The organism is Flavobacterium rarum (SeqCode) (assembly GCF_965234445.1).
GTDB classification, from domain to species: domain Bacteria; phylum Bacteroidota; class Bacteroidia; order Flavobacteriales; family Flavobacteriaceae; genus Flavobacterium; species Flavobacterium rarum.
The window spans coordinates 1-115,343 of sequence record NZ_OZ248503.1 but is presented as its reverse complement, the minus strand read 5'-3'; the positions used below and the strand labels follow the sequence as shown (position 1 = coordinate 115,343).

Sequence of the window (115,343 nt, the reverse complement as noted above, 5' to 3'; positions counted from 1 at the left end):
ATTCGGACATCAAAGCTATCAATAAGTTTGATTGTAGTGAATTTTCTGCAAATCCTCTTATGGAATTTATTCCTCCAAATCGGAAAAGTTCGTTGATTAAATAGGTTTTACTTTTTAGATAATAATTCTGAAATTTTACATATATAATATTATTCTCATTAATATAAAAATTATTCATTATGTTAAAATTTACATAATTTTGTTTTATTGATGAGTCCGTAACATTAGTTCTTTTACCTGTTCCAAAGGTTAGTGTTAAATAGTTTTTTATCGGAAAAAGGGTGTTTTTTGTTTCGCTATTTACTATTTCAAAAGAAGAGGTGAAAAATGTGTTTTTATAATCCTTTAAATTTGTTTCATTGCCGTTTTGAATATCACTAGATTCGGTTGATTCAAATCCGAAGTAAAATCGTTTGTTGTAATTTAGAAAATATCCAAGTTGCAAAGCTGTCTTTGTATTTTGAAAAATACTATCTTGTTTTAAAATATTGATTTGTCCCTTGATGCCAATCGGGCTTTTTAATAGATAGGGTATGTCTAGCTTGGCATTAAAGGTTTTTTGATTTTCTCCGTCATTTTTCCAATAGATAGACAATTCTTCTCCGTTTTTAAGTGCGTTGGTTAATGTTAGATCTAGATATCCATTCAGTTTTATTTTTTCTCTTTCGGTATTATTAAATCCTATATAACCATCAAAACTATTTGCTTTCTTTTTTTCTATATAAATAAATACTTTGGTTGTGTCTTTTGTAAATAATATTTCAGGATATTTAGTTTGATTAATGAATCTATATTTTTCAAAATCATTTTTTATATTCTCTACCGTTTCTTGATTAAACACCGAATTTTTGTATTTTTTGTTGACTTGCTTTTCCGCGCCTTTTGGAAATATATTTATCTGAGATGGATTTTTGTAATTTAGTATTATGGCGTTTAAAGTTCGTTTATATCCGGTGTTTATAAGTAAATCTGCATATAGTTTTTGATTTTTTTCTATAATATTACCCAATTTTACTTTTGCAAATGCATAACCATTTTTCTCTAATTTTTGTGTAATATGTTTTAAAAAAGGTTCAATTTGAGAATATGTTAATTCGATAGAGTCCTGTTTTAAATCCTCTAATTGTGCTAGGATTTTATTTTTAGTTGCACCTATATATATATGGATATTTTTTATTTTTTTTTCTAATTTAATTTGGACTTTGAAGACACTGTCGTTTTCTTTCTTTTTATAAGTTATAATGTTATGTAGATAACCTATGTTGGTGAGTTTTATGCGTATTGTTTTTATTTCTTCCTCACTTTGGTGTAAATTAATGTGTTTTGAAGAGTATCCAATTGAATCTATAATTTTTGTTTCGCGAATTGAATTGCCAAAAATTTTTAATTCAAAATTTTGACTTTCTATGCTTAAGCTGTAGAGTATGATAAAAAGAAAGAGAATTTTTTTTTTCAATTTTTTTATTTTTTTTTATTAAACTATTGCAAATATCAATTGTTTGGGTGAAAAATCATAATGAATGGAATGAGTATATTTGTTTTTAAGCTTATAATTGAATTTTTACCGTTAAGTTTTAAGTTGAGAAGTTATTTATTTAATAAACAATATTTTACTTCACTGAAAAATTAATCAATTATGGTTTGTAGAGTAAAATATATTTTATACATTTGCAACCCCGTAAAAAGCGGGAATTTAATATAATAAGAAATTTTTAGTATTAATTATGCCAACAATTCAACAATTAGTAAGAACAGGAAGAACTCAGATAACTAAGAAGAGTAAATCGGTTGCTTTAGATTCTTGTCCTCAAAGAAGAGGGGTTTGTACGCGTGTTTACACTACAACACCAAAAAAACCAAACTCTGCAATGCGTAAAGTAGCGCGTGTACGTTTGACAAATGGTAATGAAGTAAATGCCTATATCCCTGGTGAAGGACACAATTTACAAGAGCACTCGATAGTATTAGTTAGGGGTGGAAGGGTAAAAGATTTGCCAGGAGTAAGATATCACATCGTTCGTGGTGCGCTTGATACATCAGGAGTAGCAGGAAGAACGCAAAGAAGATCTAAGTACGGAGCAAAACGCCCAAAAGAAGCAAAAAAGTAATTTAAAACGTTAAGCGTTAGAGGTTAGAAGTTAAGGGTTAGAAGTTGGATACGTAAGTTGATGGCCTATAACGCATAGCATTTAGCGGATAATTTTTAACCTTTTATTAAAAAAAAGACATGAGAAAAAGAGCGGCAAAGAAAAGACCACTTTTACCAGATCCAAGGTTTAATGACCAATTGGTAACACGTTTTGTGAACAACTTAATGTGGGATGGTAAGAAATCAACAGCTTTTAAAGTTTTTTATGATGCAATTGACATTATAGAAACTAAAAAGCAAGATGCAGAAAAACCTTCATTAGAAATCTGGAAAGATGCTTTAACAAACGTTATGCCTCACGTAGAAGTACGTAGTCGTAGAGTAGGTGGAGCTACATTTCAAATTCCAATGCAGATTAGACCAGACAGAAAAATTTCTATGGCTATGAAATGGTTGATTCTTTATTCAAGAAGAAGAAACGAAAAATCAATGGCACAAAGATTGGCTTCAGAATGTTTAGCTGCGGCTAAAGAAGAAGGAGCTGCTGTTAAGAAAAGAATGGATACTCACAAAATGGCAGAAGCTAATAAAGCATTCTCTCACTTTAGATTTTAATTCTTAAAGAAATGGCTAGAGAACTTAAATATACGAGAAACATAGGAATTGCTGCTCACATTGATGCTGGTAAAACAACAACAACTGAGCGTATATTATTCTATACAGGAAAATCACACAAAATTGGTGAAGTACACGATGGTGCTGCAACAATGGACTGGATGGCACAAGAGCAAGAAAGAGGTATTACAATTACTTCTGCTGCGACAACTTGTGAATGGAATTTTCCAACTACTCAAGGTAAAATTTTACCTGAAACATTGCCTTATCACTTTAATATTATTGATACTCCAGGACACGTTGACTTTACAGTTGAAGTAAACCGTTCTTTGCGTGTACTTGATGGTTTGGTTTTCTTATTTAGTGCTGTTGATGGTGTTGAGCCGCAATCAGAAACTAACTGGAGATTGGCAGATCAATACAGAGTTCCGCGTATTGGTTTTGTTAATAAAATGGACAGACAAGGTTCTAACTTTTTGATGGTTTGTCAACAAGTAAGAGATATGTTGAAGTCAAATGCAGTAGCGATCACTTTGCCAATTGGTGAGGAGAATGATTTCAAAGGTGTTGTGGATTTAGTTAGAAACCAAGCTATTGTTTGGGATGATGCTGGTATGGGAGCTACTTACGAGGTTGTGCCAATTCCAGAGGACATGCTTGACGAGGTAAAAGAATACAGATCGATTCTTATTGAGGCAGTAGCTGACTATGATGAGAATTTGCTTGAAAAATTCATGGAAGATGAAAACTCTATTACAGAGGAAGAAATCAACATTGCATTAAGAGCAGCTGTAATGGACATGGCTATCATTCCTATGATTGCTGGTTCTTCTTTTAAAAACAAAGGGGTTCAATTCATGTTAGATGCGGTATGTAAATATTTACCGTCTCCAATGGATAAAGAAGGTATTGAAGGGATTCATCCTGATGATGCTGAATTATTAGAAGAGGATCAAACTAAAATATTGCGTAAGCCAGATGTTAAAGAGCCATTCGCTGCTTTAGCTTTTAAAATTGCTACTGACCCATTCGTAGGTCGTTTGGCTTTCTTCCGTGCTTACTCAGGACGTTTAGATGCAGGTTCTTATGTTTTGAACACTCGTTCAGGAAATAAAGAAAGAATTTCTCGAATCTATCAAATGCATGCTAACAAACAGAACCCAATCGATTACATTGAGGCAGGTGATATTGGAGCAGCAGTTGGATTTAAAGATATCAAAACTGGAGATACATTGTGTGATGAAAAACACCCAATCATTCTTGAGTCAATGAGATTTCCAGCGCCAGTAATTGGTATTGCTATTGAGCCTAAAACTAAAGCTGACGTAGATAAAATGGGTATGGCTTTGGCTAAATTGGCTGAAGAGGATCCTACGTTTACTGTTAGAACAGATGAAGCTTCAGGTCAAACTATTATCTCGGGTATGGGTGAGCTTCACTTGGATATCTTAGTAGATAGAATGAGACGTGAGTTTAAAGTTGAAGTGAACCAAGGTGAGCCTCAAGTTGAATACAAAGAAGCTTTTACTAAATCAGCTCAACACAGAGAAACATACAAGAAACAATCTGGAGGTCGTGGTAAATTCGGTGATATCGTATTTAAATTAGAGCCTGCTGATGAAGTTGACGGTAAAGCTGCTGTTGGTCTACAGTTTATAAATGCTGTAAAAGGTGGTAACGTTCCTAAAGAATATATTCCATCTGTAGAAAAAGGTTTCCGCGAAGCTATGAAAACTGGTCCTTTAGCAGGATACCAAGTGGATAGTTTGAAAGTAACTTTATTAGACGGATCTTTCCACCCTGTGGATTCTGATGCACTTTCTTTTGAACTTGCGGCAAGAATGGGGTATAGAGAGGTTGCTAAAGCTGCTGGTGCAGTTATATTAGAGCCAATCATGAAAATGGAAGTGATTACACCAGAAGAAAACATGGGGGATATCGTAGGTGATATTAACCGTCGTAGAGGTCAGGTGAATGACATGGGAGATAGAGCTGGTGCTAAAACTATTAAGGCTGATGTGCCATTATCAGAAATGTTTGGATATGTTACGACATTAAGAACGCTTTCATCTGGTAGAGCAACATCAACAATGGAATTTTCACACTACGCTGAAACACCTTCTAATATTTCAGAAGCAGTTATCAAAAAAGCAAAAGGAAACGCATAATCTTTAAGAAAATGAGTCAAAAAATCAGAATAAAATTAAAATCTTACGATCACATGTTGGTAGACAAGTCTGCTGAGAAGATTGTAAAAACGGTAAAAAGCACCGGTGCAGTTGTTACAGGACCAATTCCATTGCCAACACACAAAAAACTTTTTACAGTTCTACGTTCTCCACACGTTAACAAAAAAGCGAGAGAGCAATTTGAAGTTATGTCATACAAGAGATTAATTGACATTTATTCATCTTCATCGAAAACTATTGATGCTTTAATGAAACTTGAATTGCCAAGTGGAGTTGAAGTTGAAATCAAAGTTTAGTTACTTTAAGAGTAAAAAGGAACGCTGTTTTTAAGTAAAAAATATTTTTTTGGTTTGTATGCAAATAAGTTATACATTTGCACCCACTTAAAAAAATAGGATTTGCTTAAAAGCTGCGTTCTATATTTATATTTAATAATTAATAATTAATATTTATGTCTGGGTTAATTGGTAGAAAAATCGGCATGACTAGTATTTTTGATGAAAACGGGAAGAATATTCCTTGTACAGTAATTGAAGCTGGTCCATGCGTTGTTACCCAAGTCAGAACCAAAGGTGTTGACGGGTATGAAGCGTTGCAACTTGGTTTCGATGACAAAAACGAGAAACATTCCACGAAAGCGGCTTTAGGTCACTTTAAAAAAGCGGGAACTGTAGCTAAGAAAAAAGTCGTTGAATTCCAAGATTTCGCAACAGAACAAAAATTAGGAGATCTTATTGATGTTTCTATTTTTGCTGAAGGAGAATTTGTAGATGTACAAGGTGTGTCTAAAGGTAAAGGTTTTCAAGGGGTTGTAAAACGCCACGGTTTTGGTGGTGTTGGTCAAGCAACTCACGGTCAACACAACCGTTTAAGAGCGCCAGGTTCTGTAGGAGCTTCTTCTTATCCATCTAGAGTATTCAAAGGAATGCGTATGGCTGGACGTATGGGAGGAGATAATGTAAAAGTTCAAAACCTTAGAGTTTTAAAAGTAGTTGCTGAAAAGAATCTACTTGTTATAAAAGGATGTGTTCCTGGATGTAACAACTCTTATGTAATCATTCAGAAGTAATGGAAGTAAAAGTATTAGATTTCAACGGAAAAGATACTGGTAGAAAAGTTCAACTTTCTGATTCAGTATATGCAATTGAGCCAAACAATCACGCAGTATATCTTGATGTAAAGCAATATCTTGCTAATCAAAGACAAGGAACGCACAAAGCTAAAGAAAGAGCTGAAGTAGCGGGAAGTACACGTAAGATTAAAAAACAAAAAGGTACAGGTACTGCTCGTGCGGGTAGTGCAAAAAATCCATTGTTTAAAGGTGGTGGAACAGTTTTTGGGCCAAGACCAAGAAGTTATTCATTTAAATTGAATAAAAGCTTAAAACGTCTTGCTAGAAAATCTGCTTTTTCAATTAAAGCAAAAGAGTCAAACATAATTGTACTTGAAGACTTTAATTTTGAAACACCAAACACTAAAAATTTCATTAACGTTTTGAAAGCTTTAGAGTTAGAAAATAAAAAATCACTGTTTGTGTTGGGTGATACGAATAAAAACGTATATTTGTCCTCACGAAATTTAAAGGCGGCTAATGTCGTAAGTAGTTATGAATTAAGTACTTACGCTATTTTAAATGCTAATAATTTAGTGCTTTTGGAGAGTTCTTTGGAAGTAATTGAAGAAAATTTAAGTAAATAATAGGATATGAGCATCATAATTAAACCTATAGTAACGGAAAAAGTAACCAAAGAAAGTGAAGTTTTAAACCGTTTTGGATTCGTTGTTAACAAAAAAGCAAACAAAGTGCAAATTAAGAAAGCTATTGAAGCTGCTTATGGAGTAACTATTTTGAGTGTTAACACAATGAATGTTAGACCAGACAGAACTACTAAATACACTAAAAGTGGTTTAATCAGTGGAAAGACAAATGCTATTAAAAAAGCAATTGTACAAGTACAAGAAGGAGAAACAATTGATTTTTACAACAATATCTAAGATAAAATGTCAGTAAGAAAATTAAAACCTATTACCCCAGGTCAGCGATTTAGAGTTGTGAATGGTTATGACGCCATTACAACTGATAAGCCGGAACGCTCTTTGATAGCGCCGATAAAAAACTCTGGAGGTAGAAATAGTCAAGGAAAGATGACCATGCGTTATACGGGTGGTGGTCACAAGCAGAGATATCGTATTATTGATTTCAAACGTACAAAAGAAGGAATTCCAGCTACAGTGAAATCAATCGAATACGATCCAAATCGTACTGCGTTTATTGCTTTATTAGCTTATGCTGATGGTGAGAAAACTTATGTTATTGCTCAAAACGGATTGAAAGTAGGTCAGAAATTAGTTTCTGGTCCAGAATCTCAACCGGAAATTGGTAATACATTACCTTTAAGTAGAGTTCCACTTGGAACTGTTATTTCTTGTATCGAATTGAGACCGGGTCAAGGAGCTGTAATCGCTCGTTCTGCTGGAACATTTGCTCAATTAATGGCAAGAGATGGAAAATATGCAACAATTAAAATGCCTTCTGGAGAAACAAGATTAATCTTGTTAACGTGTTCGGCTACAATTGGAGCGGTTTCTAATTCGGATCACCAATTAGTTGTGTCAGGAAAAGCTGGTAGAACAAGATGGTTAGGAAGAAGACCTAGAACAAGACCTGTTGCAATGAACCCTGTCGATCACCCAATGGGTGGTGGTGAAGGACGTTCTTCTGGTGGACATCCACGTTCAAGAAATGGAATACCAGCTAAAGGTTATAGAACTCGTTCTAAGAAAAACCCGAGTAATAAGTATATCGTAGAACGTAGAAAGAAATAATAAGATATGGCACGTTCATTAAAAAAAGGACCTTTCGTTCATTATAAGTTAGACAAGAAAGTTCAAGAAAACATTGCAGGTGGGAATAAAGGAGTTGTTAAGACATGGTCTAGAGCTTCTATGATTACTCCAGACTTTGTTGGGCAAACAATCGCAGTTCATAACGGTCGTCAATTTGTACCAGTTTACGTAACAGAAAACATGGTAGGTCACAAATTAGGAGAATTTTCACCAACTAGATCTTTTAGAGGTCATGCTGGAGCAAAAAATAAAGGTAAAAAATAAGAAGCAATGGGAGTTCGTAAAAGAGAAACAGCAGATGCGAGAAAAGAGGCAAATAAGTCTTTAGCTTTCGCAAAATTGAATAACTGCCCTACTTCACCTAGAAAAATGCGCTTAGTAGCGGACTTGGTAAGAGGTCAGAAGGTAGAAAGAGCACTAAACATCTTAAGATTTAGTTCTAAAGAAGCTTCAAGAAAATTAGAAAAATTGGTTTTATCTGTAATTGCCAACTGGCAAGCAAAAAACCCTGAAGCTAATATGGAAGAAGCTGGTTTATTTGTTAAGGAAATCCGTGTAGATGGTGGAATGATGTTGAAAAGACTTCGTCCAGCTCCACAAGGAAGAGCACACAGAATAAGAAAACGTTCCAATCACGTAACAATCGTGTTGGGAGCTATCAATAACACACAAAGCAATTCTTAAGCAGCATGGGACAAAAGACAAATCCAATTGGAAATAGACTTGGTATCATCAGAGGATGGGACTCAAACTGGTATGGTGGAAATGATTACGGTGATAAACTTGCCGAAGATTATAAAATCAGAAAGTATATCCACGCTCGTTTATCAAAAGCTAGTGTATCGAAAGTAATCATTGAGAGAACTTTGAAACTTGTAACCGTTACTATCACTACTGCTAGACCTGGTATAATTATCGGAAAAGGTGGGCAAGAGGTAGACAAGTTGAAAGAGGAACTTAAAAAAGTTACTGACAAAGAGGTTCAAATCAACATCTTTGAAATTAAAAGACCTGAACTTGACGCGTATCTAGTTGCTACAAGCATCTGTCGTCAAATCGAAAGCAGGATTTCTTACAGACGTGCAATCAAAATGGCTATTGCTGCTTCTATGCGTATGAACGCAGAAGGTATCAAAGTTTTGATTTCTGGTCGTTTGAATGGTGCTGAGATGGCTCGTTCAGAGGGTTTCAAAGAAGGTAGAATTCCTCTATCAACTTTCAGAGCCGATATTGATTATGCGCTTGCTGAAGCACATACTACTTATGGTAGAATGGGGATCAAAGTGTGGATCATGAAAGGTGAAGTTTATGGAAAGAGAGATCTTTCTCCACTTGCAGGAATGGACAAAAAACAACCTGGTGGTGGTAAAGGTGGTGATGCTCCTAGAGGAGATAGAAAGCCTTTTAATAAAGGTGGAAAACCAGACGCTCGTAAACGAAAGTAATTTTTAAACTAAAGAAAAATGTTACAGCCTAAAAGAACAAAATACCGTAAGGTACAAAAAGGTAAAATGAAAGGAAATTCTCAAAGAGGACATGAACTTTCTAATGGAATGTTTGGTATTAAATCTGTACATGAAGATGGAATGTTCTTAACCTCTCGTCAAATCGAAGCTGCGCGTATTGCTGCAACTCGTTTTATGAAAAGAGAAGGACAATTATGGATCAAAATATTTCCAGACAAACCTATCACTAAGAAACCTCTTGAGGTACGTATGGGTAAAGGTAAAGGTGCAGTTGAGTATTGGGCTGCCGTTGTTAAACCCGGAAGAATTATGTTTGAAGTTGGAGGTGTACCTTTGTCAGTTGCAAAAGAGGCGTTACGTCTTGCAGCTCAAAAACTTCCAGTAAAAACTAAATTCGTCGTTGCTAGAGATTTCGAAGCATAATCTATATTATATTATGAAACAATCAGAAATAAAAAATCTTTCTGCAGCGGAGTTGCAAGAAAAATTTAGCCAAACAAAGAAGGCTTATGCTGACTTAAAAATGGTTCATGCTATTTCACCAATTGAGAACCCACTTCAAATTAGAGGTGTAAGAAGAACAGTTGCAAGATTAGCTACCGAACTTACTAAAAGAGAGTTGCAATCATTGTAATCTGCTGAAAGATGGAAGAAAAAAGAAATTTAAGAAAAGAAAGAGTTGGTGTTGTAACTTCTAACAAAATGGATAAATCTATTGTTGTTGCACAAGTTACTAAAGTAAAACACCCATTATACGGTAAGTTCGTGTTGAAAACAAAGAAATTTGTTGCACATGACGAAACAAACGACTGTAACATAGGAGATACTGTAAGAATTAGCGAAACGCGTCCTTTGAGTAAATCAAAATGTTGGAGATTAGTTGAAATCCTAGAAAGAGCTAAATAATTATGGTACAACAAGAATCAAGACTAAAAGTAGCAGATAATACGGGAGCAAAAGAAGTTTTAACTATCCGTGTTTTAGGAGGTACCAAAAGAAGGTATGCCTCTGTTGGAGACAAGATTGTAGTTTCTATAAAAGATACAGCACCTAACGGAAGCGTTAAAAAAGGAGCTGTTTCAACTGCAGTTGTTGTACGTACCAAAAAAGAAGTGAGAAGAGCCGATGGTTCATACATTAGATTTGATGACAACGCATGTGTGTTATTAAATGCTGCTGGTGAAATGAGAGGAACTCGTGTTTTTGGGCCGGTAGCAAGAGAACTTCGTGAAAAACAATTCATGAAAATTGTATCATTAGCACCAGAAGTGCTTTAATTCGTTTTTAAGATGATAAAGCTAAAAATAAAAACTGGAGACATCGTAAGAGTAATTGCTGGAGACCATAAAGGTGAAGAAGGTAAAGTTTTACGTGTTTACCGTGAGAAAAACAAAGCAATTGTTGAAGGTGTAAACATGGTTTCAAAACATACGAAACCAAGTGCAAAAAGCCCTCAAGGTGGTATTGTAAAAAAGGAAGCTTCTATACAAATATCTAATATATCACTAATTGATCCTAAAACTAAGGAAACAACTAGAGTTGGTATCAGAGTTGAAGGAGATAAGAAAGTAAGATTTTCAAAAAAATCTAATCAAGTACTATAGTAATGGCATATATACCTAGACTAAAAGAAGAATATAAGAGTAGAGTTATCTCTGCTCTTAAAGAAGAATTCGGTTACACAAACGTAATGCAAGTTCCAAAATTGGAAAAAATCGTTTTGAGTAAAGGAGTTGGTGCAGCAGTGTCTGATAAAAAATTAATTGACTATGCAGTTGATGAGTTAACAAAGATCACTGGACAAAAAGCAATATCTACAATTTCAAAGAAAGACGTTGCGTCTTTTAAATTGAGAAAAGGGATGCCTATTGGAGCAAAAGTTACTTTGCGTGGAGAAAGAATGTATGAGTTTTTAGATAGACTTATAACTTCGTCTTTACCACGTGTTAGAGATTTCAGTGGTATCAAAGCTACTGGTTTTGACGGAAGAGGAAACTACAATCTTGGTGTTTTGGAGCAAATCATTTTCCCGGAAATTGATATTGACAAAGTAAACAAAATATCAGGTATGGACATTTCTTTTGTAACTACTGCAAAAACTGATAAAGAAGCAAAGTCATTGTTGGCTGAATTAGGTTTACCTTTTAAAAAGAATTAAGATATGGCTAAAGAATCAATGAAAGCCCGTGAGGTTAAGAGAGAAAAAACGGTTTTAAAGTATGCTGAGAAAAGAAAAGCTTTGTTAGAAGCTGGAGATTTCGTAGGTTTGCAAAAATTACCGAAAAATGCTTCGCCAGTTCGTTTGCACAATCGTTGTAAATTGACAGGTAGACCAAGAGGGTATATGCGTCAATTCGGTATTTCGCGTGTTACATTCCGTGAGATGGCTAATAATGGATTGATACCAGGTGTTAAAAAAGCATCTTGGTAGAAAAATATTCAGACGCGAGTAATCGCGTCTGATTTTCACATTTATAAACTGGTTTCAGGTTCGATTAAATTTAATCGAAAACCGTTACCGCAAATCAATACTTATGTATACAGATCCTATTGCAGATTATTTGACGAGAGTTAGAAACGCTGTGGCTGCAAACCACAAAGTTGTCGAAATTCCAGCATCTAATCTAAAAAAAGAAATAACAAAGATCTTATTTGATCAAGGTTATATCTTAAGTTACAAATTTGAAGACAACGCTGTTCAGGGTTCAATCAAAATCGCTTTGAAGTATGATAAAGATACTAAAGAGTCTGTAATTAAAGATATCCAAAGAATTAGTAAACCAGGTTTACGTAAATATTCTGGTTCTACAAAAATACCAAGAATCCTTAATGGATTAGGTATTGCTATTGTTTCTACGTCTAAAGGTCTAATGACTGGTAAGAAAGCTAGACAATTGAATGTTGGTGGCGAAGTAATTTGTTACGTATACTAATTTTAAAGACGAAAGTAAGATGTCAAGAATAGGTAAAAATCCTGTAACAATACCAGCTGGTGTAACTGTTTCAGTTGCTGAGAATATTATTACGGTAAAAGGAAAAAATGGTCAACTAACTCAGGAGTTTTCGGACGTAACTGTTAAAGTTGAAGGAGATCAAGTACTAGTGGAAAGATCTTCTGATCACAAAGATCAGAGAGCAAAACACGGTTTGTATAGATCTTTAATCAATAATATGATTATTGGAGTATCTGAAGGTTTTACAAAATCTTTAGAATTGGTAGGAGTTGGTTATAGAGCTTCAAATCAAGGACAAAAATTGGATTTAGCATTAGGTTTTTCACACAATATTATTTTAGAAGTTGCTCCAGAAGTAACACTAGAAACAATATCTGAAAAAGGTAAAAATCCAATCGTAAAATTAACATCATTTGACAAACAACTTTTAGGTCAAATTGCGGCAAAAATTAGAGGTTTCCGTAAGCCTGAGCCGTACAAAGGAAAAGGTGTTAAATTTGTAGGTGAAGTATTAAGAAGAAAAGCAGGTAAATCAGCTTAAAAAATAACATTATGTCATTAACAAAACCTGAAAGAAGACAAAGAATTAGATTCAGAATTAGAAAAACGATTAGTGGTACTGCTACAAATCCAAGACTATCTGTTTTTAGAAGTAACAAAGAAATTTATGCTCAATTAATTGATGATGTAAACGGAGTTACTTTATTGGCTGCTTCTTCAAGAGAAAAAGAAATAGGAAAAGGTACGAATATTGAAGTTGCAACTGCAGTTGGGAAACTTGTAGCAGAAAAAGCTTTAAAAGCCGGTATAGATGTTGTAACATTCGATAGAGGAGGTTATTTATATCACGGTCGTATTAAATCATTAGCAGAAGGCGCGAGAGCGGCTGGACTTAAATTCTAATATAGTATGTCTAATAGTAAATACAAGAATGTAGAGCTAGTAAAACCAAGTGGTCTTGAATTAAAAGATCGTTTGGTAAGTGTAAATCGTGTTACTAAAGTTACAAAAGGGGGTAGAGCTTTTGGTTTTTCTGCTATTGTAGTTGTAGGTGATGAAAATGGAGTGGTTGGACACGGATTAGGTAAATCTAAAGATGTTTCTGAAGCAATTGCGAAGGCAGTAGAAGACGCTAAGAAAAATTTAGTAAAAATTCCTTTGAATGGTCAATCAGTTCCTCACGAACAAAAAGGTAAATTTGGTGGTGCACGTGTATTCTTAATTCCTGCCTCTCATGGTACAGGAGTTATTGCCGGTGGAGCTGTTCGTTCAGTTCTTGAATCAGTAGGAATTCATGATGTATTATCTAAATCACAAGGATCTTCAAATCCTCACAACGTAGTTAAAGCAACTTTTGATGCTTTATTACAAATGAGAAGTGCTTATACTGTTGCAAAACAAAGAGGCGTTTCTTTAGAAAAAGTTTTTAAAGGTTAATTCAAGGAAATTATGGCTAAATTATTAGTAAAACAAGTTAGAAGCAAAATCAACTGTCCTCTTACTCAAAAAAGAGGTTTGGAAGCTTTAGGTCTACGTAAAATGGGACAAGTTGTAGAGCATGATTCAAATCCTACAATCCTTGGGATGATAAATAAAGTTAAACACTTAGTTTCTGTTGAAGAAGCTAAATAACAAATACTGTTATGAATTTAAGTAACTTACAACCTGCTGAAGGTTCTACACACAATCAAAATAAAAGATTAGGTAGAGGAGAAGGTTCTGGTAAAGGTGGTACCTCTGCAAGAGGACACAAAGGAGCAAAATCTCGTTCTGGTTATTCTAAAAAGATTGGTTTTGAGGGTGGTCAAATGCCTCTACAAAGACGTGTGCCTAAGTTTGGTTTCACTAACATCAATCGTAAAGAATACGAAGGTGTTAATCTTGATACTCTTCAATTATTAGTTGATAATGGAGTAATTACAGATACTGTTGATATGACAGTTTATGTAGCTAATCGTCTTGCTACCAAAAATGAAATCGTTAAGATTTTAGGTAGAGGAGAATTGACAGCAAAATTAAAAGTAACTGCTCACAAATTTACTGCTACTGCAAAAGCTGCTATCGAAGCTGCTGGTGGAGAAGCTGTAATCATGTAATTTTTCAATTAAGATGAAGAAATTTATTGAATCAATAAGTAATGTTTGGAAAATAGAAGAACTAAAAAATAGAATTCTTATTACTTTAGGTCTACTTCTTGTTTATCGTTTTGGTGCTCATGTAACACTTCCTGGAATTGACGCAACTCAATTAACAGGATTAGCTGGGCAGACAAAAAATGGATTAGGATCTATTCTAGACATGTTTACCGGAGGTGCATTTTCTAAAGCTTCAGTTTTTGCTTTAGGGATTATGCCTTATATTTCTGCATCTATTGTTGTGCAACTTATGGGAATTGCGATTCCTTATTTGCAAAAACTTCAGAGTGATGGAGAGAGTGGTAGAAAAAAAATCAATCAAATTACCCGTTGGTTAACTATCGTTATTACTTTAGTTCAAGGGCCAACTTATATCTACAATCTTTATAGAACTTTACCTAGTTCGGCATTTTTATTAGGGTTTAACTCTTTTGAATTCTTGTTTTCTTCTGTGGTAATTTTAGTTACTGGTACAATTTTTGCTATGTGGTTAGGAGAAAAAATTACAGATAAAGGAATTGGAAACGGTATTTCTCTTTTGATTATGGTTGGAATATTAGCAAGGTTGCCACAAGCTTTTATGCAAGAGTTTACAACAAGAGTTACTAATAATAATGGAGGCCCAATGTTATTGGTAATCGAAATCATTATTTGGTTACTTGTTATCATTTCTTGTGTATTATTAGTAATGGCAATTAGAAAAATCCCAGTGCAGTATGCACGTCGTACAACTTCTGGTGATTTCGAGCAAGATATGATGGGTGGTAACAGACAATGGATTCCATTAAAGCTTAATGCATCTGGTGTAATGCCAATTATTTTTGCACAAGCAATTATGTTTATTCCTGCAGCTGTTGCTGGTTTATCTAAATCAGATGCGTCACAATCTATTGTTGGTGCTTTTAGTAATATGTTTGGATTTTGGTATAACTTTGTTTTTGCAACTTTGATAGTTGTATTTACTTTCTTTTATACCGCAATTACAGTACCTACTAACAAAATGTCTGATGATTTAAAGAGAAGCGGTGGTTTTATTCCTGGTGTAAGACCTGGAGCTGAAACTTCTGATTATCTTGATAAAGTGATGTCATTGATAACTTTTCCAGGATCTTTATTTCTTGCTTTGATAGCTGTGTTCCCAGCGATTGTTGTAAGTCTTATGGATGTTCAACAATCTTGGGCAATGTTTTTTGGAGGGACTTCATTGATAATTATGGTTGGAGTTGCAATTGATACAATTCAACAAATTAATTCATACTTGTTGAACAAACATTATGATGGTTTGATGAAAACTGGTAAAAATAGAAAAGCAGTAGCTTAACTTATGGCAAAACAATCAGCAATAGAACAAGACGGATCTATCATTGAAGCATTATCAAATGCGATGTTCCGTGTAGAGTTAGAAAATGGACATATTGTAATTGCTCATATTTCTGGAAAAATGCGAATGCATTATATCAAGTTATTACCTGGTGATAAAGTGAAACTAGAAATGAGTCCTTATGATTTGTCAAAAGCAAGAATTACTTATAGATATTAAAGGATATTCACTATGAAAGTTAGAGCATCAGTAAAAAAGAGAAGTCCCGAGTGCAAGATTGTGCGTAGAAAAGGGAGATTGTACGTAATAAACAAAAAGAATCCTAGATTTAAACAAAGACAAGGATAATTATGGCAAGAATAGCAGGGGTAGATATCCCAAAAAATAAGAGAGGTGTTATAGCACTTACCTACATCTTCGGATTAGGAAATAGTAGAGCAATTGAGATTTTGGAAAAAGCTCAAGTTAGCCAAGATAAAAAAGTTCAAGACTGGAATGATGACGAGATCGGAGCAATTCGTGAAGCGGTATCAGCGTTCAAAATTGAAGGAGAATTACGTTCTGAAGTTTCTTTAAACATCAAACGTTTAATGGATATTGGTTGTTATAGAGGTATCCGTCATAGAACTGGTCTTCCTTTAAGAGGACAAAGAACTAAAAACAACTCTAGAACAAGAAAAGGTAAAAGAAAAACTGTTGCTAACAAGAAAAAAGCAACTAAATAATAAGTAATATGGCTAAAGCAACTGCAAAAAAACGTAAAGTTATCGTTGAATCAACGGGAGAAGCTCATATTTCTGCTACCTTCAATAACATCATTATTTCTTTGACAAACAAAAAAGGTGAAGTTATTTCTTGGTCTTCAGCTGGTAAAATGGGTTTTAGAGGTTCTAAAAAGAATACTCCATATGCAGCTCAAATGGCAGCAGAAGATTGTAGTAAAGTAGCTCTTGAGGCTGGTCTTAAAAAAGTAAAAGTTTATGTTAAAGGACCAGGTAACGGACGTGAGTCTGCTATTCGTTCTTTGCATAATGGTGGAATTGAAGTTACAGAGATTATCGATGTTACTCCAATGCCTCACAACGGGTGTCGTCCTCCAAAAAGACGTAGAGTTTAATACTCAAAATTTATAATAGTATAACCTAGATTGAATATAGATTATCGAAGGATAAGACCTGAATTCATAATCTCAATCTTAAACAATTTAAAATGGCAAGATATACTGGTCCTAGTACAAGAATCGCTCGTAAATTTGGAGAAGCGATTTTCGGAGACGATAAAGCTTTCGAAAAAAGAAATTATCCACCTGGACAACACGGGATGGCTAAAAAAAGAGGAAAAAAATCTGAATATGCTGTCCAGTTAATGGAAAAGCAAAAAGCTAAATATTCTTATGGAATTTTAGAAAAACAATTCAGAAATTTATTCGAAAAAGCATCAGCTACTAAAGGTGTAACTGGTGAAGTATTGTTACAATTGTGTGAGGCAAGATTAGACAATGTTGTTTTTAGAATGGGAATTGCTCCATCTAGAAGAGGTGCTCGTCAAATCGTTTCTCACCGTCACATTACAGTAAACGGAGAAAATGTAAATATTCCTTCTTATCACTTGAAACCAGGTGATGTAGTTGGTGTTCGTGAAAAATCTAAATCTATAGAGGCTATCGAACGTTCTTTATCTAATTCAAGTCATGTTTATGAGTGGATTACTTGGAATAATGAAACTAAATCAGGTACATTTGTTACTGTCCCTGCTAGACTTCAAATTCCTGAAAACATCAAAGAACAATTAATCGTAGAGTTGTACAACAAATAATAATTGACTTAGTCGAAATTTATGGCAATATTTAATTTTCAGAAGCCCGATAAAGTTATCATGATCGATTCAACCGATTTTGAAGGTAAGTTTGAATTCAGACCTTTAGAACCAGGATACGGATTGACCGTTGGTAATGCACTTAGAAGAGTTTTGCTTTCAGCATTAGAAGGTTATGCAATTACATCTGTTCGTATAGAAGGTGTAGATCATGAGTTTTCTACTATTTCAGGAGTTGTTGAAGACGTTACCGAAATTATCCTTAATCTTAAACAAGTACGTTTCAAACGTCAAATTGAAGATATCGATAATGAATCAGTTACTATATCTGTTTCTGGTAAAGATCAATTAACAGCTGGTGATTTTCAAAAATTTATTTCAGGTTTCCAAGTTTTGAATCCAGAACTTGTAATTTGTAATTTAGATAGTAAAATCAAACTGAATTTCGATTTAACTATCGAAAAAGGTAGAGGATATGTTCCTGCTGAGGAAAACAAAAAACAGAATGCTGCAATAGGAACTATTTTTACTGATTCAATTTTTACTCCTGTAAAAAATGTAAAGTATTCAATTGAAAACTTCCGTGTAGAGCAAAAAACAGATTACGAAAAATTAGTTTTTGAAATTAAAACTGATGGTTCAATCAATCCAAAAGATGCTCTTACTGAGGCTGCAAAAGTTTTAATTCACCATTTCATGTTGTTTTCTGACGAAAGAATTACACTAGAGGCTGACGAAATTGCACAAACAGAATCCTATGATGAAGAGTCATTACACATGAGACAGTTGCTTAAAACTAAGCTTGTAGACATGGATCTTTCTGTAAGAGCATTAAATTGCTTGAAAGCGGCTGAAGTTGATACACTTGGAGATTTAGTATCGTTCAATAAAAATGACCTAATGAAATTCCGTAATTTCGGTAAAAAGTCTTTAACAGAGCTAGACGAACTAGTTGCTATTAAAAATTTGAACTTCGGGATGGATTTAGCTAAATACAAACTAGATAAAGAATAATCTAATCCCGATTAATCGGGGTTAAATTTCATAAAGCAATGAGACACGGAAAAAAATTCAATCACTTAAGCAGACAGACTGCACATAGAAGTTCTATGTTGGCTAATATGGCTTGTTCTCTTATAGAGCACAAACGTATTAATACTACTGTTGCTAAAGCAAAAGCGCTTAAACAATTCGTTGAACCGCTTATAACAAAATCAAAATCTGATACTACACACAATCGTCGTATCGTCTTTTCTTACTTACGTAGTAAATATGCAGTTACTGACTTGTTCAGAGATGTAGCGGCTAAGGTAGGTGACCGTCCAGGTGGATACACTCGTATCATTAAAGTTGGAAATCGTTTAGGAGATAATGCTGATATGGCAATGATCGAACTAGTAGATTTCAATGAACTTTACAATGGTGGAAAAAAAGAAGTTGTAAAAGCAAAAAGCCGTCGTGGTGGAAAAGCTAAAAAAGCTGATGAAGCTACTGAAGCTCCAGCCGCTGAAGCTGAACCTTCTGCAGATGCTGCTGAATAGTTATGAAAATAAGTATTCAATAATATTAAAGGATAAACTATTTTATAGTTTATCCTTTTTTTTTGTTTTTTATTCTTTACGTTAAAAATAAAAATTAAATAAAGAATCATTTTGTAAATACTTCTTTATTAGTTTTTAATTTAGGAACATTAAGGATTAATTTTGTTATAATATATAATTTGATTTATAATCAGTATAATTATTTCATAAAATCATTGCGTTCACTGTTTTAAAAAATTAAATTTGCAAAAAAAAATATATGTTTTATTGGGCGCTTAAAAAACGTTATGTAAAATAATCTAAAAAAATTGAAATTAAGTAATGAAATATACAACACGAAAAAGCGCTATTCTTCTATTAAGTGATGGAACCATATTCCATGGAAAATCTATTGGTATTACTGGGAAAACTTTTGGAGAAGTTTGTTTTAACACTGGTATGACTGGTTATCAGGAGATTTTTACAGACCCTTCATATTTTGGTCAGTTGATGGTAGCTACAAATGCTCATATTGGGAATTATGGAGTAAATGAAAAAGAAGTTGAATCCAGCAGTATTAAAATTTCGGGATTAGTATGTAAAAATTTTAGTTTTAATTATTCTCGGGAAGATGCTGAAGGAAGTCTAGAGAATTATTTTATCAAACAGAATTTGATTTGTATCTCGGATGTGGATACTCGAGCTTTGGTAAGTTATATTCGCGAAAATGGAGCTATGAATGCTGTAATTTGTACAGACGATACATCAGTAGAAGAATTAAAAACAATGTTGAAAGCAGTTCCTAATATGAAAGGATTGGAATTGGCTTCCAAAGTTTCTACGCTTGAACCTTATTTTTATGGAGATGAAAATGCTACTTATAAGATAGCTGCTTTGGATTTAGGGATAAAGGAAAACATACTTCGTAATCTTGCAAAAAGAGATTGCTATATTAAAGTATTTCCTTATGACTCAACCTATCAAGAATTAGCCTCTTTTAATCCACACGGTTTTTTCTTATCTAATGGTCCTGGTGATCCAGATCCTTTAGAAAGCGCAATAAAAGTTGCTAAAGAAATAATTTCAAATGATAAGCCGTTATTCGGTATTTGTTTAGGGCATCAAGTGATTGCTTTGGCTAATGGTGTATCAACTTATAAAATGTTTAATGGACATCGAGGGATTAATCATCCAGTTAAAAATATTATAACAGGTAAAGGAGAAATCACTTCTCAGAATCATGGATTTGCTGTTAACAAGGAAGAACTAGACAATCATCCCGATTTAGAAATTACACATTTGCATTTAAATGATGAAACTGTTGCTGGTATGCGAATGATAAATAAAAATTGTTTTTCAGTACAATATCACCCTGAAGCAAGTCCTGGGCCGCACGATTCTTCTTATCTTTTTGATCAGTTTATTGAAAACATAAAATCTGTTCAGGACTAAAACGTTATCGTTAATAAATAAAAGGATATTAACGTTTTTGAAATAAAGACTTATGATTTATTTTACTTAATTTTGAGTAAAATACAAATTAATAACATAAAAAATAAGAATAATGAGTATTATTATTAAAATTCACGCAAGGCAAATTTTTGATTCAAGAGGAAATCCTACAGTAGAAGTTGATGTAGTTACTGATAATGGAGTATTAGGTAGAGCTGCTGTTCCTTCTGGTGCTTCAACAGGTGAACATGAAGCTCATGAGTTACGTGATGGAGGTAAAGCTTTTGTTGGAAAAGGTGTTTTGAAAGCGGTTGAAAATGTGAATACTAAAATTGCTGAAGAATTATTAGGCACATCTGTTTTTGAACAAAATTTGATTGATCAAATGATGATTGATTTAGACGGTACTCCAACTAAATCAAATTTAGGTGCTAATGCAATCTTGGGAGTTTCTCTTGCTGTTGCAAAAGCTGCTGCAAATGAATTAGGATTACCTTTATATAGATATGTAGGTGGAGTGTCAGCAAATACATTGCCATTGCCAATGATGAATATCATCAATGGAGGATCTCATTCTGATGCGCCTATTGCTTTTCAAGAGTTTATGATTATGCCAGTTAAAGCAACTTCATTTGCTCAAGCTTTACAAATGGGTACTGAAATTTTTCACAATCTTAAAAAAGTTTTACACGATAGAGGTCTTTCTACTGCTGTTGGTGATGAAGGAGGATTTGCTCCAACTTTGGCTGGAGGTACAGAAGATGCATTAGATACAATTAAAAAAGCTGTTGAAATGGCGGGTTATACTTTCGGAGACGAAATTATGATTGCTTTAGATTGTGCTGCTGCAGAATTTTATGTAAACGGTAAATACGATTATTCTAAATTTGAAGGACCAACGGGTAAAATCAGAACATCTGCCGAACAAGTTGATTATTTAGCTGAACTAGCATCTAAATATCCAATTATTTCTATAGAAGATGGTATGGATGAAAATGATTGGGATGGTTGGAAATTGTTAACTGAAAAAATTGGAGATAAAGTTCAATTAGTTGGTGATGATTTATTTGTAACCAATGTTAATCGTTTGTCAACTGGAATTGAAAAAGGAATTGCAAATTCAATTTTGGTAAAAGTTAACCAAATTGGAACTTTAACTGAAACTATTGCTGCGGTAAATATGGCTAAAAATGCAGGTTATACATCTGTAATGTCTCACCGTTCTGGCGAAACAGAAGATTATACCATTGCAGATTTAGCAGTTGCATTAAACTGTGGTCAAATCAAAACAGGTTCAGCTTCACGTTCAGATCGTATGGCAAAATACAATCAATTATTACGTATTGAAGAAGAACTTGGGAATTCTGCATATTTTCCTGGGAAAAATGCGTTTAAAATAAAGTAATACCAATAGAATTATAATAATTAAGCCATTCAACATACTTGAATGGCTTTTTTATTGAATATTTAACAAATTGAATCGTCAATTAGTTTTTAAATTAGTGTGGAATTCATTAGATTTGATAAATTATAATTTAAAATTTTATTTCATAAAAGATTATGTCAAAAATAGCAATATTAGAAATAGACGGTAACAAGTTTGAGCTTCCTGTTATTGTTGGTAGTGAAAACGAAGCTGCGGTAGATATTAGTAAGTTACGCGATATTTCAGGAGTAATTACTCTTGATCCTGGTTATAAAAATTCAGGTTCATGTAAAAGTGAAATTACTTTTTTGGATGGAGAACTTGGTATTTTAAGATATAGAGGGTATTCTATAGAAGAATTAGCAGAGAAATCTCATTTTCTAGAAGTTTCATACTTAATTATTTTTGGAGATTTGCCATCTGCTGAACGACTAGAACAATTTGAAAATGATATTCGTAAGTACACTTTGGTAAGTGAAGAAATGAAAATTATTTTGGATGGATTTCCAAGAACCGCGCATCCAATGGGTGTGTTGTCTGCTTTGACAAGTGCTTTAACTGCTTTTAATCCAAAGTCTGTAGATGCTGATAATGCAAAAGAGATGTATGATGCTGTTTGTAAAACAATGGCGAAATTTATGGTAATTGCAACTTGGACTTATAGAAAGAGTATGGGTTATCCATTAAACTATTATGATAATACAATTGGTTATGTAGAGAACTTTTTGGATTTAATGTTTAAATTGCCTACAGGGCCTTATAAAGCAAATCCAATTGTAATTGATGCATTAGATAAATTATTTATTCTTCATGCAGATCATGAGCAAAACTGTTCAACATCTACTGTTAGAATGGTAGGTTCTTCGCATGCAGGGCTGTTTGCTTCAATATCTGCTGGAGTTTCTGCTTTATGGGGACCATTGCATGGAGGTGCAAATCAAGCTGTTCTTGAGATGTTGGAAGAAATTCATGCTACTGGTGGAGACGCTGATAAATATTTAGCGAAAGCGAAAGATAAAAATGACCCTTTTAGATTAATGGGTTTTGGACACAGAGTTTACAAAAATTTTGACCCAAGAGCAAAAATCATCAAGAAAGCAGCTGATGAAGTACTTGCTACTTTAGGAGTTGATGATCCTATTCTTGAAATTGCCAAAAAATTAGAAATGTCTGCTTTAGAAGATGAATATTTCAAATCGAGAAATTTATATCCAAATGTAGATTTCTATTCAGGAATTATATACAGAGCTTTAGGGATACCAACTGATATGTTTACTGTTCTTTTTGCAATTGGTAGATTACCAGGTTGGATTGCTCAATGGAAAGAAATGAGAGAGAATAAAGAGCCAATTGGCAGACCAAGACAAATTTATACAGGATATCCTTTGAGAGAATATCCAAAATCATAAAGATTAAAATTCAATAAAAAGCTTCACAAATGGTGAAGCTTTTTTTTTATCTTTGGAAAAAAGTTTAAGGAAATGCTAGAATTAAATATTAAAAACGAAACTTCCAAATTAAGAGTTGTAGTATTAGGTTCGGCTGTAAATAATGGACCAACACCATCCGCTAATGAAGCTTATGATCCTAAATCTTTGGAGCATATTTTAGCCAATACTTATCCGGTTGAAACAGATATGGTTCTAGAGATGGAAGCGTTTAATGCTGTGTTTCAAAAATATGGAGTAACTGTTTTGCGACCTGAAATGCTAGATAGTTACAACCAAATATTTACAAGAGATATAGGTTTTGTAATTGATGATACTTTTATAAAATCAAATATATTACCAGATAGAGAACGAGAATTGGATGCTATTCAATTCGTAATTGAACAAATTAATCCTTTAAAAGTTGTTCGTCCGCCTGAAGAAGTGCATATTGAAGGAGGAGATGTAATGCTTTGGGGTAATTATGTTTTTGTCGGGACTTATAAAGGGAGTGATTATGCGAGTTATATTACTGCAAGAACCAATTGGCAAGGAGTGGATTTTTTAAAAGAGTTGTTTCCAAGCAAGATTGTAAAGGAATTTGATTTGGTCAAGTCCAAGATTGAAGCTCGGGATAATGCTTTGCATTTGGATTGCTGTTTTCAACCCGTGGGAAAAGATAAAGGAATAATATATAAAAATGGTTTTAGAGAAGAAGCGGATTATATGTTTCTGATAGATTTATTCGGAAAAGAAAATTTGTTTCATATTACTAGAGATGAAATGTATCATATGAATTCTAATGTTTTTTCGATAGATACAAATGTTGTTGTTTCCGAAAAGAATTTTACTAGATTAAATAATTGGCTACGTGAAAATGGTTTTATTGTCGAAGAAATACCCTATTCTGAAATTGCAAAGCAAGAAGGATTATTACGTTGTTCTACTTTGCCCTTAATAAGGGAGTAATTAGTTATCAAGATTCTAAGAAACTAATTTTTTAAGATTTTAAGTTGACAAAATATAAAATTAAACAGTTTTACTAATATTGTTAATTAAGATTAATAGATTTCGAGAAAGATTTTTTAGAAAAAAATAGAATCTGAGTGTCTAAATAAGAATCCTGAGAAGATTATAAGATTAATAATTTGGGTTTATGGTTTAACTTTATAACATGAATCTTTTAAACTAAATAATATGAAACAAACAACAAACTCCATTTTGATGATACGACCAGTTGCATTTCGAATGAATGAGCAAACTGCAGTAAATAATTATTATCAAAAAGTATTAGATGGTCTTTTGCCAGCAACAGTTAACGCAAAAGCGCAACAGGAATTTGATGTTTTTGTTGAAAAACTTCGTGCTGTCGGTATCGATGTAACGGTTGTTGATGACAGGGAAAACTCGGATACTCCGGACAGTATTTTTCCGAACAATTGGATTTCTTTTCATGGGAACGGTGATGTAGTTTTATATCCAATGTTTGCCGAAAATAGAAGACAAGAGCGTCGCGAAGATATTTTGGATACATTAGAAGAAAAAGGATTCATAATAAATAATATCATGGACTATACTTCTGCAGAAGAAGATGGTTTTTTCTTGGAAGGTACTGGAAGTTTGGTTTTGGACAGAGAAAATGGAAAAGCATATTGTGCACTTTCTCCAAGAGCAGATGAAGAGTTATTTATTGAGTTTTGCGAAGATTTTGAATTTTCACCAGTAATTTTTGAAGCATATCAAACTGTTGATAGTGAACGTAAGTTGATTTATCATACTAATGTGATGATGTGTATTGGAGAAACCTTTGCGGTTATTTGTGCGGATTGCATTGATGACAAAAAAGAACGCAAAATGGTTCTTGACAGTCTAAAAGGAGATGAGAAAGAAGTGATTTTGATTTCAGAAGATCAAGTGAATAATTTTGCTGGGAATATGCTTGAGCTAAAAGGGATGGATGATAGAAGATATTTAGTTATGAGTGCTTCTGCACACCAAAGTTTGACTAAAAAACAAGTTGCCCAGCTTGAAGAACATGTTACTATTTTGAGCTCTAGTCTTGATACCATTGAAGCCTGTGGAGGTGGAAGTGCTAGATGCATGATGGCTGAGATTTTCTTGCCAAAAGAGTAAGTTTTAAATCCCAATAAAAAATTCCAATTTCCAATAACAAAATTGGAAATTGGAATTTTTTTATTGATTTTTTGAGTATTACATCAAATTTCCTTTGATGATATTGATAATTGCGCTAACAATGTATTGAATTCCAATTGCAATTACTATAAAACCAACTATTCTGGAAATGGCAACAATTCCAGAAGCACCAAGCAATTGTGCTAAAAAATTAGCGCTTCTAAGGATAATAAAAATAACAATAGCAATTGCCAAAATTGCACCTGTAGCTATAATAAGTTCATTTGTAGCATGGTGTTCTTGGTAAAAAGCAATGAGTAAGGATATTGATCCAGGTCCAGCAAGCATTGGCATAGCCAAAGGTGTCAATGCAATGTCATTGCGTTGTTGTGCATCTGTTTCGATTTTTTTATTGATTCCTCGTTTTTTGTTAAATTTCCCAGATAACAAAGAGAATCCAGAACTTACAATAATTAATCCACCCGCAATTCGAAGAGAGTCAATACTAATTCCAAAAAAACTTAAAACATATTTACCTACAAAGAATGAAATAAGAAGAATCAAAAAAACATTTATGGCAGTCCATAATGAAATTCTAGAACATTCTTTTTTGGAATCACCATGTGTTAAACCAACAAATATTGGAACAGTACCAATTGGGTTAAGAACGGAGAATAATGCAGCAAATAAATAGATGAATAAATCCATGCGCTTTTAATTTTTTATTGTAAAAATACACTTTTTTAGAGAATTAGATATGTTTCTGTGTTAGGATATTGTTTTTATTGCTAATTATATATTTCAATAGCCTTAATATATTCTTGATATTTATAGTAAATTAATACGGTATGCAAACCTATTAGTCCAACTAATTGTGGGCACTTGCTCCTTTTTGATTACTTTTGCATTATATATAGAAATAAAATGATAAAAAATAAAAAAACGCTTATTCTTGGAGCAACTACAAAACCTGAAAGAGCTGCGTATAAAGCAATTGAATTGTTGGTGAGTAAAGGGCATTCCGTTCTAGCTTTAGGACAAAATATGGGGGAAGTTGCTGGCGTTAAAATTAAAACAAAAGTTATACCCATTAAAAACATAGATACAGTAAGTCTTTATATCAACGCTACACGTCAAAGAGATTATTATAATTATATAGTTGAAGCAAAACCTAAACGTGTTATTTTTAATCCAGGCACTGAAAATCCAGAGTTTTATCAATTATTAGAATTAAACAATATCAAAGCCGAAGTTGCCTGTACATTAGTATTGTTGACATTAAATAAGTATTAATTTTTGGATCTTTTTCCAGCTGTCCACTATATCTTTTTTGGTCTAGTCCCGTTAGAAAAAAAAACGGGACTGGACCAAAAAAGGATGCCGTTTCCATCTGGGATAAACCATCAGTAATTATGTTTTTTTTAATAGATATAGTTGTATTTTTTCAAACATTTGGCACTTGTTTTAACTTGACCAATAGAATTTTATCTTAGAAAGAAATATTAAAGGTGACTTTTAAAATAGATTCAATTTTCTAAAATGCAATTTATCAAATTGCTTACTTTTGTATCCATGGAATTTTCTTCAAAATTAATAGAAAAAGCAGTTAATGAAATGTCTCAGTTGCCTGGAATTGGTAAGAGAACAGCATTGCGACTGGTTTTACACATGTTAAAACAACCCAAAGAGCAAGTCACTTTTTTGTCTCAGGCTTTGCTGTCTATGCGGGAAGAAATTAAATATTGCAACAGTTGCCATAATATTTCAGACAGTGAAACTTGTGAAATATGTGCCAATAAAAATAGGAATCATCAAGTTATCTGCATAGTAGAAGACATTCGAGATGTAATGGCTATTGAAAACACAGGACAATTTAGAGGAATATATCATGTTTTGGGAGGAAAAATTTCGCCAATAGATGGAGTTGGACCAAGTCAATTGAATATTAGTTCTTTGGTCGAAAAAGTAAAATTGGGTCAAGTAACTGAAATTATTTTTGCATTAAGCTCTACAATGGAAGGGGATACAACCAATTTTTATATCTATAAACAAATTGCGGAAAGTTCAATTATTGTTTCGACAATTGCAAGAGGTATTTCTGTTGGAGACGAATTAGAATATGCAGATGAAGTGACTCTAGGTCGAAGTATATTGCAGAGAGTACCTTTTGAAAAATCATTAAAAACCAATTAAGCCACAATGCTTTTAAAATAATAATTGAAAATCAGTTAAAATATATTTTTCTTCTAATAAGTAGTGATTTAGGTTCTTGGTAACCAAAATTTAAATGTTTTCGGAAGAAAAACTATATTTGTTATTAAATCATTAAAAATGAACAAAAGATTATTCTTTATATTCTTATTTATCAGTGTTTTATTTACTTCTTGTATTCCAGTAAAGGATTTGGTTTATCTTCAAAACAAAGGAGATTCCTCAAATCAAGGAGCAATTGCTATGGTAGAATCAAAACCGTATCGCTTGCAAACGCATGATGTTTTGAGTATAACTATTAAAGCATCCGATCCTAAATTGGTAACTATATTTAATCCAACAACTGATGGAACTGCTTCAAGTCAATCGGAATCGGGTTTGTATTTTGATGGTTTCACTGTAGATGACCATGGTAACATCAGAATGCCAGTATTGGGAGAGATGAATGTTATGGGATTTACTTTGGAAGAAGTGCGAATTAGCATTGAAAAACAATTGTTAGCAGATTATTTCAAAGAAAATGCCAGTATTTTTGTGGTGGTTAAATTAGCAGGTTTTCGATATACTATAAATGGAGAAGTTGGTAGCACGGGTACCAAAACTTTATTTCAAGAAAAGGTTAATATAATGGAAGCTATTGCAAATGCTGGTGATATTACTACTACAGGAGATCGAAAAGCAGTTACTATTATCAGACAAACCCCAAATGGAACAGAGATGAAAGACATTGATTTGACAAACAAAAATGTAATGAATTCTCCCTACTACTTTTTGCAACCCAATGATTATATTTATGTAAAACCACTCAAACAAAAGACTTGGGGTACAGGAAGTACTGGGATTCAATCTTTGACAACTATTATAACACTTTTGTCATTGTTTACTACTTCATATTTACTGATAAAAACGATAAAATAAGATCAAAATATGTTAGATATTAAAGATTTTTCGGTTTTTGAAAATCAACCAGGTTTTGATTTTAAGGGTTTTTTATTAAAAATCTTAAGTTATTGGAAATGGTTTTTGGCTTCAGTTATTATTTCGCTTTTTATAGCATATCAAGTAAATATTAGAAAACAAAAAATTTACGGAATAGAAACTCTTATTTCAATAAAAGAAGAAACAAATCCATTATTTACTTCCAACACAAGTTTGGTATTTAATTGGGGGGGGACTTCAGATCAAATTCAAACTATTTCGACAACACTTCAATCGCGTTCACATAATGAATTGGTTGTTTCCAAATTGCAATTTTACATCGATTATTTGGTTCAAGGAAAATATATTTTGGAGGATGCTTATGGGGCAGTACCTTTTTATTTGGATATAGACAAAAAACAAGGTCAAGTAACAGGAAAAGCGATTGGTATCAAATTCTTGAGCGAATATGAATATCAATTAAGAGTTCCTTTTGAAGGAACAATGGCATCATTGATTCATTATTCTGATAATAGTTATAGCACAACCGCAGTTGCAGAAGGGGAATTTGTAAAAAAATATAAAGTAGGAGAGTCAGTAATTTTGCCTTTTTTAAATTGGAAATTGCAAATAAAAGACAATCCAGGTTTTTATAAAGGAAACGAATATTTTGTTCAATTTAATGATTTTGACGGGACGGTTTCGAATTATAGAACTATTAACGTAAAGTCGGATGACAAAGGAAGTTCTATAATTACTCTTGGCATGCAAGGAACCAATAAAGCTAGAATGGTGGAGTACTTGAATGCAACTGTCAATATGTTAATCAAAAGACAATTGGATGGCAAGAATCAGTTTGCAAACAATACAATTCATTTTATTGATAGTACGCTCGTCGCCATGGAATCCAATTTGAAAGAAACGGGTAATGAGTTAAAAACATTTAGAAAAGACAAAAATATTTACGATATAGAAGAAGGAGGAGGAGCTAAATTTTCTGAGAGAATTGTAGATTTTGACCTTGAGAAAGATGCTGTAAACAGAAAACTTACTTATTATAACTCGTTAAAAGCATACTTAAAGAATAGTGTCGATTATTCAAAACTACCAGCACCTTCTGTTGCAGGAATTGAAGATCCGAATATAGTGGTAAATGTTTCAAAATTAATTGCATTATCTACTCAAAGATCTGAAATGGCTTATGCGGTAAAAAGTGAAAAAATATTTCGGGATTTTGATAATCAAATGGAATCCATCAAAAATGTTTTATTAGAAAATATTATAACAGCAAAAGCTTCTTTACAATATGATTTGGCAATGGTGGGAAGTAAAATTAACCAAGCCGAAAGTAAAATAAAGAGCCTTCCGGATGACCAACAAGAGCTTATTAAAATCAAAAGAAAATACGACTTAAATGATAATATTTACAATACTTTTCTTCAAAAAAGAAGTGAAGCCGATATTGTAAAAGCAGCTAATTTATCGGACATTCATTTTATAGATCCTGCAAAAGATATTGGAGGAGGTTTAATAGGACCAAAAACGGGTGTAAACTATATTTTGGCGCTATTTTTGGGAATCTTACTCCCACTAATAGTGATTATTGTGTTGTTTTTCATTTACAATACTATTCATAATCCTGAAGATATAAAGGCGCTTACAAGTATTCCATTAATCGGGATTGTTGGAATGCAATCCAAAAATATGAGTTTAGCTGTTTTTGAAAAGCCTAATTCTGCATTGTCAGAGTCTTTTAGAGCGATTCGTTCTTCTTTGCAATTTTTGTACAAAAAGAAAAATGTAGCTGGGGCCAAAACGTTGATGATTACTTCTTCGGTAAGTGGTGAAGGAAAAACATTTTGTTCCATAAACATTGCTACTGTATTTGCTTTAAGCGAAAAAAGAACCGTGATTGTTGGTTTGGATTTAAGAAAACCTAAATTGTATGAAGAGTTTAATTTGCTTAATAATGTCGGAGTTGTTAATTATATTATCAAACAAAAAAAGTTAGAGGAAATTGTAAATCATACTTCAGTTCCTTTTCTCGATGTAATTCTTTCTGGGCCAATACCTCCCAATCCATCCGAGTTAATTATGAGTGATGGTATGTCAGAATTAATGGAAGAGCTTAAACAAAAATACGATTACATCATTTTGGATACACCTCCTGTAGGTTTGGTGGCAGATTCACTTGAATTGGCACAATATTGTGATGTTACTTTGTATATTGTAAGACAAAATTTCACCAAAAAAGAAATGATTACGTTGTTGAATAATAGAGCCAATCGCGGTGAACTTCAGAATACAAGTATTATTTTGAATGGTTTTGAAAACAAAGCCAAATATGGAGGTGGATACGGTTATGGATATGGATATGGAAACGGAAACTATTCAAACGGATACACTGAGGTTGAAAAAAAGAAAAGCTTCTTCGATAAAATATTTCTAAAATAAGTAAATTAAAATTTACACCTTTAAAACAATTTGAAATGCATGTTAACGAAAATAAGTCAATATTAATTACGGGTGGTGCTGGATTTATTGGGTCTAATTTATGTGAGTATTTTTTATCCAAAAATTACAAGGTTGTTTGTTTGGATAATTTTGCGACTGGTCACCGTCATAATTTGAAAGATTTTTTAAATAATGGCAATTTCAAACTTATTGAAGGTGATATCCGAAATTTAGAAACATGCCAACAAGCTGTACAAGGGATAGATTATGTTTTGCATCAAGCAGCATTAGGTTCTGTTCCAAGGTCAATAAATGATCCAATTACAACCAATGATGTTAATGTTTCCGGATTTTTGAATATGCTTGTAGCAGCAAGAGATGCCAAAGTAAAACGTTTTGTCTATGCAGCGAGTTCATCTACGTATGGTGATTCTATTGGGTTGCCAAAAGTAGAAGACATTATAGGTAAACCGCTTTCTCCTTATGCTATTACAAAATATGTAAATGAATTGTATGCTGAGATTTTTAGTAGAACCTACGGATTGGAAACTATTGGTTTGCGTTATTTTAATGTATTTGGAAGAAAGCAAGATCCTAATGGAGCTTATGCAGCTGTAATTCCAAAGTTTGTGATGCAATTGATGCAACATGAAAGCCCAACAATAAACGGTGATGGGAATTACTCCCGTGATTTTACCTATATTGATAATGTAATTCAAATGAATGAGTTGGCGATGACTACAGAAAATCCTAAAGCGGTAAATACAGTTTATAATACGGCTTATGGAGATCGAAATACTTTGAACAATTTAGTAGACTATTTAAAAACCTTTTTAGCCGAATACGATCCAAAGATTGCTACTATTGAAATTGAATATGGACCTAATCGAGCGGGTGATATTCCACATTCGTTGGCTAGTATTGATAAAGCAAAGTCAATGTTGGGTTATAATCCAAAATTTTCTTTACAAGAAGGTTTGAAAGAAGCGGTGGGTTGGTATTGGGAGAACCTTAATGGGAAATAGATTTTAGAACAGAGAGTAAAGAATAGAGAATAGAGAATAGAGAATAGAGAATAGAGAATAGAGAATAGAGAATAGAGAATAGAGAATAGAGAATAGAGAGTAAAGAATATAGAGTAAAGAATATAGAAATTGTTAGCAATATGAAAATTACAAAAATTTGTTGCATCGGAGCGGGATATGTTGGAGGGCCAACAATGGCCGTTATTGCACAAAAATGTCCGCATATTCAAGTTACAGTTGTCGATTTGAATGCCGAAAGAATTGCGGCTTGGAATGATGAGAATACAGATAATATTCCAATTTACGAGCCTGGATTAGACCGTATTGTTGCCGAAGCTAGAGGAAGAAACCTATTTTTTTCTACCGAAGTGGATAAGGCAATAGAGGAAGCTCAAGTCATTTTTATATCTGTAAATACGCCTACAAAAACTTACGGAAAAGGAAAAGGAATGGCTGCTGATTTAAAATATATTGAATTGTGCGCCAGACAAATTGCTAGTGTTGCCAAAAGTAATAAAATAGTAGTGGAGAAATCTACTTTGCCAGTACGAACTGCCGAGGCTATTAAAAGTATTTTGGATACCACCGGGAATGGAGTGCAGTTTCAAATTTTGTCAAATCCAGAGTTTTTAGCAGAAGGAACTGCAGTTCAAGACTTATTGAATCCAGATCGTATATTAATCGGTGGAGATTCTTCGGAAGAAGGTCAAAAAGCCATTCAAGCTTTAGTAGATGTATATGCTAATTGGGTGAGTCCTGAGAAAATATTGACTACCAATGTTTGGTCATCGGAGTTGTCAAAACTGACGGCCAATGCCTTTTTGGCTCAAAGAATATCGTCAATAAATGCCATGTCTGAGCTTTGTGAAAAAACAGGAGCTGATGTAATTGAAGTAGCCAAAGCAATTGGAATGGATAGCCGTATTGGGTCTAAATTCCTGAAAGCTTCAGTTGGATTTGGAGGTTCTTGTTTTCAAAAAGATATTTTGAATCTGGTTTATATAGCAAAATCATACGGATTGAACGAAGTGGCCGATTATTGGGAACAAGTTATTATTATGAACGACCATCAAAAACGTCGTTTTTCTAATAATATAGTGCAAACATTGTACAATACTGTTGCCGACAAAAAGATCGCTTTTTTGGGCTGGGCTTTCAAGAAGGATACCAATGATACTAGAGAATCTGCTGCGATTTATGTTGCTAATGATTTGATTTACGAACAAGCCAATATTGCAGTATATGATCCAAAAGTATCTCATAAAAAAATACTTTCGGATTTGGATTATCTAGAATCTAGAACGGCTAATGAGAATGCTAAAAGGGTTCTAACTTTTGAAGATCCTTATTTGACTTGTGAGAATGCGCATGCCATCGCCATACTTACAGAATGGGATGAATTTGCAAACTATGATTGGCAAAAAATATATGATGGTATGCAAAAACCTGCTTTTGTATTTGATGGTAGAAATATATTAAATAAAGAAAGATTAGAAACAATGGGATTTATATATCAAGCCATAGGTTCTTGATCAGTTGAAATTGCAATTGAATAGCGCTTAAAACAAACATTTAGTATTAAATTAAGCACCACCAAAGACAGTGATTTCTAAATTGCATAGTAAATTTAGAAAGAAGATTTTTATTGACTATTAGTTGTTTACAGTTATAGTTTTTAGAAATCTTTTTTTTTGCTTTGTCGGAAGTGTTTTTTGATTTTATTCGATTCTTATTTTTTGTACATTTGTGTGCTTAATTCAGAGGAAAGTTGTGCTAAATTTTCGGAAGTTCATTTTCTAATAATCTGTTTTTTATAAACAAAATTTTTAAAGTTAACATTAGTTTAAGAAATTGAATAAAGACATAAAAATTGCAGTAATAGGTTTGGGTTACGTTGGTTTACCTTTGGCACGATTGTTTGCCACCCATTTTTCGGTTGTAGGATTTGATATCAATGTAACCAGAGTTGAAGCTCTTCAGTCTGGAACAGATAGTACCCTCGAGGTGGATGATGAAACTTTGCAAAAAGTGTTGGTTTCAAAACCAAGCAATCAAAAAGGATTGTATTGTTCTTCGCAAATTAATGACATTGCCGATTGTACTTATTTTATTGTTACCGTGCCTACGCCAGTAGACAAAAACAATCGTCCCGATTTGACTCCTTTGTTCAAATCCAGCGAGACTGTTGGTTCGGTTTTAAAAAAGGGAGATATTGTTATTTATGAATCTACCGTTTATCCGGGTGTAACCGAAGAGGAATGTGTACCTGTCCTGGAGAGAGTTTCGGGATTGCAATTCAATGTCGACTTCTTTGCAGGGTATTCTCCAGAACGAATTAATCCAGGTGATAAAGAACATACCGTTGAAAAAATATTGAAAATAACCTCAGGTTCCACTCCTGAAATTGGTCAAAAAGTAAATGAATTATACCAATCGGTTATTCTAGCAGGAACTCACCTTGCTCCTTCTATAAAAGTGGCTGAAGCTGCCAAAGTAATTGAGAATTCGCAACGCGACATCAATATTGCCTTTGTCAATGAGTTGGCCAAAATCTTTAATCTTCTGGATATTGATACTGCAGCGGTTCTTAAAGCTGCAGGTACAAAATGGAATTTTTTACCCTTCAAGCCCGGTTTAGTTGGTGGACATTGTATCGGAGTAGATCCGTATTATTTGGCACAAAAAGCACAAGAAAAAGGCTATCATCCTGAAATAATTTTGGCCGGTCGCCGTTTGAATGACAGTATGGGCGATTATGTGGCCTCGCAAGTGGTGAAACTGATGATCAAAAAAGGAGTGACTATCAACGGTGCAAGATTATTAATGCTTGGAATTACTTTCAAAGAAAATTGCCCAGATGTACGCAATACCAAAATCGTAGATGTAATCAAAGCATTGGAAGATTATGGAATCGAAGTGACTGTTTTTGATCCTTGGGCAAATCCTTCTGAAGTGCAACATGAATATGGATTGACGATGCTCAATGAGGTGCCAAAAGCCACTTATGATGCAGTAGTCCTTGGTGTAGCCCATGCTGAATTTTTGAATTTGGAAATTAATTCGTTAAGAGAAAAATGCAGCATATTGTACGATGTTAAGGGTGTTTTGACGGACGGGGTTGATGGGAAGTTATGACAATTTCAATGGCAATAGCAATGACAATGACAATAGCAATGTCAATGACAATTTGATAGGATAAAGAGAATAGAATAAAGAGAATAGAATAAAGAGAATAGAATAAAGAATAGAGAGGATAGAAAATAGAAATAACTGAAAACAGAAAGTCAACATATCGAATTAAAATCGAGCTTCAATGATGAGGTAATTGTTACTTTGGTGGCTTTTGCCAATGCTGAAGGAGGAAGCGTTTATGTAGGTGTGGATGATAATGGTGTAGCGATTTCTAATTTTAAAATAGGAAAAGAAAGCGCTCAACAATGGACAAACGAAATAAGAAATAAAACCATTCCGTCCATAATACCCGATGTTACAGTGGAGGAGATTAATGGTGTATCGGTATTGGTTTTTAGTATTCAAGAATTTCCGATTAAGCCTGTGGCCTTCAAAGGGCGTTATTACAAAAGAGTCAAAAATGCCAATTATCAAATGAATTTGCAAGAGATATCCGATTTGCATTTGAAGACTTTCAACAGCAGTTGGGATTATTATCCTTCTCCTCATTATGATTTAGGGACTATTGACTTGGATAAAGTAAATCGTTTTATTGAATCCTCCAATGGAATTCGGGAGAATCAAATTCAAGATGATCCGCTTACGGTGCTTCGGAAGTTTGAAATGCTGAAAGAAAATGGACAAATTGCCAATGCCTGTCATTTGCTGTTTTCCAAAAATGAAGTTTTTGACGCCACAATTTCAATAGGCCGGTTTTCTACAGAGACGAGTATCAAAGACAGTGTGGTTTTGCGATCGGATTTGTTTACAGAAGTAGAAGAGACATTAGTATTTGTCAGAAAACACATTAATAAAAATTATATTATAACGGGAGATCCCAAAAGGGAAGAACGTTGGGAATATCCTTTGGACGCTTTGCGTGAAATTGTCATAAATATGATTGTGCATCGCGATTATCAAAATGCAGGGGATTCCATTATTAAAATTTTTGACCATAAAATTGAATTTTACAATCCCGGAGGGTTAGGAAACGGAATGACTTTTGATGAATTGCGTGCTGGGACTTATACTTCTTATGCCAGAAACCGAAAAATTGCCGACCTGTTTAGGGAATCAGGTATTATAGAAAAATACGGATCGGGTATCAAGCGCATCACCCATGCATTTGTGAATTACGGTTTGACGGCTCCAACTTTCGAAGGGTTTCAAAATGGTTTTCGCGTAACGGTTTATGCCAATGGAACTGAAATAAACGATGGCGTTATAAATGTCGGTGTAAATGTCGGTGTAAATGTCGGTGTAAATGTCGGTGTAAATGAATTGTTTATTCTTATTGAAAAAAAGCCAGGGATAAATGTATTAGAAATGAAAGAGCATTTTAAAGTTACTCAACGAACCGTAGAACGTTGGGTAAAGCAATTAAAGGATGACCATAAAATTGAATTCAGAGGCGCTCCAAAAACGGGAGGGTATTGGGTGATTGGAAGTTAGAAGTCAGATTTTAGAGGGTAGAATGGAGAAAATAGAAAACATAAAGAAATAGTTAAGACAATATAAAAATATAAAAATGAAAAAGATACTTATTACAGGAGGAGCGGGGTTTATTGGATCGCATGTCGTAAGAAGATTTGTGCAAAATTATCCAAACTATCAAATATTTAATTTGGATGCCTTGACCTATGCAGGGAATTTGGAAAATATTAAGGATATCGAAAAAGAACCGAATTACACTTTTGTAAAAGGAGATATTACCGATGAAAGTTTCATTGATACTTTGTTTCAAAACCAACAATTTGACGGGGTAATTCATTTAGCTGCCGAATCTCACGTCGATCGTTCCATTGAAGATCCTTTGGCTTTTGTAAAAACCAATGTGATTGGAACAATGAATTTATTGAATGCAGCCAAAAAACAATGGCTAGGTAATTTTGAAGGCAAACGCTTTTACCATGTAAGCACCGATGAGGTTTATGGTTCGCTAGGTGCCGAAGGATTGTTTACAGAAACTACCGCATACGACCCAAATTCACCGTATTCAGCTTCCAAAGCAAGTTCAGATCACTTTGTTCGCGCTTATGGAGAAACCTATGGATTGCCGTACGTAATTACCAATTGTTCTAATAATTACGGTCCTTTTCATTTTCCAGAAAAATTGATTCCGTTGTTTATCAATAATATCATCAACAACAAACCATTGCCGGTTTATGGAGATGGAAATTATACTAGAGATTGGTTGTTTGTAAAGGACCATGCAGTGGCTATTGACCTCGTTTTTCACGATGGTAATAATCATGAAACCTACAATATTGGCGGATTCAACGAATGGAAAAACATTGATTTGGTTAAAGTATTGTGCCAAATAATGGATCAAAAACTAGGAAGAGCTACAGGTGAATCGGTTAAATTAATCACTTACGTAAAAGACAGGCCAGGGCACGATTTGCGATATGCTATTGATGCCTCCAAAATAAACACCCAGTTGGGTTGGAAACCGTCAGTAACTTTTGAGCAAGGACTAGAAATCACTATCGATTGGTATTTGAATAATCAAGACTGGTTGAATAATGTGACTTCGGGAGCGTATGCTTCTTATTATGAGAAACAGTACTCATAGAAGGATTTTAGATTTCTGAATTTTAGAATAAAGAGAATAGAATAAAGTGAATAGAATAAAGAGAATAGAATAAAGAGAATAGATTGGGTTTTGTTTGTGTATAAAATAAACACACTCCCAGCCCCTCTCGAGAGGGGAGTTAGGAGTGCTAATAAGAAATGGTTAGTTAAACAATTGTAAATTTAACACATCGGATTTTTTTAGAATTTGTTTTGAAAAGTAAATGCTTTGATGATTACGGGGTCTGATTCCCCTCTTGAAATCGAAGATTCAACGACTCCATTATAAAATATAAAAATGGAGTTATAGGGGTTAGGGGTGTGTTTTGTAAGGATGTGAATAGTTAAAAGAAAGATTGAATTACGTATATAAAGGAATAAATAATAAAAAAAATATGAACTGGTACGTAGTTTACACCAAACCCAAGTGGGAAAAGAAAGTTGCGGAACGCTTGACTGAAATAGGGATTACAGCCTATTGTCCTTTGATTACCAAAATCAGTCAATGGTCGGATCGCAAAAAGAAAATTGAGGTGCCATTATTTAATTCCTATATTTTTGTGCAAGTCAACGAAAAGGAACGCAATGTAATATTCGAAATTACAGGTGCCATACGCTATTTGTTTTGGTTAGGGAAACCCGCCATTGTAAAAGACCAAGAGATTCAAGCCATTCAAGATTGGTTGAATGTGCCTGATACTTTTGAAATCATGGTAGACAAATGGCAAAAAGGAGATAAAATCGTACTGGAATCAGGACCATTTATCACACAATCTGCGGTAGTGCAGGAGGTAAAACACAATCATTATGTACTCGTTTTGGAGTCCTTAGGATGTGTTCTTAAAGTAGAAAAGAAAATAAAATGAGTATTTTTTTATAAAAATTTACTAAAAAAACAACTAAAAATTAGACTAACAGTTTGATATTTAGCAAATAATAGGATATAAAATTGTATTATATAATCCAAAAAAAAGCAACAAATCAGTAGCTAAAAAAGAGCGTAAATTCTGTTTTTTTAGTTTAAATTTGCCAACTCTTGATATTAGGTGAACCAAAATGGGACTCACCGCGGCGAAGCCGTGTAAAGTGGTTTCTTTTTTATAAGATAATTAGTCAAAATACTGAATGTTGGTTTCAAGAGGTGAGTTGAAGGTTATGAGTTATGGGTTTTCCACTCGGCAGTATTTCCACTCAACTCAGTTTATATTACGCTACTTCAAAAAACTAATTGAAAAATCTTTTCTGGAAAAAATAGTAGAAAACAATAACCCACAGGTTTTCTTTGTTTTTTACCAGATATAAGAATAGATTTAATTTCTTATCGGTAAAAAAATAAATTAAATGATCAAAAAATTAAATATAATATGAGAAAAATAATTACAGTAATTGTCCTTTTTATAGCCCTTTTTCAATCCAGTACCGTAATGGCGCAGGATATCTTAAAAGGGAGTGATCTAAGTACCGTAAGAGTAGATTATTTATCGGATGGAGATATCGCAAAGATAAAATCGCAATTGCAAAGTAATAACGTATCCATAGACCAAGCAGAATCTTTGGCCTTGTCTAAAGGTATGAGTGTTGCCGAATTTGCAAAGTTAAAAAAGCGTTTGACACTTACAGAAGGATCTAAAGCTACGGCTGATCCGAAAACAAATAAAAAGCAATCAAAAGCTACCGATTTTGAAAACGAACCTGATGACAGTGAAGATACCGATCGAAAACAAGAAAAAATAGATAACAAGAAAGTTAAGGATGACTTAAATTCGCTTGTTTTTGGCTCTGAGTTGTTCGATAATCCCACTTTGAATTTCCAACCCAACTTAAAATTGGCTACTCCTGTCAATTATGTTTTGGGACCTGGTGACGAATTGCAAGTGAGCGTTAACGGAGTGCAAGAATTTAATGACAATGTACCCGTATCTGTAGAAGGAAAAGTCAACATACAATACGTAGGACAAATTGCTGTTTCCGGGATGACTATTGAAGCGGCCACCCAAAAAATAAAAGGAGCTATTTCTAGAATCTACAGTACCGTTCGTAACGGACAATCTCAAGTTAGTGTAAGTTTAAGTCGTATTCGTACCATCAAAGTAACTATCATAGGAAGCAGACAACCTGGGAATTACTCCATTTCCTCTTTGGCAACGGTTTACAATGCCTTGTTTTTAGGTGGAGGACCCGGTAAAAACGGAAGTTACAGAAATATTGAATTGATTCGAAACAATAAAGTTTATAAAAATATTGATATTTACCGTTTTTTGGTAAGTGGAAACCAATCGGATAATGTGGGTTTAAAGGACAATGATGTTATTCGTATTCCAGCCTACACCAACAGAGTAACAGTAGAAGGCGAAGTAAAACGCCCTGGTATTTTTGAAATGAAAAAAGGGGAGAATTTCTCCAATTTATTGAATTTTGCTTCGGGATTTAATGAGTTTGCCTATACCGCATCTGTGAATGTTTTGCAAAAAACAGGAAAAGAATTCAAGGTTGCCGATATTCAAGCGGCACAATACAGCAGTTACACGCCTTTGAATGGAGATGTGTACCGTGTTTCCAAAATTTTGAACCGTTTTGAGAACCGAATCATCATCAAAGGAGCAGTATTCAGACCGGATACGTATTCCTACTATGAAGGAATGCGCGTTTCCAATTTGATTCGTCAAGCCGAAGGATTAAAAGAAGATGCCTATTTAAAGAGAGCCCGAATCGTTCGTTTGAAATCGGATTTGACTTATGAAAATGTAAATATTGATTTATCCAAAGCAATGTCTGGTGATTTTAATGCCGATATTGCTTTAAAGAAAGAAGATGTAGTAACGGTGTACTCTATTTTGGATTTCAAAGAAGAATACAAAGTAACGATTGATGGTGAAATCAAAAAGCCAGATGTGTATGATTATCAGGACAATTTAACCCTAAACGATTTGATTGTTGCAGCGGGCGGATTGACTGGTTCAGCCTCTAAACGTGTTGAAATCGCGAGAATGATCAAAGCAGAAAATATAGACGATACCAATCCAAATAGAGTTGAATTGTTTACTATTGAAATTACACCTGATTCGAATGAGCAGGCTAACAATTTTGATCTAAAACCTTTTGATGTAGTTAATATCAGAAGAATGGCAGTTACCGATAAACCCGAAATGGTGATCATAAAAGGTTCGGTTGCCTATCCAGGGAAATATGTTTTGGCTAACAAAAAAGAAAAGATTTATGACGTTATCCAAAGAGCAGGCGGATTAACATCAACTGCGAGTTTGAACGGAGTAAAAATCAAAAGACCCATAAAAGCGACACAAATTGAAGATTTAGAAAATGTGAGTTTGAATTTGGGTAAAAAAGACAGCATCCAAAACAAATTGGAAAAGAAACTCAAAGAAGATTTAAAATATGCTACCATTCCAGTAGATTGGGCCAAAGTGTCCAAAAATCAAACCGGAAATGCGAATGTAACTTTATTGCCTGGAGACGAAATAGAAGTTTCGGCTTTCAATGAAACCGTTAAAGTGGCAGGAAATGTACTTTTGACTTCAGAGATTCCGTACGTAGAAGGTAGAGGTTTTAATTATTATTTGGATGCAGTAGGAGGTGTTGATGCCAAAGGTTGGAGAAAGAAAGCTTATATTATTTACCCTAATGGGAAAGCGTCAGTATCACATAATGTTTTGTTGTTTTTTAGATCCAATCCGACAGTAGTGCCAGGATCACAAATTGTGGTACCCGAAAAGCCAGAAGCCAAGAAAATGAGTGCTGGAGAATGGGTGAGTATTGCCTCTGTGCTGGTGAGTATGGGAGTTTTGTTGGTTACGGCTATTAAACCGTAGTTTTGAGTTGTGGGTTTTCGGTTATGGGTTGTGAGTTATCTGTTATGAGTTATCTGTTTAATGAGTTTAAAAGTTTAAAAGTTTAATGAGTTTAAAAGTTTAATGAGTTTAAAAGTTTAATGAGTTTAGAGAACAGAGAACAGAGAACGAACAACCGAAAAAGAAAACAAAACACAAAAGAATATATTTGTAAATTTGTATAGGGTAAGATTAAATAACTTTAGTAGAATTAAAATAATAAAATAGTGATAATTTAATAAACATTGAATTATGAACGCAATAAATATAAAAGTATATCCAAATGATGATTCTCAAATAGAAAATTTGAAAGCGGTTATGAAAGCTTTTAAAATTAAATTTAAAGTGGTTGAAGAAAAACCGTATAATCCAGAATTCGTAAAAAAAATACTGAAAGCTCGTGAGGACTCCAAGCAAGGGAAAGGTGTGAAAATCACTTTGGAAGAGTTGAACAGTTTATGGAAATAATTTTTTTGCCGTTAGCGGAACAAGATTTAGCCTACTGGGTTAAAACTGGTAATAAAGCTGTTTTAAAAAAGATATCGGCTTTATTGGAAGATATTTTAAAGCATCCCTTTACAGGAATTGGCAAACCCGAAGCCTTAAAGCACGAAATGACTGGTTCTTGGTCCAGACGAATAACGCTGGAACATCGGTTGGTTTATGAAGTAATTAATGAAGAGGTTATTGAAATTCAATCGGCTAGAGGGCATTATTAGAAGAAAGAATACAGAATAAAGAAAACCGTCTTCACGATACTCCCGATAGTTTGCCTATCGTGTGGACACAACTCCAAAATTTGGGCGTTGAATAAAGGAATTTAGTATAGTAATTCCTCTTGACAACGGTTTGATTATACCATAGCAAACGGTTTCAACCGTTGGAGACAATATTAGGGGGAATTCAATATCGAAAAAAAATGTTTATCGATACGTTACCCACGGTTAATCTCGCAAACTATTCAATCGTGTGTACACAAATTATTATGCGTCATAATGGTACACAGATTGGACAGATCGGCACTGATTCTTTAAGCATAAACTAAGAATTAGGATGTGAAATATACATAATATTTGAAGCTATATATGGATTAACTAATTTTTATCTGTGTAAATTCGTTTAATCTGTTTCATCTGTGTTCCATAATTAGATGTGTCCACACGATTGGATAGTTTGCGGGAAGAAGTGACCCCTTGGTCCTTCGATAAAAATTCAGGAGGAACTCGGGGCAGGCTGATTAAAAGAAAACGGATAACCAATAACGGACAACCGAAAACAGATAACATAAAACCGACAACAGAAAACCGACAACGGAAATATGGAACAACAAATACCCAATGACGAGATTTCGTTAAAAGAACTTATTGAAAAGGCTAAGGAATGGTATGCTTATTTGCTGTCCCAATGGAAAATCATTGTATTGGCAGGTGTAATAGGTGCTGCTTTGGGAGTAACTTATTCTTTTATCAAAAAGCCAATTTATACTGCTACATTGTCTTTTGCTTTAGAGGATGAAAAGTCAGGAGGAGGTTTGGGAGGCGCTTTAGGCTTGGCCAGTTCCTTTGGGATTGATCTTGGAGGCGGTGGCGGAAGTATCTTTACGGGTTCTAATTTGGCTGAGTTGTTCAAATCCCGTACTATGGTAGAACAAACCTTAATGACTCCTGTTACGGTAAACGGGAAAGTAATTTCCTTGGCCGAAATGTACATTCAAAATAATGAGTGGAGAGACAGCTGGAATGACAATCCCAAATTCAAAAACATCCAATTTTTGCCTGATACCAAGCGGAAGTATTTCACCAGAGTGCATGACAGTATCTTGGGGGTGATTTACGGGAATTTGTCCAAAGGGTCTTTGTCTGTGGCTCAAAAGGATAAAAAAGTCGCTATTATATCCATGGATGTAGCTTCTACTGATGAATTGTTCTCCCTTTATTTTTGCGAAGCATTAGCCAGACAAGTAGGTAAATTTTATGTAGATACCAAAAGCAAAAAAGCGAGAATGAATATGGAAATTTTGGAACGCCAAACCGATTCTATTCGTGCTGAACTCAACGGAGCTATTACTGGAGTGGCTGTAGCCAACGACAATACTTTTATGTTGAATCCTGCACTCAATGTGCGTCGCGCCCCATCGGCTCGTAGACAGGTAGATGTGCAGGCGAATACGGCCATACTTACTGAGTTGGTCAAACAAACTGAACTAGCAAAAGTAACTTTGCGTAAAGAAACGCCTTTAATCCAAGTGATTGATCGCCCTATTTTGCCGTTACCCAAAGAACGTTTCGGAAAAGCCAAAGGTTTGGTGATTGGTGGTTTTTTGGCTGGGTTTTTGACTGTGTTGGGATTGATTGTGAGAAGGTTGTTGAGGGAGCTTCAGGTTTAAATTTGTTTCAGGTTTAAATTGTTTAACCACAAAGTTCACTAAGAAGACACAAAGAATGCTACCAATTGATATTTTGGAAGAGGAAAAGTAGAGCATATTGGCACTGCGAATCAAAGTAAGTTAATTAAGGTTAAAAATTTATTAAAACTTAATTACGTAAAAATAAAAAACTAAAATTAATCGAAAACTGACAACCCACAACCGAAAACTGACAACAGATTTAAAGTCGTAACTTTGTGGTGGCTATTATTTAAAAAATAGGTCTAATTTTTAATAGGTTTTAAAATGGGAACATTAATAAAAAAGATTGAGGAAATAAAAGCATTATTTCCGGAAGAATGGGTTTTGATTGGGAATCCAAAAATGGACGAATCGGAGTTACATGTACTTTCGGGCATTCCCGTATTGCACAGTAAGGACAAGAAAGAAGTTTGTTATTTAGGCAAAAGTAAAACAAGTGATTATAAAACAATCACACTGATTTTTACAGGAACATCCGATGCGGCAAGGACTTTAACGGGAATTTTTAGAGGAATTAAAAAATGAAGTATCATTTTGAAAGGATGCCTGATTGTGGTCTTATTGTTCTAAGTGTCACTTTAGACGGAAAGAGTAAATTCAGAATGATTTTGGATACGGGATGTTCGAATACTACTATTGATAGTAACGCTTTGTATTTGTCGGGTTATGAGCTTAAAGATGCAATTGAAGTTGTACAGATAGAAACTGCAAATGGGTTAGTGGAATCAGAAATTTATGAGATAGGATCCATTCACTCCCTCGGGATTCACAAAGAAAAATTACAAATACAAGTTTATGATTTCTTGGCACACGGAATTTTTTCTAACTATGACGGGCTTTTAGGCTTAGATTTTTTGGAAGGTTATAAATTTTGCGTCGATACCCTAAGAGATGAAATTACTATAGGTCTCTAAATAAATAACATGGATGTACAAGCCACTACAGCGATTCTCACTGAACTGGTCAAGCAATCTGAATTGGCTAAGTCACTTTAGGTAAAGAAACGCCTTTGATTCAAGTAATTGACCGACCTATTTTACCATTGCCGAAAGAACGTTTCGGAAAAGCCAAAGGTTTGGTAATGGGCGGATTTTTGGCTGGGTTTTTGATGGATTTGGGATTGATAGTGAGACGATTGTTGAAGCATTTGGATTTGTAAACTATTTTGTGTGATCAGTTAATTCAAGCTGAAACTTGTAACAAAACAACTAAAAGCCAGATAATCCACAACCTAAAACTGACAAAAGATAAGAGAAAAATGAAAACAGGAATAACTTTTAGTGCCTTTGACTTATTTCACGCAGGCCATGTAAAAATGCTCGAAGAAGCCAAACGTCATTGCGGTTATTTAATAGTTGGATTGCAAACGGACCCTACTGGATCGTCCCGATAAAAACCAACCCGCACAAACAGTGGTAGAGCGTTACATCCAATTGAAGGGCTGTAAGTTTGTCGATGAAATAGTGCCTTATGCTACCGAACAGGATTTGGAAGATATATTGCAGTCCTTTAAAATCGATGTACGTATTTTAGGAGATGAGTATAGGGAACAAGATTCTACAGGGAGAATGTATTGTGAAGCGAAAGGCATTGAATTGTACTTTAATACACGAGATCATCGATTTTCGAGTTCTGGGTTGCGGATAGAAGTGCATCAGAAGGAGATGAATAAAAAATGATAATTAAATATATATAATCAGGAAGATATGTTAGATAATAAAACAATTTTAATAACAGGAGGAACGGGTTCTTTAGGTAAAGCACTTACGTCTCATATTTTTAAAAATCACCCAAATATAAAGAAACTTATCATTTTGTCCAGAGATGAACAAAAGCAGTTTCAAATGGCTCAAGAGTTTCCTGAAAGCCAATTCCCGCAGATTCGTTTTTTGTTGGGGGATGTAAGAGATGAACAAAGATTGGTGAGAGCTTTTCAAGGTGTAGATGTTGTAATACATGCTGCTGCCATGAAACATGTGCATTTGGCTGAATATAACCCGGATGAATGTATAAAAACTAATATCGGAGGAGCTCAAAATGTAATTCATGCGGCTTTGCAAACAAGTGTTAGTAATGTTGTGGCATTGTCAACGGATAAAGCCTGTGCACCGATTAATTTGTACGGTGCTACTAAACTAACATCAGATAAATTATTTGTAGCGGCTAACAATATCAAGGGAGCTAATCCTATAAAGTTCTCAGTTGTTCGTTATGGAAATGTGATGGGGTCTAATGGTTCTGTTATCCCATTCTTTATGAAAAAGAGAACAGAAGGAAAGTTGCCTATTACTGATGCGACCATGACTCGTTTTAATATTTCATTACAAGGCGGTGTTGATATGGTAATGCATGCTATTGACCAAGCTTGGGGTGGTGAAATATTCATACCTAAAATACCTTCTTATAAAATTACAGATGTAGCAGAAGCAGTCGCTCCTGAATGTACACTAGATATTATAGGAATACGCCCAGGCGAGAAAATTCATGAAGAGATGATTACTTCTTCAGATTCTTACAATACGTATGACTTAGGTAAATATTTCACCATATTACCTTCTGTTCCTCACTTTGATCTTGAAGATTTTATCAATGCTTTTAATGCGGTAAAAGTTGAAGAAGGATTTAATTATAATTCAGGGACTAATACCGAATGGGAAACTGTAGCTGGTTTAAGAGAACTGATTAAAGAACATGTAGATTCAAATTTTTAGTAAATGATTGATAAAGCAATACCTTACGGTCGTCAAAATATTACACAAGATGATATTAATGTTGTTACAGCAGCACTACAATCTGATTATTTGACACAAGGTCCTAAAATTATAGAGTTTGAAAAAGCTTTTGCTGAATATGTTGGAAGTAATTATGCTGTTGCTGTCTCCAATGGAACTGCTGCTTTGCATTTATGTACTTTGGCTTTAGATGTAAAAGAGGGAGACAAAGTGATTACCACACCAATTACTTTTGCGGCTTCGGCTAATTGCGTTCGTTATTGTGGCGGAGAAGTTGTTTTCTCGGATATTAATCCCGATACCTATCTTTTGGATATTGAAAAAGTAAAAACTTTATTAGAAGCGTCTCCAAAAGGTACTTACAAAGGAATCATCCCTGTTGATTTTGCTGGAAGAGCGGTAAATTTAGAAGCGTATAGAAAGTTAGCAAATGAATATAATTTATGGATTATTGAGGATGCGTGCCATGCTCCTGGTGGTTTTTTTGAAGATGCCAATAATAAAATTCAAAATTGCGGTAATAGTAATTTTGCTGATTTGGCCATTTTTTCTTTCCATCCAGTGAAACATATTGCCTGTGGTGAGGGCGGAATGATAACTACTAATGATGAAATCCTGTACAAAAAACTTTTGGCTTTGCGTACACACGGCATTACTAAAAATGAAGATGATTACATCAATTCTGTAGATTTTGCAAATGGAACAGTTGCCGTAAGTAGTGTTTATCCTGCTTGGTATATGGAAATGCAAACCCTCGGATTTAATTATAGACTAACTGATTTCCAAGCTGCTTTGGGAACTAGTCAGTTGCAAAGAGCAGATGAAGGTATTTTAAAAAGAAGAGAAATTGCAGCTACATATGAAAATGCTTTTAAAGGAAAGTCGTTTATCAAAGGACAATCTGGAGTTGTAGACGGTCATGCGTATCATCTTTATGTTATTGAGGTGGAAGATCGACTAGGTTTGTATAATTATTTAAGAGAAAATAAAATTTTCGCTCAGATACATTACATCCCTTGTCATTTGATGCCATATTATAAACAATTTGGATGGAAAGAAGGTGATATACCTAATGCAGAAGCCTATTACAAAAACTGTTTGAGTTTGCCTATGTATCCAACTTTGACCGTTGAAGAGCAAAAGTTTGTTATTGATAAAATTCAAGAATATTATAAAAAATAAATTATGAAAATTCATTATTGTTCTAAATGTTTGTTTCCTGAAACAAAACCAGATTTGTTTTTTAATGAAGAAGGTGTTTGTTCTGCTTGTGTTGCAGCTGACCAAAAAGATAATTCAATTGATTGGAAACAAAGAGAAATTGATTTCAATACGATTATTGATAAATATAAAAAAGGGCCGAATGAAATTGGTTACGATTGTTTAATTCCAGTAAGTGGAGGTAAAGACAGTACGTATCAAGCCTATTTTATGAAAGAAGTTTGCGGACTAAATCCTTTATGTGTTTGTTTCGAAACAACAAATCTAACGGCAGTAGGTCAAGTGAATATTGACAATATTTCAAAAATGGGTATTGATGTAATTTATTTTAAAAAGAATTACAAAGCTTATAAAAGTATGGTTGTTGAAGGATTTAAAAGAGTTGGCGACGAGATGTGGCCAAATCATTTAGGTATTTTTACGATTCCGATTCATATAGCTGTTAAATTTAATATACCGTTAGTTATTTGGGGTGAAAATCCGCAACAAGAGTATGGTGGTCCAGTTGAATCTATAGAAAACAAACATCTAAACAGAAAATGGTTGGAAGAGTTTGGAGGATTATTAGGGAATCGAATCCAAGATATGGTTGGGGTTGATGGTTTGACCGAAAAAGATTTAACACCTTATTTCTATCCTTCGGATGAAGATATTGATAGAGTAGGTGTGGTAGGATTGTTTTTAGGACACTATTTCTTTTGGGATGCCCAAAAGCAACTTGAAATTGTGAAAAAACACGGTTTCGCTGTAAAAGTAGACGGACCTGTTGAAGGAACATATACTAATTATGAGAATCTGGACGAAAAAATGCACGGTTTACATGATTATTTAAAATATGTAAAATATGGTTTTGGACGCGCAACGGATCATGCATGTATTGATGTTAGAAACAACAGATTGACAAGAGAAGAGGGCTTGAAATTAGTTAAACAATATGATGGAAAGTATCCTAATTATGGTGTTGATGAATTTGTGAAATACTCAGGTATGACAAAAGAAGAAATCGATGTCATTTTAGACTCTTTCACAAATCCTGTTTTATTTGCTCAAGACGAAAGCGGGAATTTCATAAAAGATGCCCAAGGAAATTTAGTGAGAAACTTTGATTTTGAATAAATAATGGTAGCAATAATTGATTACGGAATGGGTAATGTAGCTTCTGTTCAAAAGGCTTTGAATTTTTTAAAAATTGAGAATGTGATTACTGACGACCATGAGGTAATAAAAGAGGCTAAAACTATTTTCTTGCCTGGTGTTGGCTCTTTTGCTCAAGGAATGAAAAATCTGAACGATAGAGGTTTGGTTGAATTGCTTACCGATGAGGTTATTGTGAAAAAGAAAAATTTCATAGGAATTTGCCTAGGAATGCAGTTGATTATGGAAAAAGGGATGGAACCTTTTGAATGTAAAGGTCTAGGTTGGGTAAAAGGAAGTGTCGTTAAATTTGAATTGCAAGATTTAAATGTCCCTCACATGGGTTGGAATAATATTCAGGTTTTGAATAAGACCTATTTTAAAGAATGTCAAACAGACGATTTTTATTTTATTCATAGTTATCATGTCGTTCCCGAGAATAAGAAAGATATTGCTACAACTGTTAATTATGGTTTCGATGTGGTTGCCAGTATTCAGAAAGATAATATTTTTGCTACACAATTTCATCCTGAGAAAAGTCAAAATGCAGGATTGTCACTTTTAAAATCTTTTTTCGAAATAAATGCTTAAAGTACGAATAATACCTATTTTAACCTTTAATGGTTTTGGTTTAGTTAAAACTAAAAAGTTTTCTAATCCCAGAATGGTTGGGAATCCTGTGCAAGCGGCTAGAGTTTATAATAGTCGTGGTGTTGATGAATTAGTTTTTGTAGATATTTTTGCTAGTTCACAAAAGCGAAAAATCAATTTAAAACTCGTTGCTGATGTGATAAAAGAATGTTATATGCCTGTGGCTATTGGTGGCGGTATTGAAACAATTGAGGATATAAACAATTTGCTGAAAATTGGTGCAGATAAAGTTATAATAAAAACTAAGGCTTTATTGGATGCAAAATTCATCGATGAAGCGGTTGCTTTTTTCGGAAGCCAATGTATCTCTATTGCTATTGATGCTTATCTAACTCCTAGTGGGTACAAGATTTTTAATAAATTAAACATAGAAATTTCTTTAAAAGATTTTGTTAATCAGATGATTTCCTGTAAAGTAGGGGAGTTTGTAGTTACTAGTGTTGATAATGATGGAATAATGGATGGTTTTGACATTGATTTGATAAAACAAGTGTCTCAGTTGACGAATATTCCAATTATTGCTACTGGTGGTGGTGGGTTGATGGAACACTATAATGAGTTATTCTCACAAACAAAAGTACAAGCGGTTGGTTCTGCCAGTATATTTCATTTTACGCAGTTTACGCCTTTGGATATAAAAAATGAATTGAAAAGTATTGATATTCCAGTTAGAATATAAAATAAATTGAACTTGAAAAAAATCGCCATTATTCCCGCTCGTGGTGGAAGCAAACGTATTCCGAACAAGAATGTAAAAGACTTCTCTGGAAAACCCATTATTGCGTATGCTATTGAAGCAGCTTTACGTAGTGGTTTGTATGACGAGGTAATGGTTTCAACAGATAGTGAAGAAATTGCAGAAGTAGCTAGTAAATATGGAGCAAAAACGCCATTTATTCGTAGTGCTGACAATAGTAATGACTTTGCTACAACGGTTGATGTATTGTGTGAAGTATTAGACTGGTATAAGGATAAGAACATTCTATTTGAATATGCAACTTGTATTTATGCCTGTGCTCCTTTTGTAAATGTTAAAGTCTTACAGGATTCTTTTGATATGTTGATTAAAGAAAATTGTGATTGCGTATTCCCAGTTTTGGCGTATTCACATCCAATCCAAAGGGCATTAAAAGTTTCTGACTTGGGTAAAATAGCCACTTTTGATGATTCTAATTCCAATGCAAGAACTCAGGATTTGGACAAAGCATTTCACGATGCGGGGATGTTTTATACTTTTGATGTGAAGAAATTAATGGTAAATAAAAGTTTACGCACACAAGACACTTTTGCAATTGAAATTGATGAACTTCATGCCCACGATATTGACACAGAAAATGACTGGATTTTGGCAGAATTAAAATTTAAATTATTTCCGAATGAAGTCGTATAGTTGTTTAGAAAAACAAATTATTGAATTGGGCAATTTTAAAATTGTTCCGTTGCGTTACGAGAATCGTTTGGATATTTTGAAATGGAGAAACGAGCAAATTTATCATTTACGACAAAGCAAACCGCTTAGTGTTGAAGACCAAGAAAATTATTTTAACACAGTAGTTGACAAACTCTTTGATGAGGAGCAACCCAATCAAATTTTATTTTCTTATTTAGAAAATGATGTATGTATTGGTTATGGTGGTTTAGTGCATATCAATTGGATTGATAAAAATGCAGAGATTTCATTTATTATGAATACAGCATTAGAAAAGGATAATTTTCATACCAATTGGACTAACTATTTATCACTTATAGAAAAAGTAGCTTTTGAGGATTTAAAATTTCATAAAATCTTCACTTACGCTTTCGACTTACGTCCTCGTTTATATCTTGCATTGTTAGATGTCAATTTTATTGAAGAAACTCGATTAAAAGAACATTGTTTTTTTGATGGGAAATATATAGATGTAGTGATTCATTCTAAAATAAATAATAAATGTTAAGTTTTCGAAAAGCAACTTTAGCCGATACAAAGCTCTATTTTGATTGGGCAAATGATTCGGATGTTAGAGAGCAATCATATAATTCCACTGCTATTGATTTTGAAAATCATAAAAAATGGTTCGAAAGTAAAGTAGAAGATGATTCGTGTATGTTGTTGATTTTTCAAAATGAGGAAAAGTTAAATATAGGACAAATTCGCATTCAGAAAGAAAATGAAGAGGAAGCTTTGATTGGAATTTCTATAGCTTCGGAATATAGGGGAAAGGGGTTAGCAAAGGAAATACTACTTTTGGCATCCGATTATTTTTTAGAAAACAATAAAGGCTATTTGATAAACGCCTATATAAAAGAACAAAATAAAAGCTCGAAGCAAGCTTTTGAAAAAGCAGGATTTGAGTTTAAAAATATAATAAAGTATGAAAACTGTAATAGTTTTCATTTTACAAAAAAAGTTTAAAATGCAAATAGATAATTTTATAATAAACAAAGAAAGCAAGGTTTTTATCATTGCCGAGCTTTCAGCCAATCATAACGGTAGCATTGCTACTGCTATTGAAACTATCCGTGCAGCAAAACGTGCAGGGGCAGATTGCATTAAACTGCAAACCTATACCGCCGATACTATTACAATTGATTGCGATAAAGAGGATTTTTTGATAAAAGGCACCATTTGGGAGGGTAAAAACCTTTACAAATTATATCAAGAAGCCTTTACCCCTTGGGAATGGCACGAAGAAATTTTTAGAGTTGCTAAAGAAGAGGGAATCATCTGTTTCTCTTCTCCATTTGATAAAACAGCGGTTGATTTCTTGGAAACTCTAAATGTTCCGGCTTATAAGATAGCTTCTTTTGAGATTACGGATATTCCTTTGATTGAGTATGTGGCTTCTAAAGGGAAGCCAATCATTTTATCTACAGGTATTGCAGAGCAAGCAGATATTGAATTGGCTTTGGATGCATGTAGAAGAATGGGTAATTATGATATTGCCTTATTAAAATGCACCTCTAGTTATCCTGCTCCTATAGATGAGGCGAATATGTGTATGGTAAAAGATTTGGCTGAGCGTTATAATGTTCTTAGTGGGCTTTCAGATCATACCATGGGAGCAACCGTTCCTGTCGTAGCGACTTGTTTTGGTGCTAAAATCATCGAGAAGCATTTTATTTTGGATCGCTCCATAGGTGGTCCAGATGCTTCTTTCTCCATGAATGAAGAAGAGTTTACCGCTATGGTCAAAGCAGTGCGAGAAGCCGAAAGTGCTATCGGAGTTGTGGATTATACTTTGACGGAGAAACAATCTAAAGGAAAAGATTTTTCTCGTTCTCTTTATGTGGTTGAGGATATGAAAGCTGGAGATTTGATTACAGAAAAAAATGTGCGTTCTATTCGACCGGGGTTTGGGTTGCATCCTAAATATTATAATGAAATATTGGGGAAAAAAATGACTAGTGATTTGAAGAAGGGTGCAAGAGTAAATCTAGAATATATTAAGTAACATTAATATTCTCTAAAATTTTAAAAATACTCTCTTAGATTAATGATTATCTATCAATTGCGAGCCATTCAAAAAAGCAGATAATCTCCTTAGTCATGAAAAAGAGTAAGACTTTGTTTAAATGCATAACTGATAGACTCGGAAGCGATGCATGATAAGTATTAATAGTACAAAACTCCAAGAGAAACTCGGATAGGAATCGTCTTTGCAGTTAAAAGAAGTAATCGTGAAGACTGTCAAGTGATATCTTAAGAGAATGAAGCTTAGATAAATAATATAACTTCTGACGACTACTTGAAGTATTATTCAGACATATACAATAATAAATGAAGATTAGGTGTGCAATAATTGGTGGTAAAGGTTACATTGGAAAGCATCTTGCATTCTACTTGCAGCAGAGAGGAATTTGCTCGCAAGTGTATGACATGCTGGATTGTGACGAGATAAACTTCAAGAAGATAGATATTTCTAGCCCAGAATCTGTAGAAAAAATAGATCTGAATGTGGATTATATTTTCATGTTCGCTGGTCTTACGGGCACTTACAATGGGTTTGATAAGTATCAGGTATATAATTCAATCAATGAAATTGGCTTATTAAATCTGCTCGATGCTATTCGTAAATCTAAGTACAGGCCAAAGATTGTTTTCCCTTCAACTCGGTTGGTATATAAAGGTTTAGACAAACCCTTAAAGGAAACGGATGAGAAGGAGTGTAAGACCATCTATGCGGTCAATAAAATAGCATGTGAGGGTTTGTTGCAGGCATATAACGCAAGTTTCGACATTCCGTATACCATCTTTCGTATTTGTATTCCATACGGTAATCTTCTCTCTACCGACTATTCTTTTGGGACAGTAGGCTTTTTCATTAAACAAGCAAAGGTGGGTAATGATATTACCCTCTATGGAGGTGGCACTATAAAGCGCACATTCACTCATATGGAGGATCTTTGTTATCAGATAGTTGAAGGAGCGTTTAATCCAAATAGTAACGAAGAAATATATAATATAGGTGGAGAAACACTTTCTTTGCGTGAAGCCGCTGAAATTGTAGCTCGAAAGTTTGGCACAAAGGTAGTGGATATTCCTTGGCCTGAAAAAGACCTTCGCATTGAGAGCGACCATACCTACTTTGATGATTTAAAGATACAGGAGCTACTTAATTTGAAACCATATAGACGACTTCAAGATTTTTCAAATGATATTTAATTTATAGCAATATGAGAACAAGAAAAGTAGAAGATGTACAATTAGACTTCCTAGTCTCTGCCTTCAGTCATGGATCATTCATGAAAACGCAGGACATACTTTTTTGGATGAAACAGCAGAATGACGCAGTCGTTTCCAAAATACAGCAGATTCCAATCAGCGAGTTGAAAGGTTGGAACTATTGTAATGACCGTATTGGACATAATTCAGGTAAGTTTTTCAGCATCGATGGTATTCGTGTCAAGACCAACTATCGAAACATACCAGAGTGGGATCAGCCTATTATCAATCAACCTGAGATTGGTTTCCTTGGTTTTGTGGTGAAGAAGTTCAATGGTGTTATGCACTTCCTAATTCAGGCAAAGATAGAACCTGGGAACCTAAATATAGTGCAATTGTCACCTACACTTCAGGCAACTCGTTCCAATTATACACGGGTTCATGGAGGAGATTCACCTAACTATTTGGAGTATTTCAATGGCGAAAAGAATGTGATGGTTCTTATTGATCAATTGCAGTCAGAGCAAGGTGCTCGTTTTCTTCATAAGCGTAATCGTAATATCATTGTTGAGGTTGACGAGAATGAAGATGTTCCTGTAAATACTAACTTTATTTGGGTATCGCTTGGTCAAATTAAGGAACTACTTAGGCATGATAATATTGTCAATATGGATAGTCGTACCGTAATATCTTGTATCAAATTCGGTAGTTATTCTGAACATTCATTAAAATTGATGAGTTCAGTAAAGAATATGGCGGGCATAGAGTCGGAAAAGCCAGATTCATTTCTCTATTCAGTTTTGAGCGAAACTAACCACCTTCTAGATTTACAGGACATTATCCATTGGATTACATCACTAAAGTTTAAGTATGAGCTTGAGGTTAAGCCTATTGGTATATCAGAAATGCAGCATTGGGCTTACGATGGTAATACTGTTAGTCATGAAAACGGAAAGTACTTCGATGTGATAGGTATGCGTGTTGAAATTGGAAATCGAGAGGTCATTTCATGGGATCAGCCGATGATTCGTTCAGCACAGGAAGGTATCATTGCTTTCATTGTAAAGAAGATAAATGGAATATATCACTTCCTTGTGCAAGCAAAACTTGAATCAGGCAATTTTGATGTGGTTGAGTTGGCTCCCACAGTTCAGTGCTTGACTGGTAACTATAGAAAAGGAAAGAACGAATATACCATCCCATATTTGGAACAAGTTCTAAATGCACCAAAAGAGAACATTTGGTACAGCAGTTATCAAAGTGAAGAAGGGGGGCGTTTCTTCCAAGAGCAGAATTTGAATATCATTGTAGAAGTTGGTGATGAGTTCCCAATTGAGGTTGATGAAAATTATTGCTGGATGACACTCAATCAAATGCTCTCATTCGTTACGTATAATAATTATTTGAACATTGCTGCACGTTCATTGCTTTCAACCATAAGTTTTTATTAATATGATTAGAATTGGAATTATATGCCCTTCTGAAATTGCATTAAGAAGGTTTTTGCCTGCATTAAAGAAGGCTTCGGATAAGTTTATTTTTGCTGGAATTGCCATTGCAAGTCCAAAAGAGTGGTTCGGGGATTTGTCTAATGTATCTAATGAGCAAACTGAGCAACAGCAGGCTAAAGAATTTGAAAAGGCATCAATCTTTGATTGCAAGGTTTTCAATTCATATGAGTCAATAATCAAGTCAGATGAAATTGATGCTATCTATATTCCTCTTCCACCTGCATTACATTTTAAATGGGCAAAGTTGGCATTAGAGAATGGAAAACATGTATTTATGGAGAAACCATTAACTTGCTCATTGGCTGATACTGACGAACTGATTTCAATTGCATCAAAGAAACATCTTGCATTACATGAAAACTATATGTTCTTCTTCCATGATCAACTTCTGGCGTTACAAGATGTGATAGCTTCAGCTGAAATAGGAGATGTTCGTCACTACCGCATCTCGTTTGGCTTTCCACGTAGAACTGCCAACGACTTTCGCTACAATAAAAAACTTGGAGGAGGGGCTCTTCTTGACGCAGGAGGTTACACCATAAAGTATGCTACCTATCTGCTAGGTGATTCATCTCGCATATCAGCTGCCAATGTAAACTACCTACCCGAGTTCGAGGTGGAGATGTACGGTAGTGCTACAGTTGTTAATGCAACAGGACAAGTTGCTCAGCTGGCATTTGGAATGGATAACGACTATAAGTGCGACATAGAGATTTGGGGTAGCCAAGGAAGTATCACAAGCGGTCGCATTCTTACTGCACCTGCAGCATTCGTTCCAACGTATACCATCAAGAAGAATCAAGATATTGAAACACGCGAACTTCCATCTGATGATGCCTTTCTTAAGTCTATCTTATACTTCTTTAATTGTATTGAGAAAGCATCAATACGAGAAGAAAACTATGTTATTTTACACAAACAGGAAAGTCTGATGGATGAATTCAAAAGCTTGGTGATTCTAAGAGGATAGTATGAAAGATAGATTAGATGTTATCACAGCTTATAAGGGGATAGCTATAATGATGGTAATAATGGTGCATTCTTATATCCGCTTCGATATACCTAATTCATTGTCATTTATAACTAGATTTGGGCAAATGGGATGTCAGATTTTTTTTGTCATTTCTGGATTCAGCTTGATGTTATCTTGCGATAGACATCAATATGGCTTAAAGGAATTCTACAAAAAGAGATTCTGGTCTATAGCAATTGGTTATTGGCTGACAATTGCTATCTATGCTTTATTAGCTTTCGGTAGCCTTCATTTTTTTGGTTCCAATTTGTTGGGAACCAGTATAAAGGGCTTAGATTATTTAGCAAATATATGCTTACTGCAAGGGGTGTTTTCATCATCAGCTAACAATCAGACAATTAGGGGTGGATGGTATATTGGTACTCTAATAGTACTTTATCTATTATTTCCTTTGATTAGGTTGTTATTCAAGAAATATACTCCCCCTTTAATCATGATAGTTTTATCATCGATATGCATGATGATAATAGTCGGTATTTCTATGATTGGCGAAAAATGGTATTGTGGGAACAATAGTTTTACATACTATAGTTTTATTAACCAGTTACCGTATTTCATAATAGGAATGTCATTATATCAAGCAAACAAAGAAGAAAGAAAGTGTAAAAACTCATTATTGGCAGGAATTATCCTTATGATCCTAAGCATCTATATCTTCAATTCAGATTTGCAGTTTGCTTTTGTGATAGAACCGACACTGTTTAGTATGTCAATCTATTTCCTTTTAATAGATGCATTGAGCAGAAAGTCTAATAGAACGTACCCAAAGTTTTTGATGAAGTTTGGAGACTTGAGTTATCCTATTTTTCTTACTCATTTTTTTGTCGTATACGAGATGGCATCTGTTGTGAAGATAGTTGCTCATAGGTTTGTTGAATTTCCTGAATGGATTATTTACCTGTGTTGGTTACCGATAGCATACGTGATCGTTTATATTACAGCTTACATATTTAATCTATTACTAAAAAGGATTAGAGTTATTGCTCAAATTTAGAGTTATGAATAAAATTTTAAAATTTCTAATATCAACTGATTGGTTAAAGACAATTAGAATAAATATGCATTATTTCCCCTTGCGGGATGCAATTAAGTTACCAATATTGATTGGGAAACGTACGGCTATCAATAAGATGAAAGGAGAAATTATTTTTGAATGCCCTATCAAAACCGGTCTTCTTAAAATAGGGTACAAATACATGGGAATGCAAGATCATTCTTATGAAAGAGCAATTTTAGAAGTTGAAGGTACAATAAGAATTAAAGGAAAAGTTTCATTTGGTAAAGCGTGCAAAATAAGTGTTTTACTTGGGGCTGTATTGTCTGTTGACGATGATTTTCTTTGCACTGGGGGTAGCACAATAGTTTGTAATCATTTGATAGAAATCGGAAAGCATGTACTTATGTCGTGGGACGTTCTTATGATGGATACTGATTTTCATAGTATTAATAGTTTTGATGGCGTCAAACTTAATATGGACCAACCAATACAAATCGAAGATAATGTTTGGATTGGCTGTCGTTCCACAATATTGAAGGGGACTCAATTACCACACGATAGCGTACTCGCGGCTGACTCGTTGATCTCGAAGTGCTGCAAAGAACCGAATAGTCTTTATGGTAATCTGGGTGTGATATTGAAAAGAGAGATCCAATGGTCACGTTAGTCCTAAAATTAATCAAATTAGTCATTTATGAAACTTAATATTGGACGCATTAATAAAATGTTAAAGACAGGAGGACGATCGCAGGAAGCCGTTAGGAATATTTTATTATCACTAGGGACAAAAGGTATTTCAATAATAACGAGCTTATTGGTCGTTCCTTTGACTATCAGTTATGTCAATCCTACACAGTATGGAATTTGGTTGACATTATCATCCATTGTAGCTTGGATCAGCTACTTTGATTTAGGATTAGGAAATGGTTTCCGAAATCAATTTACCAAAGCCCAAGCAAAAGGAGATGTAAAGCTTGCTCGCGAGTATGTTAGTACGACATATTTTGCTGTAACTTGTATCGTGCTTGCAATATTTATAGTAGTAATGATTGCAAATAAATACATTTCTTGGGACACGCTATTAAAAGTAGATGTGGGCTATAGGGTGGAGTTACACAGAGTATTCGCAATTATTGGAACGTTCTTCTGTCTGAATATGGTGGTCCGTTTATTCGGTACGTTATTGACAGCTGATCAAAAACCAGGGGTAGCATCAGTTATCAATTGTATAGGGGATGTATGTTCACTCGTTGCTGTATTTGTTCTAACTAAGGTATCGGATGGCAGCTTAACTTCTTTGGCGCTTTATTATTCAGGTGTCACTTGTCTCGTTATGCTTCTTTCCTCTCTTTATGCATTCATTTTTACCAAATATAGAAAATATGCGCCTACCCCAGCTTATATTAGGCCAAAACTAATAAAGAATGTTCTTTCGTTAGGAGTCCAATTCTTTATTATATCAATAAGTATGCTTGTGTTGTTTCAGGCGATAAATATTATTATCTCAAGAGAAATAGGGCCAGAGGCTGTCACGCAGTACAATATCGCCTTCAAGTACTATAATATTCTTCACATGATCATGACCATTATTATAGTGCCTTTCTGGTCTGCTTTCACTGATGCGTACTATAAAGAAGATTTTACTTGGATGAGAAGCACAGTCAAAAAGCTTGAAGTGTGTTGGTATCTGGAAATAGTGTTGGGAATTATTATGTTGTTTGTAGGACCTTTCTTTTTCAAACTTTGGGTTGGAGATAGTGTTTCGGTAGATACAAAGCTTTCAATAGCCATGTTAATTTATGCAGTAGTACAATCAATAGGTGCAATCTACATGAATATACTGAACGGACTTGGAAAGATAAGAATACAACTTATTATTTATTGCCTTTTTGCTGTAGTTGCATGGCCTATACTGGTCATGTCCTGTCGTCACTTTGGACTTTCAGGAGTATTACTTATACCTTCAGCAGTGTTTATATTTCAAGCGATATTGGGGAAGATCCAAGTAAAGAAGTTAATCAATAAAAGTGCTAGTGGCATCTGGAATAAATAAGTAATTATGAATGTATTTGTTACATTTTCTAACGCTCCATACTTCAAGCAGAGAGACTTGAATGCTCGTTGTGCAAGAAAATATGGAAAGTTTGATAAGATAGTGGTGTATGATATCGATAAGGATATGGATGATGAATTCAGGAATCTACATTTAGATATCTTGTCAATAAAGAAAGGAGCAGGTCTTTGGCTGTGGAAAGTATATTTCATCAATAAGGCATTTAAAGAAGAATGTTCTGAAGGAGATGTGCTTTTTTATCTTGATGCAGCAGCTTTTTTTTATCGATCTGCGAGGCCTCTTATCAACAATATGATTGGGGATATATTTGTGGCTCAGGTTCCATATTTAGAGGAATCGTTTACAAAAAGAGAGGTGCTAATGGCACACAATATGGACACTGAAGAAGTTAGAAAAAGCCGTCAGTTTCAAGCTTCATTTATTGCCTTTAGAAAATCGGCAGTTAGTAAAAAGTTCTTGGATGAATGGCTGTGTTTAGCTTCGAATTACGAGTTGATTGGTCCCGAATGTGACCAAAAAATTCAGTATGAAACTTTTTTCGAACATCGTTATGATCAGTCGATTCTTAGTGTCCTTTGTAAAAAAAACAATATAAAACCTTCTGATGATCCAACATTTCAGGGATGGCAAGGATACCCATTTATGGATGGTTTGCCATATAAAGGTATCCGGAGAAAGAAAAACAATCCTGTGTGCATATTCTTGCATAGAAATAGGGGTGACTATATGTTGATTAAAATTCTGATAAATGGGTTGAATCACCTATTCCCATACATAAAGAACAAAATCAAAGGAAAAATGCCAAAAGCTGAATAGATGTTTAAAATTGTAAATTATTTACACTTAAAGGATATCGGTTGGCTTGAGATGTTATTTGCACTCTATCCAATACTCAGTGCTTATTCATGGGGAATAGTCCCCTTGCATTTAGTAATGCCGCTCATCTTGATACTGATTTCAATAAAGCGCTGTCGTGGTCATTTTTTAAAAAGCAGAATATATAAACCAATTTTAATTTTCTTAGGTTTCTATATTGCTCATGAAATAGTGTGGCTATTTGTTATGAACTCAGTTCGGTTCTATTTCATAAATGCTGCCATATCTGGCATCATATGCTTGGGTTCTATTAACCTAATATTCCCAGCTATTGACAAGAAGAAGCTTATAGTTTCAATAAATTATGTGGCGATTTTAAGTATCTTGGGTTTGCTGTACCATGTGCTTCTAACCAGAATGGGCGGATCGGTAGAACCTCTGAAGCTACCATTAATAGGTTTTGACTTCACTCGACTTGATGAATTAGGAGATAGACCATCTTCTTTCTATATGGAGCCTCAGGCATTTGTGTCGTTTATGCTTGTTCCTTTATTTTTGGCATTGAAAGAAAATAAATTGCTATGGGCAGGCATAATTATTATTTCATTATTTTTATCAACATCTTCCACAGGTATCACCATCTCATTTATTCTGCTTCTGTTTTATGTATTTACTCAGAAGCTTAAGTTATGGCTAAAAATATTAATGATCATAGGAGGTATGGGATTGGCTTCTCTTCTTGTGAACTCTTCCTTTTTTGAGGTCGGTATGAGAAAGATAAACAATACCGATATCGAGTCAGATGTACGTTTAATCAATGGACTTTTCGTTGTTCAAGAAATGAATCTTTCAGATTTTGTCTTGGGAATTAGATATGCTAATCCTTATGATTATTATCTTGCTGGTAATGTTAGTAACCCTTTTGTAATGGTAAGTGATAATGGTATGTTTGTATCTTCTTTTTGGCTCGTAATTATTAGGTTCGGTATAATTGGCTTACTATTATATTTAAATATATTCTTTAAAATTATTAAAAATTATCGAGATATCCTTCCGTTCATACTATGTATATTCATTCAATTGTTTTCTAATTCTGACATGATTGGGTCGGGTTTCCTATTTCAATTCATTTTTATCCTATCATATATACAGTATAATAGAGGTGATTCGAAGATAAAACATAAAATCAAAATAAATAATGTGGAATAATATGAAAGTTGTGCATATTGAATCAGGTTTAGGTAACCAGATGCTCAGTTATTGTGAGTATTTGGCTTTAAAAAAGATGAATCCAACTGATGAATGTTACGTTGAATTAATGGTATACAGCATTCCGGAGTGTAATGAAACAATATGTCAGTGGAATGGATATGAATTGAACCGTATCTTTGGCATAGATGCTCCGAATATTAAGGACAAAATGACCAATGATGAATGGAACACAGTTTTTGCTAAAGTTAGAGAGAGTAAGTTCTGGAGTAAGGACTGGAACTTTCCAAAATATATTACGGAATCACTGAATACCACTGGATTGAATTTGAAAAATATTAGGGGTGACTTTGAGAGTGATGAATTTGACAAGGGAAAAAGTAGGGGCACTCTGAAAAAACTTCGTTATGAGTTTTTTAATTCTACGCGTTTAGGGGTTTCAATTAAACGTGCTATTTATAAAGCCCATGCAGAAAAATATATTAAAAGAGCAGATAATCAAAAGAATATTTTTATAGCAACAGATGAGAATATATTAACCGGACAATGGCTTACTTTCCGTTATAAGTCTAACGGGATTGAAAAGATTAAGGATGAAATTGAACAGGCTTTTCAGTTCCCTCAGTTCACAGATTCTAAGAATAAAGAGTTTGCAGAATTTATTGATAGTCATAATACTGTCTTTATCCATGCACGACGAGGCGATATGCTTTCTGCTAATGGTTGGTGTTATAAATACGGTTATTTTCGAGATGCTGTTAATTATATTAAGAAACGTGTTAATAATCCCGTATTTGTTTTTTTTACAAATACTGAAAGTGTAGAATGGTGTAAGAACAATAGTGATATTTTTGCATTGAATTACAAAAAGGATAAAGTATTTTTTGTCGATTGGAATAAAGGAATCGATAGCTTTAGAGATATGCAGTTGATGTCTCATTGCAAACATGGCATAATTACAGATAGTTCATTTGGATGGTGGGGGACATATTTTATCAAAAATCCAGATAAGATTACGATTTCTCCATCTGTTTTGCTAAATACCACACATACAATATAGTCAAATGAAAATATTAGAACTAGGCCCATACATCCTTATTCAGGGACACAAACATGGAATGAAGAACCAAAGTGGATTCGCTTACATGTTTCGAGATATAGTGGATATGTTGGCTGATCAGCATGAGGTATACGTGATGACACAGTCTATATTGACAGATGAAATGCATGTGGGCAAATGGGTCTTGTTAAAACGAAATATTTTCACCATTTTCTGCAATTTCCGCTGGAAGTATTTTGTAACAGCATTAAAGTTTGGAAATAAGTTTGGAATGAACTTTAACCAGAGATTGAAGGTTATATTCTACTTCCTCTCCGCAGGTCAAGTTGAAGCCGTTATAAAAACATATCGACCGGATATAATCCACATACATAGTGCTGACATATATACTGTTCCTTATTTTATGGCCGCAGCAAAGTTCAATGTACCAGTTATTTGTACCCTTCATGGATTGGTGTCATTTAACGAGATGATTAGTGATAAAATGCATAGGAGAATAGAAGACATCTATCTTCAGATGGTCATCGAGAATGGGTATGATGTTTCAGTAGTTAGTTCGGGGATGTTAGATAGAATAACATCTCGTTATGGAATAAATAAAATACGCGTGATATTGAACTTTTTCTCAATTCTAGATAACTACCTGTCTAATATGTCGTTGTGTCGGGGAAAGAATGATGTTAAAACGATCGTTTGCGTAGGATCGCTTACATATAGAAAAAATCAAATACAATTACTAAGAGTACTTCCTGTCATCCAAAAGTATTTTGCTGATAAATTCGAGATACAGCTTAATATTATTGGCGATGGGGAAGATTGGGATATGCTGCATACCTATGTTAACAATAATAAACTTAGTGGCGTATTATTCAATGGCCGATTGCAAAAACCAGATGTCTATGCAAATATTGAGGCTTCGGATTTGTTGGTATTACCAAGTATTGATGAAGGCTTCGGCCTTCCGATTATTGAAGCATACAATTTAGGTATTCCAGTTGTTACATTCAACGATCTTGACGCAATCAATGACTTGTACAGTGAGGATTGTATGGTTTTCGCAAGGGACCACAAAGATGAGACTTTAGCAAAAGCAATAATTGATGCACTTGGTCGAAAATGGGATAAGGACTCAATTAAAGTGTTCTCAAAAAAATTCTCAGCCGAAGTCATTAGCCAGCAGTATGAAGAATATATACAAAAAGCCACAAAAGCATTAGATAAAAGAGATATAGATAAATTTATTAATAAAATTTTGTCATAATTATGAGTCATATAAAGAATCAATATTGGCTGAAAAAAATTGTAAATAGACTAGGCTTGTATATTGATAACATTTCTGCAACTTTTACATCTTGCTGTAGAATAGTTTTAATGAGTTCATTCTCAACAGCGATCAAAACAAAAGAGATGTCGGAATTTAAACAGTCTAGTAAATGTTGTATCTTGGGTAATGGACCATCGCTAGTAAATGCGTTTAGAGATAGCGAAGTTATGTTAAAAGAATGTGATGTTTTCTGTATGAATATGTTCTGCATGTATGAGGGTTTCACTACCATCAAGCCTACTTTTTATTTTCTGATTGATCCAGACTATTTTAAGCCATATAATGAATTTCTAGAAAAAGAGTTGAATAATTTAATCTATAAATTAAATAATGATGTGACTTGGAAAATGTATCTGATGGTTCCAAATACAGCACCGAAAGGCAAACTTTTTTCAGAATTAAGGAATCCTAACATTGAAATAAGGTATTTAAATATTACAGCAGTAGACGGTTTCAAAGGCTTCAGACATTTAATCTACAAATATAGAATGGGAATGCCTAAATGTCAGACTGTCATTAACTGTGCATTGACAACTGCAATCAACATGCAGTATGAGGTAGCCTACTTATATGGAGCTGATCATTCTTGGACCGCAGATCTTCGAGTCGATGATGAAAATGTTGTTTGTTATGGAGATCGTCATTTTTATGAAAAAGGACTGAAAGTTCATCGATATAAGCAGGAGTTCAATATGTGCACAATGTTGACTGCTTTTGCAAATATGTTCAAGTCGCACTACCTAATTGAAGTTTATGCTCAACACAAAGGTGTAAAAATATTCAATTGCACTAAAGGGTCTTTTGTGGACGCCTACGATCGTTTTTATGATTTTTCTAAAACTAACTAGCTCAATGAATTTATCCTACTTATACTCTAAAATTTTCAAACGCTTGCATGGCAAGAGCGTTTTGAATTCTAGCGTGCATTCTTCTTCTGTAATCTATAGCGGAAGTAATATTTTGAATTGCAAGATAGACAAATATTCTTATATTGGATATGATTGCCAATTTGTAAATACAGAAATGGGTGCTTTCTGTAGTGTTGCAGATCATGTCTATGTAGGTGGACCAGAGCATCCTATGAGCTGGGTTTCTACATCTCCAGTTTTTGAGGATGTAAAGCATAGTGGGTCCACAAAACGTTTCTCCCTGTTTAAGGTTGACAATGTTGTCATGACAACAATAGGCAGTGACGTATGGATAGGTCATGGCGCAACAATTAAAGCAGGAGTAACAATCGGTCATGGTGCAGTTATTGGTAGCAATGCCATGGTAACAAAGGACGTTCCACCTTATGCTATAGTTGGAGGTGTGCCCGCCAATGTGATAAAGTATCGTTTTGATGAAGACATTATCATAGATCTGCTGAAATCTGAATGGTGGACACTAAGTGATAATCAGATTTCAATAGTCGCTCAATTCATAAAGAATCCAAAGACATTCATTGAGAAAGTAAAGGAGCTTGTGGATTTAGAAAAAATCTGATTCAAAGGGAAAAGCATATTAATTAGGAACACTAAAGTATATTTAATAATATATTGTTAATGTCAATTCGAGTATTTATGAAAATATCAATTATCACAGTCGTTTACAATAATGAAAGAACAATCAAGGATGCTTTAGAATCAGTTCTTGGACAAAGTTATGAAAATATAGAATATGTAATTATTGACGGTAATTCAAACGATAATACAGTTGGCTTAATAAGTCAATACAAAGAAAAATTAGGATATTTTATATCAGAGAAGGATAATGGTTTATATGATGCGATGAATAAAGGAATTTTAGCTTGTACAGGTGATGTGATTGGGATTTTAAATTCAGATGATTTGTATCAAGATTCAGAGGTCATTGCAGCTGTTATGGAAGAATTTATTAATGAAACAGCGTTAGACATAGTTTATGGTAATTTGGTGTATGTAAAAAGTGAGGATACCAATAAAGTAGTTAGAAATTGGAAATCTAAAGCGTATTACAATAATTTTTTTGAGAATGCTAATGTTCCACCACATCCTTCATTATTTGTTAGAAGTAATGTGTATAAAAAAGCAGGTTTTTTTGACTTAGATTATAAGCTAGCAGCAGATTATGAATTTATGCTAAGGGTATTCAAAAAACATAATTTTAAAGCTAAATACATTAATAGATTAATTACTAAAATGAGATTGGGTGGAGCCACCAATCAAAGTTTTGCTAACATAGTAAATCAAAACAAGGAGATATTAAGAGCATGGAAGAATAATGGTTTATATGCTCCATTTTATTTGATGCCTTTAAGAATAGTAAAACGTTTGTCGCAATTTATTTAATGTTTTATATGAAAATATTATTAACAGGTGCAACAGGCTTTTTAGGGAAAACCATAGTAAAAGAATTGTCTAAAGAGAATTCTATTTTTAGTTTATCTAAGTCTTCGGGTGTTTTCAAGGTTGCTTTAGAAAATGAAGTGCCAAATTTTGAAGAAAAATTTGACTTAGTTGTTCATGCAGCAGGAAAAGCACATTCTGTACCTAAAACGGAATCAGAAAAAATTGAATTTCATAAGGTAAATGTTATCGGCACTGAGAATCTGTTAAAAGGTTTGGAAAATTCAGGAGTACCTGAACAATTTGTTTTTATCAGTTCAGTTTCGGTTTATGGTCAGGAGTTTGGAATAGGAATAAATGAAGATCATAAGCTAGAAGCGAAAGACCCTTATGGTTTGAGTAAAATTGAAGCAGAAGCATTGGTAATGGAATGGTGTAAAAAAAACAATATCGTTTGTACTATTTTGCGTTTGCCATTGCTAGTGGGAGAAAATCCTCCTGGAAACTTGGGGGCAATGATAAAAGCAATCGATAAAGGGTATTATTTTAATATTGGAGGAGGAAAAGCTAGAAAAAGTATGGTGTTGGCACAAGATGTAGCTGTTTTTATTCCTAAAGTTGCCCTTGTTGGAGGAACTTATAATCTGATGGATGGTTTTCATCCTGATTTTCACGCATTGAGTAGTGCCATTTCAAAAAAGAAAAATAAAAAAATTCCGTTTGATCTACCTCTGGTTGTGGCTAAAGCATTTGGACTTGTCGGGGATTTATTGGGTAATAAAGCGCCAATAAATTCTGCTAAACTAAAAAAAATCACTTCTGATTTGACTTTTGATGACACTAAGGCTAGGCAGATTGCAGGCTGGAAACCACAAGGGGTTTTGGATTATCTTAAAAAAAATGAGATTTAAATTCGCTTAAATTCAGAACGCTTGCAAAAGTTAACCGAGAATTATGTGGTAAGCAATGCGAAGATCGTTAACGCTTTAGGAAAACCATTACCCGTTGCACCTATAGAAGGATTGATAAGGACTTTTGAGTCGTTTAGGCGTTAGTTCTCGATACAATTTTTAAAGCAAAAAGATTTTTTTAAACAAGAATATTTGGAATGCTTTAAAAATCACTCGAACTGACGGGTTCTCGATACATTTTCTATACAATTGCTGTCGCATTGCACAGAAAACACTCGAACTGACGATAGCGCAGGAACTACTCGAACTGACGGGTTCTCGTTTTGATAAGGGTAAAACCCCAACAAATTCCTTGAAATTCAAAAAAACACTTCTTATCTGCCTTTTGATGACACTAAGGTAAGAGAGAAATTGGGCAGGAAACCACAAGAGGTTTTAGAGTGGTTTGCAAGTAATTGTAAAGAAATTTAGTCTAGGAAGTGTTTGTTTTGTAAATTTGCAGTATAGAATTTTAAATTATGGATAAAGCTATGTTAATGAAAAGAGAAGATATAGTAGTACTACAAAATCTATTAACAGTAAAAGAATTGGTCGATGTTGAGAGGATTCCTACGGTCTTTAAAAACGATTTTCAAATGTATTTTTTTGGAAAAACGTTGGTAAAAGAAAATAATGTAGTTTTTGCTTATCCTCATGATGTAAAAATGTGGGTTTCCTTTATATTCAACAAATACAAATAGCATTACTTCATGTTACCAGACTATTTGCAAAAATTCAACGACACACTTGTTTCTTTTCAAGTTAAATTTCCGAGAGAAAGTTGGACTGACGATTTTAAAAATCGTTTGGTAAATGATTATACCTTTTATTCAGCCAGAATTGAGGATGAGAAGCTCCAATACGGTGATACTATAAAATTCCTGAATAACGAATTGGTACGTGTCGAAAAAATGGCATCCCTACTGAATATTTCTAATCATAAAGATGTTTTAAAGTCGCTTATTGATAAATACGAAGATTTTGAATTAACAGCTGATACAATCAAAAGTATTCATTAAGATTTGATGGGTTCAGAATTGTGTAGGGAGACTGAATTTCGTCCTCATTTGGTTGGGGAATATAGAAATATACCTACAATTGGCTCGCGGAAACCCTTTTATGAAGATAAAGAATATGCTCCTCATTATAATTTAGAGATAATAATGTCATCTTACTTAGAGTTATTTAATAATCGTTTTAAGGCTATTAATAATTCTAAGCAGGAAACCCATTTAATCACTGCTCTAGTTTATTTTCATAATAAATTTCTGAATTTAATTCATCCTTTTGCAGATGGTAACGGTAGGGTGTGTAGAATAATTATGGGAATTGTAATGATGAAAAATAATTGTCCACCAGTTTTTCCTCATATTCTGGAGGAAAGTCACCGGTTTGAGTATGTTTCTCAAATTGTAGCCTGTGAGAAGTTAAATTCAGACGAGCCTTTAATAAAGTTTTTGGCTGAAGGAATGACAATGACAATGCAACAAAAAACAGATGGCGTTTTTTAAAATGACATATAAGATACTGTCAAAAGGAGATGGGAACAATAAAGAATTGTTTTGAAGTTGAAAAATAAAATATAAATTACAGAAAAAAATAAAAAAATGAAAATAGCACTTGTAACAGGGATTACTGGACAAGACGGATCGTACTTGGCTGAGTTATTATTAGAAAAAGGTTATGTGGTTCATGGAGTGAAAAGAAGGGCCTCTTCTTTTAATACCCAGCGTATTGATCATATCTATCAAGACCAGCATGAAACCCATGTGAACTTTAAGTTGCATTATGGTGATTTGACGGATTCTACCAATATAATTAGAATTATTCAAGAAGTACAGCCTGATGAAATCTATAACTTGGGAGCTATGAGTCATGTTAAAGTGTCTTTTGATTCACCAGAATATGTGGCTAATGTAGATGGAATTGGAACCTTACGTATCTTGGAAGCGGTTCGTATTCTAGGTCTGGAAAAGAAAACCCGTATCTATCAAGCCTCCACATCCGAATTGTATGGTGGGTTAGCAGAAAATAAAAATGAAAAAGGGCTGTATGATGAGCATTCTCCTTTTTATCCGCGTTCTCCTTATGGAGCCGCTAAGATTTATGGTTTTTGGATTACCAAAAACTACAGAGAAGCTTATGGTATGTTTGCTACTAATGGAATTCTTTTTAATCACGAATCACCACGTAGAGGAGAAACTTTTGTTACTCGAAAAATTACTATGGCCACAGCAGCAATAGCTCTAGGACAACAAGAGTGTTTGTATTTGGGGAATCTGGATGCGCAACGCGATTGGGGACATGCCAAAGATTATGTGGAAGCTATGTGGCGTATTTTGCAACAAGATGTTCCTGAGGATTACGTAATTGCTATGGGTGAAACTACCTATGTGCGTGATTTTGTAAGAATGGCATTTGCCGAAGTCGGTATCGAAATAGAATTTAGAGGTGAAGGAGTTGACGAGAAAGGCTTTGTAAAGGCTTGTACAAATCCAGGGTATGCTATTGAAATTGGGAAACAAGTGATTGCTGTTGATCCTCAATATTTCCGTCCTACAGAGGTAGACTTGTTAATAGGAGATCCTACTAAGTCCAAAACAAAACTAGGTTGGGTACCTAAGTATGATTTGGCGGGATTAGTGAAAGAAATGATGGCTTGTGATGTGGCGAGAGTTCAGAAAGAGCGAATGTTGAGAGAAGCAGGGTATAAGTGTTAAGAATTGGTTTGAGTAATTTTTATTGAATTAGAAAATAGTAATAACCTTTGTCAATCCCGATAATTATCGGGATAAACTTTGACAAAGGTTCTGTAGTATAAAAAGGATATGAACAAACAAGATAAAATATACATTGCAGGTCACCGTGGTATGGTGGGTTCTGCTATTTTGAGAGCATTGCAAGCCCAGGGATACAGTAATTTTTTGCTGCGTACTTCGGGGGAATTGGATTTGCGTAATCAACAAGCGGTTTCTGATTTTTTTGCAGCAGAAAAACCGGATTATGTTTTTTTGGCTGCTGCCAAAGTAGGAGGGATTATAGCCAATAATACTTTTAGAGGGGACTTTATATATGAGAATTTGATGATTCAGAACAATGTGATTCATCAGGCTTATGTCAATCAAGTAAAGAAGCTGATGTTCTTGGGGTCGTCTTGTATTTACCCAAAGTTGGCTCCTCAGCCACTGAAAGAAGACTACTTATTGACAGGTCTTTTGGAACCTACCAATGAGCCGTATGCAATTGCCAAAATTGCAGGTATCAAAATGTGTGATGGATATAGAGATCAATACGGTTGTAATTTTATCTCCGTAATGCCAACGAATTTATACGGACCCAATGACAATTATGATTTGAATAATTCTCATGTCTTGCCAGCGATGTTGCGCAAGTTTATCACAGCGAAACGCAATGGTGATGCATCCGTAATCATTTGGGGAACGGGTAGCCCGAAACGAGAGTTTTTGCATGCTAATGATTTAGCTGACGCTTGTTTGTTTTTAATGGAAAATCACAATGATGCAGGATTGGTCAATATTGGAATTGGAGATGATATTTCAATTTTGGATTTGGCCCATTTGGTAAAAAAAATAGTTGGATTTGAAGGAGATATTCTAACGGATACCACTAAGCCTGATGGAACACCACGAAAGTTGATGGATGTTTCCAAACTGAATGGTTTGGGCTGGAAGGCTAAAATTACTTTGGAAGAAGGGATTCAGAAGGTTTATGAGGAAATAAAGGATAGTGAGTGGGAGTAGTTTTCGGTTTTTGGTTCTCGATATAATTTTTAAAGCAGATACTTTTTTTTATAATAAAAACATTTGGCGTGCTTTAAAAATCACTCGAACTGATCTCTCGATAAAAACTCGAGACAGGCTCGAACCTTTGATAAAAACTCAGGAGGTATACTAGACAAGCTTTTCTGAAACTCAACTGACGTCTCTTCGAGTATTTTTTAGCCTAAAAAAAAAGGGTATGGTTTTACGAAAGTTTGTTTGCTAAAAAATGTATCGAGAAGGGTTCTCGATATGAATTAAAAAGCTATCGCATTTTAATTCTACTCGAACTGACGATAGTATAGAAATCACTTGAACTGATCTCTCGATAAAAACTCGAGACAGGCTCGAACCTTTTATAAAAACTCAGGAGGTATAATAGACAAGCTTTTCTGAAACTCAACTGACGTCTCTTCGAGTGTTTTTTAGCCTAAAAAAAAAGGGTATGGTTTTACGAAAGTTTGTAGGCTAAAAAATGTATCGAGAAGGGTTCTCGATATGAATTAAAAAGCTATCGGTTCTCGATATAAATTAAAAAGCTATGGCATTTTAATTTTACTCGAACTGACGATAGTATAGAAATCACTTGAACTGATCTCTCGATAAAAACTCGAGACAGGCTCGAACCTTTTATAAAAACTCAGGAGGTATAATAGACAAGCTTTTTTGAAACTCAACTGACGTCTCTTCGAGTGTTTTTTAGCCTAAAAAAAAAGGGTATGGTTTTACGAAAGTTTGTAGGCTAAAAAATGTATCGAGAAGGGTTCTCGATATGAATTAAAAAGCTATCGGTTCTCGATATAAATTAAAAAGCTATGGCATTTTAATTTTACTCGAACTGACGATAGTATAGAAATCACTTGAACTGATCTCTCGATAAAAACTCGAGACAGGCTCGAACCTTTGATAAAAACTCAGGAGGTATACTAGACAAGCTTTTTTGAAACTCAACTGACGTCTCTTCGAGTGTTTTTTAGCCTAAAAAAAAAGGGTATGGTTTTACGAAAGTTTGTAGGCTAAAAAATGTATCGAGAAGGGTTCTCGATATGAATTAAAAAGCTATCGGTTCTCGATATAAATTAAAAAGCTATGGCATTTTAATTTTACTCGAACTGACGATAGTATAGAAATCACTTGAACTGATCTCTCGATAAAAACTCGAGACAGGCTCGAACCTTTGATAAAAACTCAGGAGGTATACTAGACAAGCTTTTCTGAAACTCAACTGACGTCTCTTCGAGTGTTTTTTAGCCTAAAAAAAAAGGGTATGGTTTTACGAAAGTTTGTAGGCTAAAAAATGTATCGAGAAGGGTTCTCGATATGAATTAAAAAGCTATTGGTTCTCGATATAAATTAAAAACTATGGCATTTTAATTTTACTCGAACTGACGATAGTATAGAAATCACTTGAACTGACTATTTTTGTAATTAATTTTGAAAACATGAAGATTTCCTATGTCTATATACTAAAATGTTCTGACGATACTTATTATGTTGGAGTTACAAGTAATTTAGAAAGTAGGATGTTTAAGCACACCACTGGATTTTATCCAGAGAGTTATACCTCTAGCCGACGACCATTAGAGTTGGTTTTTTATTGTGAGTTTACAGATATTAATATGGCAATTGACAAGGAAAAGCAAATTAAGAAATGGTCACGAGCCAAAAAAGAAGCGCTGATAAATGGTGATTTTGAGGCGTTGGTGAATTTGGCAAAGAAAAAATTTGATAAATAACGACGCTTCGAGAGAAGGGTTCTCGATATGAATTAAAAAGCTATCGCATTTTAATTCTACTCGAACTGACGATAGTACAGAAATCACTTGAACTGACGGGAGTGTAGAATTCTACTCGAACTGACCTTTCGATAAAAATTCAGGGCGGTCAAGGGAGACTGTAATGTCATTCTTTATTGCTTTTTTAGAATGAAAAAAAATGACTTTAATAAACAAATCCATAGAGGAATAACAATGATAGAAAATAAAAGTAACAACTATGTCTTAATTATGGCTGGTGGTGTAGGGAGTCGGTTTTGGCCAAAAAGCCGTAACCATTTCCCGAAACAATTTATAGACATATTGGGAATTGGGAAATCATTGTTGCAGCTTACTTACGAGCGATTTGAGAAAATTTGTCCAAAAGAAAATATTTATATATTGAGTAATCAACAGTATTTGGGACTGATACAGGAACAACTGAGCGGTATAGCCATAAACAATGTTTTACTGGAACCAAGTAGGAATAATACAGCTCCCTGTATTGCTTATGCTTCCTATAAAATATTGAAACAGAATCCAGATGCCAATATAGTGGTGGCACCCTCGGATCATTTGATTTTGAAGGAAACGGAATTTTTAGATAAAATTACGCAAGCTTTGGCTTATACTGCTACAAACGATGCGTTGGTTACTCTGGGGATTAGCCCTACACGACCGGATACCGGTTACGGGTATATCAATTTTAAAAAAGAAGGGATTGATGGTGTTCATAAGGTTGCCTGTTTTTTAGAAAAACCTATTTTGGAAAAAGCACAAGAATATTTGTCCAGTGGTGATTATTTATGGAATGCTGGGATTTTTATCTGGAGTGCTCAAAGTATTCAAAATGCTTTTCAGAAATATGCCCCCGAAATAGATGTCTTATTTGCAAAAGGGAATAAAGTTTATAACACTAGTGCTGAGGCAGATTTTATAAACGAAAATTATCCTAAAAGTCCGAATATTTCTATTGATTATGCCATATTGGAAAAAGCGGATAATGTTTATACCATTCCCGCTGACATTGGTTGGTCGGATTTAGGCACTTGGGCTTCGTTGCATGAAGTAGCTGAGAAAGACGATGAGAATAATTCTTTGAGTGTGGATCATTTTCATCTGGAAGATACTAACAATTGTATTATTCATTTGCCCAAAGGGAAAGCCGCCGTAATTAAAGGACTAGATGATTTTATCGTGGTCGATGATGGTAAAGTGTTGTTGATTTATCCGAAAGGAAATGAGCAGGAGATAAAAGCGGTTGCTGGGAAGATGGTGGTAGCGTTTGGGGATGGGTATTTGTAGTTTTCGGTTTTCGGTTGTGGGTTATCTGTTAGCTGTTGTGGGTTATCAGTTTTGAGTTCTCGGTTGTCTGTTTAAAAAGGTTTAATGGTTTCACTGTTTAAAGTTGTTTGAGTAGCGGTGTGCGATTGGATTATGGTGATAGTGAAGGTATTTCAATTCAAAATGTTGAATTACTTGATTTGATTATTGGAGCGGAGTTCGTTGTGAGGACGCTTCCTTTTTCAGTAGGACAAGATTGTGGAATGATCCATTTTATTAAATAAAAAATAGGTATGTCAGAAAATAATAAAATCCCTCAATTAATAAAAGGAGGAATCCATACGGATCACAGAGGGGAGATTTCCTTTGTGAATGCTATGAAATTTGAGACTATTGAGCGGTTTTATATCATTAGTAATTCGGCCGAGAGTCCTTTGCGAGCTTGGCAGGGACATAAAATAGACAACAAATATTTTTATTGCATTCAAGGTGTGATAAGAGTGCATTATGTAAAAATAGACAATTGGGAATCGCCTTCGAAAGATTTAAAAGTTGAAAGCGTGACACTCAGTGTCTCTGAAAGCAACGTTCTTCATATTCCAGAAGGTTATGCTAATGCAATAGAATCGCTGGAAACGGGGTCTAAATTGATTTCTTTTTCGACTTTACAGCTTGACAGAACTTCGGAAGATGATGTGCGGTTTGATAGTGGGATGTGGTTGGTTGGTTGTTAGCGGGTGTCGGTTATCAGTTATCGGTTATCGGTTATCGGTTGTGAGTTTAAAGTTTAAGGTTGTTTAAAGGTTTAAACACTAAGTTACGAATTTAAATACTTAAGTTTTTTTGAATTTTAGTGCTGTGAATATTCTTTTCTGTATTCTATTCTCTATATTCTTTATTTTAAAATCTGCAATCTTTCTATACAATCTTCTTTTCAAAATATAATATTACAATATGAACATCGAACAAACTTTTATTAAAGATTTAGTTATACTGACTCCTGACGTTTTTGAAGACGAAAGGGGTTATTTTTTTGAGGTCTACAACAAAAGTAAATTTAGTGGGTTGGGAATCGACATTGATTTTGTGCAGGACAATCAGTCTTTTTCACAAAGAGGAACCTTGAGGGGTTTGCATTATCAGAATCCCCCTTTTGCACAAACCAAATTGGTTCGGGTGCTGCAAGGGGAAATTATGGATGTGGCGGTCGATTTGAGAAAAGATTCACCTACTTATGGCAAACATTTTGGAATCAAATTGACCGCCGAAAACAAAAAACAATTGCTGGTGCCTCAGGGGTTTGCCCATGGCTTTTCGGTATTGAGTGAAACAGCAGTCGTATTATACAAATGCGATCAGTTTTATAACAAAGCCAGTGAAGGAGGAATTCGTTTTGATGATAAAACCTTAAATATCGATTGGGGAATGGATTTATCGGATGCGATTGTGTCTGAAAAGGATTTGGTTTTGCCTGATTTTGCGGGGTGTAATAGTGAGTTTTAATTGGTTTTTGGGTTAGTTCCTAGAATTTGTTTGCCAGACTATACAGAATAAGGTCTGTTTTGTTTAATAGGACGAACAGTTTATGTTTATTTTTGTACAATGTATTATACAAAATACATCTATTTTTGTATAGTGTGTTATGCAAAATAAAACTATATTTGTATATTGAATTATACATTATGGAAGATTTATTTAGAAAATATACCAAGAGGTTACTGAGAGTCGAAACTAATTTTGTTAGGAGTTTTATTGATGATATCAATTGGAATGCTCGTTTAATTGGGATTAAGGGAGCTAGAGGGGTTGGAAAAACCACGTTGCTTCTACAATATATGAAGCTTAATTTTAGTGATAAATTGGAGGAGTCGTTGTATGTAAGTTTAGACTCTTTTGGTTTTAATGATTGGACATTAGTTGGTTTAGCAGATGATTTTGCGAGGGGTGGCGGAAAGTACTTATTTTTAGACGAAGTGCATAAGTACGAAAATTGGGCTCAGGAACTAAAAAACATTTATGACGACCATCCTGAGTTGAAAGTGGTGTTTACAGGTTGTTCGTTGTTGCAAATATTGAATGCTCGTGCTGATTTGAGTCGAAGAGCAATTGTCTATTATATGCAAGGTTTGTCTTTTAGGGAGTATCTCGAAATGCAAACAGGGCAGAAGTTTGATAAAGTAGCATTGGAAGATGTTTTAAAAAATCATTTAAACATTGCGACATTGATAAACAGCAAGGTTAAGCCATTTCAATATTTTGAAAATTATTTGAAGTACGGATATTATCCGTTTTACAAAGAGGAACCTGATTTATATGAGCAACGATTGGAAGAGGTTATAAATATGATGCTTGAAATTGAGTTGCCATTATTGCGAGGGGTTGATTTGGGCTTTGTTCCTAAAATCAAACAATTGTTGGCTATAATCTCTGAATCGGTTCCTTTTATACCTAATGTGAGTAATTTAAGTGATAAAATTGGCATAAATAGAGCTACTTTGATGACTTATCTGCATTATTTGGAAGAAGTTGGTTTGACTATTAACTTGCAAAAAGAAGCTAAAGGGACTGTGAAATTGCAAAAACCAGCTAAGATTTATTTAGAAAACACAAATTTAATGTTTGCACTTTCTTCGTCAAAAACTAATATTGGTAATGCTAGAGAGACATTTTTCGCAAATCAATTAGGATATAAAAATAAGTTGAGACATCACGAAAAAACTGATTTTTTTGTAAATGATTTATACTCTTTCGAAATTGGCGGAAAGGATAAATCCAGAAAACAAATTGAAGGTCTTGAAAATGCCTTCATCGCAGGCGACGATATTGAATATGGTTTTAAAAACAAAATACCATTGTGGTTGTTTGGTTTTTTGTATTAGAGACAGTAGATGTCGGTTATGAGTTATTGGTTACGAGTTTGATTCGTGGGTTTTTTTAGCTAAACAATTAAATAATTAATTCAGTTAACCCGTTGGGTGAAATTCAAATAAAATAAAAATTTAACCACATAGAATCATAGATTAATGCTAAATAGGCAAAAGAATAAATAGAAATAGTACTATTTCACACATAGAATAGCTATGTGGATAGTAAAACGTCTATTTTTTTCTTTTAAAAACTATAAATTCTATGTTTCTATGTGGTGAAAAATAATTTCACCCAACGGGTTCAGTTAAATAAAAAAAGGGATTAAATATAGGTTGTTCTAAATAGGAATGACCACTAAGAATAAAAAGAATGGAAAAAATACTAGTTACCGGTGCCAATGGGCAATTGGGTTCGGAATTAAATGTTTTGTCCAAAAACTATGGTCTTTTCGAATGGGTTTTTACTGATAGAGACGAGTTGGATTTATGTGATTTGGAAAATTTAGTCTCTGAATTATCCAGAATTCAACCAAATTATATTATCAATTGTGCCGCTCATACTGCTGTGGATAGAGCCGAGACGGAGTTTGAACTGTCGGATGTTTTGAATCATAAAGCCGTTGCTGTATTGGCAAAATGGAGTGCGAGTAATGATTGCAAGCTGATTCATATTTCAACGGATTATGTTTTTGATGGTACTGCGGCTACTGCATTGACAGAATCGGCTCTAACAGGTCCGATAAACGTATATGGACAAACTAAATTGTCGGGAGAAAAAGCCTGTCAACTTGAAAATCCTTCTGCGATTATCATCAGAACGTCATGGGTTTACTCGAGTTTTGGAGCCAATTTTGTAAAAACGATGTCCCGATTGATGCGGGAAAGAGACTCTTTGAATGTGGTAAATGACCAAATTGGGAGTCCAACTTACGCCGCCGATTTGGCTCAAGCCATAATGACGATAATTACGCATAATAACTGGCAAGCCGGAATTTATAATTTCTCTAACGAAGGAGAAATCAGTTGGTATGAATTTGCTTTGGCGATTCAGGAAATTGGTGGTTTTGATTGTGCTGTCAGTGGAATTCCCTCTTCGGCTTATCCAACACCCGCTCAGCGACCGCAATATTCTTTATTGGATAAAACTAAAATAAAAAATACATTTGGAGTTGTTGTTCCGGGATATAGGGAGAGTTTGGTGAAGTGTATGGAGCAACTAATTGATACGAATTAAAAACTAATTTAACGAATTCTTCTAATGGATGAAATACTTTTTAAGGAAGAAAGTTTTAAAATTATTGGTGCCTGTATGAAAGTGCATCGTTCATTAGGAGCAGGATTCTTGGAGGCGGTTTATGAGGAAGCATTGGAGAAAGAATTTTTAATCCAAAATATTCCTTTTAAAAGACAGCTAAAATTGGAATTGTATTACGAAAATGTGAAATTGAATAAGCACTATAGAGCGGATTTTGTTTGCTATGATGGTATTATTTTAGAAATTAAAGCTGTAGTCCATATTCCAGATACATTCTATGCGCAGTTGAGAAATTATTTAAAATGTACCAATATGGAATTGGGTATGCTAATTAATTTTGGTATGCCATCATTGAATTATAAAAGAATAATTAATTTGAAAAATTCGGATAAATTCGTAAAATTAGAATAACTATGAAAGGAATAATACTTGCCGGAGGATCTGGTACCCGATTGCATCCGTTAACGCTTGCCATGAGTAAGCAAATGATGCCTGTTTATGACAAACCGATGATTTATTATCCGTTATCGACTTTGATGATGGCGGGAATTCATGAAATATTAATTATTTCTACCCCACATGATTTGCCTAATTTCAAGAAATTATTGGGAGATGGATCTGCTATTGGTTGTCAATTTAGTTATGCGGAGCAAGCGATTCCGAATGGGTTGGCTCAGGCTTTTGTGATTGGAGAGGAGTTTATTGGTTCGGATTCTGTTGCGCTGGTTTTGGGTGATAATATTTTCTTTGGAGCCAATATGCACGAATTATTGCAGTCGAACACCAATCCAGAAGGTGGCGTTGTATTTGCTTACCATGTTTCGGATCCGGAACGATATGGTGTTGTTGAGTTTGATAAAGACTTTAAAGCACTTTCTATAGAAGAAAAACCACTGGAACCTAAATCAAATTATGCTGTGCCAGGATTGTATTTTTATGACAATTCAGTGGTAGAAATTGCCAAGAATATCCAACCCAGTGCCAGAGGTGAATATGAAATTACCGATGTGAATAAAGTGTATTTGGAAAAAGGTAAATTAAAAGTAGGAATCTTAAGCAGAGGAACCGCTTGGTTGGATACCGGAACTTTTAATAGCTTGATGCAAGCGGGACAATTTGTTCAGGTTTTGGAAGAACGTCAAGGATTAAAAGTAGGCTGTATTGAAGAAATTGCCTGGAGACAAGGTTTTATAACCGAACAACAATTGAGAGATTTGGCAGAGCCTTTGAAAAAATCGGGATATGGCGAATATTTATTGGGGCTTTTGAAATATAAAATATAGTCTTTTTTCTGTTGTCAGTTATGAGTTCTAGGTTGTGGGTTAGTTAAGAGCAGAGAATAAAGAATAAAGAATAAAGAATAAAGAATAAAGAATAAAGAATAAAGAATAGAAAATAGAGAACACCTTATATGATGACCTACATTGCCTTACTAATTTTATTCATCGGGATTGAATTGATTTATTTCAAGATTGCCGATTATTACAATATTATAGACAAACCCAATAACCGTTCTTCGCATACGTCCATTACGTTGCGTGGTGGAGGAATCATATTTCCAATTGCGATTTTGATAGCTTTTTTACTGGGATATGTTTCTTGGTCGGTAACCGTTGCGGTGATTTTGGTTGCGGTGGTTAGTTTTATAGATGATATAAAACCCTTGTCGCAATTGCCTCGGTTTGCTTCTCATGCCATTGCCATAGCCTTGGTTTTTTATGATTTGAATCTCTTTTCACAAGCACTTTGGCTATTGCCGATTGTTTTTGTCTTAGTGATCGGTTGGGTCAATGCGTTCAATTTTATGGATGGCATCAATGGAATTACAGTGTTGTATGCCTTTGTAGCTATCGTTAGTTTTTCTTTTTTGGAAATCAATCAAGAAAGCCTTCCGTTACTATGGACTATGGGATTGTCTTGTTGTGCTTTTGGGATTTTTAATGTTCGCAAAAAAGCTAAAACATTTGCCGGAGATGTTGGAAGCATCAGCATGGCATTGTTTTTGGGTTATTTTATGATAAAAACGATTTTGGTTTCGGGTCAAGTTGGATACCTCCTTTTTCTATCCGTATATGGAATTGATGCTGTAATTACCATTTTTACTAGACTCAAAAAGAAAGAAAATATTTTGGAACCTCATCGGTCTCATTTGTACCAATATTTGGCCAATGAATTAGGGTATTCTCATATTTTGGTTTCTTTTGTGTATGCTTTTATACAGCTTTTAATAAATGCTTTATTGCTTTATCTGGATTCCAAAGGAAGTTTGTCGATTCCTGTAGTGATTGCCTTTTTATTGTTTCAGATTTTGGTCTATGTTTGGATTAGAAACAGCGTTGTACAGAAAGTTAATTTGGCAAAAAACGACTAATTATTTGCCTAATCATTTAATGCATTGGTTCAAAAAGAGTATTTGGGCGTTACCCCGTTGACAAAAGGGGCTTGCTTATTGTACCGCTTATTCAGCCCCTTTTCTCAACGCCGTCGGGCTATACATGCTACTTTGGTAGCTTATTTCTATCCCTCACGCAAGTTCACGGATTAAAAGATCTTTTTTGCTCTTTCCAAATTGAAACAAATTTCTATATAAATTCCTTTCCATTTGAAACTAACTCCAAAACGAATTTTCGACATAGTTTTTTCAGTACTAATCCTTTTTTTATTTTCATGGTTACTGCTTCTATCTTGGTTTCTAGCCATTGTCGATACCCAAACCAATGGGGTTTTTAAGCAAGAGCGCATTGGACAATTTGGAAATATATTTAAAATCTACAAACTTCGAACGTTTCAAATCAATCCTAATGGCGATGATGTTGCTATTTCAAGAATAGGCCAAATGCTTCGAAATTATAAACTGGACGAATTGCCTCAATTGATTAATGTATTGAAAGGGGAAATGAGTATTGTAGGGCCAAGACCAGATATAGAAGGGTATTATGATGTGCTGGAAGGCGAGGAACGAAAGATATTGGAATTAAAACCAGGATTAACAAGTATGGCTTCATTGAAATATTATAATGAAGACGAGATTTTGGAGAAACAAGACTTTCCACTTGAATATAATGATGTCGAACTTTTTCCGGATAAAGTGAAGCTGAATTTAGAATACTACTACAATCAGAGTATTTTGAGCGATTTGAAAATTTTTTGGAGGACTTGTAAGAGAATGTTTTTGAAAAATTAGAAGCTCTGCTTTGGAAATTTTAATCAATTCACTTGTTAATATAGAGTAGTAGCGGTTTGTTTTTTGAATAATAAAAACATATTGTGCTAATAAATAGGTTATTGATGCCCTTATTAATGTATTTAATCTGTTCTTTAAATTCAAAGGATCAAATTTAATTTTGGAACCATAATAATTGTAAATTTGTAATTAGGACTTTCTCCTTTTTTGAAAAATATAAATTATAAAACATGAACGAAAACTCCTTGTATTCTGGATTTTTTTCGAGAGCTAATTTAAGATTGAGCATGCGTAATCTAAGCTACTTACCAAGGTGGATTATTGTAATGATTGATTTTTCGGTTCTGATTATTACTTTTTTCTTTACCTTACTTATTTTTAGGGGTACAGGTTTGAAATACATCAATACAACACACGACGTGTTTTTTATATCTTGTTTTTTCGGAATTAATATTTTCTTTTTTTGGTTGTTTAGGACCTACTCAGGAATTATTCGACACTCATCCTATATTGATGCGGTAAAGCTTTTGTTTTCGCAGATGTCGGTATTGGTCGTTTTTTTGGTTTTTAATTTTGCTTATGAGTTATTGTATGATGAGAGAGTATTCTTAACTACAGCATTATTTATCAATGTGGTGCTTTCCTTTTGTGGTTTGTTTTTGTACCGTGTAGTAGTCAAGCAAACTTTTGAGATGTATTTGGCTGAGAAAAGTGCAACCAAATTAATTAGAACCATTATTTACGGAACAGATGCCAATGCCATTTCGGTTGCCAATGCCTTAAAATTTGAAACACCAACTCGTTTTAAAATTGTCGGATTTGTGGATCGTAACAATCAAAACGCATCCAAAAGAATGTTGGATTTACCCATTTTGGTTCAGAAGAAAAAACTGCCTTCTTTGATGCGTTCTGTAGGTGCCGAAGCAGTGATTATGGCCGATAAAAGTTTGGGTAAAGAGGAGCAATTAATAATTGTGGATCAATGTTTGGAATTTAATTACAGAGTTTACACCGTGCCTTTGATTACCGACTGGGAAAACCAAAAGGAGATTTCACAAAAGGTAAAGAATATTCAAATTGAAGATTTATTAGAAAGAAAACCAATTGTATTGGATAATAAATCCATTTCAAAACAGCTCAAGGACAAAACGGTATTGATATCTGGAGCTGCAGGATCTATTGGTAGTGAAATTGCGCGTCAAGTTTTGACTTTTAATCCAAAAAGGGTCATTATATTAGACCAAGCCGAAACACCTTTGCATCATTTGAGTCTTGAATTAGAAAAAATACATTCAAAAGCAAAAATACACAATGTCATTGCCGATGTTCGAAATAAAGAAGCAATGAACAGAGTATTTAAATATTATAAGCCACAAGTAGTCTATCATGCAGCGGCTTATAAACATGTTCCATTGATGGAAGAAAATCCTTCTCAAGCGATTTTAACCAATGTAGAAGGAACCAAAATTTTAGCTGATTTGTCTTGTATACACAATGTAATTAAATTTGTTATGGTTTCTACAGACAAAGCGGTTAATCCGAGCAATGTTATGGGCGCTAGTAAAAGAATTGCAGAGAAATATGTACAGTCATTGCAAATTAAAAATTTGAAAGAGAATAACATGACTACTACAAAATTTATTACCACTCGTTTTGGGAATGTTTTGGGATCAAATGGATCTGTAGTGCCACTATTCACTAAACAAATTGCTAGTGGAGGGCCTGTTACTATTACCCATCCCGATATTATACGTTATTTCATGACTATTCCAGAGGCTTGTCAGCTGGTTCTAGAAGCTGGTGCAATGGGGAATGGAGGTGAGATTTATATATTTGACATGGGTAAACCCGTTAAAATATTAGATTTGGCTAAAAAAATGATCAAATTGGCAGGATTTGTTCCAGATAGAGATATTAAAATCGAAATTGTAGGTTTGCGACCAGGGGAGAAATTATACGAAGAATTATTGAATGATACGGCAAAGACAATACCTACCTATCATGAGAAAATTATGATTGCCGAAGAAATTCAGGATGAGTTTGAAAATTTACATACAGAAATTAATGAATTAATTGGAATAGCCAATTTCTTTGACAACGATGATATTGTTACCAAAATGAAAGTGATTGTCCCAGAATTTATTAGTATGAATTCTACTTTTGAAGTTTTGGATAAATAATTTTTTGCCCGATTTAAAAACGATTAACTTATTGAAAGACCCCATTTGACGGGAAATATAAAAAAAAGTTGTCCCTTTTTACCGCAAAAAAATGTCGTAATTACTGTTTTTAATACCTACAACAATACGTTGTTTTATAAATTAATATAGAAAAGTTTACAAAGTATTTTTGTAAACTTTTTTTGTTTATAATTGTTGTTCTTTCAGTTTGAACTTGAATATTTCTAAAATTAGACAAGAGTAAGCTGGTTAAAACATGATTTTTGAAAAGCAGTACAATTGGTCAAGTTCAGGTAAGTAGAGAACATGTGGATTTACATGTGCAAATAGGTATCAGTTGTGAAGCTAAATGTTTTGATAAGTTTTTTTATAATGGATATGAGTTATTGAGCAAGTTTTTTACTTTTAGGTGATTAAAAAGGATTATAACATTAAATAGCAACTTAATTCGTGTTAAAATTAATTATTGATGTTTTTCATGGTTTAAAAACGTATTTAAACATAAAATAAATATTCTAGATAAAAAATAATGATAAATTTGCGCCATTAAAATTTTGTAAGCATTCATGTGACTTGCAATGGCGAAGCAGTTTTAATCAAGCAACATTTGTATTTTACAATAAATCACTTTTTACAAAAAATTAAAAACCAAGCTTAGGTTTAAGCTTTCAATTTTGATGTCCTTACCTGATGAATCTGGGTTAAAGTAGAGCGTAATCCAAATTAGATCTTATATGCTCTTTTCTAATTTGTTACATTTGCATTTTATTTAAATCTGTGAAAATTGTATGTCGTAAATTTCACTTTTAGTTTTCCATAAAAATGAACACTAGTAATACCCCAAATACCGATTGGCTGTTTGAGATAACACCCAAAAACAAATTCTTTTCTTTAAACTTAAAAGAAGTTTGGCAATATCGTGATTTACTCTTTTTATTTGTAAAAAGAGATATTGTTACCGTTTACAAACAAACGGTTTTAGGGCCACTTTGGTACCTGATACAGCCTTTGTTTACCTCGATTACCTTCACTATAATATTTAATAATGTTGCAGGTATTGATACTGGAATAGTGCCTCCATTTTTATTTAATTTGGCTGGGATCACCGTTTGGAACTATTTTACAGCCTGTCTCAATGGAACTTCGGATACCTTTAGAAGTAATGCAAATATTTTTGGGAAAGTATATTTTCCTAGGATTGTAGTGCCCATTTCGATAGTAATTTCCAACTTGTTGAAGTTTGGGATACAATGTGGCATCTTTATTGTTTTTTATCTGGTTTATTATTTTCAGGGAGCCACTATTAGTTTGAATCCAAGTGTAGTGTTCTTTCCAGTATTGATTGTAATGATGGGGGTTCTTGGATTGGGATTGGGAATGCTCATTTCATCACTCGTTACAAAGTATAGGGATTTTAATCATTTGATTGGTTTTGGGGTACAATTGTTGATGTACCTCTCGGCTGTAATGTATCCAATGGCTTTGTTGAAAGAAAAACTGCCTTCTTATGGTTGGCTGGTGCAATACAATCCACTAGCTTATGTCATAGAAACCACTCGATATATGTTGCTGAATGTGGGTCAAATTTCATTTTTGGGATTGGGATATACTTTTGTAGTAACGGTAGTTGTGTTTTTTGTGGGACTATTGATTTTTAATAAAACAGAGAAGAGTTTTATAGATACGGTATAAGGAAGTTGACGTTTATTAGTTAAGAGCTGTTAGTGTATAGTAAATAAAAAATAACGTAATTTTGCTATAGTGTTGAACTGAAAATAAAAACCATGAGAATAGCGGTTGCACAAAAAAAATTCATTTATGAGTATTGGAAGGAAAAAGAGCCTTCTAATCAAGTATATCTATTTGGGTCTAGAGTGGACGATTCTAAAAAAGGGGGTGATATTGATATTTTGGTATTGTCGGATAAAAAATTACATCATACGGACTTATTTAAAATGAAACAATTGTTTTTTTCTAAATTCGGTCAACAAAAAATGGATGTAGTTAGTTTTACAAAGAATGATGAAAGCGTATTTAAAAAACATGTTCTGAGTTATGCAAAATTATTAAGCGATGAATGAATTATTTCAATTGGCATTTGCAGCATCGTATAAATCCTTTAGCGTTGCAATGGAAGGGCTAGCCAAGTCTTTTGAACATTGTCGGGCAATTGGTATAAAAGAAAATTATGCTTTTGAAGAAACTGAAGCTTTCGATGCATTGATTATAAAATTAACAAGGAATTCGGATGTTTTCTTCCAACAAATAGTAAAAGGATTCTTTAAGTTAAAGGGAGAAGATAATTTGTTGTTTATTGATAGACTTAATTTGTTAGAAAAGATAGGTGTGATAGAAAGTGCCGATACATTAATGGAGCTAAAAAGTTTTAGAAATCAAGCGGTACATGAATATTCGGCTGTTGCATTTCAGGAATTGTATGAAGAAGCATTACAATTGACGCCTTTTTTTCAAAAAACCGTTTCCGATTTTAAGGATTATTTGAAACAGGAAAGTATACTCTTCTAAAATCACTTAAAAGAATAATAATGTAAGCTTTTTTCATACCAATTGTCGCTACGCTTTGGCGACAATTGAGCTGGTCTCATTTTAAGCTATTATGTCACAATTATAAAAGTTGGGTAATCCAATGCACAATGAATTTTACCTACTAATCGGGGCAACTGCTATTAAAAACAAACTGACTTTAGTGACTGATAATGAGTCGGATTTTCAAAATTTGAACAGCATTAAAATTGAAAATTGGGTTGTACGATAATTAATTAAGCAAATCCCAACAACCTCTAACCTCTAACTTCTAACCTTGAAAGACATAATTTTAAAAGCCGAAAACATTTCCAAACAATACCGCTTAGGGACAGTGGGTACGGGAACTTTGAGTCACGATTTGAACCGTTGGTGGCATCAAATACGTGGTAAGGAAGATCCGTATCTTAAAATTGGAGACACCAATGACCGCTCTACCAAAGGAACAAGCGAATATGTATGGGCTTTGCAAGACATAAATTTTGAAGTAGAAAGGGGTGAAGTTCTAGGTATCATTGGGAAGAATGGAGCCGGAAAATCTACCCTATTAAAAATATTATCAAAGGTTACGGCACCTACAACTGGAAGCATTAAGTCCCGCGGGCGTATTGCCTCGCTGCTTGAAGTGGGTACGGGTTTTAATCCGGAGTTAACCGGTAAAGAAAATATTTTTTTGAACGGAGCGATTCTTGGAATGACCAAAAAAGAAATAGCCTCCAAGTTGGACGAGATTGTTGAATTCTCCGGTTGCGAGCGCTACATAGACACCCCCGTAAAGCGTTACAGCAGCGGAATGACCGTGCGTTTGGCTTTTGCAGTAGCCGCTTTTCTAGAGCCTGAAATTTTAGTGATTGATGAGGTATTGGCTGTAGGGGATGCCGAGTTCCAGAAAAAAGCCATAGGCAAGATGCAGGATATCTCGCGAGAAGGAGGCAGAACTGTTTTGTTTGTAAGTCATAATATGGCGGCGGTGAAGAGTTTGTGTACAAGGGGGATTCTGATAGAAAAAGGGAAAGTTGAATTAATAGGAGATATTAATTCTATTATTAATTCCTATTTGATTAATAATTCGGATTTTGATTCTCAATGGATTAGAAAATCCAGCGTGACAAAGGAGTTATACTTTGATGAAATTAATATTCAAAATTCAAAATCAATTATAACAAATCAGATAGCTACTGGAGAAGATTTCACAATTAATATTTATTTGTCTGCAAGTAGTTTGGTTAAAGGGTCGACAACTTCAATAAAGTTTGTTAATATGGAGGGGATTCCAATTTTCACAACTTCATTAAACGATTTTAATAATATAGAGGAAATCAATGTAGGTAAGTATAAGTTGGTCGTAAATATTTCTAAGAACATATTAATGCCAGGTACATACAAATTGACTGTAGCAAGTTTTATTTCAAGGAAAAAATTGTTTGATATTGTTGAAGATAAACTATCTGTTAGAATTGAAGATTTGGGCATAAAAAAGAGTGATCTTGATAGAGAAGGATTCGTAGTGCCTAATTATAAATGGGAAATTTTTGAGTTAAAATCATAGTATGAAAGTAGATATATATTATAGTTTCATTTATAATCTATTATTGAAAAACTATAAGTTCAGAGATAAGGGAAATAAATTAGGTTGGTTATGGAGGAAAGTTTGGTTATTGTCATCTAAAAAGTATTCAGGAGCTGTTTCAACTAAAATACATGGTTATGAATGTAAGGTGAACAATGGTAATTCATATCCATTATTTGCAAGATTGTTTAGAAATTATAATAATCCCTTAATACAACTTACAAGTACAGTTTATAATTCAATAAATAGAGAATTAGTAGTTATTGATGTCGGGTCAGCAACTGGAGATACGAACTTACTTTTAATTAAAAACTTACCAAATACAATAGGTTCATTTTTTTGTATTGAGGGTGATTATGAGTTTTATAACTATTTGGATAGTAATAAAAAATATTTTCCCAAAACATCAATGTATAATATATTATTAAGTGATATTAATGACAAACAAATCAATAACCTAGTGAAAACACATCTTGGTACGGCAAGTGCAATTGGAGAAAGTAAAGTCAAATCTATTAGTCTAGATTCTTTATTGCTTGGAGACCTTAGTGATAATGTTGATATTTTAAAAGTTGATGTGGATGGGTTTGATGGAGTTGTTTTAAAAGGGGCTTCGAAAATACTTAGTAAATTTAAACCATATGTAATATTTGAATGGCATCCAATTATTGTTAAAAACACAAATAATTCTTACTTCCAACATTTTGAAGTTCTAAAATTGCAAGGGTATAATCGTTTTTTGTGGTTCAATAAATATGGAGAGTTTAGTCATTTTGATTTTGATTGTACACCTGAAATAATTGAAGCATATGTAAAATTATGTTTGAGAAATATTCATGACTTTGATTGGCATTATGATATAATTGCAATTCATAAAGAATCTAAAATTGATATTTTTGAGATTGCAGAATTGAAAAAGGCTAAAGCTATTAAATCAAGATTTTGAATAAATGAAAGTATTACTTGATACTACTTGGATTGGGAGTCATTATAAACAAAACTCTATGCATGGAGGATTACGTGTTATCTATGAACTAACCAAGCAATTAGAAAATTCAGTCGAAATAGAATTGTATTACTCTTCAAATAAATATCAGAGAGAGATTATTGATAATCTTATTATGTATTTAAAAGAGAATAAAATAGAGAATATTTCTAAAAAATTAGTAAATAATCAATCAGATTTATTTAGAATTCTTCACAGTCTAAATTTAAAGATAAAAGGAAAGTTGAATAATAATTTGAATATTTTAAAGCCTTTAATTTCAAATCCGTACAATAGTAAAATTTTAGAAATGATTGACATTTATCATTCACCAATGGAAGCTATACCAGAAGTAATAAAAAAATATGGAAATATTAAAAGGGTCTTTACTTCACATGATTTAATGCCATTTACTAGACCTGATTTAGCACCTATTAGATTCAAAGATGTTTTAAAACCTGCTTATGATTCCATTGATAGTCAAACAAAAGTTATTTGTGTTTCAGAGTTTACAAAATCAGAATTATTAGAATACAGAAAAGATTTAAACGAAAATCAAATTGATGTAATTTATTTGGGGATTGATCGAAATATTTTTTTTCCAAACAATAACAAGGAGGGTTTGTCTTTGATTTTTGAAAAATATGATTTAGGTTTTGAGAAATACTTTCTTTGTTTAAATAGAAATCAGAAATATAAAAATACCGAACATATTATTAACTCCTATATTAAATTAGTTAATCAAGAGGAGCTTAATGATATTGGACTAATTCTTATTGGAACTTTTGATTCACTTGAAATAAAAAAAATGTTGTACGAAAAGTGCAAAAACTATAAAAACATTATATTTATTGAGTTCGTTCCAGATAATGAGTTATCCTTGTTTTATTCAAATGCTTTGTGTTTTTTGTACATGTCACTTTATGAAGGATTTGGTTTACCTGTAATTGAAGCAATGCAATGTGGAACGCCAGTAATTTGTTCTAATCAAGCTTCATTGCCAGAAGTTATTGGAGATTATGGTATTTGTATTGATCCATTTGATCCAGATTTATTATGTTCTCATATGCTAAATTTGCTACAGAATTCTAATTTGCAAAAAGAACTTATTATAAAATCAATAAAGAGATCTAGTTTTTTTTCATGGGAGAAAAATCTTTCCGAAACAATATCAGTGTATAAAAAAGCATTAAATGAATAATTCTAAAATAAAACCCATTGCAATATATCTGCCTCAATTTCACCCCATTCCTGAAAATGATGTATGGTGGGGAAAGGGTTTTACTGAATGGACAAATGTTACCAAGGCTCAGCCAAGATTTGAAGGCCATTATCAACCGCATTTACCAGCAGATTTGGGTTTTTATGACTTGAGATTAGAAGAAGCGCGTTTAGCCCAAGAGGAATTAGCTAAAACTTATGGTATATATGGTTTTTGTTATTATCATTATTGGTTTAATGGGAAACGGGTTTTGCACGAACCTTTGGATCGAAAAATGCAAAATCCAAAAGAAGATTTACCTTTTATGATGTGTTGGGCTAATGAAAATTGGACTAGGACTTGGGATGGGGCTGATCATCAAGTTTTATTACACCAAGAATATAGTTTTGATGATGATTTAGAACATATTCAACATTTGATTACATATTTTAAAGATGATCGATATATAAAAGTAAATGGAAAACCTATTTTTATAATTTATCGTCCAAGATTATTTCCGGATATAAAAAAGACATTAGCAATTTGGAGAAAAGCAGTTCAAGATGCTGGTTTCTCTGATATTTATATCGGATTTGCACAAAATAAAGAGCATTCGTTTTTGCCAGAAGAAATGGGTTTTGATTTTGGATTTCAGTTTCAACCCAGTTTTGGAACACAATCTGATGGAATAACCTATGGTGTTTCTTTATTTAAATCAGCAAAAAACAGAGTCAAAAAGGCACTTGGTTATAGAATAAAGAAAAGGTTTAGAATGAAGATGGAGGCTTTTGACCATTACTTTGATTACAATAAATATATTGAAAATCAAAAAGGGCTAGGATTTAAAGGTAATGTTTACCCGGGTCTTACCCCTATGTGGGACAATTCAGCAAGACGAAAAGAAAGCCCCTTTATATTACATCATTCAACACCAGAGAAGTATAAAGCGTGGTTAAAGTACATCAAAGAAAATTATCCGTGGGATACTGTTCCTGAAAATTTTTTATTTATAAATGCTTGGAACGAATGGGCGGAAGGAAATCATTTGGAGCCGTGTCAAAAATGGGGAACGGCTTATTTGGAAGCTACAAAAGAAGTACTGAAATAATGCTAGCAATAGTAATTTCATATTACAAATTTACTTTCTTTGAAACTTCTTTACAATCGTTGGCTAGTTGGCGACACCATTTTTATATTAGAAATCACAACAAAAATCTTTAAACGTATTGATAACAAACTGTATATTTTGCAAAAGTTATAAACGTATCAAAAACTTTTGATGGAAAAGTGTACATTGAGAATTTTATTTTTTTGAATGAGGTGTCAACGTATTAATGTAAATGAACTAAAAAAGCATCAATGCATTGATATTTATATTGGTAACGATGCCGGACTAGAGGAATTTACAATGCTAAGAGTAAGGGGAGATTTTAACGAATAGTATAATCTAAATACAGGAAACAGATAAAATAATTTCCGATTTTTGTAAACCCTTGAATATTGAAATCATTTTTTGATCCAAATGAAAATTATGACAAATTCACTATTACCAAATGATTATCACCAAACTATTTTGGAGATTAAGGAACGAATCAATGAAGCTCGTTTCAAAAGTTTCAGAGCTGTAAATACCGAAATGATTTTGATGTATCTCGAAATAGGAAAGGTGATTTCTATAAAAGTTTCAAGAGGTTGGGGGAATTCTGTTGTTGATAAGTTATCTATTGATTTACAAGCCGAATATCCAGGAGTTAAAGGTTTTTCTTCTCGTAATTTGAGAAGGATGAAGCAAATATACGAACAATGTGGTGAGAATGAAATTTGGCCACAGCTTGTGGCCAAATTGCCATGGGGACAAACGGGTTTGATTTTTTCGAAATTCAAGCAGGAAGATGAAATTTCATTTTACCTTCAAACCTGTGTAGAACGGGGTTGGAGTAGAAGTGTTTTGGAAGAGGAAATTCGATTTGATGCTTTCTCAAAATGGCAATTATTTCAGAATAATTTTCCAAAAACAATTCAGGAAAATCAATTGGTAGAATACCGTCTTGAATTTAGAGACGAATATGATTTGTCTTTTTTAGAACTCGAGGACATTCATACAGAGAGACAACTTGAAAATGCAATGGTGCTGAATATTACCAAAACATTAGGTCGTTTTGGGGCTGATTTTGCTTTCATGGGAAGGCAATTTCGATTGGAATTGGATGATAAAGACTATTTTGTGGATTTGCTTTTTTACCATCGAAAGTTAAAATGTATGATTGCCATTGAACTCAAAGCTCAAGAGTTCAAACCAGAACATAGCCAGCAGTTGAGTTGGTATTTGCATTTACTCGACAAAACCGTAAAATATGAAGATGATAAACCGAGTATTGGAATATTACTTTGCAAAAGCAAAAGCACCATTACGGTTGAATACGCTCTAGAAATGCTGAACCAACCAATGGGAGTTGCAACTTATACTTATACACAATTGCCAGCTGAGATTGCGCAATATTTGCCTAATGAAATAGATTTAAAACAGCTGATGCAAGATGAAGAATAATAAAAAAATTGGTATCGAACAATGCTCGCTATAGTAATCCCATATTATAAATTTACTTTTCTCGAAGCTACTTTGCAATCCTTGTCTTTGCAAACTTGTCAAGACTTTAAAGTCTATATTGGCGATGATGCTAGTCCAGAAAATCCTTCAATATTGTTAGAAAAGTATAAAGGAAAGTTTGATTATGTTTACCATCGGTTTGATAATAATTTAGGAGGAACTTCACTTACACAGCAATGGGAACGGTGTATTGCATTATCAGGTTATGAAGAATGGATAATGATTTTGGGTGATGATGATGTTTTAGGGTCGAATGTTGTGGAGGCCTTTTTTAATAACCTAAAGGAAATTGAAAAAGAAAGGATAGCTGTAGTGCGATATGCAACTCAGGTTATTGATGAGAGTGGAGTTTCTATTTCAGGGCTTTGCATACATCCGAAACTGGAAAAAGCTACTGATTTTATAATAAAGAAAATAAATAAAGAAACCAGAAGTTCACTTAGTGAATATGTTTTTCAAAAAGAACAATTGATGAAAATAGGTTTTAAAAATTTTCCCTTGGGTTGGTATGCTGATGACATAGCTATTTTAGATTTCTCAAGCTATAATTTAATTTATTCAATAAATGAATCTAGATTATTAATACGTTATAGTAACTATAGTTTATCAGGAAACGATTCCAATAAAAAAGAAAAAGATATTGCTAAATTCAGGTTTTTTTGGGTATTGTATTCTCAAAAAATAGATAAATTTAGTCCAAGTCAGGTTTCGGTACTAAGAAAATATCTAATAGCTTCTTTTTTAAATAGAATTTTTATTAAACATTATTTGAAAATTTTATATTATTCTATAAGCAAAGGTTCATTTGGATTATTTGTAGAATTAAATTACAGGTTACTCAATTCTTTTAAAAATGGATTTAAAATTAAACAATAATTTGGTATCTATAATTATCCCTACATACAATCGTGTCCATCTAATTAGTGAGACGCTGGAAAGCATAATAGCGCAAAGTTATAAAAATTGGGAGTGTATTATTGTAGACGACGGGAGTACCGATACTACAGATACCCTTATTGCCGATTATGTAAAAAAAGACAATCGGTTTCAATATCATCAAAGACCAATAGATAGGGAGAAAGGAGCTAATGCCTGTAGGAATTATGGTTTCGAATTGAGTAAAGGCGAATATGTTAAATGGTTTGACAGTGACGATATTATGCATTCTGATTTTCTAGAGAAACAGGTTGAAGTTTTAGAGAATAATAGTGATTTAGATTTTTGTGCAAGCCAGTCTTTGACTTTTTATAAAGATTCTACAGATCAATCAAAAAATGAAGCTAATAGGAATCCCAAAGATAGCCTTGTCTTAAGTTATCTAGTTAAAAATCATTTTTTTTTTACTGGAGCGCCTTTATGGAGAAAAGAATATTTTTATCAAAAGGAATTGTTTGATGAGAATTTAACTGATTCACATGAATCAGATTTTCATTTTAGAATGTTGCTTTATTTCCCTGAGTATATTTATTTAAAAGATTTTCTTTTTTCTATCAGAAGAGGAAATGAAAGCATTACTCAAAATATTGAAAATAAAAAAGCAAGTCTAGATTCAAAAATTATTTTTTTTTCTAAAGCCAGAAAATTAGTTAATGAACAATATGTTGAAGATAAGGATTTGATAAATGAGTATTTGACTTTTAGAATTTCGATTGCTATTTATGAATTATGCATGTTTAATTCTAGAATAGAGATTTTAACGCAAAACAAAAGAAACATAAGAGTTTTAATTTTTCAAAAAAGAATTAAAACTGAGTCTAGAATTAAATTGAGTATTGGCTTTATTTTACTTCTTTTTTTAGGTAAAGGGTATAGTTTTCTTAAAGGGAATTTAAATATTAGAGAAGAAATTATAAATTAATTATGCGAGTAGGTTCCAATCCATACAAAGATAAAATTCAACCTGTATCTGATTATTTTCATCAGGTTATTATTCCTGTTTATATCCCCAATCAAGAGGGCTATTTTAAAGATAGTTTTGAAATATTGACACTTTGTTTGGATTCATTATTTAAAACAATCCACAGTAAAACATTCGTTACGATTGTCAATAATGGAAGTTGTATAGAAGTTGTAGATTATCTGAATAATTTGTTTCTTAAAAATATAATACAGGAAGTAATTCATACTACTAATATTGGAAAACTTAACGCCATTTTAAAAGGAATTTCGGGAAATAATTTTCCTTTGATTACAATTTCGGACTCCGATGTACTTTTCCTGAATGGATGGCAAGAGGCCAGTTATTCTGTTTTTGAAGCTTTTCCAAAAGCAGGAGCTGTTTGCCCTACACCATCTTCACGTTCTTTGAGAACTTATACTGCCAATGTGTATTGGGATTTATTTTTCTCGAATAAAGTGAAATGTACCCAAGTAGTAAATCCAGATGCATTACAAATGTTTGGATTAAGTGTAGGGGACGTCAATTTTTATAATCTGGTTCAACTAAAAAAATATTTGACCGTAACTAATGCAGATAAGAAAGCGGTTGTAGGTGCTGGACATTTTGTTTGTACTTATAGAGCAGAAGTCTTCAATGATTTAAAAAGTAGATTTACAAAATACAAATTAGGAGGTAATAGTGAAGGACAATTTTTGGATATTCCCGTTGTAAAAAAAGGCTTTTGGCGATTGTCAACTGCAGATAATTATGCCTACCACATGGGGAATGTTATTGAAGATTGGATGTTTGATACAGTTTCTAGATTAGAGTTTAATGATAATGTAAGTAATTTTAAATTAAAATCGATTCGACCAAGTTCTAAATTGGCTTATTTTATGAAAAGCAGATTGTTTGCCAAATTAATCTTGAACAAAAAAATAATGCGGTATTTTTTAATATGGAAGGGGTTTACAAAACAAGAAGTCAAAAAGTATTTGAAATGATTAACAAGCAATTTAACATGTTTACCAAAATAATTAGTTTCATATTTTTATTTATTTTCTCAAGTAGTTTTCGTAAAATTTATTTTTTCAAAAAAAACATTGTTAAAAGACAGAACTACAATTTTCAACATCAAACGGAAGGGAGTTTTTGTATAAAATTTTCAAATGGTTTAAATGTAATTTGTAGGGATTCTACATATAGTGATTACCAGGTTTTTAATCAAATATTTGTTGAAAAAGAATATAAGTTCATATCAGATTTTATGAGATTTCATAGAGTTGAATTTCCCATTATTATTGATTGTGGGGCTAATGTAGGATATACTTCATTGTTTTTTTTTAAAGCATTTTACCCCGCAAAAATATTTGCGATTGAGCCATCTACAGAAAATTGTGCGATGATAAAAAGTAATATTGCTTTAAATAATTATGAAGATAATTTTGAATTAATGTGTTATGGGATTCATTCAGTTGACGGCAAGTTTTTGGATTTAAATAATGATTTTAGAGACGGCAAAGATTGGGCTTTTACGACAAGTCCAACAAATAAAGTCACAAGTTTAAAAGCAATTACAATTGATAAAATTATTAAAGATTATAATCTTGTTTTTGTAGATTTTATTAAGATGGATATTGAAGGTGCAGAACAATTTGTATTTGAATCTATTGAAAGTTGCTCTTTTCTTAAAGTAACCAAAATAATTTCGATTGAGGTTCATGAAGAGTTTGTTTTAAAATCTAAAATTGAAAATATTTTAGAGTACTATAATTTTATGACACTTGAATGTGGAGAATTAACAATTGGTATTAATAAGAACTTTTTTTAAATGGATAAGCCATTAATTACAGTAGTGATACCCGTATACAATGTGGAGCTTTTTATTGACCAAACTTTAATTAGTATTTTGGATCAGAGTTTTGTAAATTATGAATGTCTTTTTATAGATGATAAATCTACAGATAATACTGTTAAGATTATTCGAAGTTACAATGATCCAAGAATCAAAGTTATATTAAAAAAAAAAAACACTGGATATACAGATAGTTTAAATTATGGAATTAAAATAGCAAAAGGGGAGTTTATTGCGCGAATGGATGGTGACGATATTATGGATAAGTATAGATTTGAAAAACAAATTGATTTTCTTAAAAAAAATCCAGAGGTAGGAGTTTGCGGTTCTAATTATATTGTATTTCCAAGTGATAAGTATAAAATATTAAAGCAGTCTCATAAAGATATTTTGACCAGTTTGTTCTTTGAATGTGAAGTCGCGCATCCATCTGTTATGATTAGGAAATCAGTTTTAAGTCCTGAGGATAATTATGAAATTAATAAAGAGCCAGCTGAGGATTATAATTTATGGACAAAATTGATACTAAAAACCAAATTTCACAATATACAAGAACCTCTTTTGTTTTATCGAGTTCATCATAATCAAGTGTCAAAAATTAAGAAATCATTGCAAATTGAGAGTGCTTTCGAAGCAAGATTCTTTTTATGGAATTATTTTTTGAAGTCGAATCAAATAAGTTTTGATTTTTTTAAGGATATTTTTAATGACAATTATACGGGCTCTTTGTTTAATTTACAGAAACAGCTAGAAAGTTTGAAGTTGATAGAAATGGAAATATTAGAATCTGACGAATTAAATATTGAAATTTTAAAAAGAAGAATTTATGATCTAAAAAAATTCAAAGTCAGAGGGTATTTTTTTAAAAACAAATCGATGAGTATTTCTCAAATCCCTATTTTACTATTTAAATATCGCAGCTTTTTTTCTTTTTTGGATTTTATAAAAATAACGTATACTACTATAAGATATGACAGAGCCAATAGTGATAATATTCACATTTCGAAATAGGGATCAAAGTAGAGTTGAAAATTGTTTTCAATCTTTATTAGAACAAACCAATTTAAATTTCAGAGTAGAATTTGTAGATTATGGTTCAAAACAAAATATTGCTGAACAAATTAAGTCGGTGGTTGAAAAGTTTAGCTTTACTAATTATAATTTTTTGCCTTATTTGAACCAACCTTGGAATAAATCTAGGGCATTAAATTATATTATAAAAAGTGTAAAAGAGTCTTATTTTTTAGTTGCAGATATTGATATGGTTTTTCATCCTGAATTTGTTGAAAAATTACATAAATTAAAAAACGAGTCTCAAATTACATTTTTTAAAGTTGGGTATTTATCAAAAAGCGAGAGTGCTGTAAGTAAAAGTTTTGATTTGTATTCAATAAAGTTAAATTCAAAAATTGATGCAAAAGGTATATCATTGTTTCCTACTAATTTGGTAAAAAACATCAATGGTTTTGATGAGTTTTTTCATTTTTGGGGAGCCGAGGATGTAGATATTCATTTTAGATTGGTAAATAATGGTTTTACTTCAATTTGGTATGATAAAGAAATATTATTGCTTCATCAATGGCATCCATCCTATATGATGCGACAAAGGAATAAATTGACAAAAGAACTACAAGTAGAAAACATAATAAGAATTAATCATGAACATTTGAAATTTAATTTGACAAGTTTATCAAATGTTAATTCTAATTCATGGGGAGAAGTTTATTCTCAGGATGATTTTGCAAATTTAAGTTCTTATTCAATTTCTGCAATTTTTGGAACTGAGAAGGAAGTTGTAGATCATTTTTTATATGGGTATTTACATTCTTTTTCCAATCAAATTATTGCTGTTCGTTTCAAAAGTAATGAAGTCAGTAAATTAAGGAATTTTGTAAAAAAATGTTTAGGCAGAAAAGTGATTACTCATTATTCATTGAAACAAATAAATGATAAGATTCTACTTCATTTAATTTCATATTATAGAAATAATTTATACACTTTAGAAATTGCAGATAATTTTGAATGGATTGATTTAAAACTAAAAATTAACTAAAATGCCAAAAGTAATTCTACTATCACAAGTTGCCCTGCCTTTTTCTGAAATTGGCAGTTGGACTACTTTATACAAAAATTATCTGCAAGGCGACCATTCTATAGATTATATTGTTTGTCCTGAGCCAGAAGAAAAATGGGGTACAGTGAGTTATAGTTTTGTTGTAAATGACAATTTCACTAAGATAAAGCAAAAATGGACAAAAAACCCCTATTTGGGCTATCTCAAAGCCCTTGAAAGGATTATGGTTTCCAATGAAAAGTATATTATTCAAATTGTGGATAATTTTGGGATAGTCAAACCATTGGTGGCTTTTTTGAACCAAAAAGGGATGCGAACCAATTGTTATCTTCAATTTTTTTATCATGGATTTGCCCCTTTTTACGGTAATTTTGAAAGCAGATGGTTTTATGAGAACATTCAGGAAATGGTCTTGTTGACTCACGATTCGTATAAAGTTCACAAAGAACTTTATACCGTTTTGCCCACCCGTTTTTCGGTATTGCACAATGGGATTGATACGGGCAATTTTTTTTCGCTTTCACAAAAGAACAAGTTGACTTTAAAAAGCACGATGGGAGTAAGTGATAAAACTGTATTTGTATGGTGTGCTCAAGATCGTCCCAAAAAGGGGCTACATCTTTTGCTGGATGCCTGGAAAAGGGTGAATGAAAAAAGGCAAGATATCGTTTTATGGGTGATTGGTAGTGAAGCGAAATCTGCTCAAGACGGAGTAGTGTATTTAGGACTAATTCCCAATAAAGAATTGGCTGCTTATTTTCAAGCTTCAGATTGCTATTTATTTCCCACGCTTTGGCATGAAGGATTTGGTCTCAGTTTGATTGAGGCCCTGCACTGTGGGAATTATTGTATAGCTTCTGCTTTAGGCGGTGTCTCTGAAGTATTACAATATGGTAAATTTGGAAGATTGATTGAAAACCCACATTTTGTATCGGAATGGGAAGGGGCAGTTGAGGAGTTTTTAAAGAAACCGTCATTCTTTGAGAAGATTCCAGAAAATTTATATAGTTCTGAAAGTTGGAATCATGGTATGAATAGTATTATAGATAATGCTAAATACAGTATGCAATAAATGAAAAACATTGCAATCATTCCTGCCCGTGGCGGTTCAAAACGCATTCCAGAAAAGAACATTCAATTGTTTGGAGGTATGCCATTATTGGTGCATTCGATACAGTATGCTTTGGCAAATAACGAAATTATTGATGATGTGTATGTTTCTACTGATGATGATGAAATAAAAAAAATAGCAATAGAAAACGGAGCTAAGGTGATCGATCGACCAGCTACTATTTCTGGAGATTTGGAGCCGACAGTTTCGGCATTGAAACATGTTTTAGAGTCTCTTGGATCTGATGTTGAGAATGTTTTTTTACTGCAACCTACAAATCCTCTTCGACCAGATAATTTGCTAAAAGAAGCTTTTGAGATCTATAAAAAAGGTAAATATGACAGCCTTTTTACCGTTACCAGAAATCATCAGAAATTCGGAAAAATAATTGAAAATAAATTTCAACCCTTTAATTATACTATTGGGCAACGTAGTCAGGATCTTGAACCTTTGTTTTTTGAAAACGGACTGTTGTACATTACAAAAGCTTCTTTGATATTACCTCTCGATTTAGCCTGTCCAGAGCGAAGTCGAGGGGCTCTAGCTGACAGCAAAATTATCTCAGAAAATGCTTTTCCATTCGAAGTAAACCATATTTTTGCAAATGTTGATATCGATACGAAAGAAGATATGGAATATGCAGAGTATTTGTTAAGAAAACACACCCCCAGCCCCTATAACTCCATTTAATATTTTATAAAGGAGTCGTTTAATCTTCGATTTCAAGAGGGGAGTTAGGAGTGCAAATAATGAACTGAACGGTATATAGAAATGACATATAAAACCTTAAATTTGAATGTTAGCAGTGACATATTCCCCTCTTGAGAGGGGTTAGGGGTGTGTTTTGTGATTTGACAGAGGTTTAAAGTAAAAATTAAAAAATGAAACCATATATAGAAATTGCAGGAAGAAAAATAGGCCCCGATTATCCACCATTAGTAATTGCTGAAATAGGTATTAATCACGAAGGCTCTTTGCAAGTAGCCAAAGAAATGGTCGACGCTGCTCATAGAGCAGGTGTTGAGGTAGTGAAACACCAAACCCATATTGTGGAAGACGAAATGTCTGGAGCTGCCAAAAAAGTAATTCCAGGCAATGCTGATGTTTCCATATACGAAATCATGGAACGCTGTTCGTTGAATGAAGCAGATGAATGGGAATTGAAAAACTACGTTGAGAGTAAAGGTATGATTTTTATCTCAACCCCTTTCTCTCGTGCCGCTGCCGAACGACTGAAAAAGTTTGATATACCTGCTTATAAAATCGGATCGGGAGAATGTAATAATTATCCGTTACTGGAACATATTGCTTCGTTTGGGAAACCTGTTATTTTGAGCACGGGAATGAATACCATTGAAAGTATTCGCAAAGCGGTGGCCATTTTTGACAAACATAAAGTTCCTGTTGCATTATTACATACCACTAATTTATATCCAACACCCATACATTTGGTGCGTTTTGGAGCAATGATGGAAATGCACAATGCCTTCCCCGATAAAGTATTTGGATTGAGTGACCATACGTTGAATAACAATGCTTGTCTGGGGGCAGTGGCTTTGGGAGCGAGTATTTTGGAACGTCATTTTACGGATCATATGCAACGTACTGGTCCGGATATTGTGTGCAGTATGGATGAGCAAACCACCAAAGAACTGATTGTAAGTTCAAATGAAATTTGGCAAATGCGCGGTGGTGTCAAAGAGCCTGCAACAGAAGAACAAGTGACTATCGATTTTGCTTTTGCCACCGTTTGTGCAATAGATGATATAAAAAAAGGAGAACTATTCACGAAAGAAAATATTTGGGTGAAACGCCCCGGAACAGGGAAGATTCTGGCTGAACATTTTGATTCTATTTTGGGTAAAAAAGCGACTCGAGAAATTGATAATGATGTTCAGTTGACTTGGGATGATATTGAATAATTCATGTCTAGTTAACCCTTTCAGAGTTCGAAACTCTGAAAGGGTTGGTTGATTATAAAAAAAATAAATGAAAAAAATCGTATTTCTAACGGGTACTCGAGCCGATTTTGGTAAAATAAAATCATTGATTTCAATTTTGGAAGATCAACCTGAATTTGAGGTTTTTGTGGCGGTAACGGGTATGCATTTACAGGAAGAATATGGTTATACTTTGTTGGAAATTCAACGTTGTGGGTATAAAAATATACACACTTTTCATAATCATACCAATGAAACCACTATGGATTTGACTTTGGCCAAAACCATCGAAGGACTTTCTAGTTATGTAAAAACGGTGAAGCCAGATTTAATTCTCGTACACGGGGATCGTGTAGAGACTTTGGCAGGAGCCATAGTTGGGTCTTTGAATAATATTTTGGTAGCCCATATTGAAGGTGGAGAAGTATCGGGAACGGTAGATGAATTGATTCGGCATAGTGTAAGTAAATTGAGTCATATTCATTTTGTTTCAAACACGGAAGCGGCCAAAAGGCTTAAACAAATGGGAGAAATCGCAGCATCTATTTTTACAATTGGTTCGCCAGATATTGACGTGATGTTTTCAGATCAACTTCCAGACTTAATTGTTGCCAAAGAATATTATCAATTGTTTTTTGAAAACTATGCAATAGTCATGTTCCATCCTGTTACTACCGAAATAAAGGAAATGGAGGACTATGCAACTCATTTTGTCAATGCATTATTGGCGGACAGACATAATTATATTGTTGTTTTTCCCAATAACGATTTAGGAAGCAAAACGATCTTGGCAGCTTATGAGCGATTAAAAGGCAATTCGAGATTCCGAATTTTTCCTTCCCTGAGATTCGAATATTTTTTAACATTATTAAAAAACAGTCAATTCATTATAGGGAATAGTAGTGCCGGAATTCGAGAAGCTCCGTATTATGGTATTCCTATTATCAATATTGGTACACGCCAACAAAACAGAGCCGTACACGCTGATATTATTAATGTCGATTATAATGAAAAAAACATTTCTGAAGCCTTAAGGATAATCGATTCACATCAAGTACAACAATCAGATGATGATTTTGGGCAAGGTAATAGTGCCGAATTATTTCTAGAATCGCTTCAAAAAGAAGCCTTTTGGAAAATGAATCATCAAAAACAGTTTAGAGACAGATAATGCAAAACAATAAAATAGTCATCCTTTTACCCGACGGAATTGGTCTTCGTAATTTTGCGTATTCCGATTTTCAGGCTATTGGAGTACAAGAAAATTTCGAAGTTGTTTTTTGGAACAATACTCCGTTTGATTTAGCCCAACTGGGTTTTAAAGAGATCAAAATTCAAAATTCAAAATCACATCCGCTGACGGAGACCTATAAAAATGCCCGTAAACAAATAGAATTAAACCTTAATATCCGAAGAACCAAGGATGCTGTTTATAATACGTATCGATTCCCTTTTTCGTATGCTACAACTATAAAAGCGATAAAAAGCGGTGTGACGCAGTTGTTGTCATTTACCCATTCTTCAAAATACGGATTACTACGTATTCGAAAAAAGATTAAAGAAGAAGAGCACAAAACCATGTATTACCACCAATGTTTGGAAACGCTGCAAAAAGAAAAACCAGCGCTGGTTTTTTGCACCAATCAGAGGCCCATGACGGCAATTGCACCAATACTAGCAGCACAAGAATTGGGTATACCTACGGCTACATTCATTTTTTCTTGGGATAATTTGCCCAAGGCGACTATGGTGGTAGAAACTGATTATTATTTTGTCTGGAGTGATTTAATGAAAAAAGAATTACTCTTTTATTATTCCTATATAAAAGAAGAACAAATTTTTGTTACTGGGACTCCGCAATTTGAATCTCATTTTGACACGAATAAGTTGCTCTCTAAAGAAATTTTTTTTAAGCAGAACGATTTAGATTTGGATAAAAAATATATTTGTTATTCGGGTGACGATGTAACGACCTGTCCCGATGATCCGAAATATCTCGAAGATGTTGCTAAGGCTATTCGAGAATTAAACAAAAAAGAGCATTCATTGGGTATTATTTTTCGACGCTGTCCTGTTGATTTTTCAAATCGATATGATGCCGTTTTAGAAAACTATAAAGATGTAATCATGCCAATTGCTCCACTTTGGAAAAAAACAGGAGATGGTTGGAATACTGTTTTACCTACTCAAGCTGATATCGATATACAAATGAATACTATAGCGCATACGGAGTTAGTGGTTAATTTAGGTTCTTCAATGGTATTTGATTATGTGTCTCACAATAAAGCTTGTGCCTTTATCAATTATGATGTTGCTACTAAAAAAATCAAAAATTGGTCGGTAAAAAAAATATATGATTATGTTCATTTTCGATCTATGCCTAACAACAATGTTGTTTTGTGGATAGATAGTCCAGAAGCCATTGCAGGAATAATAGAAAAAGCAATTACAACAAATTCTTTGGTTATAGAAAATGCACAAGAATGGTTTCAAATTATCAATCAACATCCTCCACAAGAAGCTTCGATACGTATTTGGAAAGGAATTAAAACCATCATTTCTAAAGAATAATCCTTTTCTTTGCGTATAAATTAGAATACAATTTTTTAAAATCAATTATGTTTTTCAATTCCCTGGCTTTTGCCATTTTTTTGCCCATAGTGTTTTTCTTGTATTGGTTTGTTTTTAATAAAACAAAAAGCACTCAAAATGCGCTCCTTATCGTTGCCAGTTATTATTTTTATTCCTGTTGGGATTGGCGGTTTTTGTTTTTGTTGGTTTTCTCTACATTTCTAGATTATTATACCGGGATTCAAATTGAGAAAAGTGCCAACGAGAAAGGACGAAAATTTTGGTTTTGGCTGAGTATCATAATTAATTTAGGATTCTTAGGGATTTTTAAATACTATAACTTTTTCTCTGCTTCGTTTGCACAAATGTTGACTTCTGTTGGGTTCAAGGCGAGTCCTATTTTACTGGATGTCATATTACCAGTTGGAATTTCATTTTATACATTTCACGGATTATCCTATGTGATCGATATTTATTATAAACGAATTAAAGCCGAATATAATTTTGTCGATTATTCGTTGTTTGTGAGTTATTTTCCGTTATTGGTGGCGGGTCCTATTGAGAGAGCAACTCATTTATTACCTCAGGTTAAAGTTAAAAGAGAATTTAATTTGGCTCAAGCCAAAGAAGGAATCTGTCAAATTATATGGGGATTGGTCAAGAAAGTGGTTATTGCCGATACTTGTGCGACGTATGCCAATGCTATTTTTGATAATTACACGGCAATGAATTCTTTGTCATTGATTTTGGGAGGAGTGTATTTTGCGTTTCAAATTTATGGTGACTTTTCAGGATATTCGGATATGGCATTAGGGATGTCAAAACTGTTTGGATTGGATTTATTGCGAAATTTCAATTACCCTTATTTTTCAAGAGATATTGCTGAGTTTTGGAGACGCTGGCACATTTCATTATCTTCTTGGTTTCGCGATTATCTCTACATTCCGTTGGGAGGAAGCAAAGGGTCTAAAGCCATGCAGGTTCGGAACGTCTTTGTTATATTTGTGGTAAGCGGTTTTTGGCATGGTGCCAATTGGACCTATCTGGCTTGGGGATTTATCAATGCAGTTTATTTTCTACCTCTTTTGTTATTGAACAGAAACCGGAGCAATATTGATGAAATTCAATTAAAATGGAATTGGGATTCGGTTAGAACAGTAGTAAGTATTGTTACGACATTTGTTTTAAGCACTATTGCCTGGGTGTTTTTTAGAGCCAAGACCATAACGGATGCTTGTTTGTATTTGAAACGAATAGTAGTAAACAGAGAGTTTGCCAGTCAATATCTTCTAAACGAGCGGTACAATTATGAATTAGTGTTGATGGTCGGTTTGTTTGTTCTAGTCGAATGGAACAATAGAACCAAAGTCGAACCTATTTCAGGGAAATACAATACGGTAAAGTTGGCTTTGGCTATAATAGCTATTCTCGCTTTTGGAACTTATTCGGATTACAAAGAATTTATATATTTTCAATTCTAATGCAAAAGTTTATACTATATATTTTAAAAATACTGATCCTAACGATGGTGATCGCTATCGCTTTAGATTTTATATACACTGCTGTTTATCTTCAATCGAACAATCGAGGGAAAATCGATCATGTTTATAATTCCAAAAACGAAAATTATGATGTTATTATTTTAGGTTCTTCCAGAGCCAATAACCATTTTGTTGCCCAAATGTTTGAAGACAAAGGGCTGAAAGCCTTTAATTATGGTATGAGTGGAGGCCATTTGTTTGAAGCTTCTTTGCTTTTGAAATTAATGGTAGAAAGGGATTATAAAATTAAAAATTTAATTCTTGAGACTGATTTGAATTTGTCAAATGAGCATCAGGCTGAAGGAATTTCAGCAAAGTTTTTACCCTATTTACATAATTCAGAAACTATAGCGACCCATTTTAAGCTGGAGAATGATTTTCGGGAGTTGTATTACATCCCTTTTTATCGATATATAAAATTAGGGACCGTAATTGGTTTTCGAGAAATGTTTTTTCAAGCGATACATAAAAAAACTTCACATTTAGATAATTTGGGTTATTACCCTTTAGGTAAGAAACCAAATGCTAATATGAAAAACAATATTACCAATTTGAAGCCTTTAAAACACAATAAATACTACGAAGAAATTAAACGAATCTGCAAGGCTAATAAAATTAACCTGATAGCTGTAATGACGCCAATGTGCGAAAACACAAAAGGGATTAATTATTTTGACAAAGTTCAAAAGCTATATCCCGAAATTCACAATTATGAAAATGTGGTTATAGAAGACAAATATTTTTCGTCTTGCGGGCACATGAATGACACAGGTGCGAGATTGTTTACTGCCCAAATTATAAAGGATTTTTTTAATAAATAAAAAGATGCACATCGCTTTTTTAACTTCCGAATACCCACATGAGCGAGTGCAACATGCTGCAGGAATTGGTACGAGTATAAAGAACTTGGTTGTGGCCTTGGTTAAAGAAGGCGTAACGGTTTCTGTTTTTGTTTATGGACAAGAAGAGCTGGCTATTCTTTATGAAGAAGGCGTGAAAATTCATTTGATAAAAGCACAGAAATTTAAAATATTGGGTTGGTATCTGCATCGGAAATATATTCAAAACTACATAAATAAATACATTGTTTCCGAGAGAATTGATTTAGTAGAGGCACCCGATTGGACAGGAATTACTGCTTTTATGAATCTAAAAGCGCCATTAGTGATTCGTTTTCACGGGAGTGATACTTATTTTTGTCATTTGGAACAAAGAAAGCAAAAACTTAAGAATTTTTGGTTTGAAAAACTAGCTATCAATAATGCTCAAGCTTTTATTGCACCTACCCGTTTTGCAGGAGAACTGTCAAAAAAGCTTTTTGGTATTAAAAATAAAAAAATTGAAACTATTCATCATGGATTGGAGTTGAATCAATTTAGTAACACCAATCCTTCGGTTTATGAAAAAGGTTTGATTTTATATATTGGCACCATAATTCGAAAAAAGGGAGTGTTGGAATTACCAACAATTTTTAATAAAGTAAAAAGAAAATATCCCAAGGCACGTTTGGTCTTAATAGGAAGTGACTCGTGTGATATTCAGACAAAATCCAAAAGTACATGGGAATTAGTGGAGCAACAATTTCAAGAAGACGATTTAAAACATGTTTCTTATTTAGGTAAAATACCGTATCAAGAAATACAAGAATATATAAAAAAAGCCCACGTCTGTGTTTTTTCTACCTTTGCTGAAACTTTAGGGATGGTTACTATTGAATCTATGGCATTGCAAAAGCCGGTAGTCAATAGTAATATTGGTTGGGCACAAGAATTGATTGTTGAGGGCGAAAGCGGGTATTTGGTGCATCCGAAACAGCACGATGAGTTTGCCAATAAAATACTTGGTTTGCTAAACGATGAGAATTTATGTGGCATCATTGGGAGTGCAGCAAGAATGAGAGTAGAGACTGTTTTTGATATTGAAAAAACGGTAAAACAAAATGTTGATTTTTATAAAACGTTAATAGGTTAATTTTGATTGTAGTTTATCATAATAACAAGTCCATTACTAGAATCGAATTTATTGGAAGTAAAACAGTACTCTTTGATCGAAAAAAGAATATTGCTTATGGACTGATGCAATTAGCGATTCAGTTTCCAGAGGAAACGTTGGTTTGGTGTCATGAAGATTTTGAGCAGCAAATTAATCTGAATGCCATTTCAGTAATACTACATCATCAAAAAATGATGCTATCCTATGACCCAAGTGAATCCAATTATTTGGGAAGTAAAATAGGTTATGTAGAAGAATCGCCCTTTATAAAAGTAAACAAAAAAGTGACCTATCCTACTTGGCAAATGAGCAGTAAGGTAGGGGTAATTCACGCTATTGTTTTACTCGCCTTTAAAAGTAAAATAAAGGTAGATTCTGATTTTGATTATTATCTGAGTTCAATTGCCAAAGTTGGTATGCCTTTAGGGTTATTGTGTTATTCAGAACCTAAATTACTGATTAAAACTACCATTTTAGGAACATCCACAACATCTGTTTTTACTCTTTTTAAGTTTGTAAAACAGCATTACAAAACACGTTGGATATTTTTATTGTTATTGAATTTATTGGTGTACGAGTTTCGATTTCCATTTGTAGCTTTTATTTATGCTTTGATTTTTAAAGACAGAAACAAATTGTCGATTTCTTTAGATAGCATTGTCGTTCAATCTAATCGGAATGTGGTAAAAAAGGCAACAATAGATGTTATTATTCCAACGATTGGCAGAAAAAAGTATCTGTATGATGTGTTACAAGATTTGGCTAAGCAGACCCATTTACCTACAAACGTGATTATTGTAGAGCAGAATCCACAGAAGGATAGTGTTTCTGAATTGGATTATTTGCTTTCAGAGAAATGGCCGTTTGCCATTAAACATACCTTTACCCATCAGGCAGGAGCTTGTAATGCCAGAAATTTGGCATTGAGTCAAGTAGAAAGTGAGTGGGTTTTTATGGCTGATGATGATATCCGAATTGATTTTGATTTTATTGAAAAAGGATTTGCGGTAGCTACTTCGTTTGGAATTGATGCAATTACTTTTGGATGCTATGAGGCCAATTATCAAAAAACCAGTAAATTAAATTATAATATGCAATGGAGTTCATTTGGATCAGGATGCAGTATTGTAAAAATAAATGAAATTGAGAATTTAAGATACAATAAAGCACTTGAGTTTGGATACGGAGAAGATACCGATTATGGACTTCAGTTAAGAAATAAAGGAAAAGATATAGTATTTGCCCCAATTCCAGAGTTGCTACACTTAAAAGCGTCAATCGGAGGTTTTCGTACGAAACCCAAGTTACAATGGCAGGAAGATACAATCCAGCCTAAACCATCACCTACCGTTTTATTGTATAAGTTATTACACCAAACAAAAGAGCAAGTCTTAGGTTATAAAACGACTTTGTTCTTTAAATTCTACCAACATCAAAGTGTCAAAAATCCATTTCGATATTTTGCCAATTATAGAAAGCAATGGAAACAAAGTATGTATTGGGCTAATGAATTAAATAAATAATCATGAAGTTTTCCCTAATCATCTGTACCTACATGCGCCCCAAACCGTTGCTCCAATTGTTGCAATCGGTAAGGGAACAATCATTATATCCAGATGAAATTTTAATTGTCGATGGTTCTAGCAATAATGAAACGCAACAAATTTTCAGTGTTCCGATTTTTACTAATCTAAATTATTTTCTGGTTTCAAAGGAGGATCGAGGTTTGACTATACAGCGTAATTTTGGAATTGCGCATGTTGGATCGGATATGGATGTAGTTTGTTTTTTGGATGATGATACCGTTTTAGAGAGTGATTATTTTGAGCAAATACTAAACACCTACAAAGTGTATCCAAATGCATTAGGAGTAGGTGGTTATATTCACAATGAAATGAAATGGGAATGTGTCGGATTAAATTATCAGCCTAAAATAAAGGAGTTTTATTTTGATGGATGGAAAAGAAAAGACGGAAGCCGCTTTGTTTTAAGGAAAAAATTAGGATTAGATAGTGATTGTCCACCAGGATTTTCTTCTTTATTTTCACACGGTAGAAGCGTTGGTTTTCTACCTCCAAGTGACAAAATCTATGAAGTCGAACAATTAATGGGAGGAGTTTCTTCTTTTAAAAAAAAGGTGTTTGATACTTTTCAATTTTCCACCTATTTTGAAGGCTATGGTTTGTACGAAGATGCCGATTTTTGCTTGAGAGTTGCCAAAACAGGTAAGCTGTATCTCAATACGAAAGCAAAATTGAACCATTACCATGAAGCTTCTGGTCGCCCCAATCAATACCAGTATGGAAAAATGGTGGTTCGAAATGGATGGTATGTGTGGAGGGTTAAAAATCCAACTCCCAATGCAGCGGATTTCTTAAAATGGCATGCTATTACTTTACTTTTGACATTTATTCGTTATTTTAATGTAATTACAACGAACCAAAAAAAGGAAGCTTTAACCGAAGGGTTTGGTAGGACGATTGGCTGGTGGAGTTTGATTTTTAGTAAACCAAATAAAAAAAATGAAAACAACTGAATCAATTTTAGAAACAAATATTAAGCAAGCTGAATTTTATAATACCAAAAAGAAAAATTATGCTACGCGTATTTGGTCCAAATTCAGAAATGGAATTTTGAATAAGATAAAAAAAGCAGTTGGAGTTCAAGACCAAGCTTACTTATTACATAAAGAATGGTTTGGGGATTTAAGTTCCAAGAAAGTATTGGATTTAGGTTGTTTTTCTGGGAATTATTGGTCCATGTATTTAGCAGAACATTCTAAGGAATATTTAGGAATTGACTTGAGCGATATAGCTATTTCAAAACTGAATGAACGTTTAGTTTGTTATCCAAATGCAAGCGCTAAAACTATTGATTTTCTTTCTGCAGAGTTTCTAGAGAAAGATTACGATTTAATTTATGCTTATGGAGTTTTGCATCATTTTCAAAACACACAAATTCTGATCAATAAGCTCAACGAAAAATTAGCTCCAAATGGTCAGATAATTAGTTATGATCCTTTAGAAACTAGTCTACCTATAAAAATAATACGAACATTGTATCGTCCATTCCAGTCGGATGCCGCATGGGAGTGGCCTTTTAGTAAAAAAACATTTTATCAATTTCAGTCTGCTTTTACTATTGTTGAAAAGAGAGGGCTTCTTGGTAAATCAAAATGGATGGCGTTAATTTCAATACTACCAATTTCAGATTTAAGCAAAAATAAAATTGGACATAATTGGCATAAAGAGGATTGGGATAATTCTAAGACTTCAGAATCTGTTTTGTTTAGCTGTATGCATTTAACTATGTTGATGCAGAAAAAATAATATTAGTTCTATAAATTATTGAATAATGATGTTTCCAAAATATAATAGAAGCTTCAAATGAAATTTGCCATAATAACCCATGTACCACATATAAAGTATAAAAAAAAATATTTTGCTTATGCTCCTTATGTGCTTGAAATGAATCTTTGGGGAGAATATACAGATGAATTAATTATTGTAGCCCCAATTCAAAATGGAGAGGTGACAACTATTGATAGCGCTTATAAACAAAAGGAAATCCTGTTTTTGACTATTGATTCAATTAGTTTGTTGGGGTTGAAGGAAATTTGGAATGCAATTACAAAAACGCCAAAAATTAGTTGGCAAATTTTTAAAGCAATGAATCAAGCCGATCATATCCATTTACGCTGTCCTGGCAATATTGGTTTACTAGGCTGTTTGGTTCAAATTTTATTTCCTAATAAGCCCAAAACAGCAAAATACGCCGGTAATTGGGATCCGAAAGCGAAACAACCTTGGAGTTACCGTTTACAGAAATGGATTTTGAGCAACACCTTCCTAACCAGAAATATGCAGGTTTTGGTTTATGGCGAATGGGATGGGAGTACGAAGAATATTAAACCTTTTTTTACCGCTACCTATTCAGAAGCCGATAAAGTACCGCTTAAAACATTGGATTTAAAGGGAACAATCCATTTTGTTTTTGTTGGGACTTTGGTTAAGGGAAAAAATCCTTTGTATGCAATTCAATTGGTAGAAGGATTATACAGAAAAGGGTATGATGTGTCTTTGAATTTGTTTGGAGAAGGCGTAGAACGTAAAGTTTTGGAAAAGTATATTGCTTCAAATCATTTGGATAATTTTATAAAACTAAACGGAAACCAGAATCAAGAAACCTTAAAAAAAGCGTGCCAAGAGAGCCATTTTGTGCTATTAGCATCCAAAAGTGAAGGTTGGCCAAAAGCACTGGCGGAGGGTATGTTTTGGGGTTGTGTTCCTGTGGCTACTCCTGTTTCTTGCGTTCCTTATATGCTTGATTATGGTGAAAGAGGTTTGTTGTTGCACATGAACCTGGAACAAGATATTCAACAATTGGAAACACTACTTACCAATGAAAGTGACTTTAAATCTAAAAGAGAAAAAGCATCCCATTGGTCACGCAACTATACCTTGGATGTTTTTGAAGGAGAAATAAAAAAAATGCTTGAACAATGAGAATTATTCAAATCATAGATTCTCTAGAAGCTGGGGGAGCCGAGCGTGTAGCCGTAAATTATGCCAATACATTGGTTGATGAAATAGAATTTTCAGGGCTTGTTGCCACAAGACAGGAAGGCGCTTTGTTAAATCAAATCAACCCAAGAGTCTCGTATTTTTTTTTGAATAAGAAAAGACAACTTGATTTTGGTGCTCTTTTTAGACTACGCTCTTTTGTAATAAAAAACAAAGTGACTCATATTCACGCCCATAGTACTTCTTTTTTTTTAGCTTTTTTGCTAAAACTAAGTCATCCTTCTCTAAAAATTATTTGGCATGATCATTATGGGAATAATGAATTTTTGGCAACAAGACCTAGTTTTGTATTGAAATTGACTGCTCCCTTTTTTAAAGGGGTTATTGCGGTAAATCAAAACCTTAAAAATTGGTCTGAGAAAAAATTAAAAGCTACAAATGTCATTTATTTACCCAATTTTCCTGTAAAAGAAATTGATATTGTTGAACATACTATCTTAAAAGGTTTTGATGGTAAACGAATTGTATCTTTGGCTAATTTGAGAGCACAAAAAAATCATTTTTTGATAATAGAAATTGCAAAAAAAATGAAAAAATCCCATCCCGATTGGACCTTTCATTTGGTTGGAAAAGATTTTGAAGATGCCTATTCCAGACAAATTTCAGAAGAAATTAATAAGTATGATTTAGATAATAATGTGTTTCTTTACGGCTCAAAAAAAGATATAACAGCTATTTTAGGGCAATCGGATATCGGTATTTTGACATCGATATCCGAGGGTTTGCCACTAGCACTTTTGGAATATGGGTTGAATCAAAAGGCTACTGTTGTTACTAATGTTGGAGAAATACCTATGATTATTAAAAATAAAAAAAATGGGGTACTAGTTGATTCTAATAATGTTGATTTGTTTTATAATGCAATAGTTGAATTGGCAGAGAATAAAGCAGTACGAATGGAATATGGTAAAGCCCTTTATACTACCATACAAAACGAATATTCCTCGAAAAGTGTACTGAAAATATATTTAGATTGGTTGAAAAAACAGTAAAATGAAGAAAGAGGAGTTGTCTTATTTATATTTAATCCTATTTCATGCTTTTATTGGCGTGTTGGTTTATGTTTTACCATTTGTTTCAAAAATATACACACTAGTAATTCTTGTTTTTGGCATTTATTTTATTATAAAAAATAAGAACAAAAATAATGAAGCTCTTATAATGTCAGCTTACGTAGTTAGTGTTGAGGTTTTGTTGCGTATGACTGACGGAATGATTTTGAATGAGTTCGGAAAGTATTCAATTATGACATTTATGTTTCTTGGAATGATTTATTCTGGATTTTCGAACAAAGCAATTTTGTTTTGGCTTTTTCTATTATTACTTGTTCCGAGTATTGTATTGTCTACCGTTTCATTAGATTTTGAGACTGATATTCGAAAAGCGATTGCTTTTAATATTTCTGGCCCCATTTGTTTGGGTATTTCTTCTATTTATTGTTACCAACGAAAAATCAGCTTCGATAGATTATTAGGAGTTATTACCGCATTCTCTTTGCCGTTGGTTGCTATTGTGGTCTATTTGTTTTTGTACACACCTAGTGTGAGAGATGTAGTTACTGGGACTCAGTCCAATTTTGAAACGTCGGGAGGATTTGGACCGAATCAAGTATCTACTATTCTAGGATTGGGTATTTTTATCTTTTTTGTTCAATTACTTTTAAATTCAAAAAACAAATTACTACAATTGTTAAATGCTGGATTGGTTCTGGTTTTTGCTTTTAGAGGAATCGTTACTTTTTCGAGAGGAGGCGTATATACAGGAATTGTGATGATTCTTTTATTAATTCTGATATTGTATTTTCAAGCAAATTTTAATACAAAACCTAAAATAGGATTGATTATTATTTTCTCCTTTCTGGCGGGATTAGGTGTTTGGGGTTACAGTTCATTACAAACGGGCGGATTAATTAACAAACGTTATGCCAATCAAGATGCAAGAGGGCGAGAGAAAAAAAGCCAATTAACCGGAAGAGAAACACTCATCGCCTCCGAGTTGCAAATGTTTATGGACAATCCCATTTTAGGAGTAGGTGTGGGAAGAAACAAAGAGATTCGGGAAAAAGAAACTGGTATAGTATCGGCTTCACATAATGAAATTACACGAATGTTGGCAGAACACGGCTCGCTTGGTTTAATAAATTTAATGATTCTTTTTTTTACTCCTATATTTTTATTCATAAATAATAAGCAAAATATATTGGCGTTATCCTTTTTGGCATTTTGGTTATTAACGATCAATCATGCGGCTATGCGACTGGCAGCACCCGCTTTTGTTTATGCACTTTCCTTGTTAAAAGTTTATACAATTGAAAAAGCCGTAATTCCAAAACAAAAACAAGAATGAAGATAGCTCCCGATAGCTATCTTATCGAGTGGACACATCTAAAATGGAACTCAGACTCCGATAGCTATCCTATCGTGTGGACACAACTCCAAAATTTGGGCGTTGAATAAAGCAATTTATTATAGTAATTCCTCTGGCAACGGTTTGATTATACCATAGCCAACGGTTTCAACCGTTGGAGACAATATTAGGGGAAATTCAATGTCTAAAAAAAAATGTTTATCGATACGATACCCACGGTTAAAACCGCGGGCTATGTTAGAATTGCTGATAAAACTAGATCTTATAAAATTGATTTGTTAAGAATACGTAAAAAAAAGGGCTAATATTTGTATCCACACGATAGGATAGCTCCTATGTTTGCAAAGTTAAAAATTTCAGAAATGGAATGATTAAATTTGTAGAAATAAAGTAAGAAGAATGAGAGTACACCGATGGCTAAATAACTCAAGAAGTATATTGTTCGATAGAAACCACCTCATTCTTTTTTATTTTTTAGAGTCTGAACAGAATGTAAGGAATTATGCTAGTCGTAATATCCAGAATATCCAACCAGGAGAAAAGACGAAGGGAGATTCTTTAC

Annotated in this window: 124 protein-coding genes and 1 pseudogene (1 of these 125 running past the window's edge); 123 read left to right on the top strand and 2 right to left on the bottom strand. The window is 33.6% G+C overall.

Features of this window, described 5'->3' with window-relative positions; translation table 11 throughout:
* A protein-coding gene (locus AC8GF4_RS14365) for a BamA/TamA family outer membrane protein (protein ID WP_506595608.1) crosses the window boundary here: on the bottom strand, positions 1–1,456 show its 5' portion. It extends 242 nt beyond the left edge of the window; 1,456 of the gene's 1,698 nt are visible here — the first part of the coding sequence; the start codon lies at positions 1,454–1,456; its stop codon lies off the left edge, out of view.
* A 268-nt stretch (positions 1,457–1,724) separates the two neighbouring features.
* Here AC8GF4_RS14365 and rpsL point away from each other — a divergent pair, with 268 nt between their 5' ends.
* From rpsL to ctlX, 37 genes are all read left to right on the top strand, one after another.
* A complete protein-coding gene (rpsL, locus tag AC8GF4_RS14360) occupies positions 1,725–2,108 on the top strand; it encodes a 30S ribosomal protein S12 (RefSeq protein ID WP_007136570.1) in 384 nt (127 codons plus the stop codon).
* 119 nt (positions 2,109–2,227) lie between these two features.
* Positions 2,228–2,704 (top strand): 30S ribosomal protein S7, encoded by a 477-nt coding sequence (rpsG, locus tag AC8GF4_RS14355; RefSeq protein ID WP_143391055.1) that lies wholly within the window; start codon positions 2,228–2,230, stop codon positions 2,702–2,704.
* Between the two features lie 11 nt (positions 2,705–2,715).
* Positions 2,716–4,872, top strand: coding sequence for an elongation factor G (gene fusA, locus AC8GF4_RS14350; RefSeq protein ID WP_506595607.1), 2,157 nt, complete (start codon positions 2,716–2,718; stop codon positions 4,870–4,872).
* A gap of 11 nt (positions 4,873–4,883) precedes the next feature.
* The gene (rpsJ, locus tag AC8GF4_RS14345) at positions 4,884–5,189 is read left to right on the top strand and encodes a 30S ribosomal protein S10 (RefSeq protein WP_011963470.1); all 306 of its coding nucleotides are present in this window, start codon (positions 4,884–4,886) and stop codon (positions 5,187–5,189) included.
* Positions 5,190–5,344: 155 nt separating this feature from the next.
* A complete protein-coding gene (rplC, locus tag AC8GF4_RS14340) occupies positions 5,345–5,962 on the top strand; it encodes a 50S ribosomal protein L3 (RefSeq protein ID WP_066081043.1) in 618 nt (205 codons plus the stop codon).
* Positions 5,962–6,591, top strand: coding sequence for a 50S ribosomal protein L4 (gene rplD / locus AC8GF4_RS14335; RefSeq protein WP_116761843.1), 630 nt, complete (start codon positions 5,962–5,964; stop codon positions 6,589–6,591). The genes rplC and rplD overlap by 1 nt, the downstream gene beginning before the upstream one ends.
* Before the next feature lie 6 nt (positions 6,592–6,597).
* Positions 6,598–6,888 carry a 50S ribosomal protein L23 gene (rplW, locus tag AC8GF4_RS14330; protein ID WP_269223826.1) on the top strand — a complete coding sequence of 97 codons (291 nt, stop codon included), beginning with the start codon at positions 6,598–6,600 and terminating at the stop codon, positions 6,886–6,888.
* A 6-nt stretch (positions 6,889–6,894) separates the two neighbouring features.
* A complete protein-coding gene (gene rplB / locus AC8GF4_RS14325) occupies positions 6,895–7,719 on the top strand; it encodes a 50S ribosomal protein L2 (RefSeq protein ID WP_035668122.1) in 825 nt (274 codons plus the stop codon).
* 6 nt (positions 7,720–7,725) lie between these two features.
* Complete coding sequence (gene rpsS / locus AC8GF4_RS14320) at positions 7,726–8,004, top strand: 30S ribosomal protein S19 (RefSeq protein WP_007136562.1); 279 nt, start codon at positions 7,726–7,728, stop codon at positions 8,002–8,004.
* Between the two features lie 6 nt (positions 8,005–8,010).
* Positions 8,011–8,424, top strand: coding sequence for a 50S ribosomal protein L22 (gene rplV / locus AC8GF4_RS14315; protein WP_035668120.1), 414 nt, complete (start codon positions 8,011–8,013; stop codon positions 8,422–8,424).
* Positions 8,425–8,429: 5 nt separating this feature from the next.
* Complete coding sequence (gene rpsC, locus AC8GF4_RS14310; protein WP_264566654.1) at positions 8,430–9,185, top strand: 30S ribosomal protein S3; 756 nt, start codon at positions 8,430–8,432, stop codon at positions 9,183–9,185.
* An 18-nt stretch (positions 9,186–9,203) separates the two neighbouring features.
* Complete coding sequence (gene rplP, locus AC8GF4_RS14305) at positions 9,204–9,629, top strand: 50S ribosomal protein L16 (RefSeq protein WP_007803637.1); 426 nt, start codon at positions 9,204–9,206, stop codon at positions 9,627–9,629.
* Between the two features lie 13 nt (positions 9,630–9,642).
* Positions 9,643–9,840, top strand: coding sequence for a 50S ribosomal protein L29 (rpmC, locus tag AC8GF4_RS14300; RefSeq protein WP_506595606.1), 198 nt, complete (start codon positions 9,643–9,645; stop codon positions 9,838–9,840).
* Positions 9,841–9,851: 11 nt separating this feature from the next.
* Complete coding sequence (gene rpsQ, locus AC8GF4_RS14295; protein ID WP_026707010.1) at positions 9,852–10,112, top strand: 30S ribosomal protein S17; 261 nt, start codon at positions 9,852–9,854, stop codon at positions 10,110–10,112.
* Between the two features lie 2 nt (positions 10,113–10,114).
* Positions 10,115–10,483 carry a 50S ribosomal protein L14 gene (gene rplN, locus AC8GF4_RS14290; protein WP_026717863.1) on the top strand — a complete coding sequence of 123 codons (369 nt, stop codon included), beginning with the start codon at positions 10,115–10,117 and terminating at the stop codon, positions 10,481–10,483.
* Between the two features lie 12 nt (positions 10,484–10,495).
* The gene (gene rplX / locus AC8GF4_RS14285; protein ID WP_506595605.1) at positions 10,496–10,810 is read left to right on the top strand and encodes a 50S ribosomal protein L24; all 315 of its coding nucleotides are present in this window, start codon (positions 10,496–10,498) and stop codon (positions 10,808–10,810) included.
* A gap of 2 nt (positions 10,811–10,812) precedes the next feature.
* On the top strand, positions 10,813–11,364 hold the full coding sequence (gene rplE, locus AC8GF4_RS14280) for a 50S ribosomal protein L5 (protein ID WP_506595604.1): 552 nt from the start codon (positions 10,813–10,815) through the stop codon (positions 11,362–11,364).
* Between the two features lie 3 nt (positions 11,365–11,367).
* Positions 11,368–11,637: a 30S ribosomal protein S14 gene (gene rpsN, locus AC8GF4_RS14275; protein ID WP_438066432.1), complete on the top strand. Its 270-nt coding sequence runs from the start codon at positions 11,368–11,370 to the stop codon at positions 11,635–11,637.
* Positions 11,638–11,740: 103 nt separating this feature from the next.
* Positions 11,741–12,139, top strand: coding sequence for a 30S ribosomal protein S8 (rpsH, locus tag AC8GF4_RS14270; protein WP_506595603.1), 399 nt, complete (start codon positions 11,741–11,743; stop codon positions 12,137–12,139).
* Positions 12,140–12,158: 19 nt separating this feature from the next.
* Positions 12,159–12,701 carry a 50S ribosomal protein L6 gene (gene rplF, locus AC8GF4_RS14265; RefSeq protein WP_506595602.1) on the top strand — a complete coding sequence of 181 codons (543 nt, stop codon included), beginning with the start codon at positions 12,159–12,161 and terminating at the stop codon, positions 12,699–12,701.
* Positions 12,702–12,712: 11 nt separating this feature from the next.
* Positions 12,713–13,063: a 50S ribosomal protein L18 gene (gene rplR / locus AC8GF4_RS14260; RefSeq protein WP_116761858.1), complete on the top strand. Its 351-nt coding sequence runs from the start codon at positions 12,713–12,715 to the stop codon at positions 13,061–13,063.
* Between the two features lie 6 nt (positions 13,064–13,069).
* Positions 13,070–13,597, top strand: coding sequence for a 30S ribosomal protein S5 (gene rpsE, locus AC8GF4_RS14255; protein ID WP_035668102.1), 528 nt, complete (start codon positions 13,070–13,072; stop codon positions 13,595–13,597).
* Between the two features lie 12 nt (positions 13,598–13,609).
* Positions 13,610–13,792 (top strand): 50S ribosomal protein L30, encoded by a 183-nt coding sequence (gene rpmD / locus AC8GF4_RS14250; protein ID WP_027310825.1) that lies wholly within the window; start codon positions 13,610–13,612, stop codon positions 13,790–13,792.
* A gap of 11 nt (positions 13,793–13,803) precedes the next feature.
* The gene (gene rplO, locus AC8GF4_RS14245; protein ID WP_264566657.1) at positions 13,804–14,256 is read left to right on the top strand and encodes a 50S ribosomal protein L15; all 453 of its coding nucleotides are present in this window, start codon (positions 13,804–13,806) and stop codon (positions 14,254–14,256) included.
* 13 nt (positions 14,257–14,269) lie between these two features.
* Entirely contained in the window at positions 14,270–15,616 is a 1,347-nt protein-coding gene (gene secY / locus AC8GF4_RS14240) for a preprotein translocase subunit SecY (protein ID WP_506595601.1), read from the top strand.
* Positions 15,617–15,619: 3 nt separating this feature from the next.
* Positions 15,620–15,835, top strand: coding sequence for a translation initiation factor IF-1 (gene infA, locus AC8GF4_RS14235; RefSeq protein ID WP_007136545.1), 216 nt, complete (start codon positions 15,620–15,622; stop codon positions 15,833–15,835).
* A 12-nt stretch (positions 15,836–15,847) separates the two neighbouring features.
* Positions 15,848–15,964: a type B 50S ribosomal protein L36 gene (gene ykgO / locus AC8GF4_RS14230; RefSeq protein WP_008992256.1), complete on the top strand. Its 117-nt coding sequence runs from the start codon at positions 15,848–15,850 to the stop codon at positions 15,962–15,964.
* Between the two features lie 2 nt (positions 15,965–15,966).
* Positions 15,967–16,341 carry a 30S ribosomal protein S13 gene (gene rpsM / locus AC8GF4_RS14225; protein WP_073210387.1) on the top strand — a complete coding sequence of 125 codons (375 nt, stop codon included), beginning with the start codon at positions 15,967–15,969 and terminating at the stop codon, positions 16,339–16,341.
* Positions 16,342–16,349: 8 nt separating this feature from the next.
* Positions 16,350–16,733: a 30S ribosomal protein S11 gene (rpsK, locus tag AC8GF4_RS14220; RefSeq protein WP_024981527.1), complete on the top strand. Its 384-nt coding sequence runs from the start codon at positions 16,350–16,352 to the stop codon at positions 16,731–16,733.
* Positions 16,734–16,825: 92 nt separating this feature from the next.
* Positions 16,826–17,431 (top strand): 30S ribosomal protein S4, encoded by a 606-nt coding sequence (rpsD, locus tag AC8GF4_RS14215; RefSeq protein ID WP_035668090.1) that lies wholly within the window; start codon positions 16,826–16,828, stop codon positions 17,429–17,431.
* A gap of 21 nt (positions 17,432–17,452) precedes the next feature.
* Positions 17,453–18,445, top strand: a complete 993-nt coding sequence (locus tag AC8GF4_RS14210; RefSeq protein ID WP_264566660.1) for a DNA-directed RNA polymerase subunit alpha — start codon at positions 17,453–17,455, stop codon at positions 18,443–18,445.
* A gap of 38 nt (positions 18,446–18,483) precedes the next feature.
* On the top strand, positions 18,484–18,972 hold the full coding sequence (gene rplQ / locus AC8GF4_RS14205; protein ID WP_506595600.1) for a 50S ribosomal protein L17: 489 nt from the start codon (positions 18,484–18,486) through the stop codon (positions 18,970–18,972).
* A gap of 321 nt (positions 18,973–19,293) precedes the next feature.
* Positions 19,294–20,403 carry a glutamine-hydrolyzing carbamoyl-phosphate synthase small subunit gene (gene carA, locus AC8GF4_RS14200; protein ID WP_506595599.1) on the top strand — a complete coding sequence of 370 codons (1,110 nt, stop codon included), beginning with the start codon at positions 19,294–19,296 and terminating at the stop codon, positions 20,401–20,403.
* 112 nt (positions 20,404–20,515) lie between these two features.
* On the top strand, positions 20,516–21,808 hold the full coding sequence (gene eno, locus AC8GF4_RS14195; RefSeq protein WP_506595598.1) for a phosphopyruvate hydratase: 1,293 nt from the start codon (positions 20,516–20,518) through the stop codon (positions 21,806–21,808).
* A gap of 155 nt (positions 21,809–21,963) precedes the next feature.
* Complete coding sequence (locus tag AC8GF4_RS14190; protein WP_506595597.1) at positions 21,964–23,238, top strand: citrate synthase; 1,275 nt, start codon at positions 21,964–21,966, stop codon at positions 23,236–23,238.
* A 72-nt stretch (positions 23,239–23,310) separates the two neighbouring features.
* Positions 23,311–24,225 carry a dimethylarginine dimethylaminohydrolase family protein gene (locus tag AC8GF4_RS14185; RefSeq protein ID WP_506595596.1) on the top strand — a complete coding sequence of 305 codons (915 nt, stop codon included), beginning with the start codon at positions 23,311–23,313 and terminating at the stop codon, positions 24,223–24,225.
* 228 nt (positions 24,226–24,453) lie between these two features.
* Positions 24,454–25,389, top strand: a complete 936-nt coding sequence (gene ctlX, locus AC8GF4_RS14180) for a citrulline utilization hydrolase CtlX (protein ID WP_506595595.1) — start codon at positions 24,454–24,456, stop codon at positions 25,387–25,389.
* Positions 25,390–25,467: 78 nt separating this feature from the next.
* On the opposite strand, the gene AC8GF4_RS14175 is transcribed toward ctlX, so the two are convergent.
* Complete coding sequence (locus AC8GF4_RS14175; protein ID WP_506595593.1) at positions 25,468–26,097, bottom strand: MarC family NAAT transporter; 630 nt, start codon at positions 26,095–26,097, stop codon at positions 25,468–25,470.
* A gap of 219 nt (positions 26,098–26,316) precedes the next feature.
* Here AC8GF4_RS14175 and AC8GF4_RS14170 point away from each other — a divergent pair, with 219 nt between their 5' ends.
* From AC8GF4_RS14170 to AC8GF4_RS13745, 86 genes and pseudogenes are all read left to right on the top strand, one after another.
* Complete coding sequence (locus tag AC8GF4_RS14170) at positions 26,317–26,682, top strand: CoA-binding protein (RefSeq protein WP_506595733.1); 366 nt, start codon at positions 26,317–26,319, stop codon at positions 26,680–26,682.
* A gap of 279 nt (positions 26,683–26,961) precedes the next feature.
* On the top strand, positions 26,962–27,582 hold the full coding sequence (recR, locus tag AC8GF4_RS14165) for a recombination mediator RecR (protein ID WP_506595732.1): 621 nt from the start codon (positions 26,962–26,964) through the stop codon (positions 27,580–27,582).
* 138 nt (positions 27,583–27,720) lie between these two features.
* Positions 27,721–28,518, top strand: coding sequence for a polysaccharide biosynthesis/export family protein (locus tag AC8GF4_RS14160; RefSeq protein WP_506595592.1), 798 nt, complete (start codon positions 27,721–27,723; stop codon positions 28,516–28,518).
* A 9-nt stretch (positions 28,519–28,527) separates the two neighbouring features.
* Entirely contained in the window at positions 28,528–30,972 is a 2,445-nt protein-coding gene (locus tag AC8GF4_RS14155) for a polysaccharide biosynthesis tyrosine autokinase (RefSeq protein WP_506595590.1), read from the top strand.
* A 35-nt stretch (positions 30,973–31,007) separates the two neighbouring features.
* Positions 31,008–31,997: an SDR family oxidoreductase gene (locus AC8GF4_RS14150; protein WP_506595588.1), complete on the top strand. Its 990-nt coding sequence runs from the start codon at positions 31,008–31,010 to the stop codon at positions 31,995–31,997.
* 140 nt (positions 31,998–32,137) lie between these two features.
* Positions 32,138–33,529, top strand: a complete 1,392-nt coding sequence (locus AC8GF4_RS14145) for a UDP-glucose 6-dehydrogenase (RefSeq protein WP_506595586.1) — start codon at positions 32,138–32,140, stop codon at positions 33,527–33,529.
* A 319-nt stretch (positions 33,530–33,848) separates the two neighbouring features.
* Positions 33,849–35,132 (top strand): nucleotide sugar dehydrogenase, encoded by a 1,284-nt coding sequence (locus AC8GF4_RS14140; RefSeq protein ID WP_506595585.1) that lies wholly within the window; start codon positions 33,849–33,851, stop codon positions 35,130–35,132.
* 135 nt (positions 35,133–35,267) lie between these two features.
* Positions 35,268–36,620, top strand: coding sequence for an ATP-binding protein (locus AC8GF4_RS14135; RefSeq protein WP_506595731.1), 1,353 nt, complete (start codon positions 35,268–35,270; stop codon positions 36,618–36,620).
* A 76-nt stretch (positions 36,621–36,696) separates the two neighbouring features.
* A complete protein-coding gene (gene rfbB, locus AC8GF4_RS14130; RefSeq protein ID WP_506595583.1) occupies positions 36,697–37,743 on the top strand; it encodes a dTDP-glucose 4,6-dehydratase in 1,047 nt (348 codons plus the stop codon).
* Positions 37,744–38,137: 394 nt separating this feature from the next.
* Positions 38,138–38,608 (top strand): UpxY family transcription antiterminator, encoded by a 471-nt coding sequence (locus AC8GF4_RS14125; protein ID WP_506595582.1) that lies wholly within the window; start codon positions 38,138–38,140, stop codon positions 38,606–38,608.
* A gap of 498 nt (positions 38,609–39,106) precedes the next feature.
* Positions 39,107–41,569: an SLBB domain-containing protein gene (locus AC8GF4_RS14120; protein ID WP_506595581.1), complete on the top strand. Its 2,463-nt coding sequence runs from the start codon at positions 39,107–39,109 to the stop codon at positions 41,567–41,569.
* 270 nt (positions 41,570–41,839) lie between these two features.
* Positions 41,840–42,055, top strand: coding sequence for a DUF2683 family protein (locus tag AC8GF4_RS14115; RefSeq protein ID WP_506595580.1), 216 nt, complete (start codon positions 41,840–41,842; stop codon positions 42,053–42,055).
* Complete coding sequence (locus AC8GF4_RS14110) at positions 42,046–42,306, top strand: Txe/YoeB family addiction module toxin (RefSeq protein WP_506595578.1); 261 nt, start codon at positions 42,046–42,048, stop codon at positions 42,304–42,306. The genes AC8GF4_RS14115 and AC8GF4_RS14110 overlap by 10 nt, the downstream gene beginning before the upstream one ends.
* 599 nt (positions 42,307–42,905) lie before the next feature.
* Positions 42,906–43,973 carry a Wzz/FepE/Etk N-terminal domain-containing protein gene (locus AC8GF4_RS14105; protein WP_506595577.1) on the top strand — a complete coding sequence of 356 codons (1,068 nt, stop codon included), beginning with the start codon at positions 42,906–42,908 and terminating at the stop codon, positions 43,971–43,973.
* Positions 43,974–44,258: 285 nt separating this feature from the next.
* On the top strand, positions 44,259–44,519 hold the full coding sequence (locus tag AC8GF4_RS14100; RefSeq protein ID WP_506595575.1) for a hypothetical protein: 261 nt from the start codon (positions 44,259–44,261) through the stop codon (positions 44,517–44,519).
* The gene (locus tag AC8GF4_RS14095; protein ID WP_506595574.1) at positions 44,516–44,908 is read left to right on the top strand and encodes an aspartyl protease family protein; all 393 of its coding nucleotides are present in this window, start codon (positions 44,516–44,518) and stop codon (positions 44,906–44,908) included. The genes AC8GF4_RS14100 and AC8GF4_RS14095 overlap by 4 nt, the downstream gene beginning before the upstream one ends.
* A 95-nt stretch (positions 44,909–45,003) precedes the next feature.
* Complete coding sequence (locus AC8GF4_RS14090) at positions 45,004–45,153, top strand: hypothetical protein (RefSeq protein WP_506595572.1); 150 nt, start codon at positions 45,004–45,006, stop codon at positions 45,151–45,153.
* Between the two features lie 99 nt (positions 45,154–45,252).
* Positions 45,253–45,673, top strand: a pseudogene (locus tag AC8GF4_RS14085) (adenylyltransferase/cytidyltransferase family protein).
* Positions 45,674–45,700: 27 nt separating this feature from the next.
* The gene (gene pseB, locus AC8GF4_RS14080; RefSeq protein ID WP_506595570.1) at positions 45,701–46,705 is read left to right on the top strand and encodes a UDP-N-acetylglucosamine 4,6-dehydratase (inverting); all 1,005 of its coding nucleotides are present in this window, start codon (positions 45,701–45,703) and stop codon (positions 46,703–46,705) included.
* Positions 46,706–46,708: 3 nt separating this feature from the next.
* Positions 46,709–47,908 (top strand): UDP-4-amino-4,6-dideoxy-N-acetyl-beta-L-altrosamine transaminase, encoded by a 1,200-nt coding sequence (pseC, locus tag AC8GF4_RS14075; protein ID WP_506595568.1) that lies wholly within the window; start codon positions 46,709–46,711, stop codon positions 47,906–47,908.
* 3 nt (positions 47,909–47,911) lie between these two features.
* Positions 47,912–49,063, top strand: coding sequence for an N-acetyl sugar amidotransferase (locus AC8GF4_RS14070; RefSeq protein WP_506595566.1), 1,152 nt, complete (start codon positions 47,912–47,914; stop codon positions 49,061–49,063).
* A 3-nt stretch (positions 49,064–49,066) separates the two neighbouring features.
* Complete coding sequence (hisH, locus tag AC8GF4_RS14065; RefSeq protein ID WP_506595564.1) at positions 49,067–49,672, top strand: imidazole glycerol phosphate synthase subunit HisH; 606 nt, start codon at positions 49,067–49,069, stop codon at positions 49,670–49,672.
* Positions 49,665–50,411 carry an imidazole glycerol phosphate synthase subunit HisF gene (gene hisF, locus AC8GF4_RS14060; protein ID WP_506595562.1) on the top strand — a complete coding sequence of 249 codons (747 nt, stop codon included), beginning with the start codon at positions 49,665–49,667 and terminating at the stop codon, positions 50,409–50,411. Before hisH ends, hisF begins: the two co-directional genes overlap by 8 nt.
* Positions 50,412–50,423: 12 nt before the next feature.
* Positions 50,424–51,122: a pseudaminic acid cytidylyltransferase gene (gene pseF / locus AC8GF4_RS14055; RefSeq protein WP_506595560.1), complete on the top strand. Its 699-nt coding sequence runs from the start codon at positions 50,424–50,426 to the stop codon at positions 51,120–51,122.
* The gene (locus AC8GF4_RS14050) at positions 51,109–51,669 is read left to right on the top strand and encodes a GNAT family N-acetyltransferase (RefSeq protein WP_506595558.1); all 561 of its coding nucleotides are present in this window, start codon (positions 51,109–51,111) and stop codon (positions 51,667–51,669) included. The genes pseF and AC8GF4_RS14050 overlap by 14 nt, the downstream gene beginning before the upstream one ends.
* Positions 51,663–52,127, top strand: coding sequence for a GNAT family N-acetyltransferase (locus AC8GF4_RS14045; RefSeq protein WP_506595556.1), 465 nt, complete (start codon positions 51,663–51,665; stop codon positions 52,125–52,127). Before AC8GF4_RS14050 ends, AC8GF4_RS14045 begins: the two co-directional genes overlap by 7 nt.
* Before the next feature lies 1 nt (position 52,128).
* Positions 52,129–53,166, top strand: coding sequence for a pseudaminic acid synthase (gene pseI, locus AC8GF4_RS14040; protein ID WP_506595555.1), 1,038 nt, complete (start codon positions 52,129–52,131; stop codon positions 53,164–53,166).
* A gap of 326 nt (positions 53,167–53,492) precedes the next feature.
* Positions 53,493–54,377, top strand: coding sequence for an NAD-dependent epimerase/dehydratase family protein (locus AC8GF4_RS14035; RefSeq protein WP_506595553.1), 885 nt, complete (start codon positions 53,493–53,495; stop codon positions 54,375–54,377).
* Positions 54,378–54,388: 11 nt separating this feature from the next.
* The gene (locus AC8GF4_RS14030; protein ID WP_506595551.1) at positions 54,389–55,828 is read left to right on the top strand and encodes an NDP-hexose 2,3-dehydratase family protein; all 1,440 of its coding nucleotides are present in this window, start codon (positions 54,389–54,391) and stop codon (positions 55,826–55,828) included.
* Position 55,829: 1 nt separating this feature from the next.
* Positions 55,830–56,858, top strand: coding sequence for a Gfo/Idh/MocA family protein (locus tag AC8GF4_RS14025; protein WP_506595549.1), 1,029 nt, complete (start codon positions 55,830–55,832; stop codon positions 56,856–56,858).
* A gap of 1 nt (position 56,859) precedes the next feature.
* The gene (locus tag AC8GF4_RS14020) at positions 56,860–57,915 is read left to right on the top strand and encodes an acyltransferase family protein (protein ID WP_506595548.1); all 1,056 of its coding nucleotides are present in this window, start codon (positions 56,860–56,862) and stop codon (positions 57,913–57,915) included.
* Between the two features lie 4 nt (positions 57,916–57,919).
* Positions 57,920–58,585 carry an acyltransferase gene (locus AC8GF4_RS14015; RefSeq protein WP_506595546.1) on the top strand — a complete coding sequence of 222 codons (666 nt, stop codon included), beginning with the start codon at positions 57,920–57,922 and terminating at the stop codon, positions 58,583–58,585.
* 27 nt (positions 58,586–58,612) lie between these two features.
* Positions 58,613–59,971, top strand: a complete 1,359-nt coding sequence (locus AC8GF4_RS14010; RefSeq protein WP_506595545.1) for a lipopolysaccharide biosynthesis protein — start codon at positions 58,613–58,615, stop codon at positions 59,969–59,971.
* Between the two features lie 6 nt (positions 59,972–59,977).
* Positions 59,978–60,808 (top strand): hypothetical protein, encoded by an 831-nt coding sequence (locus tag AC8GF4_RS14005; protein WP_506595543.1) that lies wholly within the window; start codon positions 59,978–59,980, stop codon positions 60,806–60,808.
* Complete coding sequence (locus AC8GF4_RS14000) at positions 60,809–62,017, top strand: hypothetical protein (protein ID WP_506595542.1); 1,209 nt, start codon at positions 60,809–60,811, stop codon at positions 62,015–62,017. It begins immediately after the preceding gene.
* The gene (locus tag AC8GF4_RS13995) at positions 62,007–63,077 is read left to right on the top strand and encodes an alpha-1,2-fucosyltransferase (protein WP_506595540.1); all 1,071 of its coding nucleotides are present in this window, start codon (positions 62,007–62,009) and stop codon (positions 63,075–63,077) included. Before AC8GF4_RS14000 ends, AC8GF4_RS13995 begins: the two co-directional genes overlap by 11 nt.
* 4 nt (positions 63,078–63,081) lie before the next feature.
* Positions 63,082–64,338, top strand: a complete 1,257-nt coding sequence (locus tag AC8GF4_RS13990; protein ID WP_506595538.1) for a glycosyltransferase family 4 protein — start codon at positions 63,082–63,084, stop codon at positions 64,336–64,338.
* Between the two features lie 110 nt (positions 64,339–64,448).
* Positions 64,449–65,249, top strand: a complete 801-nt coding sequence (locus tag AC8GF4_RS13985; RefSeq protein WP_506595537.1) for a hypothetical protein — start codon at positions 64,449–64,451, stop codon at positions 65,247–65,249.
* Positions 65,250–65,253: 4 nt separating this feature from the next.
* Positions 65,254–65,886 carry a CatB-related O-acetyltransferase gene (locus AC8GF4_RS13980; protein ID WP_506595535.1) on the top strand — a complete coding sequence of 211 codons (633 nt, stop codon included), beginning with the start codon at positions 65,254–65,256 and terminating at the stop codon, positions 65,884–65,886.
* A gap of 77 nt (positions 65,887–65,963) precedes the next feature.
* On the top strand, positions 65,964–66,710 hold the full coding sequence (locus AC8GF4_RS13975; RefSeq protein WP_506595534.1) for a glycosyltransferase family 2 protein: 747 nt from the start codon (positions 65,964–65,966) through the stop codon (positions 66,708–66,710).
* Between the two features lie 8 nt (positions 66,711–66,718).
* Positions 66,719–67,618: an NAD-dependent epimerase/dehydratase family protein gene (locus tag AC8GF4_RS13970; protein ID WP_506595532.1), complete on the top strand. Its 900-nt coding sequence runs from the start codon at positions 66,719–66,721 to the stop codon at positions 67,616–67,618.
* A 536-nt stretch (positions 67,619–68,154) separates the two neighbouring features.
* Positions 68,155–68,358 carry a hypothetical protein gene (locus tag AC8GF4_RS13965; RefSeq protein ID WP_506595530.1) on the top strand — a complete coding sequence of 68 codons (204 nt, stop codon included), beginning with the start codon at positions 68,155–68,157 and terminating at the stop codon, positions 68,356–68,358.
* Positions 68,359–68,367: 9 nt separating this feature from the next.
* Positions 68,368–68,676 carry a hypothetical protein gene (locus tag AC8GF4_RS13960; RefSeq protein ID WP_506595529.1) on the top strand — a complete coding sequence of 103 codons (309 nt, stop codon included), beginning with the start codon at positions 68,368–68,370 and terminating at the stop codon, positions 68,674–68,676.
* A 6-nt stretch (positions 68,677–68,682) separates the two neighbouring features.
* Complete coding sequence (locus AC8GF4_RS13955; protein ID WP_506595730.1) at positions 68,683–69,168, top strand: Fic family protein; 486 nt, start codon at positions 68,683–68,685, stop codon at positions 69,166–69,168.
* Between the two features lie 96 nt (positions 69,169–69,264).
* Positions 69,265–70,377 carry a GDP-mannose 4,6-dehydratase gene (gene gmd / locus AC8GF4_RS13950; protein ID WP_506595527.1) on the top strand — a complete coding sequence of 371 codons (1,113 nt, stop codon included), beginning with the start codon at positions 69,265–69,267 and terminating at the stop codon, positions 70,375–70,377.
* Positions 70,378–70,485: 108 nt separating this feature from the next.
* Positions 70,486–71,418 (top strand): GDP-L-fucose synthase family protein, encoded by a 933-nt coding sequence (locus AC8GF4_RS13945; RefSeq protein WP_506595526.1) that lies wholly within the window; start codon positions 70,486–70,488, stop codon positions 71,416–71,418.
* A gap of 1,460 nt (positions 71,419–72,878) precedes the next feature.
* Complete coding sequence (locus AC8GF4_RS13940) at positions 72,879–73,172, top strand: GIY-YIG nuclease family protein (protein WP_506595524.1); 294 nt, start codon at positions 72,879–72,881, stop codon at positions 73,170–73,172.
* A 234-nt stretch (positions 73,173–73,406) separates the two neighbouring features.
* A complete protein-coding gene (locus tag AC8GF4_RS13935; RefSeq protein WP_506595523.1) occupies positions 73,407–74,495 on the top strand; it encodes a mannose-1-phosphate guanylyltransferase in 1,089 nt (362 codons plus the stop codon).
* A 107-nt stretch (positions 74,496–74,602) separates the two neighbouring features.
* Positions 74,603–74,758, top strand: a complete 156-nt coding sequence (locus AC8GF4_RS13930) for a hypothetical protein (RefSeq protein ID WP_506595521.1) — start codon at positions 74,603–74,605, stop codon at positions 74,756–74,758.
* Between the two features lie 9 nt (positions 74,759–74,767).
* Complete coding sequence (locus tag AC8GF4_RS13925) at positions 74,768–75,208, top strand: cupin domain-containing protein (protein ID WP_506595519.1); 441 nt, start codon at positions 74,768–74,770, stop codon at positions 75,206–75,208.
* Positions 75,209–75,428: 220 nt separating this feature from the next.
* Positions 75,429–75,977: a dTDP-4-dehydrorhamnose 3,5-epimerase gene (rfbC, locus tag AC8GF4_RS13920; RefSeq protein WP_506595517.1), complete on the top strand. Its 549-nt coding sequence runs from the start codon at positions 75,429–75,431 to the stop codon at positions 75,975–75,977.
* Between the two features lie 179 nt (positions 75,978–76,156).
* Positions 76,157–77,353 carry an ATP-binding protein gene (locus tag AC8GF4_RS13915; protein WP_506595515.1) on the top strand — a complete coding sequence of 399 codons (1,197 nt, stop codon included), beginning with the start codon at positions 76,157–76,159 and terminating at the stop codon, positions 77,351–77,353.
* Between the two features lie 358 nt (positions 77,354–77,711).
* The gene (rfbD, locus tag AC8GF4_RS13910) at positions 77,712–78,575 is read left to right on the top strand and encodes a dTDP-4-dehydrorhamnose reductase (protein ID WP_506595513.1); all 864 of its coding nucleotides are present in this window, start codon (positions 77,712–77,714) and stop codon (positions 78,573–78,575) included.
* 24 nt (positions 78,576–78,599) lie between these two features.
* Complete coding sequence (locus tag AC8GF4_RS13905) at positions 78,600–79,007, top strand: GxxExxY protein (protein ID WP_506595512.1); 408 nt, start codon at positions 78,600–78,602, stop codon at positions 79,005–79,007.
* Between the two features lie 2 nt (positions 79,008–79,009).
* Positions 79,010–79,879, top strand: coding sequence for a glucose-1-phosphate thymidylyltransferase RfbA (gene rfbA, locus AC8GF4_RS13900; RefSeq protein ID WP_506595510.1), 870 nt, complete (start codon positions 79,010–79,012; stop codon positions 79,877–79,879).
* Between the two features lie 128 nt (positions 79,880–80,007).
* Entirely contained in the window at positions 80,008–80,967 is a 960-nt protein-coding gene (locus AC8GF4_RS13895; RefSeq protein WP_506595509.1) for an MraY family glycosyltransferase, read from the top strand.
* A gap of 231 nt (positions 80,968–81,198) precedes the next feature.
* On the top strand, positions 81,199–81,780 hold the full coding sequence (locus tag AC8GF4_RS13890; protein ID WP_506595507.1) for a sugar transferase: 582 nt from the start codon (positions 81,199–81,201) through the stop codon (positions 81,778–81,780).
* Positions 81,781–82,010: 230 nt separating this feature from the next.
* On the top strand, positions 82,011–83,960 hold the full coding sequence (locus tag AC8GF4_RS13885) for a polysaccharide biosynthesis protein (RefSeq protein WP_506595505.1): 1,950 nt from the start codon (positions 82,011–82,013) through the stop codon (positions 83,958–83,960).
* Between the two features lie 822 nt (positions 83,961–84,782).
* Positions 84,783–85,652 (top strand): ABC transporter permease, encoded by an 870-nt coding sequence (locus AC8GF4_RS13880; RefSeq protein WP_506595504.1) that lies wholly within the window; start codon positions 84,783–84,785, stop codon positions 85,650–85,652.
* 92 nt (positions 85,653–85,744) lie between these two features.
* Complete coding sequence (locus tag AC8GF4_RS13875; protein ID WP_506595502.1) at positions 85,745–86,041, top strand: nucleotidyltransferase family protein; 297 nt, start codon at positions 85,745–85,747, stop codon at positions 86,039–86,041.
* Complete coding sequence (locus AC8GF4_RS13870; RefSeq protein ID WP_506595500.1) at positions 86,034–86,486, top strand: hypothetical protein; 453 nt, start codon at positions 86,034–86,036, stop codon at positions 86,484–86,486. Before AC8GF4_RS13875 ends, AC8GF4_RS13870 begins: the two co-directional genes overlap by 8 nt.
* A 295-nt stretch (positions 86,487–86,781) precedes the next feature.
* Entirely contained in the window at positions 86,782–88,053 is a 1,272-nt protein-coding gene (locus AC8GF4_RS13865; RefSeq protein WP_506595498.1) for an ABC transporter ATP-binding protein, read from the top strand.
* A gap of 1 nt (position 88,054) precedes the next feature.
* Positions 88,055–89,020: an FkbM family methyltransferase gene (locus tag AC8GF4_RS13860; RefSeq protein ID WP_506595497.1), complete on the top strand. Its 966-nt coding sequence runs from the start codon at positions 88,055–88,057 to the stop codon at positions 89,018–89,020.
* Between the two features lie 4 nt (positions 89,021–89,024).
* Positions 89,025–90,260, top strand: coding sequence for a glycosyltransferase family 4 protein (locus AC8GF4_RS13855; RefSeq protein WP_506595496.1), 1,236 nt, complete (start codon positions 89,025–89,027; stop codon positions 90,258–90,260).
* On the top strand, positions 90,253–91,368 hold the full coding sequence (locus AC8GF4_RS13850) for a glycosyltransferase WbsX family protein (protein WP_506595495.1): 1,116 nt from the start codon (positions 90,253–90,255) through the stop codon (positions 91,366–91,368). The genes AC8GF4_RS13855 and AC8GF4_RS13850 overlap by 8 nt, the downstream gene beginning before the upstream one ends.
* Positions 91,369–91,791: 423 nt before the next feature.
* Positions 91,792–92,808, top strand: coding sequence for a PDDEXK nuclease domain-containing protein (locus tag AC8GF4_RS13845; RefSeq protein ID WP_506595494.1), 1,017 nt, complete (start codon positions 91,792–91,794; stop codon positions 92,806–92,808).
* Positions 92,809–92,829: 21 nt separating this feature from the next.
* A complete protein-coding gene (locus AC8GF4_RS13840; RefSeq protein ID WP_506595493.1) occupies positions 92,830–93,744 on the top strand; it encodes a glycosyltransferase family 2 protein in 915 nt (304 codons plus the stop codon).
* Positions 93,722–94,726: a glycosyltransferase family A protein gene (locus tag AC8GF4_RS13835; protein ID WP_506595492.1), complete on the top strand. Its 1,005-nt coding sequence runs from the start codon at positions 93,722–93,724 to the stop codon at positions 94,724–94,726. Before AC8GF4_RS13840 ends, AC8GF4_RS13835 begins: the two co-directional genes overlap by 23 nt.
* A 2-nt stretch (positions 94,727–94,728) precedes the next feature.
* A complete protein-coding gene (locus AC8GF4_RS13830) occupies positions 94,729–95,751 on the top strand; it encodes a glycosyltransferase (protein ID WP_506595491.1) in 1,023 nt (340 codons plus the stop codon).
* The gene (locus AC8GF4_RS13825; RefSeq protein WP_506595490.1) at positions 95,748–96,578 is read left to right on the top strand and encodes an FkbM family methyltransferase; all 831 of its coding nucleotides are present in this window, start codon (positions 95,748–95,750) and stop codon (positions 96,576–96,578) included. The genes AC8GF4_RS13830 and AC8GF4_RS13825 overlap by 4 nt, the downstream gene beginning before the upstream one ends.
* Entirely contained in the window at positions 96,579–97,613 is a 1,035-nt protein-coding gene (locus tag AC8GF4_RS13820) for a glycosyltransferase family 2 protein (protein WP_506595489.1), read from the top strand. It begins immediately after the preceding gene.
* Positions 97,573–98,655, top strand: coding sequence for a glycosyltransferase family 2 protein (locus tag AC8GF4_RS13815; protein ID WP_506595488.1), 1,083 nt, complete (start codon positions 97,573–97,575; stop codon positions 98,653–98,655). The genes AC8GF4_RS13820 and AC8GF4_RS13815 overlap by 41 nt, the downstream gene beginning before the upstream one ends.
* Before the next feature lies 1 nt (position 98,656).
* Positions 98,657–99,748 (top strand): glycosyltransferase family 4 protein, encoded by a 1,092-nt coding sequence (locus tag AC8GF4_RS13810; protein ID WP_506595486.1) that lies wholly within the window; start codon positions 98,657–98,659, stop codon positions 99,746–99,748.
* Positions 99,749–100,477: an acylneuraminate cytidylyltransferase family protein gene (locus tag AC8GF4_RS13805; protein WP_506595485.1), complete on the top strand. Its 729-nt coding sequence runs from the start codon at positions 99,749–99,751 to the stop codon at positions 100,475–100,477.
* A gap of 191 nt (positions 100,478–100,668) precedes the next feature.
* Positions 100,669–101,709 (top strand): N-acetylneuraminate synthase, encoded by a 1,041-nt coding sequence (gene neuB, locus AC8GF4_RS13800; protein WP_506595483.1) that lies wholly within the window; start codon positions 100,669–100,671, stop codon positions 101,707–101,709.
* 67 nt (positions 101,710–101,776) lie between these two features.
* On the top strand, positions 101,777–102,898 hold the full coding sequence (gene neuC, locus AC8GF4_RS13795) for a UDP-N-acetylglucosamine 2-epimerase (RefSeq protein WP_506595482.1): 1,122 nt from the start codon (positions 101,777–101,779) through the stop codon (positions 102,896–102,898).
* Positions 102,898–104,298, top strand: a complete 1,401-nt coding sequence (locus AC8GF4_RS13790; protein ID WP_506595481.1) for a UDP-glycosyltransferase — start codon at positions 102,898–102,900, stop codon at positions 104,296–104,298. Before neuC ends, AC8GF4_RS13790 begins: the two co-directional genes overlap by 1 nt.
* A 47-nt stretch (positions 104,299–104,345) precedes the next feature.
* Positions 104,346–105,779, top strand: a complete 1,434-nt coding sequence (locus tag AC8GF4_RS13785) for an MBOAT family O-acyltransferase (RefSeq protein ID WP_506595480.1) — start codon at positions 104,346–104,348, stop codon at positions 105,777–105,779.
* On the top strand, positions 105,779–106,660 hold the full coding sequence (locus AC8GF4_RS13780) for a hypothetical protein (RefSeq protein WP_506595479.1): 882 nt from the start codon (positions 105,779–105,781) through the stop codon (positions 106,658–106,660). Before AC8GF4_RS13785 ends, AC8GF4_RS13780 begins: the two co-directional genes overlap by 1 nt.
* Positions 106,661–106,664: 4 nt before the next feature.
* On the top strand, positions 106,665–107,810 hold the full coding sequence (locus tag AC8GF4_RS13775) for a glycosyltransferase family 4 protein (protein ID WP_506595478.1): 1,146 nt from the start codon (positions 106,665–106,667) through the stop codon (positions 107,808–107,810).
* A 2-nt stretch (positions 107,811–107,812) separates the two neighbouring features.
* A complete protein-coding gene (locus AC8GF4_RS13770; RefSeq protein WP_506595476.1) occupies positions 107,813–109,354 on the top strand; it encodes a glycosyltransferase family 2 protein in 1,542 nt (513 codons plus the stop codon).
* A 2-nt stretch (positions 109,355–109,356) separates the two neighbouring features.
* Positions 109,357–110,367 (top strand): glycosyltransferase family 2 protein, encoded by a 1,011-nt coding sequence (locus AC8GF4_RS13765; protein WP_506595475.1) that lies wholly within the window; start codon positions 109,357–109,359, stop codon positions 110,365–110,367.
* Positions 110,354–111,160 carry a class I SAM-dependent methyltransferase gene (locus tag AC8GF4_RS13760; protein ID WP_506595474.1) on the top strand — a complete coding sequence of 269 codons (807 nt, stop codon included), beginning with the start codon at positions 110,354–110,356 and terminating at the stop codon, positions 111,158–111,160. The genes AC8GF4_RS13765 and AC8GF4_RS13760 overlap by 14 nt, the downstream gene beginning before the upstream one ends.
* A gap of 57 nt (positions 111,161–111,217) precedes the next feature.
* On the top strand, positions 111,218–112,336 hold the full coding sequence (locus AC8GF4_RS13755; RefSeq protein ID WP_506595472.1) for a glycosyltransferase family 4 protein: 1,119 nt from the start codon (positions 111,218–111,220) through the stop codon (positions 112,334–112,336).
* Positions 112,333–113,406, top strand: a complete 1,074-nt coding sequence (locus AC8GF4_RS13750; protein WP_506595471.1) for a glycosyltransferase family 4 protein — start codon at positions 112,333–112,335, stop codon at positions 113,404–113,406. The genes AC8GF4_RS13755 and AC8GF4_RS13750 overlap by 4 nt, the downstream gene beginning before the upstream one ends.
* A 1-nt stretch (position 113,407) precedes the next feature.
* On the top strand, positions 113,408–114,760 hold the full coding sequence (locus AC8GF4_RS13745) for an O-antigen ligase family protein (protein WP_506595469.1): 1,353 nt from the start codon (positions 113,408–113,410) through the stop codon (positions 114,758–114,760).
* The last annotated feature ends 583 nt before the right edge of the window (positions 114,761–115,343 follow it).

Bases quoted from the DNA above. Each gene is read 5' to 3' on its own strand.
- AC8GF4_RS13945 (WP_506595526.1), top strand. From the start codon at position 70,486: ATGAACAAACAAGATAAAATATACATTGCAGGTCACCGTGGTATGGTG.
- rfbA (WP_506595510.1), top strand. From the start codon at position 79,010: ATGAAAGGAATAATACTTGCCGGAGGATCTGGTACCCGATTGCATCCG.
- AC8GF4_RS14175 (WP_506595593.1), bottom strand. From the start codon at position 26,097: ATGGATTTATTCATCTATTTATTTGCTGCATTATTCTCCGTTCTTAAC.
- AC8GF4_RS13860 (WP_506595497.1), top strand. From the start codon at position 88,055: ATGAAAGTAGATATATATTATAGTTTCATTTATAATCTATTATTGAAA.
- pseB (WP_506595570.1), top strand. From the start codon at position 45,701: ATGTTAGATAATAAAACAATTTTAATAACAGGAGGAACGGGTTCTTTA.
- hisH (WP_506595564.1), top strand. From the start codon at position 49,067: ATGGTAGCAATAATTGATTACGGAATGGGTAATGTAGCTTCTGTTCAA.
- AC8GF4_RS13955 (WP_506595730.1), top strand. From the start codon at position 68,683: ATGGGTTCAGAATTGTGTAGGGAGACTGAATTTCGTCCTCATTTGGTT.
- AC8GF4_RS14030 (WP_506595551.1), top strand. From the start codon at position 54,389: ATGAGAACAAGAAAAGTAGAAGATGTACAATTAGACTTCCTAGTCTCT.
- AC8GF4_RS13810 (WP_506595486.1), top strand. From the start codon at position 98,657: ATGCCAAAAGTAATTCTACTATCACAAGTTGCCCTGCCTTTTTCTGAA.
- AC8GF4_RS13915 (WP_506595515.1), top strand. From the start codon at position 76,157: ATGGAAGATTTATTTAGAAAATATACCAAGAGGTTACTGAGAGTCGAA.
- AC8GF4_RS13880 (WP_506595504.1), top strand. From the start codon at position 84,783: ATGAACACTAGTAATACCCCAAATACCGATTGGCTGTTTGAGATAACA.
- carA (WP_506595599.1), top strand. From the start codon at position 19,294: ATGAAATATACAACACGAAAAAGCGCTATTCTTCTATTAAGTGATGGA.
- AC8GF4_RS13765 (WP_506595475.1), top strand. From the start codon at position 109,357: ATGAAGTTTTCCCTAATCATCTGTACCTACATGCGCCCCAAACCGTTG.
- AC8GF4_RS14190 (WP_506595597.1), top strand. From the start codon at position 21,964: ATGTCAAAAATAGCAATATTAGAAATAGACGGTAACAAGTTTGAGCTT.
- neuC (WP_506595482.1), top strand. From the start codon at position 101,777: ATGAAAAAAATCGTATTTCTAACGGGTACTCGAGCCGATTTTGGTAAA.
- AC8GF4_RS14100 (WP_506595575.1), top strand. From the start codon at position 44,259: ATGGGAACATTAATAAAAAAGATTGAGGAAATAAAAGCATTATTTCCG.
- AC8GF4_RS14010 (WP_506595545.1), top strand. From the start codon at position 58,613: ATGAAACTTAATATTGGACGCATTAATAAAATGTTAAAGACAGGAGGA.
- rplD (WP_116761843.1), top strand. From the start codon at position 5,962: ATGGAAGTAAAAGTATTAGATTTCAACGGAAAAGATACTGGTAGAAAA.
- gmd (WP_506595527.1), top strand. From the start codon at position 69,265: ATGAAAATAGCACTTGTAACAGGGATTACTGGACAAGACGGATCGTAC.
- AC8GF4_RS14155 (WP_506595590.1), top strand. From the start codon at position 28,528: ATGTTAGATATTAAAGATTTTTCGGTTTTTGAAAATCAACCAGGTTTT.
- rpsN (WP_438066432.1), top strand. From the start codon at position 11,368: ATGGCTAAAGAATCAATGAAAGCCCGTGAGGTTAAGAGAGAAAAAACG.
- rpsJ (WP_011963470.1), top strand. From the start codon at position 4,884: ATGAGTCAAAAAATCAGAATAAAATTAAAATCTTACGATCACATGTTG.
- rpsH (WP_506595603.1), top strand. From the start codon at position 11,741: ATGTATACAGATCCTATTGCAGATTATTTGACGAGAGTTAGAAACGCT.
- rpmC (WP_506595606.1), top strand. From the start codon at position 9,643: ATGAAACAATCAGAAATAAAAAATCTTTCTGCAGCGGAGTTGCAAGAA.
- AC8GF4_RS14045 (WP_506595556.1), top strand. From the start codon at position 51,663: ATGTTAAGTTTTCGAAAAGCAACTTTAGCCGATACAAAGCTCTATTTT.
- AC8GF4_RS13960 (WP_506595529.1), top strand. From the start codon at position 68,368: ATGTTACCAGACTATTTGCAAAAATTCAACGACACACTTGTTTCTTTT.
- AC8GF4_RS14070 (WP_506595566.1), top strand. From the start codon at position 47,912: ATGAAAATTCATTATTGTTCTAAATGTTTGTTTCCTGAAACAAAACCA.
- AC8GF4_RS13835 (WP_506595492.1), top strand. From the start codon at position 93,722: ATGGATTTAAAATTAAACAATAATTTGGTATCTATAATTATCCCTACA.
- AC8GF4_RS14005 (WP_506595543.1), top strand. From the start codon at position 59,978: ATGAATGTATTTGTTACATTTTCTAACGCTCCATACTTCAAGCAGAGA.
- AC8GF4_RS13840 (WP_506595493.1), top strand. From the start codon at position 92,830: ATGCTCGCTATAGTAATCCCATATTATAAATTTACTTTTCTCGAAGCT.
- rpsS (WP_007136562.1), top strand. From the start codon at position 7,726: ATGGCACGTTCATTAAAAAAAGGACCTTTCGTTCATTATAAGTTAGAC.
- AC8GF4_RS13815 (WP_506595488.1), top strand. From the start codon at position 97,573: ATGACAGAGCCAATAGTGATAATATTCACATTTCGAAATAGGGATCAA.
- rplV (WP_035668120.1), top strand. From the start codon at position 8,011: ATGGGAGTTCGTAAAAGAGAAACAGCAGATGCGAGAAAAGAGGCAAAT.
- AC8GF4_RS14035 (WP_506595553.1), top strand. From the start codon at position 53,493: ATGAAGATTAGGTGTGCAATAATTGGTGGTAAAGGTTACATTGGAAAG.
- AC8GF4_RS13985 (WP_506595537.1), top strand. From the start codon at position 64,449: ATGAGTTCATTCTCAACAGCGATCAAAACAAAAGAGATGTCGGAATTT.
- AC8GF4_RS13970 (WP_506595532.1), top strand. From the start codon at position 66,719: ATGAAAATATTATTAACAGGTGCAACAGGCTTTTTAGGGAAAACCATA.
- rfbB (WP_506595583.1), top strand. From the start codon at position 36,697: ATGAAAAAGATACTTATTACAGGAGGAGCGGGGTTTATTGGATCGCAT.
- AC8GF4_RS14120 (WP_506595581.1), top strand. From the start codon at position 39,107: ATGAGAAAAATAATTACAGTAATTGTCCTTTTTATAGCCCTTTTTCAA.
- AC8GF4_RS14000 (WP_506595542.1), top strand. From the start codon at position 60,809: ATGTTTAAAATTGTAAATTATTTACACTTAAAGGATATCGGTTGGCTT.
- rpsQ (WP_026707010.1), top strand. From the start codon at position 9,852: ATGGAAGAAAAAAGAAATTTAAGAAAAGAAAGAGTTGGTGTTGTAACT.
- AC8GF4_RS13755 (WP_506595472.1), top strand. From the start codon at position 111,218: ATGAAATTTGCCATAATAACCCATGTACCACATATAAAGTATAAAAAA.
- AC8GF4_RS14185 (WP_506595596.1), top strand. From the start codon at position 23,311: ATGCTAGAATTAAATATTAAAAACGAAACTTCCAAATTAAGAGTTGTA.
- AC8GF4_RS14015 (WP_506595546.1), top strand. From the start codon at position 57,920: ATGAATAAAATTTTAAAATTTCTAATATCAACTGATTGGTTAAAGACA.
- AC8GF4_RS14160 (WP_506595592.1), top strand. From the start codon at position 27,721: ATGAACAAAAGATTATTCTTTATATTCTTATTTATCAGTGTTTTATTT.
- AC8GF4_RS14095 (WP_506595574.1), top strand. From the start codon at position 44,516: ATGAAGTATCATTTTGAAAGGATGCCTGATTGTGGTCTTATTGTTCTA.
- AC8GF4_RS14210 (WP_264566660.1), top strand. From the start codon at position 17,453: ATGGCAATATTTAATTTTCAGAAGCCCGATAAAGTTATCATGATCGAT.
- rplR (WP_116761858.1), top strand. From the start codon at position 12,713: ATGTCATTAACAAAACCTGAAAGAAGACAAAGAATTAGATTCAGAATT.
- AC8GF4_RS13845 (WP_506595494.1), top strand. From the start codon at position 91,792: ATGACAAATTCACTATTACCAAATGATTATCACCAAACTATTTTGGAG.
- AC8GF4_RS13940 (WP_506595524.1), top strand. From the start codon at position 72,879: ATGAAGATTTCCTATGTCTATATACTAAAATGTTCTGACGATACTTAT.
- rpsM (WP_073210387.1), top strand. From the start codon at position 15,967: ATGGCAAGAATAGCAGGGGTAGATATCCCAAAAAATAAGAGAGGTGTT.
- neuB (WP_506595483.1), top strand. From the start codon at position 100,669: ATGAAACCATATATAGAAATTGCAGGAAGAAAAATAGGCCCCGATTAT.
- infA (WP_007136545.1), top strand. From the start codon at position 15,620: ATGGCAAAACAATCAGCAATAGAACAAGACGGATCTATCATTGAAGCA.
- AC8GF4_RS13750 (WP_506595471.1), top strand. From the start codon at position 112,333: ATGAGAATTATTCAAATCATAGATTCTCTAGAAGCTGGGGGAGCCGAG.
- rplP (WP_007803637.1), top strand. From the start codon at position 9,204: ATGTTACAGCCTAAAAGAACAAAATACCGTAAGGTACAAAAAGGTAAA.
- AC8GF4_RS13780 (WP_506595479.1), top strand. From the start codon at position 105,779: ATGCAAAAGTTTATACTATATATTTTAAAAATACTGATCCTAACGATG.
- rpsD (WP_035668090.1), top strand. From the start codon at position 16,826: ATGGCAAGATATACTGGTCCTAGTACAAGAATCGCTCGTAAATTTGGA.
- rpmD (WP_027310825.1), top strand. From the start codon at position 13,610: ATGGCTAAATTATTAGTAAAACAAGTTAGAAGCAAAATCAACTGTCCT.
- AC8GF4_RS13805 (WP_506595485.1), top strand. From the start codon at position 99,749: ATGAAAAACATTGCAATCATTCCTGCCCGTGGCGGTTCAAAACGCATT.
- AC8GF4_RS14020 (WP_506595548.1), top strand. From the start codon at position 56,860: ATGAAAGATAGATTAGATGTTATCACAGCTTATAAGGGGATAGCTATA.
- eno (WP_506595598.1), top strand. From the start codon at position 20,516: ATGAGTATTATTATTAAAATTCACGCAAGGCAAATTTTTGATTCAAGA.
- AC8GF4_RS13790 (WP_506595481.1), top strand. From the start codon at position 102,898: ATGCAAAACAATAAAATAGTCATCCTTTTACCCGACGGAATTGGTCTT.
- rpsE (WP_035668102.1), top strand. From the start codon at position 13,070: ATGTCTAATAGTAAATACAAGAATGTAGAGCTAGTAAAACCAAGTGGT.
- AC8GF4_RS13975 (WP_506595534.1), top strand. From the start codon at position 65,964: ATGAAAATATCAATTATCACAGTCGTTTACAATAATGAAAGAACAATC.
- fusA (WP_506595607.1), top strand. From the start codon at position 2,716: ATGGCTAGAGAACTTAAATATACGAGAAACATAGGAATTGCTGCTCAC.
- rplX (WP_506595605.1), top strand. From the start codon at position 10,496: ATGATAAAGCTAAAAATAAAAACTGGAGACATCGTAAGAGTAATTGCT.
- rplW (WP_269223826.1), top strand. From the start codon at position 6,598: ATGAGCATCATAATTAAACCTATAGTAACGGAAAAAGTAACCAAAGAA.
- AC8GF4_RS13885 (WP_506595505.1), top strand. From the start codon at position 82,011: ATGAACGAAAACTCCTTGTATTCTGGATTTTTTTCGAGAGCTAATTTA.
- AC8GF4_RS13850 (WP_506595495.1), top strand. From the start codon at position 90,253: ATGAATAATTCTAAAATAAAACCCATTGCAATATATCTGCCTCAATTT.
- rplE (WP_506595604.1), top strand. From the start codon at position 10,813: ATGGCATATATACCTAGACTAAAAGAAGAATATAAGAGTAGAGTTATC.
- AC8GF4_RS13875 (WP_506595502.1), top strand. From the start codon at position 85,745: ATGAGAATAGCGGTTGCACAAAAAAAATTCATTTATGAGTATTGGAAG.
- AC8GF4_RS13855 (WP_506595496.1), top strand. From the start codon at position 89,025: ATGAAAGTATTACTTGATACTACTTGGATTGGGAGTCATTATAAACAA.
- AC8GF4_RS13925 (WP_506595519.1), top strand. From the start codon at position 74,768: ATGTCAGAAAATAATAAAATCCCTCAATTAATAAAAGGAGGAATCCAT.
- AC8GF4_RS14145 (WP_506595586.1), top strand. From the start codon at position 32,138: ATGAAAATTACAAAAATTTGTTGCATCGGAGCGGGATATGTTGGAGGG.
- AC8GF4_RS13895 (WP_506595509.1), top strand. From the start codon at position 80,008: ATGATGACCTACATTGCCTTACTAATTTTATTCATCGGGATTGAATTG.
- AC8GF4_RS14025 (WP_506595549.1), top strand. From the start codon at position 55,830: ATGATTAGAATTGGAATTATATGCCCTTCTGAAATTGCATTAAGAAGG.
- AC8GF4_RS13980 (WP_506595535.1), top strand. From the start codon at position 65,254: ATGAATTTATCCTACTTATACTCTAAAATTTTCAAACGCTTGCATGGC.
- AC8GF4_RS13820 (WP_506595489.1), top strand. From the start codon at position 96,579: ATGGATAAGCCATTAATTACAGTAGTGATACCCGTATACAATGTGGAG.
- recR (WP_506595732.1), top strand. From the start codon at position 26,962: ATGGAATTTTCTTCAAAATTAATAGAAAAAGCAGTTAATGAAATGTCT.
- AC8GF4_RS13905 (WP_506595512.1), top strand. From the start codon at position 78,600: ATGGATGAAATACTTTTTAAGGAAGAAAGTTTTAAAATTATTGGTGCC.
- rpsK (WP_024981527.1), top strand. From the start codon at position 16,350: ATGGCTAAAGCAACTGCAAAAAAACGTAAAGTTATCGTTGAATCAACG.
- rplQ (WP_506595600.1), top strand. From the start codon at position 18,484: ATGAGACACGGAAAAAAATTCAATCACTTAAGCAGACAGACTGCACAT.
- rpsC (WP_264566654.1), top strand. From the start codon at position 8,430: ATGGGACAAAAGACAAATCCAATTGGAAATAGACTTGGTATCATCAGA.
- rplO (WP_264566657.1), top strand. From the start codon at position 13,804: ATGAATTTAAGTAACTTACAACCTGCTGAAGGTTCTACACACAATCAA.
- AC8GF4_RS13825 (WP_506595490.1), top strand. From the start codon at position 95,748: ATGATTAACAAGCAATTTAACATGTTTACCAAAATAATTAGTTTCATA.
- AC8GF4_RS13995 (WP_506595540.1), top strand. From the start codon at position 62,007: ATGTGGAATAATATGAAAGTTGTGCATATTGAATCAGGTTTAGGTAAC.
- AC8GF4_RS14050 (WP_506595558.1), top strand. From the start codon at position 51,109: ATGAAGTCGTATAGTTGTTTAGAAAAACAAATTATTGAATTGGGCAAT.
- AC8GF4_RS13965 (WP_506595530.1), top strand. From the start codon at position 68,155: ATGAAAAGAGAAGATATAGTAGTACTACAAAATCTATTAACAGTAAAA.
- rplF (WP_506595602.1), top strand. From the start codon at position 12,159: ATGTCAAGAATAGGTAAAAATCCTGTAACAATACCAGCTGGTGTAACT.
- AC8GF4_RS13990 (WP_506595538.1), top strand. From the start codon at position 63,082: ATGAAAATATTAGAACTAGGCCCATACATCCTTATTCAGGGACACAAA.
- AC8GF4_RS14115 (WP_506595580.1), top strand. From the start codon at position 41,840: ATGAACGCAATAAATATAAAAGTATATCCAAATGATGATTCTCAAATA.
- ykgO (WP_008992256.1), top strand. From the start codon at position 15,848: ATGAAAGTTAGAGCATCAGTAAAAAAGAGAAGTCCCGAGTGCAAGATT.
- AC8GF4_RS13760 (WP_506595474.1), top strand. From the start codon at position 110,354: ATGAAAACAACTGAATCAATTTTAGAAACAAATATTAAGCAAGCTGAA.
- pseI (WP_506595555.1), top strand. From the start codon at position 52,129: ATGCAAATAGATAATTTTATAATAAACAAAGAAAGCAAGGTTTTTATC.
- ctlX (WP_506595595.1), top strand. From the start codon at position 24,454: ATGAAACAAACAACAAACTCCATTTTGATGATACGACCAGTTGCATTT.
- AC8GF4_RS13830 (WP_506595491.1), top strand. From the start codon at position 94,729: ATGCGAGTAGGTTCCAATCCATACAAAGATAAAATTCAACCTGTATCT.
- rpsL (WP_007136570.1), top strand. From the start codon at position 1,725: ATGCCAACAATTCAACAATTAGTAAGAACAGGAAGAACTCAGATAACT.
- AC8GF4_RS13870 (WP_506595500.1), top strand. From the start codon at position 86,034: ATGAATGAATTATTTCAATTGGCATTTGCAGCATCGTATAAATCCTTT.
- AC8GF4_RS14110 (WP_506595578.1), top strand. From the start codon at position 42,046: ATGGAAATAATTTTTTTGCCGTTAGCGGAACAAGATTTAGCCTACTGG.
- AC8GF4_RS13745 (WP_506595469.1), top strand. From the start codon at position 113,408: ATGAAGAAAGAGGAGTTGTCTTATTTATATTTAATCCTATTTCATGCT.
- rplN (WP_026717863.1), top strand. From the start codon at position 10,115: ATGGTACAACAAGAATCAAGACTAAAAGTAGCAGATAATACGGGAGCA.
- rfbC (WP_506595517.1), top strand. From the start codon at position 75,429: ATGAACATCGAACAAACTTTTATTAAAGATTTAGTTATACTGACTCCT.
- AC8GF4_RS14125 (WP_506595582.1), top strand. From the start codon at position 38,138: ATGAACTGGTACGTAGTTTACACCAAACCCAAGTGGGAAAAGAAAGTT.
- rplC (WP_066081043.1), top strand. From the start codon at position 5,345: ATGTCTGGGTTAATTGGTAGAAAAATCGGCATGACTAGTATTTTTGAT.
- AC8GF4_RS13775 (WP_506595478.1), top strand. From the start codon at position 106,665: ATGCACATCGCTTTTTTAACTTCCGAATACCCACATGAGCGAGTGCAA.
- rfbD (WP_506595513.1), top strand. From the start codon at position 77,712: ATGGAAAAAATACTAGTTACCGGTGCCAATGGGCAATTGGGTTCGGAA.
- AC8GF4_RS14150 (WP_506595588.1), top strand. From the start codon at position 31,008: ATGCATGTTAACGAAAATAAGTCAATATTAATTACGGGTGGTGCTGGA.
- secY (WP_506595601.1), top strand. From the start codon at position 14,270: ATGAAGAAATTTATTGAATCAATAAGTAATGTTTGGAAAATAGAAGAA.
- AC8GF4_RS13935 (WP_506595523.1), top strand. From the start codon at position 73,407: ATGATAGAAAATAAAAGTAACAACTATGTCTTAATTATGGCTGGTGGT.
- rplB (WP_035668122.1), top strand. From the start codon at position 6,895: ATGTCAGTAAGAAAATTAAAACCTATTACCCCAGGTCAGCGATTTAGA.
- pseC (WP_506595568.1), top strand. From the start codon at position 46,709: ATGATTGATAAAGCAATACCTTACGGTCGTCAAAATATTACACAAGAT.
- rpsG (WP_143391055.1), top strand. From the start codon at position 2,228: ATGAGAAAAAGAGCGGCAAAGAAAAGACCACTTTTACCAGATCCAAGG.
- AC8GF4_RS14105 (WP_506595577.1), top strand. From the start codon at position 42,906: ATGGAACAACAAATACCCAATGACGAGATTTCGTTAAAAGAACTTATT.
- hisF (WP_506595562.1), top strand. From the start codon at position 49,665: ATGCTTAAAGTACGAATAATACCTATTTTAACCTTTAATGGTTTTGGT.
- AC8GF4_RS13785 (WP_506595480.1), top strand. From the start codon at position 104,346: ATGTTTTTCAATTCCCTGGCTTTTGCCATTTTTTTGCCCATAGTGTTT.